At 57.3% G+C, this 109,154-nt stretch carries 124 protein-coding genes, 1 tRNA gene, 1 other RNA gene and 1 riboswitch (2 of these 127 only partly in view); of the genes, 74 read left to right on the plus strand and 52 right to left on the minus strand.

What is annotated here, in order from left to right; genetic code table 11:
• On the plus strand, nucleotides 1-266 hold the final stretch of the coding sequence (locus DY251_RS09080; RefSeq protein ID WP_116623576.1) for a queuosine precursor transporter. The gene continues 412 nt to the left of window position 1, outside the view; the window shows 266 of its 678 coding nt (coding positions 413-678); its start codon lies beyond the left edge, outside the window; it ends in the stop codon at nucleotides 264-266.
• On the opposite strand, the gene DY251_RS09085 is transcribed toward DY251_RS09080, so the two are convergent.
• From DY251_RS09085 to DY251_RS09105, 5 genes are all read right to left on the minus strand, one after another.
• Nucleotides 263-1,294, minus strand: a complete 1,032-nt coding sequence (locus DY251_RS09085) for an esterase-like activity of phytase family protein (RefSeq protein ID WP_116623577.1) — start codon at nucleotides 1,292-1,294, stop codon at nucleotides 263-265. The two genes, DY251_RS09080 and DY251_RS09085, sit on opposite strands and share 4 nt — an antisense overlap.
• Nucleotides 1,291-3,189 carry a cobaltochelatase subunit CobT gene (cobT, locus tag DY251_RS09090; protein ID WP_116623578.1) on the minus strand — a complete coding sequence of 633 codons (1,899 nt, stop codon included), beginning with the start codon at nucleotides 3,187-3,189 and terminating at the stop codon, nucleotides 1,291-1,293. Before cobT ends, DY251_RS09085 begins: the two co-directional genes overlap by 4 nt.
• A 4-nt stretch (nucleotides 3,190-3,193) precedes the next feature.
• Nucleotides 3,194-3,673, minus strand: a complete 480-nt coding sequence (locus tag DY251_RS09095) for a hypothetical protein (protein ID WP_116623579.1) — start codon at nucleotides 3,671-3,673, stop codon at nucleotides 3,194-3,196.
• A gap of 14 nt (nucleotides 3,674-3,687) precedes the next feature.
• Nucleotides 3,688-4,674, minus strand: a complete 987-nt coding sequence (gene cobS, locus DY251_RS09100; RefSeq protein WP_116623580.1) for a cobaltochelatase subunit CobS — start codon at nucleotides 4,672-4,674, stop codon at nucleotides 3,688-3,690.
• A gap of 141 nt (nucleotides 4,675-4,815) precedes the next feature.
• Nucleotides 4,816-5,430, minus strand: a complete 615-nt coding sequence (locus DY251_RS09105; protein WP_116623581.1) for a J domain-containing protein — start codon at nucleotides 5,428-5,430, stop codon at nucleotides 4,816-4,818.
• A 132-nt stretch (nucleotides 5,431-5,562) separates the two neighbouring features.
• On the opposite strand from DY251_RS09105, the gene DY251_RS09110 reads away from it, so the two are divergent.
• Nucleotides 5,563-5,844, plus strand: coding sequence for a BolA family protein (locus DY251_RS09110; protein WP_116623818.1), 282 nt, complete (start codon nucleotides 5,563-5,565; stop codon nucleotides 5,842-5,844).
• Between the two features lie 4 nt (nucleotides 5,845-5,848).
• On the opposite strand, the gene DY251_RS09115 is transcribed toward DY251_RS09110, so the two are convergent.
• From DY251_RS09115 to DY251_RS09125, 3 genes are all read right to left on the minus strand, one after another.
• A complete protein-coding gene (locus tag DY251_RS09115; protein ID WP_116623582.1) occupies nucleotides 5,849-6,826 on the minus strand; it encodes a hypothetical protein in 978 nt (325 codons plus the stop codon).
• A 752-nt stretch (nucleotides 6,827-7,578) separates the two neighbouring features.
• Nucleotides 7,579-8,121: a hypoxanthine phosphoribosyltransferase gene (hpt, locus tag DY251_RS09120; RefSeq protein WP_116623583.1), complete on the minus strand. Its 543-nt coding sequence runs from the start codon at nucleotides 8,119-8,121 to the stop codon at nucleotides 7,579-7,581.
• Nucleotides 8,122-8,130: 9 nt separating this feature from the next.
• Nucleotides 8,131-8,694: a hypothetical protein gene (locus tag DY251_RS09125; protein WP_137113611.1), complete on the minus strand. Its 564-nt coding sequence runs from the start codon at nucleotides 8,692-8,694 to the stop codon at nucleotides 8,131-8,133.
• Between the two features lie 188 nt (nucleotides 8,695-8,882).
• Here DY251_RS09125 and ftsE point away from each other — a divergent pair, with 188 nt between their 5' ends.
• From ftsE to DY251_RS09145, 4 genes are all read left to right on the plus strand, one after another.
• Nucleotides 8,883-9,542 (plus strand): cell division ATP-binding protein FtsE, encoded by a 660-nt coding sequence (gene ftsE / locus DY251_RS09130; protein ID WP_116623585.1) that lies wholly within the window; start codon nucleotides 8,883-8,885, stop codon nucleotides 9,540-9,542.
• Nucleotides 9,535-10,524 (plus strand): cell division protein FtsX, encoded by a 990-nt coding sequence (locus DY251_RS09135; RefSeq protein WP_116623586.1) that lies wholly within the window; start codon nucleotides 9,535-9,537, stop codon nucleotides 10,522-10,524. Before ftsE ends, DY251_RS09135 begins: the two co-directional genes overlap by 8 nt.
• Before the next feature lie 223 nt (nucleotides 10,525-10,747).
• Nucleotides 10,748-11,317 carry a YdcF family protein gene (locus DY251_RS09140; RefSeq protein WP_116623819.1) on the plus strand — a complete coding sequence of 190 codons (570 nt, stop codon included), beginning with the start codon at nucleotides 10,748-10,750 and terminating at the stop codon, nucleotides 11,315-11,317.
• Between the two features lie 66 nt (nucleotides 11,318-11,383).
• Nucleotides 11,384-12,166: a lysophospholipid acyltransferase family protein gene (locus DY251_RS09145; RefSeq protein WP_116623587.1), complete on the plus strand. Its 783-nt coding sequence runs from the start codon at nucleotides 11,384-11,386 to the stop codon at nucleotides 12,164-12,166.
• Here DY251_RS09145 and DY251_RS09150 read toward each other — a convergent pair.
• Together DY251_RS09150 and DY251_RS09155 are read right to left on the minus strand one after the other, a co-directional pair.
• Nucleotides 12,163-12,528: a cell division protein ZapA gene (locus DY251_RS09150; RefSeq protein WP_116623588.1), complete on the minus strand. Its 366-nt coding sequence runs from the start codon at nucleotides 12,526-12,528 to the stop codon at nucleotides 12,163-12,165. The two genes, DY251_RS09145 and DY251_RS09150, sit on opposite strands and share 4 nt — an antisense overlap.
• A 17-nt stretch (nucleotides 12,529-12,545) precedes the next feature.
• Nucleotides 12,546-12,818 (minus strand): DUF4164 domain-containing protein, encoded by a 273-nt coding sequence (locus tag DY251_RS09155; RefSeq protein ID WP_116623589.1) that lies wholly within the window; start codon nucleotides 12,816-12,818, stop codon nucleotides 12,546-12,548.
• 225 nt (nucleotides 12,819-13,043) lie between these two features.
• Here DY251_RS09155 and tkt point away from each other — a divergent pair, with 225 nt between their 5' ends.
• From tkt to DY251_RS09180, 5 genes are all read left to right on the plus strand, one after another.
• Entirely contained in the window at nucleotides 13,044-15,041 is a 1,998-nt protein-coding gene (tkt, locus tag DY251_RS09160) for a transketolase (protein WP_116623590.1), read from the plus strand.
• Between the two features lie 59 nt (nucleotides 15,042-15,100).
• Entirely contained in the window at nucleotides 15,101-16,108 is a 1,008-nt protein-coding gene (gap, locus tag DY251_RS09165) for a type I glyceraldehyde-3-phosphate dehydrogenase (protein ID WP_116623591.1), read from the plus strand.
• A gap of 6 nt (nucleotides 16,109-16,114) precedes the next feature.
• Nucleotides 16,115-16,693 (plus strand): putative glycolipid-binding domain-containing protein, encoded by a 579-nt coding sequence (locus tag DY251_RS09170; RefSeq protein WP_116623592.1) that lies wholly within the window; start codon nucleotides 16,115-16,117, stop codon nucleotides 16,691-16,693.
• A gap of 106 nt (nucleotides 16,694-16,799) precedes the next feature.
• A complete protein-coding gene (locus tag DY251_RS09175) occupies nucleotides 16,800-18,665 on the plus strand; it encodes a potassium/proton antiporter (RefSeq protein WP_116623593.1) in 1,866 nt (621 codons plus the stop codon).
• Between the two features lie 83 nt (nucleotides 18,666-18,748).
• A complete protein-coding gene (locus DY251_RS09180) occupies nucleotides 18,749-19,945 on the plus strand; it encodes a phosphoglycerate kinase (protein WP_116623594.1) in 1,197 nt (398 codons plus the stop codon).
• On the opposite strand, the gene DY251_RS21875 is transcribed toward DY251_RS09180, so the two are convergent.
• Complete coding sequence (locus tag DY251_RS21875) at nucleotides 19,942-20,067, minus strand: hypothetical protein (protein ID WP_281004453.1); 126 nt, start codon at nucleotides 20,065-20,067, stop codon at nucleotides 19,942-19,944. The two genes, DY251_RS09180 and DY251_RS21875, sit on opposite strands and share 4 nt — an antisense overlap.
• A gap of 157 nt (nucleotides 20,068-20,224) precedes the next feature.
• Here DY251_RS21875 and DY251_RS09190 point away from each other — a divergent pair, with 157 nt between their 5' ends.
• From DY251_RS09190 to DY251_RS09210, 5 genes are all read left to right on the plus strand, one after another.
• Nucleotides 20,225-22,129, plus strand: a complete 1,905-nt coding sequence (locus tag DY251_RS09190; protein ID WP_116623596.1) for a propionyl-CoA synthetase — start codon at nucleotides 20,225-20,227, stop codon at nucleotides 22,127-22,129.
• A 79-nt stretch (nucleotides 22,130-22,208) separates the two neighbouring features.
• Nucleotides 22,209-22,670 (plus strand): MarR family winged helix-turn-helix transcriptional regulator, encoded by a 462-nt coding sequence (locus tag DY251_RS09195; protein WP_116623820.1) that lies wholly within the window; start codon nucleotides 22,209-22,211, stop codon nucleotides 22,668-22,670.
• Between the two features lie 85 nt (nucleotides 22,671-22,755).
• The gene (locus DY251_RS09200; protein ID WP_137113613.1) at nucleotides 22,756-23,040 is read left to right on the plus strand and encodes a hypothetical protein; all 285 of its coding nucleotides are present in this window, start codon (nucleotides 22,756-22,758) and stop codon (nucleotides 23,038-23,040) included.
• A 46-nt stretch (nucleotides 23,041-23,086) separates the two neighbouring features.
• Nucleotides 23,087-23,551, plus strand: a complete 465-nt coding sequence (locus tag DY251_RS09205; RefSeq protein ID WP_245415908.1) for a hypothetical protein — start codon at nucleotides 23,087-23,089, stop codon at nucleotides 23,549-23,551.
• A complete protein-coding gene (locus DY251_RS09210; RefSeq protein ID WP_116623598.1) occupies nucleotides 23,538-24,257 on the plus strand; it encodes a helix-turn-helix transcriptional regulator in 720 nt (239 codons plus the stop codon). The genes DY251_RS09205 and DY251_RS09210 overlap by 14 nt, the downstream gene beginning before the upstream one ends.
• A 21-nt stretch (nucleotides 24,258-24,278) precedes the next feature.
• Here DY251_RS09210 and DY251_RS09215 read toward each other — a convergent pair whose 3' ends face one another.
• The 3 genes from DY251_RS09215 to DY251_RS09225 all read right to left on the minus strand — a co-directional run bounded on the left by DY251_RS09215 (nucleotide 24,279) and on the right by DY251_RS09225 (nucleotide 27,375).
• Nucleotides 24,279-24,980 (minus strand): DUF1013 domain-containing protein, encoded by a 702-nt coding sequence (locus tag DY251_RS09215; protein ID WP_116623822.1) that lies wholly within the window; start codon nucleotides 24,978-24,980, stop codon nucleotides 24,279-24,281.
• A 113-nt stretch (nucleotides 24,981-25,093) separates the two neighbouring features.
• Nucleotides 25,094-26,278, minus strand: a complete 1,185-nt coding sequence (locus tag DY251_RS09220; protein ID WP_116623599.1) for an MFS transporter — start codon at nucleotides 26,276-26,278, stop codon at nucleotides 25,094-25,096.
• 116 nt (nucleotides 26,279-26,394) lie between these two features.
• Complete coding sequence (locus DY251_RS09225) at nucleotides 26,395-27,375, minus strand: NAD(P)H-quinone oxidoreductase (RefSeq protein WP_116623823.1); 981 nt, start codon at nucleotides 27,373-27,375, stop codon at nucleotides 26,395-26,397.
• A 108-nt stretch (nucleotides 27,376-27,483) separates the two neighbouring features.
• Here DY251_RS09225 and DY251_RS09230 point away from each other — a divergent pair, with 108 nt between their 5' ends.
• The 3 genes from DY251_RS09230 (at nucleotide 27,484) to DY251_RS09240 (ending at nucleotide 29,291) form a co-directional block, all read left to right on the plus strand.
• Nucleotides 27,484-27,675 carry a DUF1192 domain-containing protein gene (locus DY251_RS09230; RefSeq protein ID WP_116623600.1) on the plus strand — a complete coding sequence of 64 codons (192 nt, stop codon included), beginning with the start codon at nucleotides 27,484-27,486 and terminating at the stop codon, nucleotides 27,673-27,675.
• Between the two features lie 72 nt (nucleotides 27,676-27,747).
• Complete coding sequence (locus DY251_RS09235) at nucleotides 27,748-28,995, plus strand: MFS transporter (RefSeq protein WP_116623601.1); 1,248 nt, start codon at nucleotides 27,748-27,750, stop codon at nucleotides 28,993-28,995.
• Nucleotides 28,996-29,027: 32 nt separating this feature from the next.
• On the plus strand, nucleotides 29,028-29,291 hold the full coding sequence (locus tag DY251_RS09240; RefSeq protein WP_116623602.1) for an ArsR/SmtB family transcription factor: 264 nt from the start codon (nucleotides 29,028-29,030) through the stop codon (nucleotides 29,289-29,291).
• 75 nt (nucleotides 29,292-29,366) lie between these two features.
• Here the strand turns inward: DY251_RS09240 and DY251_RS09245 are convergent, their stop codons facing one another.
• On the minus strand, nucleotides 29,367-29,543 hold the full coding sequence (locus tag DY251_RS09245) for a YdcH family protein (protein WP_116623603.1): 177 nt from the start codon (nucleotides 29,541-29,543) through the stop codon (nucleotides 29,367-29,369).
• Nucleotides 29,544-29,787: 244 nt separating this feature from the next.
• Here DY251_RS09245 and DY251_RS09250 point away from each other — a divergent pair, with 244 nt between their 5' ends.
• The 5 genes from DY251_RS09250 (at nucleotide 29,788) to DY251_RS09270 (ending at nucleotide 32,533) form a co-directional block, all read left to right on the plus strand.
• Nucleotides 29,788-29,991, plus strand: coding sequence for a YdcH family protein (locus tag DY251_RS09250; protein WP_116623604.1), 204 nt, complete (start codon nucleotides 29,788-29,790; stop codon nucleotides 29,989-29,991).
• Between the two features lie 111 nt (nucleotides 29,992-30,102).
• A complete protein-coding gene (gene purE, locus DY251_RS09255) occupies nucleotides 30,103-30,567 on the plus strand; it encodes a 5-(carboxyamino)imidazole ribonucleotide mutase (protein WP_245415917.1) in 465 nt (154 codons plus the stop codon).
• Nucleotides 30,567-31,649, plus strand: coding sequence for a 5-(carboxyamino)imidazole ribonucleotide synthase (locus DY251_RS09260; protein WP_116623606.1), 1,083 nt, complete (start codon nucleotides 30,567-30,569; stop codon nucleotides 31,647-31,649). The genes purE and DY251_RS09260 overlap by 1 nt, the downstream gene beginning before the upstream one ends.
• Before the next feature lie 102 nt (nucleotides 31,650-31,751).
• Nucleotides 31,752-31,877, plus strand: a complete 126-nt coding sequence (gene ykgO, locus DY251_RS09265; RefSeq protein ID WP_116623607.1) for a type B 50S ribosomal protein L36 — start codon at nucleotides 31,752-31,754, stop codon at nucleotides 31,875-31,877.
• A 71-nt stretch (nucleotides 31,878-31,948) separates the two neighbouring features.
• Nucleotides 31,949-32,533 (plus strand): tetratricopeptide repeat protein, encoded by a 585-nt coding sequence (locus DY251_RS09270; protein WP_116623608.1) that lies wholly within the window; start codon nucleotides 31,949-31,951, stop codon nucleotides 32,531-32,533.
• Nucleotides 32,534-32,553: 20 nt separating this feature from the next.
• On the opposite strand, the gene pyk is transcribed toward DY251_RS09270, so the two are convergent.
• Both pyk and DY251_RS09280 read right to left on the minus strand, forming a co-directional pair.
• Complete coding sequence (gene pyk / locus DY251_RS09275) at nucleotides 32,554-33,972, minus strand: pyruvate kinase (RefSeq protein ID WP_116623609.1); 1,419 nt, start codon at nucleotides 33,970-33,972, stop codon at nucleotides 32,554-32,556.
• Nucleotides 33,969-34,490 (minus strand): DUF1036 domain-containing protein, encoded by a 522-nt coding sequence (locus DY251_RS09280; protein WP_116623610.1) that lies wholly within the window; start codon nucleotides 34,488-34,490, stop codon nucleotides 33,969-33,971. Before DY251_RS09280 ends, pyk begins: the two co-directional genes overlap by 4 nt.
• A 241-nt stretch (nucleotides 34,491-34,731) precedes the next feature.
• On the opposite strand from DY251_RS09280, the gene DY251_RS09285 reads away from it, so the two are divergent.
• The 3 genes from DY251_RS09285 (at nucleotide 34,732) to DY251_RS09295 (ending at nucleotide 36,201) form a co-directional block, all read left to right on the plus strand.
• Nucleotides 34,732-35,547, plus strand: a complete 816-nt coding sequence (locus tag DY251_RS09285) for an N-formylglutamate amidohydrolase (protein WP_116623611.1) — start codon at nucleotides 34,732-34,734, stop codon at nucleotides 35,545-35,547.
• Entirely contained in the window at nucleotides 35,540-35,845 is a 306-nt protein-coding gene (locus DY251_RS09290; RefSeq protein ID WP_116623612.1) for a DUF1244 domain-containing protein, read from the plus strand. Before DY251_RS09285 ends, DY251_RS09290 begins: the two co-directional genes overlap by 8 nt.
• A 95-nt stretch (nucleotides 35,846-35,940) precedes the next feature.
• Nucleotides 35,941-36,201, plus strand: a complete 261-nt coding sequence (locus DY251_RS09295) for a DUF2312 domain-containing protein (RefSeq protein ID WP_116623613.1) — start codon at nucleotides 35,941-35,943, stop codon at nucleotides 36,199-36,201.
• A gap of 45 nt (nucleotides 36,202-36,246) precedes the next feature.
• Here DY251_RS09295 and msrB read toward each other — a convergent pair whose 3' ends face one another.
• Nucleotides 36,247-36,648, minus strand: coding sequence for a peptide-methionine (R)-S-oxide reductase MsrB (gene msrB, locus DY251_RS09300; protein WP_116623614.1), 402 nt, complete (start codon nucleotides 36,646-36,648; stop codon nucleotides 36,247-36,249).
• A 128-nt stretch (nucleotides 36,649-36,776) separates the two neighbouring features.
• Between msrB and ssrS the strand changes: the two genes are divergently transcribed.
• The 4 genes from ssrS (at nucleotide 36,777) to DY251_RS09320 (ending at nucleotide 39,229) form a co-directional block, all read left to right on the plus strand.
• Nucleotides 36,777-36,932, plus strand: a non-coding RNA gene (gene ssrS / locus DY251_RS09305) — 6S RNA.
• A 56-nt stretch (nucleotides 36,933-36,988) separates the two neighbouring features.
• Complete coding sequence (locus DY251_RS09310) at nucleotides 36,989-37,597, plus strand: 5-formyltetrahydrofolate cyclo-ligase (protein WP_116623615.1); 609 nt, start codon at nucleotides 36,989-36,991, stop codon at nucleotides 37,595-37,597.
• Nucleotides 37,594-38,418 (plus strand): TIGR00282 family metallophosphoesterase, encoded by an 825-nt coding sequence (locus DY251_RS09315; RefSeq protein WP_116623616.1) that lies wholly within the window; start codon nucleotides 37,594-37,596, stop codon nucleotides 38,416-38,418. The genes DY251_RS09310 and DY251_RS09315 overlap by 4 nt, the downstream gene beginning before the upstream one ends.
• Before the next feature lie 64 nt (nucleotides 38,419-38,482).
• Nucleotides 38,483-39,229, plus strand: coding sequence for a TerC family protein (locus DY251_RS09320; protein WP_116623617.1), 747 nt, complete (start codon nucleotides 38,483-38,485; stop codon nucleotides 39,227-39,229).
• Between the two features lie 33 nt (nucleotides 39,230-39,262).
• Here the strand turns inward: DY251_RS09320 and DY251_RS09325 are convergent, their stop codons facing one another.
• A complete protein-coding gene (locus tag DY251_RS09325; RefSeq protein WP_116623824.1) occupies nucleotides 39,263-40,069 on the minus strand; it encodes an MBL fold metallo-hydrolase in 807 nt (268 codons plus the stop codon).
• Nucleotides 40,070-40,245: 176 nt separating this feature from the next.
• Here DY251_RS09325 and DY251_RS09330 point away from each other — a divergent pair, with 176 nt between their 5' ends.
• Together DY251_RS09330 and DY251_RS09335 are read left to right on the plus strand one after the other, a co-directional pair.
• Nucleotides 40,246-40,995 (plus strand): YebC/PmpR family DNA-binding transcriptional regulator, encoded by a 750-nt coding sequence (locus DY251_RS09330; protein ID WP_116623618.1) that lies wholly within the window; start codon nucleotides 40,246-40,248, stop codon nucleotides 40,993-40,995.
• Nucleotides 40,992-41,282, plus strand: coding sequence for an Rdx family protein (locus DY251_RS09335; protein WP_116623619.1), 291 nt, complete (start codon nucleotides 40,992-40,994; stop codon nucleotides 41,280-41,282). Before DY251_RS09330 ends, DY251_RS09335 begins: the two co-directional genes overlap by 4 nt.
• 4 nt (nucleotides 41,283-41,286) lie before the next feature.
• On the opposite strand, the gene DY251_RS09340 is transcribed toward DY251_RS09335, so the two are convergent.
• On the minus strand, nucleotides 41,287-41,760 hold the full coding sequence (locus tag DY251_RS09340; RefSeq protein WP_116623620.1) for an anthrone oxygenase family protein: 474 nt from the start codon (nucleotides 41,758-41,760) through the stop codon (nucleotides 41,287-41,289).
• 296 nt (nucleotides 41,761-42,056) lie between these two features.
• On the opposite strand from DY251_RS09340, the gene DY251_RS09345 reads away from it, so the two are divergent.
• The 10 genes from DY251_RS09345 (at nucleotide 42,057) to DY251_RS09395 (ending at nucleotide 50,210) form a co-directional block, all read left to right on the plus strand.
• Complete coding sequence (locus DY251_RS09345) at nucleotides 42,057-43,202, plus strand: tyrosine-type recombinase/integrase (protein WP_116623621.1); 1,146 nt, start codon at nucleotides 42,057-42,059, stop codon at nucleotides 43,200-43,202.
• Between the two features lie 169 nt (nucleotides 43,203-43,371).
• Nucleotides 43,372-43,563, plus strand: coding sequence for a helix-turn-helix transcriptional regulator (locus DY251_RS09350; RefSeq protein ID WP_116623622.1), 192 nt, complete (start codon nucleotides 43,372-43,374; stop codon nucleotides 43,561-43,563).
• On the plus strand, nucleotides 43,560-44,615 hold the full coding sequence (locus tag DY251_RS09355; protein ID WP_116623623.1) for a hypothetical protein: 1,056 nt from the start codon (nucleotides 43,560-43,562) through the stop codon (nucleotides 44,613-44,615). Before DY251_RS09350 ends, DY251_RS09355 begins: the two co-directional genes overlap by 4 nt.
• 611 nt (nucleotides 44,616-45,226) lie before the next feature.
• The gene (locus DY251_RS09360; protein ID WP_147307426.1) at nucleotides 45,227-45,598 is read left to right on the plus strand and encodes a hypothetical protein; all 372 of its coding nucleotides are present in this window, start codon (nucleotides 45,227-45,229) and stop codon (nucleotides 45,596-45,598) included.
• Nucleotides 45,599-45,746: 148 nt separating this feature from the next.
• Nucleotides 45,747-46,883 carry an AAA family ATPase gene (locus DY251_RS09365; protein WP_116623625.1) on the plus strand — a complete coding sequence of 379 codons (1,137 nt, stop codon included), beginning with the start codon at nucleotides 45,747-45,749 and terminating at the stop codon, nucleotides 46,881-46,883.
• 752 nt (nucleotides 46,884-47,635) lie between these two features.
• Nucleotides 47,636-47,815 carry a hypothetical protein gene (locus DY251_RS09370; RefSeq protein WP_116623626.1) on the plus strand — a complete coding sequence of 60 codons (180 nt, stop codon included), beginning with the start codon at nucleotides 47,636-47,638 and terminating at the stop codon, nucleotides 47,813-47,815.
• A gap of 656 nt (nucleotides 47,816-48,471) precedes the next feature.
• Nucleotides 48,472-48,756 (plus strand): hypothetical protein, encoded by a 285-nt coding sequence (locus DY251_RS09380; protein ID WP_147307427.1) that lies wholly within the window; start codon nucleotides 48,472-48,474, stop codon nucleotides 48,754-48,756.
• Between the two features lie 11 nt (nucleotides 48,757-48,767).
• Nucleotides 48,768-49,067, plus strand: coding sequence for a hypothetical protein (locus DY251_RS09385; RefSeq protein WP_116623629.1), 300 nt, complete (start codon nucleotides 48,768-48,770; stop codon nucleotides 49,065-49,067).
• Nucleotides 49,068-49,071: 4 nt separating this feature from the next.
• Nucleotides 49,072-49,710 carry a hypothetical protein gene (locus tag DY251_RS09390; protein WP_116623630.1) on the plus strand — a complete coding sequence of 213 codons (639 nt, stop codon included), beginning with the start codon at nucleotides 49,072-49,074 and terminating at the stop codon, nucleotides 49,708-49,710.
• 206 nt (nucleotides 49,711-49,916) lie between these two features.
• Nucleotides 49,917-50,210, plus strand: coding sequence for a helix-turn-helix domain-containing protein (locus DY251_RS09395; protein WP_116623631.1), 294 nt, complete (start codon nucleotides 49,917-49,919; stop codon nucleotides 50,208-50,210).
• A gap of 30 nt (nucleotides 50,211-50,240) precedes the next feature.
• On the opposite strand, the gene DY251_RS09400 is transcribed toward DY251_RS09395, so the two are convergent.
• Entirely contained in the window at nucleotides 50,241-51,005 is a 765-nt protein-coding gene (locus tag DY251_RS09400; protein ID WP_116623632.1) for a KilA-N domain-containing protein, read from the minus strand.
• A 798-nt stretch (nucleotides 51,006-51,803) separates the two neighbouring features.
• Complete coding sequence (gene rpmE / locus DY251_RS09405; protein WP_116623825.1) at nucleotides 51,804-52,025, minus strand: 50S ribosomal protein L31; 222 nt, start codon at nucleotides 52,023-52,025, stop codon at nucleotides 51,804-51,806.
• 194 nt (nucleotides 52,026-52,219) lie between these two features.
• Here rpmE and DY251_RS09410 point away from each other — a divergent pair, with 194 nt between their 5' ends.
• Entirely contained in the window at nucleotides 52,220-54,025 is a 1,806-nt protein-coding gene (locus DY251_RS09410) for an ABC transporter transmembrane domain-containing protein (protein ID WP_116623826.1), read from the plus strand.
• 17 nt (nucleotides 54,026-54,042) lie between these two features.
• Here DY251_RS09410 and DY251_RS09415 read toward each other — a convergent pair whose 3' ends face one another.
• The 9 genes from DY251_RS09415 to DY251_RS09455 form a co-directional block, all read right to left on the minus strand.
• Complete coding sequence (locus DY251_RS09415; protein WP_116623633.1) at nucleotides 54,043-55,530, minus strand: carboxypeptidase M32; 1,488 nt, start codon at nucleotides 55,528-55,530, stop codon at nucleotides 54,043-54,045.
• Between the two features lie 113 nt (nucleotides 55,531-55,643).
• Nucleotides 55,644-55,886, minus strand: coding sequence for a hypothetical protein (locus DY251_RS09420; protein WP_116623634.1), 243 nt, complete (start codon nucleotides 55,884-55,886; stop codon nucleotides 55,644-55,646).
• A gap of 234 nt (nucleotides 55,887-56,120) precedes the next feature.
• Entirely contained in the window at nucleotides 56,121-56,492 is a 372-nt protein-coding gene (locus tag DY251_RS09425) for a hypothetical protein (protein WP_137113616.1), read from the minus strand.
• Nucleotide 56,493: 1 nt separating this feature from the next.
• Complete coding sequence (locus DY251_RS09430; RefSeq protein WP_116623636.1) at nucleotides 56,494-57,522, minus strand: peptidoglycan -binding protein; 1,029 nt, start codon at nucleotides 57,520-57,522, stop codon at nucleotides 56,494-56,496.
• The gene (locus tag DY251_RS09435) at nucleotides 57,523-58,533 is read right to left on the minus strand and encodes a MotA/TolQ/ExbB proton channel family protein (protein WP_116623637.1); all 1,011 of its coding nucleotides are present in this window, start codon (nucleotides 58,531-58,533) and stop codon (nucleotides 57,523-57,525) included.
• Between the two features lie 109 nt (nucleotides 58,534-58,642).
• Nucleotides 58,643-59,443 carry an inositol monophosphatase family protein gene (locus DY251_RS09440; RefSeq protein WP_116623638.1) on the minus strand — a complete coding sequence of 267 codons (801 nt, stop codon included), beginning with the start codon at nucleotides 59,441-59,443 and terminating at the stop codon, nucleotides 58,643-58,645.
• 30 nt (nucleotides 59,444-59,473) lie between these two features.
• The gene (efp, locus tag DY251_RS09445) at nucleotides 59,474-60,040 is read right to left on the minus strand and encodes an elongation factor P (protein ID WP_116623827.1); all 567 of its coding nucleotides are present in this window, start codon (nucleotides 60,038-60,040) and stop codon (nucleotides 59,474-59,476) included.
• Nucleotides 60,041-60,137: 97 nt separating this feature from the next.
• On the minus strand, nucleotides 60,138-61,199 hold the full coding sequence (locus tag DY251_RS09450) for a tetratricopeptide repeat protein (RefSeq protein WP_116623639.1): 1,062 nt from the start codon (nucleotides 61,197-61,199) through the stop codon (nucleotides 60,138-60,140).
• On the minus strand, nucleotides 61,199-61,861 hold the full coding sequence (locus DY251_RS09455; protein WP_116623640.1) for a thiamine phosphate synthase: 663 nt from the start codon (nucleotides 61,859-61,861) through the stop codon (nucleotides 61,199-61,201). The genes DY251_RS09450 and DY251_RS09455 overlap by 1 nt, the downstream gene beginning before the upstream one ends.
• 151 nt (nucleotides 61,862-62,012) lie before the next feature.
• On the opposite strand from DY251_RS09455, the gene DY251_RS09460 reads away from it, so the two are divergent.
• From DY251_RS09460 to ftsH, 14 genes are all read left to right on the plus strand, one after another.
• A complete protein-coding gene (locus DY251_RS09460; protein ID WP_116623641.1) occupies nucleotides 62,013-63,653 on the plus strand; it encodes an acyl-CoA synthetase in 1,641 nt (546 codons plus the stop codon).
• A 367-nt stretch (nucleotides 63,654-64,020) separates the two neighbouring features.
• Nucleotides 64,021-64,545 (plus strand): protease adaptor protein RcdA, encoded by a 525-nt coding sequence (gene rcdA / locus DY251_RS09465; protein ID WP_116623642.1) that lies wholly within the window; start codon nucleotides 64,021-64,023, stop codon nucleotides 64,543-64,545.
• Between the two features lie 70 nt (nucleotides 64,546-64,615).
• The gene (gene ruvC, locus DY251_RS09470; protein WP_116623643.1) at nucleotides 64,616-65,131 is read left to right on the plus strand and encodes a crossover junction endodeoxyribonuclease RuvC; all 516 of its coding nucleotides are present in this window, start codon (nucleotides 64,616-64,618) and stop codon (nucleotides 65,129-65,131) included.
• A gap of 12 nt (nucleotides 65,132-65,143) precedes the next feature.
• Complete coding sequence (gene ruvA, locus DY251_RS09475) at nucleotides 65,144-65,764, plus strand: Holliday junction branch migration protein RuvA (RefSeq protein WP_116623644.1); 621 nt, start codon at nucleotides 65,144-65,146, stop codon at nucleotides 65,762-65,764.
• A 43-nt stretch (nucleotides 65,765-65,807) separates the two neighbouring features.
• Nucleotides 65,808-66,845 carry a Holliday junction branch migration DNA helicase RuvB gene (gene ruvB / locus DY251_RS09480; RefSeq protein ID WP_116623828.1) on the plus strand — a complete coding sequence of 346 codons (1,038 nt, stop codon included), beginning with the start codon at nucleotides 65,808-65,810 and terminating at the stop codon, nucleotides 66,843-66,845.
• A gap of 2 nt (nucleotides 66,846-66,847) precedes the next feature.
• A complete protein-coding gene (ybgC, locus tag DY251_RS09485; RefSeq protein WP_245415909.1) occupies nucleotides 66,848-67,318 on the plus strand; it encodes a tol-pal system-associated acyl-CoA thioesterase in 471 nt (156 codons plus the stop codon).
• Between the two features lie 204 nt (nucleotides 67,319-67,522).
• On the plus strand, nucleotides 67,523-68,239 hold the full coding sequence (gene tolQ / locus DY251_RS09490) for a protein TolQ (RefSeq protein WP_116623646.1): 717 nt from the start codon (nucleotides 67,523-67,525) through the stop codon (nucleotides 68,237-68,239).
• Between the two features lie 24 nt (nucleotides 68,240-68,263).
• Nucleotides 68,264-68,716, plus strand: coding sequence for an ExbD/TolR family protein (locus DY251_RS09495; protein WP_116623647.1), 453 nt, complete (start codon nucleotides 68,264-68,266; stop codon nucleotides 68,714-68,716).
• Between the two features lie 8 nt (nucleotides 68,717-68,724).
• Nucleotides 68,725-69,867: an energy transducer TonB family protein gene (locus tag DY251_RS09500; protein WP_116623648.1), complete on the plus strand. Its 1,143-nt coding sequence runs from the start codon at nucleotides 68,725-68,727 to the stop codon at nucleotides 69,865-69,867.
• An 83-nt stretch (nucleotides 69,868-69,950) separates the two neighbouring features.
• Nucleotides 69,951-71,207, plus strand: a complete 1,257-nt coding sequence (gene tolB / locus DY251_RS09505; protein WP_245415918.1) for a Tol-Pal system beta propeller repeat protein TolB — start codon at nucleotides 69,951-69,953, stop codon at nucleotides 71,205-71,207.
• Between the two features lie 228 nt (nucleotides 71,208-71,435).
• Nucleotides 71,436-71,945 (plus strand): peptidoglycan-associated lipoprotein Pal, encoded by a 510-nt coding sequence (gene pal, locus DY251_RS09510; protein WP_116623650.1) that lies wholly within the window; start codon nucleotides 71,436-71,438, stop codon nucleotides 71,943-71,945.
• A 222-nt stretch (nucleotides 71,946-72,167) separates the two neighbouring features.
• Entirely contained in the window at nucleotides 72,168-73,175 is a 1,008-nt protein-coding gene (gene ybgF, locus DY251_RS09515; RefSeq protein WP_342633556.1) for a tol-pal system protein YbgF, read from the plus strand.
• On the plus strand, nucleotides 73,169-74,443 hold the full coding sequence (gene tilS / locus DY251_RS09520; protein ID WP_116623652.1) for a tRNA lysidine(34) synthetase TilS: 1,275 nt from the start codon (nucleotides 73,169-73,171) through the stop codon (nucleotides 74,441-74,443). The genes ybgF and tilS overlap by 7 nt, the downstream gene beginning before the upstream one ends.
• 116 nt (nucleotides 74,444-74,559) lie before the next feature.
• Entirely contained in the window at nucleotides 74,560-76,497 is a 1,938-nt protein-coding gene (gene ftsH / locus DY251_RS09525) for an ATP-dependent zinc metalloprotease FtsH (protein WP_116623653.1), read from the plus strand.
• 46 nt (nucleotides 76,498-76,543) lie between these two features.
• On the opposite strand, the gene DY251_RS09530 is transcribed toward ftsH, so the two are convergent.
• A complete protein-coding gene (locus DY251_RS09530; protein ID WP_116623654.1) occupies nucleotides 76,544-76,957 on the minus strand; it encodes a hypothetical protein in 414 nt (137 codons plus the stop codon).
• A gap of 238 nt (nucleotides 76,958-77,195) precedes the next feature.
• On the opposite strand from DY251_RS09530, the gene glmM reads away from it, so the two are divergent.
• The 5 genes from glmM to serA all read left to right on the plus strand — a co-directional run bounded on the left by glmM (nucleotide 77,196) and on the right by serA (nucleotide 83,328).
• Entirely contained in the window at nucleotides 77,196-78,548 is a 1,353-nt protein-coding gene (glmM, locus tag DY251_RS09535) for a phosphoglucosamine mutase (protein WP_116623655.1), read from the plus strand.
• 170 nt (nucleotides 78,549-78,718) lie between these two features.
• Complete coding sequence (locus DY251_RS09540; RefSeq protein ID WP_116623656.1) at nucleotides 78,719-79,519, plus strand: outer membrane protein; 801 nt, start codon at nucleotides 78,719-78,721, stop codon at nucleotides 79,517-79,519.
• A 129-nt stretch (nucleotides 79,520-79,648) separates the two neighbouring features.
• A complete protein-coding gene (locus DY251_RS09545) occupies nucleotides 79,649-80,323 on the plus strand; it encodes an outer membrane protein (protein WP_116623829.1) in 675 nt (224 codons plus the stop codon).
• A gap of 129 nt (nucleotides 80,324-80,452) precedes the next feature.
• On the plus strand, nucleotides 80,453-81,631 hold the full coding sequence (locus tag DY251_RS09550) for a phosphoserine transaminase (protein WP_116623657.1): 1,179 nt from the start codon (nucleotides 80,453-80,455) through the stop codon (nucleotides 81,629-81,631).
• Nucleotides 81,632-81,735: 104 nt separating this feature from the next.
• Nucleotides 81,736-83,328 carry a phosphoglycerate dehydrogenase gene (gene serA / locus DY251_RS09555; RefSeq protein WP_116623658.1) on the plus strand — a complete coding sequence of 531 codons (1,593 nt, stop codon included), beginning with the start codon at nucleotides 81,736-81,738 and terminating at the stop codon, nucleotides 83,326-83,328.
• Nucleotides 83,329-83,334: 6 nt separating this feature from the next.
• On the opposite strand, the gene DY251_RS09560 is transcribed toward serA, so the two are convergent.
• Entirely contained in the window at nucleotides 83,335-84,231 is an 897-nt protein-coding gene (locus DY251_RS09560) for a DMT family transporter (protein ID WP_116623659.1), read from the minus strand.
• A 168-nt stretch (nucleotides 84,232-84,399) separates the two neighbouring features.
• On the opposite strand from DY251_RS09560, the gene DY251_RS09565 reads away from it, so the two are divergent.
• A complete protein-coding gene (locus DY251_RS09565; RefSeq protein WP_116623660.1) occupies nucleotides 84,400-85,689 on the plus strand; it encodes an adenylosuccinate synthase in 1,290 nt (429 codons plus the stop codon).
• A gap of 78 nt (nucleotides 85,690-85,767) precedes the next feature.
• Entirely contained in the window at nucleotides 85,768-87,396 is a 1,629-nt protein-coding gene (locus tag DY251_RS09570; protein ID WP_342633557.1) for a hypothetical protein, read from the plus strand.
• On the opposite strand, the gene DY251_RS09575 is transcribed toward DY251_RS09570, so the two are convergent.
• Complete coding sequence (locus DY251_RS09575; protein WP_116623662.1) at nucleotides 87,381-87,824, minus strand: cupin domain-containing protein; 444 nt, start codon at nucleotides 87,822-87,824, stop codon at nucleotides 87,381-87,383. The two genes, DY251_RS09570 and DY251_RS09575, sit on opposite strands and share 16 nt — an antisense overlap.
• Nucleotides 87,825-87,826: 2 nt before the next feature.
• Nucleotides 87,827-88,594: a hydroxyacylglutathione hydrolase gene (gloB, locus tag DY251_RS09580; RefSeq protein ID WP_116623663.1), complete on the minus strand. Its 768-nt coding sequence runs from the start codon at nucleotides 88,592-88,594 to the stop codon at nucleotides 87,827-87,829.
• A gap of 101 nt (nucleotides 88,595-88,695) precedes the next feature.
• Here gloB and DY251_RS09585 point away from each other — a divergent pair, with 101 nt between their 5' ends.
• From DY251_RS09585 to DY251_RS09595, 3 genes are all read left to right on the plus strand, one after another.
• Entirely contained in the window at nucleotides 88,696-89,463 is a 768-nt protein-coding gene (locus DY251_RS09585) for a class I SAM-dependent methyltransferase (RefSeq protein WP_116623664.1), read from the plus strand.
• Nucleotides 89,464-89,537: 74 nt separating this feature from the next.
• Complete coding sequence (locus DY251_RS09590) at nucleotides 89,538-90,431, plus strand: lipid kinase (protein ID WP_116623830.1); 894 nt, start codon at nucleotides 89,538-89,540, stop codon at nucleotides 90,429-90,431.
• A gap of 55 nt (nucleotides 90,432-90,486) precedes the next feature.
• Nucleotides 90,487-92,319, plus strand: coding sequence for an ABC transporter ATP-binding protein/permease (locus DY251_RS09595; RefSeq protein WP_116623665.1), 1,833 nt, complete (start codon nucleotides 90,487-90,489; stop codon nucleotides 92,317-92,319).
• On the opposite strand, the gene metW is transcribed toward DY251_RS09595, so the two are convergent.
• Entirely contained in the window at nucleotides 92,316-92,930 is a 615-nt protein-coding gene (gene metW / locus DY251_RS09600; protein WP_116623666.1) for a methionine biosynthesis protein MetW, read from the minus strand. The genes DY251_RS09595 and metW overlap by 4 nt on opposite strands.
• Before the next feature lies 1 nt (nucleotide 92,931).
• Nucleotides 92,932-94,104, minus strand: a complete 1,173-nt coding sequence (gene metX, locus DY251_RS09605; protein ID WP_425373287.1) for a homoserine O-acetyltransferase MetX — start codon at nucleotides 94,102-94,104, stop codon at nucleotides 92,932-92,934.
• Between the two features lie 75 nt (nucleotides 94,105-94,179).
• A riboswitch (SAM riboswitch) is annotated at nucleotides 94,180-94,257 on the minus strand.
• A 122-nt stretch (nucleotides 94,258-94,379) separates the two neighbouring features.
• On the opposite strand from metX, the gene hisC reads away from it, so the two are divergent.
• Both hisC and DY251_RS09615 read left to right on the plus strand, forming a co-directional pair.
• Nucleotides 94,380-95,492 (plus strand): histidinol-phosphate transaminase, encoded by a 1,113-nt coding sequence (gene hisC / locus DY251_RS09610; RefSeq protein WP_116623667.1) that lies wholly within the window; start codon nucleotides 94,380-94,382, stop codon nucleotides 95,490-95,492.
• A 1-nt stretch (nucleotide 95,493) separates the two neighbouring features.
• Nucleotides 95,494-96,429 carry a prephenate/arogenate dehydrogenase family protein gene (locus tag DY251_RS09615; RefSeq protein WP_170971351.1) on the plus strand — a complete coding sequence of 312 codons (936 nt, stop codon included), beginning with the start codon at nucleotides 95,494-95,496 and terminating at the stop codon, nucleotides 96,427-96,429.
• A 15-nt stretch (nucleotides 96,430-96,444) separates the two neighbouring features.
• On the opposite strand, the gene DY251_RS09620 is transcribed toward DY251_RS09615, so the two are convergent.
• The gene (locus DY251_RS09620) at nucleotides 96,445-97,455 is read right to left on the minus strand and encodes a DUF2125 domain-containing protein (RefSeq protein WP_158553242.1); all 1,011 of its coding nucleotides are present in this window, start codon (nucleotides 97,453-97,455) and stop codon (nucleotides 96,445-96,447) included.
• Nucleotides 97,456-97,503: 48 nt separating this feature from the next.
• Between DY251_RS09620 and DY251_RS09625 the strand changes: the two genes are divergently transcribed.
• Nucleotides 97,504-98,019, plus strand: coding sequence for a gamma-glutamylcyclotransferase (locus tag DY251_RS09625; RefSeq protein ID WP_116623669.1), 516 nt, complete (start codon nucleotides 97,504-97,506; stop codon nucleotides 98,017-98,019).
• Between the two features lie 43 nt (nucleotides 98,020-98,062).
• On the opposite strand, the gene rpoH is transcribed toward DY251_RS09625, so the two are convergent.
• Complete coding sequence (rpoH, locus tag DY251_RS09630; RefSeq protein ID WP_116623670.1) at nucleotides 98,063-98,971, minus strand: RNA polymerase sigma factor RpoH; 909 nt, start codon at nucleotides 98,969-98,971, stop codon at nucleotides 98,063-98,065.
• Nucleotides 98,972-99,199: 228 nt separating this feature from the next.
• The gene (locus DY251_RS09635) at nucleotides 99,200-100,228 is read right to left on the minus strand and encodes an RluA family pseudouridine synthase (RefSeq protein WP_116623671.1); all 1,029 of its coding nucleotides are present in this window, start codon (nucleotides 100,226-100,228) and stop codon (nucleotides 99,200-99,202) included.
• A 21-nt stretch (nucleotides 100,229-100,249) separates the two neighbouring features.
• Here DY251_RS09635 and DY251_RS09640 point away from each other — a divergent pair, with 21 nt between their 5' ends.
• The 3 genes from DY251_RS09640 (at nucleotide 100,250) to DY251_RS21270 (ending at nucleotide 101,781) form a co-directional block, all read left to right on the plus strand.
• Nucleotides 100,250-100,633, plus strand: coding sequence for a fimbrial protein (locus tag DY251_RS09640; RefSeq protein WP_116623672.1), 384 nt, complete (start codon nucleotides 100,250-100,252; stop codon nucleotides 100,631-100,633).
• Nucleotides 100,634-100,707: 74 nt separating this feature from the next.
• A tRNA-Glu gene (locus DY251_RS09645) sits at nucleotides 100,708-100,782 on the plus strand.
• 186 nt (nucleotides 100,783-100,968) lie between these two features.
• Complete coding sequence (locus DY251_RS21270; protein ID WP_147307428.1) at nucleotides 100,969-101,781, plus strand: hypothetical protein; 813 nt, start codon at nucleotides 100,969-100,971, stop codon at nucleotides 101,779-101,781.
• A 525-nt stretch (nucleotides 101,782-102,306) separates the two neighbouring features.
• Here the strand turns inward: DY251_RS21270 and DY251_RS09655 are convergent.
• The 12 genes from DY251_RS09655 to DY251_RS09705 form a co-directional block, all read right to left on the minus strand.
• A complete protein-coding gene (locus DY251_RS09655; protein WP_116623674.1) occupies nucleotides 102,307-102,768 on the minus strand; it encodes a hypothetical protein in 462 nt (153 codons plus the stop codon).
• 9 nt (nucleotides 102,769-102,777) lie between these two features.
• Entirely contained in the window at nucleotides 102,778-103,233 is a 456-nt protein-coding gene (locus DY251_RS09660; RefSeq protein ID WP_199498811.1) for a thermonuclease family protein, read from the minus strand.
• Nucleotides 103,234-103,238: 5 nt separating this feature from the next.
• Nucleotides 103,239-103,769, minus strand: coding sequence for a DUF3159 domain-containing protein (locus DY251_RS09665; protein ID WP_116623675.1), 531 nt, complete (start codon nucleotides 103,767-103,769; stop codon nucleotides 103,239-103,241).
• Nucleotides 103,770-103,989: 220 nt separating this feature from the next.
• Nucleotides 103,990-104,364, minus strand: coding sequence for a hypothetical protein (locus DY251_RS09670; RefSeq protein ID WP_116623676.1), 375 nt, complete (start codon nucleotides 104,362-104,364; stop codon nucleotides 103,990-103,992).
• A gap of 75 nt (nucleotides 104,365-104,439) precedes the next feature.
• A complete protein-coding gene (locus DY251_RS09675; protein ID WP_116623834.1) occupies nucleotides 104,440-104,826 on the minus strand; it encodes an ester cyclase in 387 nt (128 codons plus the stop codon).
• A 365-nt stretch (nucleotides 104,827-105,191) separates the two neighbouring features.
• Complete coding sequence (locus tag DY251_RS09680; protein WP_147307429.1) at nucleotides 105,192-105,395, minus strand: hypothetical protein; 204 nt, start codon at nucleotides 105,393-105,395, stop codon at nucleotides 105,192-105,194.
• A 178-nt stretch (nucleotides 105,396-105,573) separates the two neighbouring features.
• Complete coding sequence (locus DY251_RS21275) at nucleotides 105,574-105,822, minus strand: hypothetical protein (RefSeq protein WP_147307430.1); 249 nt, start codon at nucleotides 105,820-105,822, stop codon at nucleotides 105,574-105,576.
• A gap of 340 nt (nucleotides 105,823-106,162) precedes the next feature.
• Nucleotides 106,163-107,815 (minus strand): phage tail tape measure protein, encoded by a 1,653-nt coding sequence (locus tag DY251_RS09685; protein WP_116623678.1) that lies wholly within the window; start codon nucleotides 107,813-107,815, stop codon nucleotides 106,163-106,165.
• Between the two features lie 3 nt (nucleotides 107,816-107,818).
• Entirely contained in the window at nucleotides 107,819-108,088 is a 270-nt protein-coding gene (locus DY251_RS09690; protein ID WP_147307431.1) for a hypothetical protein, read from the minus strand.
• Between the two features lie 71 nt (nucleotides 108,089-108,159).
• Entirely contained in the window at nucleotides 108,160-108,381 is a 222-nt protein-coding gene (locus DY251_RS09695) for a hypothetical protein (RefSeq protein WP_116623680.1), read from the minus strand.
• A gap of 102 nt (nucleotides 108,382-108,483) precedes the next feature.
• Nucleotides 108,484-108,879, minus strand: coding sequence for a hypothetical protein (locus DY251_RS09700; protein ID WP_116623681.1), 396 nt, complete (start codon nucleotides 108,877-108,879; stop codon nucleotides 108,484-108,486).
• An 11-nt stretch (nucleotides 108,880-108,890) separates the two neighbouring features.
• A protein-coding gene (locus tag DY251_RS09705) for a hypothetical protein (RefSeq protein ID WP_116623682.1) crosses the window boundary here: on the minus strand, nucleotides 108,891-109,154 show its 3' portion. It continues 570 nt past the right edge of the window; only the last 264 of its 834 coding nucleotides appear in the window; the start codon falls outside the window, past its right edge; its stop codon occupies nucleotides 108,891-108,893.

The raw sequence follows: 109,154 nt of genomic DNA on the forward strand, positions 1-109,154 counted from the left end.
CGCCGATCTTTGGAACGCTTGCGGGCTCGGTGTTCGATACAGCGATTTTCTTCTCGGTTGCCTTTGCTGCGGCATTCGCTTTTGTCGGGCCGAATGATGATTTCGCGCTTGAGACTGCGCCGCTGCTTGGCGTGTTTGGGGCGGAAGCGGCGCGCTGGGTTTCCTGGGCGGTCGGCGATTTCAGCGTGAAGCTGCTGATCGCGGTGTTCGCACTGATTCCGTACCGGCTGATTGCTGCACGCTGGAGCCCGCCGGTTGCGGTTTAATCGAGCAGGCGGAATTCGAGATAGAGATTGCGCTGGAGCATCGACTGATTGTCGTCTGACATCATCGAAATGATGGTGGCGCCGTCTGCGCGCTGCCACACGTCCAGCGCTTCCATATTGTCGATCTGGTAGCCCATATTGGTCTGGATCAGCAGGGGACCGTCGAGAGCTTGTGCGCCGCCAGCGATGAGATCGCCGGGAATGCGGCGCATCCTCATGCCCACGCCGCTGGCAATGGAGAATGAGCGCTCCAGCAGGAGCAGATCGCCATTGGGCAGCAATGCGCCGTCTGTAATGTCGAATGGTTCGTGTCGCTTGACGGTGAATATGCCTTTGCGCGGGCCGCTCAAAACAGCGCCAAAAATATCGCCGTTCTTGTCGAGGCTCTTTTCCGTGATCGTGACGATGGCGCCTTGCAGGGGGCTATCGTCTGCCGAGTAAACGACCGTTTCGAAGCTGCGGTTCAGACGAAGCTCGTGACGGGGGATCAGGAAGTCGAGCGTTTTGAAGGCATCGCGCATGTGGCCGGGCTCGATGTGGTACTGCGCAATGCGGTGCTCTCGCTCCAGACCAACAGTGGCAACGCCATCGCGAACGGCCAGGCCTTCGGCATCGGACAGCCATTTCTTGACGACCGGATTGCCGTTGGCATCGACGAATTGCTGTAGCGTGTAGTTGGTGAAGCCGTTCGGGCGCATTTCCGCATCGTGCGTGACGGTGCCGAATGCCCAGAAGCCGGTGTCAGCTACCGCGATGAAATCCGAACCGGGCTTCAGAAAGCGAAACGCGGAGATGGCGCCGAAATCGTAAGAACTGCCGGTGAGTTCCAGCCCACCGACAAATTCGAGCGAGCCAAAGCGCGTCTGCTCGCTACCGACTTCAAAATATTGGATCGGGCGGGCCTTAACTTCAACTTGCTCAACCGCATCACGACCCAATGATGGGTACGGCAGCGCAAGTGCCAGAAGGATAGTTAAAAGAGCGAGAAGCCCGCGCAGGGGCGGCAAACGGCTGAGCCGGATTGTCATCCAGCCCGCCGCAGTCCGAGACGATTGCGGTCGCGGGGTGTTTCTTCGGCGAACAGGGCCGCAAGTTGCTCGGTCATTGCGCCTGCGAGTTCTTCCGCGTCCACGATGGTGACGGCACGGCGATAGTAGCGGGTGACGTCATGCCCGATGCCGATGGCCAGCAGTTCGACCGGCGAGCGATTTTCGATGAGCTCGATGACGGCGCGCAGATGACGCTCCAGATAATTGCCGGGGTTCACGGAGAGCGTGGAATCATCCACCGGCGCACCGTCCGAAATCATCATGAGGATCTTGCGCTGTTCGGGGCGACCGATCAGGCGGTTGTGCGCCCAAAGCAACGCCTCGCCGTCGATGTTTTCTTTCAGCAGCCCCTCGCGCATCATCAGACCGAGGTTGCGACGCGAACGGCGGTAGGGCGCGTCGGCGCTCTTGTAGATGATGTGGCGCAGATCGTTGAGACGTCCGGGGGCAGGTTGCTTGCCGTCCTTCAACCACTTCTCGCGCGATTGGCCGCCTTTCCACGCGCGCGTGGTGAAGCCGAGAATTTCCACGGAAACGCCACAGCGTTCCAGTGTGCGGGCGAGAATGTCGGCGCAAGTCGCGGCGACGGTAATCGGACGTCCGCGCATGGAACCGGAATTGTCCAGCACCAGCGAGACAACGGTGTCGCGGAATTTTGTGTCGCGCTCCTGCTTGAAGGAGAGCGGCTGCATGGGATCGAGGATCACACGCGAGAGACGCGCGGGATCCAGATAACCTTCTTCAAGGTCGAAATCCCAAGAGCGGTTTTGCTGCGCCATAAGGCGGCGCTGGAGGCGATTGGCCAGACGGCCCACGACGCCGGAGAGATTGGCGAGCTGCTTGTCGAGGAAAGCGCGCAAGCGGTCCAGCTCGTCTTCGTCGCAAAGCTCTTCCGCGCCGACCGTTTCATCAAAGGCGTTAGTGTAGACTTTGTAGTCTACTTCCTTGTTGAGATTGCTGAACGGATTGTCCGGCCGCTTGGCCTCGCCGGGCGTTTCGGCATCATTATCGTCATCGTCCGAAACGTCGTCGGCATCTGCCTCGGCGGCTTCCGTTTCGCCTGCGGCCTCATCATCTTCGGAAGCGTCGGACTGCTCAGCCTCGGTGTCCTGAGCGCCGGAATCATCCTCGCCGCCTTCTTCGGACTGTTCCTCGCCCTGTGGCTGGTTATCGTCCTGATCTTCGTTGTCTTCGGTTTCCTCATCATCGCCAAGCTCTTCGGCCATTTCCATGGAAACGAGCATTTCGCGGATGACGCGCGCGAAAGCCTGTTGGTCGTTCAGCTTGCCTTCGAGACCGTCGATGTTGGCACCTGCTTTTTCCTCGATCCAGTCGCGCCAGAGATCGACAACCTGCCGACCGCTGTTGGGAATGGGTCGGCCCGTCAGGCGTTCGCGCACGACCATAGCGATGGCGTCTTCAAGCGGCGCATCGGCACGGTCGCGCACATCTGCAAGCTGCGCCCTGGAATAGCGATCTTCCAGCATGTGGGAGATGTTGTCGCCAACGCCCTGCATGGCGCGCGAGCCGATGGCTTCGACACGCGCTTGCTCTACGGCGTCGAAGATGGCGCGTGCCTGCTTGCCTTCGGGGGCCAAGCGGGCGTGAAGGCGAAAATCATGACGTGCGCGCTTGAGTGCCATCGAGTCGCCGATGCCGCGGGTGACGCCAATGTCGGTTGCGGTTGGCTTTTTCGGAAGTTCCGGCAGGCGCGCGAGATTGCCAGCCAGCGCGGGCCGGTCTTTCGCGAAAGAAACTTCGAGTTCATTGTCGCCCGAAATCGCGCGCACGCAAACGCCGATTGAACGTTTCAACGCGTCCAGATCATTGCCTGTTTTCGGCTTTGCTCGTGTGTTGTCGCCTGGTCCAGCCATTTGCTTAGCCGCCCTTCGCCGGTGGGGGCAGGTCGCCGATGGCGAAATCTTTCACCGGCTTGCCGGCAGCATCAACATCCATTGTCTTGGCCGGAACGAGGTGCAAGCCGGTTATTCCCTGATTCTCGCCAGCATAGGTGACACTATAAAAGCCGTCGAAGAAAAAGCGCCCACCATCCTTGCGATAGCCAGAGGGGAATGAAAGCTCCACGTCGCCCTTGCGCATGGAAATGATGAGCAGGCCGCCAATTTCCTGCGCCATCAAGCCATCATGTTCGCCGTCGGCAACAGAAATTTTCAGGCCCATGAAGCTGTTTAGCGACTTGGAGGCCCGTTCAGCAAAGCCGCCGAAGTTCTGGGCGGTTACTTCGCCGCCAACGCGCGAAATATAGGCTTCTTCTGCGCGCAGCCCGGAAACCGGCGCGGCAAGAACCACGGCCGCAAGCGGCAGGACCTTCAGCAGCGCTCGCCGGTCAACATGCATTGGCTTGTTCCGAATTAGCCCAACACCACGTTTGCAGCGCTTTCCGGCAATTCTTCGCCAAACGCGCGCTGATAGAACTCGGCCACGACAGAGCGCTCAAGTTCATCGCACTTGTTGAGGAAGGTGAGGCGGAATGCCAGACCGACATCACCGAAAATCTCGGCGTTTTCAGCCCAGGTGATGACGGTGCGCGGGCTCATGACCGTGGACAGATCGCCATTCATGAAGGCAGAGCGGGTCATATCCGCCACGCGAACCATCTTGTTGACGATCTGCTTGCCCTTTTCGTTGCGGTAGTGCTTCGCCTTGGCAAGAACGATGTTCACTTCATTGTCATGCGGCAGATAGTTCAGCGTGGTGACGATGGACCAGCGGTCCATCTGCGCCTGATTGATCTGCTGCGTGCCATGATAAAGGCCGGTCGTATCGCCAAGGCCGACCGTGTTGGCGGTCGCGAAAATGCGGAATGCCGGGTGTGGGCGGATAACGCGGCTCTGATCCAGCAAGGTCAGGCGGCCAGAGGCTTCCAGCACGCGCTGAATGACGAACATCACATCCGGGCGACCGGCATCATATTCGTCGAAGCACAGCGCGATGTTGTGCTGATAGGCCCAAGGCAGAATGCCGTCGCGGAATTCTGTGACCTGCTTGCCGTCCTTCAACACGATGGCATCCTTGCCGACGAGATCGATACGGCTGACATGGCTGTCGAGGTTAACGCGGACGCAGGGCCAGTTGAGGCGGGCTGCAACCTGCTCGATGTGCGTGGATTTGCCGGTGCCGTGATAGCCCGACACCATGACGCGGCGATTGAAGGCGAAGCCTGCAAGAATTGCCAGCGTGGTTTGCTTGTCGAACAGATAGTCCGGATCAATATCCGGCACATGCTCGGTCGATTTTGAATAGGCCGGCACGACCATATTGGAATCGAAGCCGAACTTCTCTTTGACGGAGACCGTTGTGTCCGGCAGGTTGGCGATGTCGCGGTCGACCTTATTCATAGCATCCTCTGCGTCCGCACATGCAGACAGTCGTTCAAAAAACCCAATTCGCGCGGTTCTTAAAGCCTTTTGCACGGCGAGAATAGCCGGAAAAAGGCAGTCTGCCGATTGGACGTTAGGCCCGTGCCCGACGCTTGCCAGCTAGCAGAGGCCAGCCTGTTTCAGCATTCGGTAGGCCTGAAGAACCTCGCGGAAGCGTTCCTCCGAGCCGCGGTCGCCGCCATTGGCGTCCGGGTGGTGGCGCTTCACCAGTTCCTTATAGCGCGCCTTGATTGCTTCGCTAGTTGCATTTGCGTCAAGACCAAGCGTTTCCAGCGCCTTGGCCTCAAGGGGGCGCGCGCGTCGTGGACGGGCCGCCTGCTGTTCATTTGTTCCGAACAGGTTGAACGGGTCACGCATACGGTTGTGATAGCCAGCACGACCGGAGCGCTGCTGCGCGAAATCGGGCGAAGATTTCGCGCCGCTGCTCGTGCCCATCTTCCATGTGGGGCGATGGCCGGTGAGCGCTTCTTTTTGAAAGCGGGCGATGTCGCTGTCTGCCAGACCGGAGAAATAATTGAAGCCGCGATTATATTCGCGCACATGATCGAAGCAGAAGCGGAAATACTCGCCCTCGCGCAAGCGGCCAACCGGCGCGCGATGCGTGCCGGGCTCGCTGCAGCCATCCCACTGGCATACAGGCGCGTTTGGTCGCGCCTCGGCCTTGGTGTCGGGGCGGACACGAATGCGCTCGAAATATTTCGAATAAGCGGTCATCGAGTCAGAGTTTGAATTGCTTCGCGATGCGAAACAAGAATTGACATTTGCAGATTGCGGGGCTTAGGCGCGATTTGCGGCGACGTTCGGGCAGATCGGACCGTTACGCTTATATGGTGCAAGGAGATGGCGATGTCCATTCAAGAACGTATCGAAGCCAAGCTGGAAAAAGCTTTTTCGCCGGAAAGAATGGCGGTTATCAACGAGAGCCATTTGCACGCGGGCCATCAAGCCGATTTCGATGGCAAGGGCGAAACGCATTTTCGCGTGCGAATTGTCACCGCGAAGTTTGCTGGAATGGGACGAGTGGATCGCCATCGCGCCGTGAAGGAACTGCTGACCGAGGAGTTCAAAGACGGCGTGCATGCGCTGGCAATAGAGCCGGCAGCGCCGGGCGAAGCCGTGCGGTGGTGAACGGCTACCAGCTATTGGTCAATTGCTTGATGTTTTCCTTGTCCACATTGGGCATTCCGGCGATCCGGTCAAACACGTCATTGCCAGCGTAAGTCGTCTGGCTTGAGTAATAATCGGCGGTGCCGAACGAACCGGCGACGACCGTTACCAGATAGTGGAGCGTGACCGGGCTGGCGTCTGTCAAAGGTGCTGCGGGATCGTTTGCGGTAAAACGCTGACGGTCCAGTTGTATGGTCGCGGAGATTCGCGGCAATCGGTAAGTGCAGATCTGCCCTTCTGGCCCCGCCCAGCAAATCGGCGACCTGTTGAACGTGGTGCCGAAAAAGTCGAGCGCTGGTTTCGGAATCAGGTTCTTCTCAACCGCTTCGCGGATTTCGCCATAGGTTGCGCGAACGTTGACCTGCCGCATGTCGAAATAGGGCAGCTTGGACAGCAGATTCTGGTCCGTCGGGAAAATTGCCTGCCCGCGGTTTCGGTAGCCTGAAAATTCGTTGTTCAGGCGCTCGTACAGCACTTGCGCTTCGTTGCCGTATGCATTGCTGTTGACCAGAACAGCATAGGTGATGTCGGCGGTACGGTCGCCAACGCAGCGGATCTGCGCCTGAAAATCTGCACGGTGAATTTCCAGAGCATACATGTTGGGACCGCCCGAATCGACGGGAGCGTAGCCATTGCTGCTGGTCCATCGCCGCATCATTTCCCGGCACTGATATTGATCGGTGTTCGGCAAAGGGATGTAAGCGGTTCCGACGCCGACAGCGGTTTCCAGCTTCTTTGCCAGTTCGGCGCGCTGGGCCTCGAACTCATCGATGCCGGACCATTCGCGAACCTTGGCATAAAAGCTGGTTTTCACCACATCGGCGATGTCAGTGCTGATCGCGCCGCCGAGTGCGGTGGCTAAGGCGGTGGCTACGACAACGATTGTGGGGTGTCGCCGGATGGCCGCCCACAATAAGCCAAGCTTGGCCCAGAGATACTGCACGCACCGCCCCCAAAGCGCTCTCGCCGTTCATAATAACGCTAGCGCGCAAATGCGACAATAGGCGCTTTTTGTGGAGGGTGGTGCGAACCCCTTTCATTTTAGCAATTTACGGAATATGACTTCGGCAGAACCGGTCGTCTGGCCGGTTCCGGGGCCTTAGAAACCCCATGACAGGCGGTCGATGTCGATCGAAAACGGCATCTCCTCGCGTCTTATGGCCGGGGGGACCCCGGCGTATGTCCAGAGCTTCGGCTTAAAGGCCGGGGTGGTCGTCCTGTCACGGCTTTCTAACCCCCCCGGTCACCAGAGGGGCGCATGGGGCAAGTATGGCTCCTCGGTGACCACCCATGCGCGAGGGGAGGTCTATGGAAAGCTATAATTTCTGGCAGGATTTTTTCGATACATATCAGTCGCTCAATGACTGGATAAAGGCACTCTGGCTGATCGTGCCACCGGGGTTTGTGCTCGGACTGTGCTGGATCATTACGCAATCGCTTATTATCCGAACCGCTATTCCGTTGCATTATCCCATGCCATCGCCGTCATCCTCGGGCTTGTCCCGAGGATCTATGTGCTTGAAGGGGGCGACTGCAGCAGACCCTCGGGACAAGCCCGAGGGTGACGAAAGAGCGTGGCTAAAAAGCCCGGCGCGCGGGTCAGGCGTCGCCCTTTTGAAGGAGTCGACCGCAGCAGACCCTCGGGACAAGCCCGAGGGTGACGAAAGAGCGTGGCTAAAAAGCCCGGCGAGCGGGTCAGGCGTCGCCCTTGACCACACCCACGAACGGAAGCTCGCGGAAGGCGTGGGCAACGTCCATGCCGTAACCAACGACGAAATAGTCAGGGCATTCGAAGCCGACATAATCCGCCTCAAGGTCGGTCTGGCGGCGCATCCGCTTGTCCAGAAGCACGGCGATGGAGCAGCTTTTCGCGCCGCGCGAGAGCATCAGCTCGCGCGTGTATTTGAGCGTTTTCCCGGATTCCAGAATGTCATCTACGAGAAGGACGTCGCGGCCAGCGACATTGTTGTCGATGTCGCGCAGGACTCGGACCTCGCCGCTGGTGGTGCCAGCGCCGTAGCTGGAAATGAAGATGAACTCGACTTCCGGCTCAAGACCGGCGTCGTGCATGGCGCGGATGAGGTCGCCCGCGAAAATGAACGAGCCTTTCAGGACCGATATGACCAGCAGGTCCTCATATTCGCGGGAGGCGATTTCCTTGGCCAGTTCAAGGTTGCGCCGCGCGATGGCGGAAGCGCTGTAGAGGACTTCGATTTCTTTTCCCCGGACGACCGGCATTGACTGATCCTATTGAGCGAAGCTGACGGAAACCGTCTTTACTCCGTCCTTAGGCAGATGCAGGCGTCCCGAAAAGGGAAAAGTTCCTTGCCCGTCGATTGAAGCGTCACCTGTCCCCAGCTTGTAGTGCGTGCTGGTGCCATTTGGAGACGCGACTTCTATTTGCAGTGAGGGCATGGGCTCGCTCGCCGTGCCGTCATTTACCACTTCGCCATCGATCAGCAGGGTAGGGTTGGTGCCGGTGGAGTTGATTTTCGAGTCCCATCCCGAGATGCGCAATTGCGCCGGTATGGCAGCATGGGTGGGCGCAATCGTTGTGTTCAGCAGAGCGTGGCCGCCCGAGACCCAAAACGCGACAGCCGCAAGCGCCAGTCCGCCAGCCCAGAATAGTGGACCGGCGCGGTTCGGATCGCGCGCCTCGACAAATTTGCGGTTGCGCAGCATTTCCATGCCGCTGCTGGCGGCGAAAGGATCATTGCGCGACGCGGGCTCTTCGCGTGTGTCGGGCGCGACAACTACATAGTCCGCGTCGATGAAATCATGCGCCTTGCCAAAGGTTGCCTGTATCGCCACGCCAGCCACTCCGCGTTGATCGGTTACGCAACCGTAAACAACAATGGTTAATCCTTTCTCAAAACCGCGCGTAGAATGCGGAATTTTAACCGCTGGTTAACCGTAAAGGGTCGATTGTCGGAGAAGGGGTGGAGCCGGGCGGGCACTGCTTCGACAGGTTTCATTTCAACGGTTGCAGGTATCCCAAGGTGATCCGCTTCGAAAATGTCGGGTTGAGATACGGGATGGGCCCCGAAATCCTGCGCGACGTGTCGTTTTCCATTCCGCAGCGCTCATTTCAGTTTTTGAGCGGGCCATCCGGCGCGGGCAAGACTTCGCTGCTGCGGCTGCTGTTTCTTTCGCTGAAGCCGACGCGCGGGCTGATCAATGTGTTCGGCCGCGACCGCACCAGCATTTCGCGGGCCGATTTGCCGCTGTTTCGCAGGCGCATCGGGATCGTGTTTCAGGACTTTCGCCTGCTCGACCACATGACAACATATGAGAATGTCGGCCTGCCGTTGCGCGTGCGCGGGCGCTCGGAGGCGAGCTATCGCGGCGACGTGATCGAGCTGCTCAAATGGGTGGGGCTGGGCGACCGTATGCACGCCATGCCGCCCGTGCTTTCGGGCGGTGAAAAGCAACGCGTGGCGATTGCGCGCGCGCTGATCGAACAGCCGGAGATTTTGCTGGCGGACGAGCCGACAGGCAATGTGGACCCGCCGCTGGCGCGTCGCCTGCTGCGCTTGTTCATCGAATTGAATCGGCTGGGAACGGCCGTGGTTATCGCAACGCACGACCTCGCTTTGATGGAGCAGGTGGATGCGCGCCGCATGATCCTTTCAGACGGGCGGCTCGACATTCATGACTAATATGGCCGTTGCCGACGATATGGAAGAAATGCGGGCCGAGCCTTTGCCCAAGGCAGGTTCGCGCCGCAAGCCGACGCCAATCGTGCCGCAACGAAACGTGGCCGGAACGGCGCTTGCGATCGTCATCGGCATCATGACGTTTCTCTCCTGCCTGACGCTGGGCGCGGTGAGCCTCGTGCGCGATTCCGCATCGCGGTGGGAGGTGCAGATTGCGTCGGAAGCGACGATCCAGATCAAGCCGGTGGACGACCTCGACATGGAGGCGGCGTTGCAGAAGGCGGCGACCATTGCCAAGGGTTACGCGGGCGTGACCGAAACGCGGATCATCGACCGCGATGCGACCGCACGCCTGCTGGAGCCGTGGCTGGGAGACGGACTCGACCTCGATCAACTGCCCGTGCCGCGGCTGGTGATCGTGAAAATCGACAAGCAGTCGCCACCGGACTTTACCGGGCTGCGCATCGCGCTGAGTGACGCGATTCCGACGGCCTCGCTGGACGACCATCGCACATGGGTCGACCGGCTGGTTGCGATGGCGCACACCACTGTTGCGATAGGCTTTGCGGTGCTCGCGCTGATGCTGGTCGCAACCGTGCTTTCCGTGGTGTTTGCGACGCGCGGGGCAATGTCGGGAAACAATGGAATTATCGAAGTGCTGCATTTTGTGGGGGCCGAGGGCCGCTACATCGCACAGCAATTTCGGCAGCATTTTCTGCTGAACGGTTTTCGTGGCGCGGCTGCGGGCGGTCTGGCGGCGGCGCTCGCCTTTGTTGGCTTCTCGTTCTGGTCGCTGCGCAATATGGCGACGCCGGAGGGGGATCAGGCAAGCGCGCTGTTCGGCACATTTGCCATCGGGATCAATGGCTATCTCGGTGTGCTGCTTATCGTGCTGCTCGTATCTTTTCTGACCGCCGCTACCTCGCATGTCACCGTGCTGGCGTATTTGTCAGATCTCGATGGAAAGCAGCGCGGCGAGAGCTAGGAATGATAGGTCGGGTCAACATGCCCCTCATCCGCCTTATTTCAGTTGCGCCTCATATGTTAAAGTGCCACTCTCAGACTTGAACTGGACGACTCAGTTGGCTAGCGACGTCGAAATGGACAATATGCGCTTTGCGCCGCCCGACGACAGGACGCGCCGCGGGGCTCTTCCGTCAGAAGGCGGCAGCACCCGACGTTCCCGACATCGTGGTTTGCGTGTGCTGATGCTGCTGGCAATCGTTGCAGCCGGCGTTCTGGCAGGCGGCTTTGCTGTGTTCGCGCACTACGTCAGCGGACTGACCACGCCAAACCAGATGGCGAAAGCCGATGCGATTATCGTGCTGACGGGCGGTCAGTCGCGCCTTGAGGCGGGTCTGGACTTGCTGAAAGAGGGCAAGGCCGAACGGCTGCTTATCAGCGGCGTGCATCCAGCGACCGGGCGCAACGCGATTTTGGCGGCGACGGGTAGCGACCGTGGCCTGTTTACCTGTTGCGTCGATATTGACCGCGAGGCGCTCGATACGGTCGGAAACGCACAAGAGGGCGCGAAATGGCTGCGCGAACACGGCTATGCGAGCGCGATCCTAGTGACCAACAATTACCATATGCCGCGCAGCATGCTGGAAATGAGCAGGTTCGCAGGGCCGGTGCAGCTGGTGCCATATCCGGTGGTGAACACAAGACTGGACAACGGACGCTGGATCGGTGAACCGGGCGCGTTGCGTGTGCTGGTGACGGAATATGTAAAGTATCTCGCCGCAATTGCGCGGGGAATGCTGCCGGTCGCTGATTGATGCCATAAGCGTTGCTTTTCGTGCGCCGTGGTGTAACCACGATGCCAAGCGCGGCCGGTTTCTAAAATGCTTCATATTCGTTCTGTTCTTTTCAATTTCCTGTTCTATCTGAGCCTGATCGTTCAGATGATTTTGTGGACGCCGTTTTATTTCCTCTCGCCGCGGAAGATCGCCTGGATTGTTCCTAAATTCTGGGCAAATTCGAGCCTTTGGCTGCACGATGTGTTGACGGGCACGCACCGCGAAATAACCGGCATGGAAAATCTGCCGGAAGGTTCGTTCATTCTTGCACCAAAGCACCAGTCTTTCTGGGATGTGCTGGCCTTCTTTCCCTATCTGGACGACCCGCTCTACATATTGAAGCGCGAGTTGAGATGGATACCGATGTTCGGTTGGTACATCATGAAAATGCGCATGATACCGGTTAATCGCGGACATCGCTCCAAGGCGCTGAGGCAAGTGGTGCAGACCACGAAGGACGAACTGGCGCGCAACCCCCGACAACTGATCATATACCCCGAGGGCACGCGCCGCCCGCCGGGCGCTGAGCCGGCTTATAAATGGGGCATAGTGGAACTCTATACGCAGTTAAATCTGCCGGTGGTGCCGGTTGCGCATCAGGCTGGTCTGTTCTGGCCGCGCCGCAAGTTCCTGCGCTACCCCGGCACAATCCGCGCCGAATTTCTGCCTGCCATTCCGCCGGGGCTGGACAAGGAAGAATTCATGCGGCGCCTTGTTGAAGAAACAGAGCGGGCGGCGGACCGCATATTGCTGGAAACTTCCAAGGATGGCGTCAAGCCGCCAATGCCGCCAACAGCGCAGGAAAGATTGAAAACGCTTGGTGGCTAGGCTTTGCGGATAACCAGCTTTTCGGAGAGCGCTTCCATGCGGGTAGCAAGGCCGGCGAGAGCGCCTGTCAGCGCAGCGTCGTTCTTGTCCGCCTTGAGAAGCGCTTCGTCACGCGTTTTGCGCAGGGTGCTGATTTCGCTCTCCAGCCCCTTCACTCGCTTTTGAAGCTCGGTCAGCTCGTCCATGACCATGATGCCTGCCATGACGGTGAGCCGCTGGTCGCCGATTTCGCCGAAGGAATCCTTGAGGTGAGACACGTAGCGGTCGAAATGCTGCGCCAGGTCGATGAGATGTTCTTCCTGACCTTCGTCGCAGGCCATGCGGTAGGCCTTGCCGTCGATTGTCACTGTGACCTGCGCCATGTGCTCTCTCCAGCCGCTTAGCGGTCCAGAACCGCGCGGATCGTCTCCATCGCGGTGACCAACCTGCGCGACACTTCCTTGTTCGTCTCTTCCAGGCGCTCGGCGCGAGCTTCCGAATTATCCAATTCCTGCGCGAGCCGAGCGCGGTCAGCGTTCATGCGCTGCACCTCGGCATCTGCGTCCAGGTAATCTTGCTCGTGCTCCAATCGGGCGCTGGCAGCGTGCTCCAACGCTTCGATTGCTTTGCCGAGGCGGGCAATTACTTCTTTCAGTGTGGACTCCCCGGTCATGGTTCTCCACCCATTCCCGAATCGAAACGCGATCATAATGCGTTACACGGGAAAGATTAGGCAACAGATTAAACGGGCGTCAACAAAGCCGAGGGTTCTTTCCCCCGTTAATCGATTGAGGATCGGAAATAGGCCGCAATCTTCGCCAGGTTTTGTTGACAGCACCCCGGCAACTGCTATGAACCCCCTGCCTTTTTTAGCCCAGATTCAGAGCGGCGAGAGATCATGAGCAACTCCGAAAAATACGATCGCATGGCGAATGCCATCCGTTTTCTTTCCATCGATGCCGTTGAGAAAGCGAATTCCGGCCACCCCGGCTTGCCGATGGGATGCGCCGACATCGCTACGGTGTTGTTTACACGCTTCATGAAATTCGACCCCAAAGCGCCGCATTGGCCAGACCGCGACCGCTTCATCCTTTCTGCCGGTCACGGCTCCATGCTGCTCTATTCGGTGCTCTACCTCACCGGCTATGAGGATATGACGCTCGACCAGATCAAGAGCTTCCGGCATCTTGGCTCCAAGACAGCGGGCCATCCAGAATACGGCCATGCGACCGGCATCGAGACGACGACCGGCCCGCTGGGGCAGGGGGTTGGCAACTCGGTTGGCTTCGCGCTGGCAGAGCGCATCATGAATGCCACCTATGGCGACGATCTCGTCAATCACTACACCTATGTGTTGGCGGGCGACGGCTGCCTCATGGAAGGCCTTAGCCAGGAAGCGATTTCGCTCGCGGGGCATCTCAAGCTGAACAAGCTTATCCTCATCTGGGACAACAACAGCATTTCGATCGACGGTTCGGTGTCGCTGGCAGATTCCACCAATCAGCTTGAGCGCTTCCAGGCGTCGGGCTGGAACACGCTCGCCTGCGACGGTCACGATCAGGAAGCCATCGCTGCGGCAATCGAAGCGGCGCGCAATTCGGATCGTCCGACGCTGATCGCCGCGAAGACCACCATCGGCTTCGGTTCGCCAACCAAGGCAGGCACGAACAAGGTACATGGCTCGCCGCTTGGCAAGGAAGAAGTAGCCGCAACGCGCAAGGCGTTGGGCTGGGAGTATCCCGCGTTCGAGGTTCCGTCCGATACGCTCGATGCATGGCGTCTTGCCGGACTGAATGCAGCCAAGGCACGCGCTGAATGGGAAAAGCGGTTTGCTGCTGCTCCTGCTGATGTGCGGGCAGAGTTCGAGCGCCGCATGAGCGGCCAGCTTCCGGGTGGCTTTGATGAGGCGATTGCTGCCTACAAGGAAAAGCTCGTTGCGGACAAGCCGAAGGTCGCGACCCGCAAATCTTCGGAGATGGCGCTCGAGGTTATCAATGGCGTTGTGCCCGAGACCATTGGCGGCTCGGCTGACCTGACGGGGTCCAATAACACCAAGACCAGCCAGACCAAGGAAATTACGCCCGGCAATTATGGCAATCGCTACGTGCACTACGGCATTCGAGAGCATGAGATGGCGGCGGCCATGAATGGCATGACGCTGCATGGCGGTCTAATTCCATATGGCGGTACGTTCCTGTGCTTCTCGGACTATGCGCGTCCGTCCATCCGACTAGCTGCGCTGATGGGTATTCGTACCATCTTCGTCATGACGCATGATTCCATCGGCCTCGGTGAAGATGGCCCAACGCACCAGCCGGTCGAGCACATGGCTGCGCTCCGCGCCATTCCGAACCATCTGGTGTTCCGCCCGGCTGACGCTGTGGAAACTGCCGAATGCTGGCAGATCGCGCTGGAGTCGCAGAAGGCACCTTCGACGCTGGCGCTGACCCGCCAGAATCTGCCGACCGTGCGCACCGAGAATACGGATGAAAACCTTTGCCGTCGCGGCGCCTATGAGCTTGCGGCAGCAGATGGCGAAGCTGCTGTGACGATTTTCGCTACCGGCTCGGAAATCGAGATTGCGCTCGGCGCACGCGCGTTGCTGCAAGGGCACGGGCATCCGACCCGCGTGGTGTCAGTGCCGTGCTTCGAATTGTTCGAAGAACAGAGCGACGGATACAAGCAGGACATTCTTGGCGGCTCGACGCTGAAAATGGCAATCGAAGCCGGTATTCGACAGGGTTGGGATCGCTTCATCGGCACGGACGGCATCTTTATCGGGATGCACGGTTTCGGCGCGAGCGGCGAGATTTCCGATCTGTATAAGCATTTTGGCATCACGCCCGAAGCCGCCGCAGAGGCTGCCGAAAAGGTGCTGCACAAAAAGCCGCATTGATGACCATTCGGCCTTGCCCGATTGTGTGAGCAGGGTCCATCTCCCAAGGAGGGAATTTCATGGCTGTAAGAGTAGCTATCAACGGATTCGGGCGCATCGGGCGCAATATCGTTCGCGCGATTTATGAATCGGGTCGCAAGGATATTGACGTCGTTGCCGTCAACGATCTGGGCCCGGTCGAAACCAATGCGCATCTGATGCGCTTTGACAGCGTGCATGGCCGCTTTCCGCACGAAGTGAAGGTGCAGGGCGACACGATCAACATCGGCACAGACAAGTTCAAGGTGACAGCGATCAAGGATCCGTCGCAGCTTCCGTGGAAGGAACTCGGCGTTGACATCGCACTGGAATGCACAGGCATTTTCACCGCGCGCGACAAGGCCGCCGCGCATCTTGCTGCTGGTGCAAAGCGCGTGATCGTTTCGGCTCCGTCGGACGGTGCGGATTTCACTGTGGTTTACGGCGTCAATCATGACAAGCTCACCAAGGACCACGTCGTGATCTCGAACGCGTCTTGCACGACGAACTGCCTCGCGCCGCTCGCCAAGATCTTGCATGAGACGGTCGGCATCGAGAAGGGCATGATGACGACGATCCACTCGTATACCGGCGATCAGCCGACGCTGGATACGATGCACAAGGATCTCTATCGCGCTCGCGCCGCGGCTCTGTCGCAGATCCCGACCTCTACGGGTGCGGCGAAGGCCATCGGCCTCGTGCTGCCCGACCTGAAGGGCAAGCTGGACGGCATCTCCATCCGCGTGCCGACGCCGAATGTTTCGGTTGTCGATCTCAAGTTCATCGCCAAGCGCGACACCACGGCGGAAGAACTGAACGCGGCGATGATTGCAGCGGCGAATGGCCCGCTGAAGGGTATCTTCAACGTGACGCACGCGCCCAACGTTTCCATCGACTTCAACCATGATCCGCATTCCTCGACGGCGGCGCTCGATCAGACCAAGGTCATGGGCGGCAACCTCGTTTCGGTGCTGTCCTGGTATGACAATGAATGGGGCTTCTCGAACCGCATGGCCGATACGGCAGTGGCGTTCGCCAAGACCATCTAATCCCGGATGTATAGAGAACTGAAAAAGCTCTCTGTACGTTGGAAACCTTATAGGGGTGAGGGGCTCGAGCACCTCACCCTTTTTTCTGATTACAAAGGCATTTTTGCTGAAAGCGTCATCGTTGGTGAAAGCGACGGCATCGCATTCGCTGTTCAATATAATATCGAGTGTGACACTCAATGGCAGGTACGAGCATTCGCGATTCGGGCGACGGATGGTCGGGGTCTTTCCATGCGTTCACCGCAGTCAGGAATCTGGCATGATGTGAATGGCGTGCACTTGCCTGAGTTTGACGGCTGCATCGACATTGATCTTTCCGGCACGCCTTTCACGAACACGCTTCCTATCCGCCGTTGTGCTGCAAGTTTTCGACACGGATCGCTGGAGTTTTCCATGCTCTATGTCCCGTTCGATGACTTCGTGCCGATAAGAGATGGTCAGCGCTATACGTGCCTCGATGCGGAAAGACGCTTTCGCTATGAAGCGACTGACGGAACTTTCAGCGCAGAAATCGATGTCGATGAAGACGGATTGGTGCGGGATTATCCGCCGGTTTATCGACGTGTTTGGAAATCTCTGGGGTGAATAAAATCCTGCCTGTCACCTCAAAAGTCGTCGTCTTGCCTTGTGTCTGTCTTGCCTTCGCCTAACTTTAGCGTGAAGTGAAGTTAAAGACATTTGAGGGGGCTCAATGGATCAGACGATCTATCTCGTGACGCTTGTTGGCACAGCGCTGGTGCTTGCCGCATCCTTTTCGAGCTTGATCGCATTTCGCTTCGGCGCACCTCTGCTTCTTCTGTTTCTTGGCGTTGGACTTGCCAGTGGTGCGGACGGTCTTGGCATTCAGTTCGACAACGCGCGGCTGGCTTATTTTGTCGGCTCACTAGCGCTCGCGGTTATTCTGTTCGAATCGGGGTTCGGAACGCCGTTCGCCATTTTCAAGCAGGCGGCTGCGCCGGCGCTCACGCTCGCGACGGTTGGCGTGCTGCTGACTACGGCGATATTCGGCGCTGCTGCATATTATTTCGTGCATCTCAACATGTTGGAATCAATGCTGCTGGGTGCTGCGGTTTCGTCGACGGACGCGGCGGCGGTGTTCTTCCTGCTGCGTGCTGGAAACATAAATCTGCGCGACCGGTTGCGCTCGACACTGGAAGTCGAGTCCGGCACCAACGATCCGATTGCTATCTTTCTGACAATCACTCTCGTTTCCATTCTTGCCCTTGGAGAACTGCCCAACGCTTTCGAGCTATCGCTTGAACTGGCGGTTGGCTTTGCAGAGCATATGGGCATCGGCGCGGTGGTTGGCCTGATTGGCGGCTATGGCGTGGTGCGTCTCATCGAAAAGCTGGAGCTCGATCACGGCCTGCTTCCGATCTTTGTGCTGACGCTGGCGCTGCTCATTTTCGCGGCTGCGGGGTCGGTTGGCGGTTCTGGATTTCTTGCTGTTTATGTGGCTGGGCTGATCGTTGGCAATGCGGGCATGCGCAATGCGTCAGTCGTCAAGCGCTTTCAGCACGGGCTTTCCTGGCTGGCGCAGATCATCATGTTTCTGGTGCTGGGACTTTACGCGACGCCTTCGGAATTCGTGCCGATTTTCGGAATAGGGTTGTTCCTTGGGCTGTTGCTGATCTTCGTCGCGCGACCGATTGCGGTGTGGTTCTGCCTGCTGCCTTTCGGATTTACGCGACCGGAAACCGCTTTCATTTCATGGGTCGGGTTGCGCGGTTCGGTGTCAATCCTGCTGGCAATAACGCCAATCACCGGCGGGCTGGAACATGGCAGGCTGATATTCAATCTGGCATTCATCATCGTGCTTGCCTCGCTGGTCGTGCAGGGCTGGACAATCGGACCGCTCGCGCGCCGGCTCGGCCTGATCGTACCGCCGCGCGGCGGCCTGGTTGACAAGGTGGAGCTCGAACTGCCGGGATCGGCTCGTCATGAATTGCTGGCCTATCGTGTGGTTGCTGGCAGTCCGGTTGAGCGTGGACAGCGCATACCGCGCTGGGCACGACCTTCGCTGGTGGTGCGCGGCGGACGCTCGATGAAATATCAGGATGCCGGGCGGCTCGTCGCTGGGGACAATGTCTATATTTTCGTGTCTGACCGTTATCCGCGCCTGCTGGACAGGCTGTTTGCCGGACGCACGGATGTCGATCCGGAAGATGCGGATTTCTTTGGCGCCTTTGCTGTGGACCCCGCGCGTCCCGCGACCGATCTGGAAGCGATCTATGGCCCGCCGCTCACAGATGCGGAACGCAAATTGTCGATCGGTGCGCTGGTGTCGACGCGGCTCGGAGGCCGGGCAGAATATGCCGACCGCGTATTGCTCGACCCGATTGAACTGATCGTTCGCGACGTGGACGAGAATGGCAAGGTTGTGGGTGTTGGTGTCTCGCTGGAGCCGATGGCAACGCCTGCGCCGCGCGTGCCCATATTTCTTTCTGCAGGCGAAATGTGGGATCGGTTTGTTCTGTTCCGCGCCAGATTTCGCACTCGACCATCGGGGCAAGGGGAGGTTTCGGCAACGGCCTCTGAGGCAGAAACCAAGACCTGATATTTCAGTCACTGCGGCGCGACAACAGCTTGCATCGTTCATCCGCGCTTGTATTGTCGCCGCGAAATTTCATGGAGAGGCTTATGGCGCGTTTCAGAACGCTCGACGATATTGGTGATGTAAAAGGCAAGCGCGTGCTGGTGCGTGTTGATCTGAACGTGCCAATGGAAAACGGCAAGGTGAGCGATCTCACCCGAATCGAACGTGTGGCGCCAACCATTCTCGAACTTTCCGACAAGGGCGCGAAGGTCGTGTTGCTCGCGCATTTCGGCCGACCAAAGGACGGGCCGGACCCTGCACTTTCGCTGGAGCCAATCGCGCGCGCAGCAAGCGATGTTATCGGGCGGCCTGTTGCCTTCGTATCGGATTGCATTGGCGAAAAGGCGCAAGGCGCGATTTTCTCGCTTAATCCGGGCGATATTCTGCTGCTTGAGAATACCCGCTTTTACAAGGCGGAAGAGAAGAACGATCCTGAGTTCACGAAGAAGCTTGCTGCCGACGGCGACATTTTCGTCAACGACGCATTTTCTGCGGCACACCGCGCGCACTCCTCCACGGAAGGATTGGCGCATCTTCTTCCCGCCTATGCCGGACGCACGATGCAGGCGGAACTTGAGGCGCTTGAAAAGGGCCTCGGCAATCCCACCAAGCCTGTCGTCGCGATTGTTGGCGGCGCGAAAGTCTCCACCAAAATCGACCTGTTGATGAACCTCGTAAAGAAGGTCGATGCGCTGGTTATCGGTGGAGGTATGGCCAACACATTTCTCGCTGCGCGCGGCGTCAACGTTGGCAAATCCTTGTGCGAGCATGATCTCGCAGCGACCGCCAAGCAGATCATGATCGAGGCTGCAAGTTCGGGTTGCGCAATCATTCTGCCGTCCGATGCTGTGGCAGCGCGCGAGTTCAAGGCAGGTGCTGCAAGCGAAGTCGTTGGTGTTGATGCAGTGCCCGCAGACGCGATGATACTGGATGTGGGTCCGAAGACGGTTGCGGCAATCAGCGACTGGATCGATCGCGCCGCAACGCTGGTCTGGAACGGCCCGCTTGGCGCATTCGAAATCGAGCCGTTCGACAAGGCGACAGTGGCCACCGCCAAGCATGCTGCGAGCCGCACGAAGGCCGGCAAGCTGGTGTCAGTTGCGGGTGGCGGCGATACGGTTGCAGCGCTCAATCACGCCGGAGTGGCTGACGATTTCACGTATGTCTCGACGGCAGGCGGGGCATTCCTTGAATGGATGGAAGGCAAGGCGCTTCCGGGTGTCGATGTGCTGAAAGCCTAAGACCAATGCCCCAAGGCGGCGGTTATTGAAATCGCCGCCATTGCGACGAAGGCCAGCTTCCAAAAATCCCCGCGTTTTTTCAGGCCGGGCAGACCCAGCGGCTTGACGATCTGGATCGCCATCAGAGCAATCATGAAAATGGCGAATGCCTTGGACATGATGCGCTTTGAGCAGGATCGCGCGCCTGTGTCAAAGCCTGCTTCCATGTGACGAATGGCTGATGGACGCGCGTTGGCGCGAGGGTCTAAATACCTCTCACAGTTGTGGGAGGAACGAGCCATGTCGTCTCGGTATTTTGATGTTTATGCCGAATGGAAGCGCGACCCTGAAGGCTTTTGGGCAAACGCGGCTGCCGATCTCGATTGGTTCAAGACTTGGGATAAGGTTTTCGACCCGGACGCGGGCGTCTATGGACGCTGGTTTGTCGGCGCGGAATGCAACACCTGCTACAACGCCGTGGATCGCCATGTGGAGAGCGGGCGGGCCAAGCAAACCGCGTTGATTTATGACAGCGCAATAACCGGCTCTCAGCAGAGCTTTACCTATGCTGAGTTGAAGGCGCAGGTTGTGGCGCTGGCTTCCGTGTTGCAGAACCAGGGCGTCCGCAAAGGCGACCGGGTAATCATTTATATGCCGATGGTGCCGGAGGCGGTGTTTGCCATGCTGGCGTGCGCGCGGCTGGGTGCGGTGCATTCCGTGGTGTTCGGCGGCTTTGCCGCTCGTGAGCTTGCCACGCGCATCGACGACTCGCGACCGGATGTCATTATCTCAGCCTCATGCGGATTGGAGCCGGGGCGCGTTGTCGCCTATAAGCCGTTGCTCGACGACGCTGTTGATATGGCCAAGCATAAAGTCAGACACTGCCTGATATTGCAGCGTCCGCAGCAGACCTGCGAGCTTATTGAAGGTCGCGATCTGGATTATGCGGATCAGGTTGCGCGTGAGCGCGCCGCAGGCGCTAACGTTGATTGTGTGCCGGTGGCGGCGACCGATCCGCTCTATGTGCTTTACACATCTGGCACGACTGGCCAACCGAAGGGCGTTGTGCGCGACAATGGCGGCCACATGGTCATGCTGAAATGGACCATGCAGAATGAATTCGGCATCGCGCCGGGCGAGGTTTTCTGGGCGGCGTCTGATGTGGGCTGGGTGGTGGGCCACTCCTATATCGTTTACGCGCCGCTGCTGCATGGCTGCACCACGATCTTGTTTGAAGGCAAGCCGGTGGGAACGCCGGACGCTGGAACGTTTTGGCGTGTCATTGAGCAGCATGGCGTCGCCGCGCTGTTCACTGCGCCGACGGCCTTTCGCGCGATCCGCAAGGAAGACCCCGATGGAGAGTTCATCCCGAAATATGATCTGTCGAAGTTTCGGACGCTGTTCCTTGCTGGCGAGCGTGCCGATCCCGACACGATCAAATGGGCGGAACTGCATCTAAAGCGCCCGGTGATCGACCATTGGTGGCAGACGGAAACAGGCGCGCCCATCAGCCAGAACCCGATTGGGCTTGGCCAGCTTCCGGTGAAGTATGGCTCGCCCTGCGTGCCGATGCCGGGATATGACGTGCAGGTGCTGGACGATGCAGGCCACCCGGTTCCGAATGGAACCCTTGGCAATGTTGTGGTGAAATTGCCGCTGCCGCCCGGCTGTTTGCCGACGCTATGGAACGCGGATGAGCGCTTCTACAACGCCTATCTCGCCGAGTTCCCCGGCTATTACAAAACCGCCGACGCGGGGGTTATCGACGATGACGGTTATCTGTTCATCATGGCGCGCACAGACGACATCATCAATGTCGCGGGCCACCGCCTGTCGACGGGCGGCATGGAGGAAGTTCTCGCAGAACACCCGGATGTGGCGGAATGCGCCGTGATCGGCGTGGCGGATGTCATGAAGGGGCAACTGCCGCTGGGCTTTGTGGTGCTGAACGGCAAAGTCAGCCGGGAATTCGCGGTGATCGAAAAGGAAATCGTCAAGCTTGTGCGCGATCGCATAGGGCCTGTGGCAGCGCTGAAAACAGTGGTTTCAATCAAGCGCCTGCCAAAGACGCGTTCGGGCAAGATTTTGCGCGCTACGATGCAGAAGATTGCCGACAGCGAAGAATGGAAGATGCCCGCGACGATTGATGATCCCGTCATTCTGGACGAGATAACCGTTGCCTTGAAGGAGCGCGGCATAGGGTAGACCGTGCGAGCCGCCCGTCCCGTCAATCGCTTGAGATTTGATCGCGCGCGATATAAGACTGAATTGTTGCGTGGGGAGAATCGCCGTGTTGGGCAAGAAAGCTGCGGATGCGTTTCCCGGGCTCGACGAATTTCTGTGCTTTTCGATCTATTCGACAGGCCACGCGTTCAATCAGATCTATCGACCGCTGCTCGACAAGCTTGAACTGACCTATCCGCAATATCTGGTGATGGTTTCGCTGTGGGGCGGGGATGGCCAGACGGTGAAAGAACTGGGCGCGCAATTGTCGCTCGATTCCAGCACTTTGACGCCACTGCTCAAAAGGCTGGAAGCAAGGGGATACCTTTCGCGTCGCCGCGATACGCAGGACGAGCGGCAGGTGCGGCTGGTGCTTACGCCAGAAGGGCAGGCGCTGCAGCAGCGCGCACGAGAAATTCCGGCGTGTGTGGCTCGCGAGATCGGTCTCAAGAAGGAAGATTATCATACGCTGCAGCGTCTTCTCGGTGAGGTGCGCGAGCGGCTTACGAAGAGCGCTGAATAGATAAGTTCTACCTATGTTCACGCTCCTGACTCAGGGGTGTCAGGAGGGGTGTGCGATAGTGTTTTCCCAACAAGGAGGCACTGTCATGTTTACTTTATTCAGCAGGCCCATTGCTACTTTGGCGCAGTTTGCGCTGCACGTGCAGCAGCGCCGCGAGCAGGTTCGGGCACAACGCATATTGGACAGCCTACCCGAATATTTGCGCAAGGACATTGGCTGGCCCGACAGGGAACTCGAACGGGAAACGCGGGTTCCTGTAGGGAAATCGAGCCGAAAATTGTGGGATGCGGAGGCTGTGCTGGCCAGGACGGAATGTCCCTCGCTGTTCGGTTTGGACAAAGGCAATCTGCATGTGAGGAACGGCGCTTGAACAAGTATTTTCATGCTGAAACCTCCTGACATAATGATGTCAGGAGATGTGTGCGAATATAGGCTCGCTGGATGATGGGATGGCTGGCGTGAAGAGATGGACGGACAGGCTGAGCCAGGGCGCGCCGGTTTTGAAGGACTCGCCTCGGAATTTTGGCGATGTCGTTGAGGGGCAGCGGATGCTTGTTCCGACCGCACGCCAGGTCGATGATTTCATCCGGTCGATCCCGAATGGCGTGCAGATGGATGTGCGTGCGCTGCGGACGGCGATGGCAATTGAAAATGGAGCTGAAGTGACGTGCCCGGTCTACATGGGTTATCATCTCAGAACCGTAGCGGAAGCCGCGTTTGAAGCGCTCGAACAGGGCGCGGACGTAAACGACATCACGCCATTTTGGCGGGTGTTGAATGAGCAGTCGCCAACGACACGCAAATTGTCGTTCGGAGCGGACTTCGTTGTCGGCCAAAGGCGAAGCGAAGGATTAGAGGGGATTAACGATGCGGCGGGCTGATCGACTTTTTCAGATCGTCCAGCATTTTCGTGGTGGTCGCCTTGTGACTGCGCAGAAGCTCGGCCAATGGCTCGAAGTGTCTGAACGCACAATCTATCGCGACATCGCTGATTTGCAGTCCAGCGGCGTGCCGATCGATGGCGAGGCCGGTGTTGGCTACATGATGAGAGAAGGGTTTGATCTACCTCCGCTGATGTTTACGCGAGACGAAATCGTTGCTCTGGTGGCTGGCGCTCGAATGGTTCGTGCCTTCGGTGGCGCGACAATGGCACGGGCCGCTGAAGAAGCTCTGGTGAAGATCGGCTCGGTGCTGCCGGACAATGAGAAGGCGCGCATTGAGCGAACCGAAATCCATTCGCCTATGTGGGTCGTGACCGATGCGGATCGAAAGGTGATCGATGCGCTGGAGCGCGCCGTCGAAGAGCGCAAGGTACTAACGATTGAATATAAGGACGAGTCAGGACAGGCGTCGTCACGCGACGTGCGCCCGCTCGGCCTGTGGTTCTGGGGCCGTGTTTGGACGCTGGTTGCGTGGTGTGAAATGCGCGAGGATTTTCGCACGTTCCGCATTGATCGCGTTGCATCGCTGGCTTGTTCTGGCCGGGTGTTCAAGCCAGAGCGCGGCAGGCAATTGGCTGACTTTTACCGGGCCATGGAGCGTGAGGAAGCGCGCGACGGCATGACCCGTCGCAGCTATTACGCGTAAGGCCGGGCGAGAGCGCCGACCTTATTCTTCCTCGTCTTCGTCCGACTTATTGGACTTGAGCGCCGAGAGCTTGGCGAACACGGCGTTTGCGTCCAGCTCTTCGTCTTCCTTGCGAACCTTGGCGGTTTCATCCTCCGCCGGAAGGCGCTCGGTGAGTGAAGCCGGCAGCAGCGTGTCGCCGACAGGCGCACCCGCGGGCCGATTTGCGGAAGCGCGCTGAACCTCGATGTCGAGATCGATCTGCGAGCAGAGGCCGAGCGTTACCGGATCCATCGGTTGGAGGTTTGCGGCATTCCAGTGACGGCGCTCGCGAATCTGCTCGATGGTTGATTTCGTTGTGCCGACGAGACGCGAAATCGCTGCATCTTTCAACTCGGGGTGATTGCGAACCAGCCACAGAATTGCGTTCGGGCGATCCTGACGCTTTGAGAGCGGGGTGTAGCGTGCGCCACGACGCTTGGTCTCGGGGACGCGGACCTTCGGCTCGGAAAGCTTGATTTTGTAATTCGTGTCCTGTTCACCGCGCTTGATTTCCTCGCGGGTGAGCTGACCGGTCATAACCGGGTCCATACCCTTGATGCCTTGAGCGGCTTCACCGTCTGCAATGGCTTTCACTTCAAGCGGATGTAGGGAGCAAAATTGAGCGATCTGGTCAAAAGACAATGCCGTGTTGTCAACCAGCCAAACAGCGGTCGCCTTGGGCATGAGAAGCGTATTGGTCATTGCGATAATATCCTCTCGTTCGCCCGCGTCCCTCGCGCGGGCGGTGGGCATAGCCACCAATTTTGGGAAATCACGGTTGCATATAGTCGCAAACGCAATCAGACGCAATGGCGCTAAAGCCTGCGCCGCACAAGCACTGCTAACCACATACTCAAAGCGACATTCACGGTCATTGCCAATGTAAGAATCTCGACCGTTCGCTGTGCTCCAGCCGTCTCGATCATTAATGCGCCGACCGAAGGCGCGAGCGCATAAGCAATGTAGCCGGGACGGGCGAGCAGCCCGATAATGGTTGCGAATTTCTCCGGCCCAAACAGCGTGAGCGGCAGGGAGCCGCGTGCAATAGAGTAGATTCCATTGCCTGCTGAAAAGATGATGATTGCAACAGACAAATACTGAAAGCCCATCGCGAAGAGAGCCAGACCGAGCGCGCAGCCGAACTGAGCTATGAGAAACGACCACACCGGATGGTGTCGGCTGCCGAAGAAAAGGTCCAGTGAACGCGCAGCGACCTGGCTCGGGCCGATAAGAGCGCCGAGTGCGACAGCGGCCGCAAGCCCCAGTCCGCGTGATTGCAACAGTTCGATAAGGTGGATGTAGATCACCGACATGCTCAGCGCGATGACGACGAATGTCGCCATCAACAGATAATAGATTGGTCTGTCTGACGGTTCGAGAGCAGGCTCGTTTTTGCTTACAGCGGGCACAGGAATGACATTCCCGCGAAGCCCCCACAGGACGAGCGGGATGCAGAATAAAAGCGAAATCAGTGCATAGGTGATGCATATGCCGCGCCAGCCGATTTCAGGAAGAAGAGCTGCCGAAAGCGGCCAGCAAATGGTGCTGGCAAAGCCACCCCAAAGTGTGACTGTGGCGATGGCAGAGCGCGCCGCCGCGCCGTAAAGCCTGCCCAGCGATGCGAAGGCGGCGTCGTATAGACAACCGCCCATGCCCGCGCCCAATAGCAGCCAGCCGGTCAAGAAGGTAGCTTTGTGGTTTGAAATTGAGAGCAACAGCAACCCAAGCGCTAGCATCAGGAAACCGATTGCCATGACGCCGCGTCCACCATTGCGACCGATGGTTCGACCTACCCATGGTGATACAAGTCCAGCGATCAACATGCCCGCCGACTGCGCGCCAGACATAAAGGTCAAAGACCAACCTGTATCGGCGTTGATCGGCGCGCCGAGAACGCCGAGCAAATAATAGGACGAGCCGAAGGCAAATATCTGCGTTGCGCCCAGCGCCGAAGCCACGACCCAGGGGCGCGCTGTTGTCGCAGAAATCGCGGATGACATAGAGGCGACGAACCTTTCCCAAAGGCCAAGCGGGCCAGGAGAAGCGAATAACAGCCGTGATGAAAAATTGTTAGCCGGATGAAAACAGATTAGGCGCTACTGGACCTGCACCGCGATCAGGCTACGTCGAGCATGATCTTGCCGATGTGCTCACCTTCTTCCATGCGCTCATGCGCGCGCCACGCTTCTTTGAACGGATAAATCATGTCCAGCACCGGCGCGATGCGCCGCGCGGCGAGCAGCGGCCAGACATAGGATTCGAGCGCGTCGGCAAGCCCAGCCTTAAATTCATTGTTGCGCGGTCTGAGCGTCGAGCCGGTGTGGACGAGGCGTTTCACCATGAGCTTTGCAATATCGACGTTGGCTTTTGGACCGGCCTGAACCGCAATCTGCACGATGCGGCCTTCAATGGCTGCCGCGTCATAGTTGCGGCTGACATAATCACCGCCCACCATGTCCAGAATAACGTTTGCGCCGCGCCCGTCGGTGGCTTCATGCACAGCTCTGACGAAATCTTCTTCCCGATAGTTGATCGCACGTATAGCGCCGAGGCTGATGCACGTCTCGCATTTCTCCTCAGACCCTGCCGTTGCGATGACACGGCTGCCGAGAGCGGTTGCGATCTGAATCGCGGTTGTGCCGATGCCCGAAGTGCCGCCATGAACCAGAAGCGTTTCACCGGGCTTGAGCGCGCCGCGCTCGAAAACATTGTGCCAGACGGTAAAGTAATTCTCGGGCAGGGCGGCGGCTTCGGTGAACGTGAAGCCGGCGGGAACTGGCAGCACGCTGCCTGCATCGCATTTCACATATTCAGCGTATCCGCCGCCGGGCGTCAGTGCGCACACCTGATCGCCAATGCGCCAGCGTTCCACATTTTCACCGACCGCCGCGATGGTGCCCGAAACTTCGAGGCCGGGAAGATCGGATGCGCCGGGCGGGGCGGGGTAGAGCCCTTTGCGCTGCATGATATCGGGCCTGTTCACGCCCGCCGCTTTGACCTTGATGAGGACTTCATTGGCTTCCGGTTGAGGCAGTTCGCGCTTTTCGGGACGCAAGACCAATGGACCACCGGGGGCGGTGATTGCGATTGCCGTCATTTTTTCCGGCAGTCTTTCCGCTTTCGCCATTGTTTTCCTCCATCCATTTGATGCTGCTTTGTAGTCTTAGTATTCTGGCAGCGATGTAAAGAAAAACGGGAGGAATGAATGGCCCTCTTCGACGATGAAGCGCGCCCGGTGGTTAAAACCCACCAGATTGGACAGGATCTGTCGCTTTTGTCCGTAGGCGAATTGCAGGACCGAATTGCACAATTGCAGGCCGAAATTGCGCGGCTGGAAACCGAACTGAAAGCAAAAGGGGCGACAAAGGCGGCGGCAGAAGCTCTCTTCAAAAGCTGATGCGTGTAATGCTGTCGCCACTTCCTGCTTTGTAAAAGCCAAGGTCCGTGATTCGCAGTTGAAGGGTTTTGAATGTTCGCCGCTTATCGTCCGATACTGGCGCTGCTGCGCGGCACAGCTTTCCTGCTGGCTGCTTCGGGCCTGCACGGCTTGTTGCTGCCGCTAAGAGGGCAGGCGGAAGGGTTTTCGACCGGCGTGCTGGGTTTGCTCGGTACGGCTTGGGCGGGCGGCTTCATCGCTGGCTGCTATTTTGCGCCGCGCCTTGTTCGCCGTGCGGGACATGTTCGCGCTTTTGGAACCTTGGCTGCGATCGGCGCCATCGTCGCGCTGCTGACCGGCCTGTTCATCGACGAAACGATGTGGGTGATCCTGCGCGCCTTCACCGGCTTCACGATGGCCGGTTGCTTCATGATTATCGAAAGCTGGCTGAACGAGCGCGCAAACAACGAAAATCGCGGCACTGTGTTTGGCCTTTACATGATGGTGACATACGCATCCATCATGGCGGGGCAGATGGCCGTTGCTGCCGGCGACGTGCGCACGGAATCGCTGTTCATGGTAACGGGCATTCTGTTCTGCTGTTCGCTCATTCCGACGGCGGTTTCCTCTCAGGCTACACCAAGGCCGCTGCAAGAAGTCTCGCTCGACCTGAAGGGCCTGTACAAGAACTCGCCGGTTTCGTTCGGAGCGTGCTTTTTGATCGGCATTGCAAATGGCGCATGGGGAACGCTGGGCGCGGTTTATGGCGCGCGCATTCAACTGACCACGGCAGAAATTGCACTGATGATGAGCCTGGTCGTCGTGGCCGGTGCGGCAATGCAAATGCCGATAGGCCGTGTTTCGGACCGCATGGACCGGCGGTATGTGCTGGCATCAGCGGCATTCGGGGCAGCACTGGTCGGCCTGGCGGTGTTCGTTTTCCAGCCGCACGGGGCTACAGCCGTGATCGCCATGACCGCGTGCTATGGTGCGCTGGCCTATACGCTTTATTCGATTGCGGTAGCCCACGCTAACGATCACGCGCGCAGCGAGGATTTCGTGAAAATCTCGGGCGGGCTGCTTTTGTTGTATGGGTTCGGCACGATGGTAGGGCCGGTGATCGGCGCGAGCCTTATGAGCGCGCTGAGGCCGGAAGGGCTGTTTCTCGCGACGGTTTTTGCCCATGCGGCGCTGGCTGGCTATACGCTGCTGCGCATCAAACGCCGCGCGCCGGTTCCGGTCGAGAATCGCGAGGCATTCCAGACTATGCCGTCCGATCGCGTCGTTACGCCGGAAGCGGCGAAGCTAGATCCGCGTGTGCAATCCAATAATGATAGTTGAGATTTTCTCGGCTATGCGCCACAAAAGTAGGCATGACTACTTCTGATGCATTTATGGCGATAGCTGATCCGCACCGCCGGCATATTCTGGAAGAGTTGCGCCGGGGGCCTAAATCGGTCAACGAGATCGCCGCCGGCTTGCCCGTGTCTCGACCGGCGGTTTCCCAACATTTGAAGGTTTTGCTGGATTCGGGGCTGGTGAATTCGTCATCGTCCGGGACACGGCGGATCTACACGCTGTCGACGCCTGGCTTCCTCAAGCTCAATCTTTGGCTCGATCAATTCTGGAAGACATAAAAATATAAAGCCGACGACCATAGGCCGTCGGCTCCCCTCAATTATAGCGACGCTCCAAGGCGCGCTACGAACCAATCAGTGAGTAGTCTGGACTTTCAGCTTCTCGATTTCATCCTTGAGCGCGAGCTTGCGTCTTTTAAGCGTTACAACTTCGAGATCATCCACAGACGGGTGGTTCATCGCTTCATCGAGTTGACGCTCAATATCGCCGTGCTTGCGCTGCAATTCTTCGAGGTGGCTGGCAAGAGACATGAATAGCTTCTCCCTTTCATGGTATCGTCGAACGGTGCCGTCTCCACCGCCTCGATCACCCGCCGAGGCGATGTGACGAAACGATGACAGTCTGCCACTACTGCATTCCTTTGTCGAACTTGACGTAGTAGGATTTTACCAGGCGCAAAAATGTGATAAGGGCGCTCGCGCCGGTCGGGGAACCGGCAAGCGTACCCTCCAAAGTGGCGCATGCGATGCAAGCGCAGAAATTCAGACGGTGAAAATGTCGGATCAGGACCAGGCGGAGATTCGTCTAGAATTTGCGCGACTGAAGCAGGAACATGCCGATTTCGACGCGGCCATCAACGCGATGATCGCAACTGGGTGCGATCCATTGCAAATACAGCGCATGAAGAAGAAGAAGCTGGTGCTGAAAGACCGGCTGAGGGCGCTTGAAAGCAGCGTTATTCCCGACATCATCGCGTGACACCGCGTTGAGCGAGGCCGACCTTAGCTTGCGGTTCATGTGATTATCAGCTAAGCGCGCCGCTTAATGCGGGGATACGACGTGCCTGAAAAAGCTGATGTCGCAATCATCATGGGAAGCCAGTCGGACTGGACCACCATGCGCCATGCCGCCGAGACGCTTACCGCGCTTGAAATCAATCACGAAGCTTTGATCGTTTCGGCGCATCGGACGCCGGAGCGGCTGTATGAATTTGCCAAGGGTGCAAAGGCTGCGGGCTTTAAGGCGGTTATTGCCGGGGCAGGAGGAGCGGCTCACCTGCCGGGCATGACAGCCGCCATGACGCCACTGCCGGTGTTTGGCGTGCCGGTCGAATCCAAGGCGCTGTCCGGGCAGGATTCGCTTCTTTCTATCGTGCAGATGCCGGCGGGCATTCCAGTCGGAACGCTCGCAATAGGCAAGGCGGGTGCAGTCAACGCCGCGCTTCTGGCGGCCGCGGTGCTCGCACTGTATGACGATTCGTTGGCTAAGCGTCTGGATGCGTGGCGCGCGGAGCAGACCAACAAGGTCGCTCTCAAGCCGGTGGATGAAGCCTGATGGCCGGCCTCCCGACGGGTTCCAATATCGGTATTATCGGTGGCGGACAGCTTGGTCGTATGCTGGCAATGGCTGCGGCTCGACTTGGATACCGAACAATCATTCTGGAACCGCAGGAAAACTGCCCCGCTGCGCAGGTGGCAAATCGGCAGATCGTTGCGGCTTATGACGATACGCAGGCCTTGGCCGAGTTGGCGCGCGAATGCGCGGTTATCACCTACGAGTTTGAAAACGTGCCTGTTGCCGCTGCTGTGCAAGTATCGGCAAGCTCTCAGGTCTTCCCTTCGGCGCGGGCGCTGGAAGTTTCACAGGACCGGCTGACGGAGAAGATTTTCCTCAATTCCGTGGGCCTCAAGACCGCAGCGTACCGGCCTGTCGATTCGGATGCCGACCTGGAATCAGGTCTGGCCGCATTCGGCGGCAATGGCGTGCTGAAAACGCGCCGCCTTGGATATGACGGCAAAGGCCAGATCATGTTTCGGCAATCGGCGAAGCCGCCTGTGCAGGGGGCCTATGCCTCGCTCGGCTCGGTGCCGCTGATTCTCGAATCGCTGGTGGATTTCGAGCGCGAGATTTCCGTAATTGCCGCGCGTGCCGCCGACGGCGCGCTGGCTGCGTTCGATCCGGCGGAGAATGTCCACAAGAATGGCATACTCTATCGCTCTACGGTGCCTGCTGCGATTTCGGAGCGCACCGCGGCGGCGGCGCGCAATGCCGCGTTCTCTATACTGCGCGCGCTCGGCTATGTGGGCGTTATCGGCGTCGAGTTCTTTGTTTTGCGCGATGGTGGCCTGGCGGTGAACGAGATTGCGCCGCGCGTACACAATTCGGGCCATTGGACCGAGGCCGCGTGCGCGCTTTCGCAGTTTGAGCAGCATATACGGGCGATTGCGGGGCTGCCGCTTGGCGACTGTGCGCGCCATTCCGACTGCGTGATGGAAAACCTGATCGGTGACGAGGTGGAGCGCGCTGAGGAGCTTTTAGCTGAGCCGAGGCTGGTGCTGCACCTGTATGGCAAAGCGGAAGCGCGTCCGGGCAGGAAGATGGGGCATTTCACGCGCTTGGCGCGCCACTCCGGTTGACAGCCCTACCGCTCGTCGTCTATGAGCCACCTCGATTTCGGGCGCGCTTTAGAGGCGCGCCTTTCAGTTAGGCCCTTAGGGCCAAACCCGACAGGCCAGACCATGAAGATCAAGAACTCGCTCAAAGCGCTGAAAGCCCGCCATCGTGACAACCGTCTGGTTCGTCGCAAGGGCCGCATTTACATCATCAACAAGTCTGCTCCGCGCTACAAGGCGCGTCAGGGCTGATTGATCGCGGCTTCGCCGCGCTCACATTGTTTTTCGTTGACGTACCTTATGGCGGGGATAGAGTCTTCGCCATGCGGTACGTTTTCGCCGTTTTGGCGCTCTCGTTAATTGTCGCGCCGCCTGCGCTGGCGGCAGAGCAAAGCGGCACGCCCGTGCAGAAGGGCGAACAGACGCACCAGCAAAAGCTGGATCAACTCTTCAGCGAATTGAAGCGCGCTCAGAATGAGCGTTCTGCGGCGCGTATCGCATCGCGCATCATGGAAGAATGGACCAATTCCGGCAGCGCGAGCATCGACCTGATGATGGGCTGGTCGAAAAAAGCGATGGAGGAACAGAAGTTCGACATCGCGCTAGATTTTCTGGATCAAGTCGTCGCCATGCGCCCGGACTATGCCGAGGGCTGGAATCGCCGCGCTACGGTTCACTTCATGATGCAGAATTATGCGAAGTCGATGGCTGACATCGAGCAGACGCTGGAACTTGAGCCGCGCCATTTCGGGGCGATTGCCGGTATGGCGCAGATATTCAAGGCACGCGGAAACAAGCAGATGGCATTTGATGCCTATCAGCGTGTGCTGGAAATCTATCCTATGATGCGCAACGCCCAGAACGAAGTCGCGACGCTTTCCGAGGAACTGGCGGGCGAATCGATCTAGGTCCTGAACCTAAGCGCGCGCTATTCGGGAATGTACGCGATTCGTAGCATGTTGGTGGCGCCCGGAGTGCGCAGCGGCACACCTGCCATGATGATGATGCGCTCGCCCGGCGCGCTGAAACCTTCAGTCTTGGCAATAAGACAAGCACGCTCAACCATATCGTCGAGATCGGTTGCGTCTGGAGAGACGACGCAGTGCGTGCCCCAGAGCAGCGACAGACGGCGCGCCGTTTCAACGATTGGCGACAGCGCGATGATCGGCACCTGCGGGCGTTCACGCGCGGCGCGCAGGCCCGTATTGCCCGACGCAGTGTAAGTGACAATGGCGGAGAGCTTCAGCGTTTCCGCGATTTCGCGCGCTGCGAGCGAGATGGCGTCTGGACCGGTGGCTTCCGGCTGCAAGCGCTGCGCGTTTATGATGCTCGGATAAGTGGGGTCCTGTTCGACACGCTCAGCGATGCGGTTCATCATCGCAACGGCCTCGACGGGATATTGGCCCGCCGCAGATTCCGCTGAAAGCATGATAGCGTCCGCGCCCTCGAATACGGCAATCGAAACGTCTGAGACTTCAGCGCGGGTCGGGACCGGCGCGGTGATCATGGATTCAAGCATCTGTGTGGCGACGACGACAGGCTTGCCAGCGCGGCGAGCAGCGCGGGTTATCTGCTTTTGAATGCCGGGGACAGCCTCAATGGGCATTTCGACGCCGAGATCACCGCGAGCGACCATCAGCGCATCGGAAAGCTCAATGATTTCCTTGAGGCGCTGAACGGCCTGCGGCTTCTCGATTTTCGACATAAGAAGCGCGCGACCACGCGCGAGCTTGCGCGCTTCGGCGATATCTTCCGGCCGTTGGATGAAGGACAATGCGAGCCAATCCACGCCCGCATTGACGGCGGCATCGAGGTCAGCACGATCTTTTTCGGTTAGAGCACCGACCGGTAGGTCGGTGTCAGGAAGGCTGACGCCTTTCTTATCCGAAATGCGCGTGCCGGCGACCACGGTTGTTACAATCTTCTTGCCATCGGTGCTGACTGCCTGGAGTTGCAACTTGCCGTCATCGATCAGAAGACGATCGCCGGGGCGAACAGATGTCAGGATTTCCGGATGCGGTAATTGCACGCGATCGGCGTTGCCGGGTGTCGGGTCGTCGTCGAGCGTGAAAGTCTGCCCAACGATCAATTCTTCCTTGCCGTTTGCGAACTTGCCTACACGGAGCTTCGGCCCTTGCAGGTCTGCAAGAATACCGATTGGTCTGCCGGTATCATCCTCGATTGCGCGGATGCGGCCAACGAGCGTCCGCATCAAGTCATGATCTGCATGGCTCATATTGATGCGAAAAACATCCACGCCTGCGTCAACCAGCTTTCTAATCATTTCCGGTTCAGAAGAGGCCGGTCCCAGCGTTGCCAGGATCTTGACTTTACGGCTGCGTCTCATTGTTGGCCTTCTTCTGGCTGATCATTTCCCGTAATTGGCGGAGTAGGCGTAGCGCCGGGCAGGGGCGTCGGTGGGTTCGGTTCGTCGGTGAGTTGCACCATCCAGCTTGCTTGCTCACCGGTGTCGTACTCCCGGAAGCCTGCGCGTTGATAGCCCCGAGCGAGACAATCGCTTACGCCGGAGATTTTAAACTCTTTATCCGTAACGCACATGTTGACGGGGCCATCCCAGCGTCCGCCCCGTTCCGCATCTTCCGCGTAGAGATAATAGAAGCGCGAGGAGAGGGCGCCTTCGATCAGGGTTTTGCAGGTTGAGCCTTCAATGTGCCACCAGCCTTCTGACTTCCAGCCGTCTGCCGCGCGATAGCCGATCGAAACGCCCACAAGACTCTGCGTTGCATTGCAAACGCGGAAATCGGCGCGAGCTGGCTGGCTGAAAGCAGCACCGGCAACGAGCGACAGACAGAAGATGGCCAATGAAGGCCCGAAGCGAAACCGCCAGCCTCCCGCAAAACTCATTATCAGCGCCCCTTTTGCACAACTCGCCTGTCGGCTCTTTTCGGCAATGTGCCAAGCCGTGTCAACGCGACCGACTGTTGACCCCAATCGATTTAGTTAGTTGCGCGACATTGGCACGACCGCAAACATTCTGCCAGAGTCTGCCCGGAAAAAGGCACAGAACATTGACGATGTTCGGTGTCGACTTGTTTCTGACGAGCGGCTGTGGTTCACCCGAACCACAATTGTGACGGGTAGCGGAATGGCGCGTTCGGAATTTTTTCGACCTTTCGAGGTCATTGAGGGCAATCGCAAAAAGGGCATGGTTCTTATTGCCGACCATGCGGGGCGCGCTTTGCCGGATGAATATGGCAGTCTCAGCCTACCGGCGCGTGAGTTTGACAGGCACATCGCCTATGACATCGGCGTTGAAGGTCTGACGCGCGAACTCGCAACCATGACAGGCGCGCCCGCCGTGATGGCGAATTTTTCGAGACTGCTGATCGATCCAAATCGCGGGGAAGATGACCCTACGATGATCCGACAGCTTTATGACGGAACGGTCATTCAGGCGAACTATCCGATGACGGAAAAGGAACGCAAAAAGCGCCTCAACGATTTTTATCGGCCATATCATGATGCGGTGGGGTCGGTGATCGCGTCGGTTTTTGAAGCGACAGGACAAGCACCTTTTATCGTTTCATTGCATTCATTTACGCCGGAAATGCAGGGCCGCAAGCGCCCTTGGCATGTCGGCATATTGTGGGACATGGATGATCGTGCGCCCAAGCCGATGATGGAGATGCTGGCCGCCGACAAGAACATAGTGGTTGGCGACAATGAGCCATATGATGGCGCGTTGCGCGGCGACACCATGTACCGGCACGCCATCGTCAATGGTTATGCGCATGCGCTGATTGAGGTGCGGCAGGATCTGATTGGAGAGGCGACCGGCGTGCGCGCGTGGGCAGAGCGTCTACACCCAATCATTGAAGAGCTGAACCGCAAGCCCGATATGCATGTTGTGAAGCAGTTCGGCTCGCGGACAGGACCGATCTTGGGAGAAGAAAATGGCTGATCTGACTGACGACCAGAAGCGCGATTTCGAATCAGCGGCATTTCGCAGATTGCTCCAGCATCTCGATTCGCGAGGCGATGTGCAGAACATCGACTTGATGAATCTGGCGGGCTTCTGCCGGAACTGTTTGGCCAACTGGTATCGCGAAGCTGCAGAAGCAGAGGGTGTTGCCTTGAGCAAGGACGATTCGCGCGAGATCGTATATGGCATGCCTTACGCTGAGTGGCAGGAGAAGAACCAACGCCCGGCCAGTGACGAGCAGAAGGCGGCGTTCGAGCGGAACCGTCCGAAGCACTGATTAAAATGGCGGCTTGACCCTGCTGACGCAGTAAGGCATCGAACGCGCCGATCTTTTGGCCGCGACTCATGCGGCGGGCTTTCCGGGAGAATTTCATGGCGGACGATATTACCGACAACGCGCAGACTTTCGCTGCGGGACAGTTGCGCGCGTTGATTGAGCGCATCGAGCGACTCGAAGAAGAAAAGAAAACCATCGCTGACGACATCAAGGACGTTTACGCGGAAGCCAAGGGCAATGGTTTCGATACGAAGGCGATCCGTACCATAGTGCGCCTGCGCAAGATCGATCAGGCTGAGCGGGAAGAAGCTGAGACGATCCTCGATCTGTATAAAGCCGCGCTCGGAATGGTTTGATAAAGGCGCGCCGCGCAAATTCGCGCGGCGCTCTTTTTGTTCGCGTCAGGCCGGCGCGAAATTAAGCGCCACACCATTGATGCAATAGCGCAGGCCAGACGGCGGCGGACCATCAGGGAAAACATGACCAAGATGGCTTCCGCACGTGGCGCAATGCACCTCTGTGCGCACCATGCCATGCGATCTGTCCGTCGTTGTTTCGACCGAGCCGGGGACCGGATCGTTAAAGCTCGGCCAGCCAGTGCCGCTTTCAAATTTCAATGTCGATGCGAATAGCGGCTGGTCGCAACCGGCGCAGGAAAAGGTTCCGGCTCGCTTTTCATAAAGCAGCGCGCAGCTTCCGGGGCGCTCCGTGCCGTGTTCGCGCATGATGTAATACTGTTCTGGCGTGAGGCGCGCGCGCCATTCATGATCGGTGCGTACGACAGGAAAAGTGTGTTCTTCCATATTTGTCTCCGTGACAGGGCGGCGATTGCCTGCCCCATCTCTCTATTCGATCTGCTCAGGCGCATTGTTACTTCAAAAGCAGCGTTTCACCAGTGGCGCAGACGCCATGTCGGCTCTATATAGGGATTGGCGTTCTGGACTTCCCGGCAGGAGTAACATTTCCCCGGGGCCTTATTGATCTCGAAGGGAGCTGTCCCTGATTGGACCCGTGGGTTCTTTCACATGGCGCCCACCTACTTTGTAGGTTCCCGGGATCAACCTCTCCACCGGTTGTCTGGACGCCGCTTTCCATGTCGCAGACCGAACGGTCGTTTTGATCTCAGCTTTTTATCCTTCATCTATGACCACGCCAAAAGAACAGAAACGCGAGTTGCGCAAAGAAGCGCTTGCGCGCCGCGATGCGCTGGAAACGGCCTGGCGGGTGGATGCCTCTCTTGCGATGGCGGAAACGCTGCTTGCAAACATTGAGTTTGAGCCGGGCAGTGTGGTGTCAGGATTCTGGCCGATGCGTTCGGAGGTCGATGTCAGGCCGATGATGTTTGAACTGGCCGCAAAGGGCGCGCGGCTTTGCCTGCCGGCGCTATTGGATAAGACCACCATGATTTTTCGCGAGCTTGTGCGCGGAGAGCCGTTGGTCGATATGGGCTTCGGAACATTCGGGCCGGGTGAGAATGCGGAAGTGCTCAATCCCGCGCTGATGCTGGTGCCGCTTGCTGCGTTTGACGGTCGTGGCCATCGCATCGGTTATGGCGCTGGCTATTATGATCGCGCCATCGAGCGGCTTCGCGTGAAGGGTATGAAACCGCGACTGATCGGGATTGCTTTCGACTGCCAGAAGGTCGATCGCGTGCCGGACGAGCCACATGATGTGGTTATTTCGGAATTGCTAACGGAAAGCGGCCTGCACCGCTTCCATCATGCAGAGAACCGCACTAGAAGCGGCGCATGAGGCTTCTTTTTCTTGGTGATATGGTTGGCCGCACTGGCCGAGTTGCGGTTTGGGAAAAACTTCCCGGCCTGATTTCGGACTTCAAGTTGGATTTCGTTGTGGTCAATGGCGAGAACGCTGCGGGCGGTTTCGGCATAACGGAAGACATTTTCCAGAGCACGCTGGCGGCAGGTGCAGATGTCGTGACCACGGGCAACCATGTGTGGGACCAGCGCGAGGCGCTTTCCTTCGCTGGCCGTCAGGATCGGTTTTTGCGACCTGCCAATTTTCCCGCCGGTACGCCCGGCAAAGGGTCTGGCGTCTATATTGCGCGCAATGGCGCGCGCGTTCTCGTGTCGAACATTATGGGCCGCGTGTTCATGCATCCCGAACTGGACGATCCATTTCAGGCGGCAGAGCGCGAACTGGAGGCGTGTCCGCTCGGCGAGCAGGCCGACGCCGTGCTGATCGATTTTCACGCCGAGGCAACCAGCGAAAAAATGTGCTTCGGGCATTTTGTCGATGGTCGCGTGAGCCTCGTCGTAGGTACGCATACGCATCAGCCAACAGCAGATCACCAAATCTTGAACGGTGGCACGGGCTATATTACCGACGCCGGAATGTGCGGCGATTACGACTCCTCGCTTGGCATGGAAAAGGAGGAACCGCTTAACAGGTTCCTTTCAAAAGTGCCGAAAGGCCGGTTTGAAGCGGCTTCTGGCCCGGCAACGCTTTGCGGCGTGGGCATCGACATATCCGACAGGACAGGACTTGCGGAACGCATTGCGCCGTTGCGCATGGGTCCGCGTCTGGAAGAAACAGTGCCTTCATTCTGGGCATGACATTGACGGCGGGTTGGGTCGTTCCTAACTCTGCCGGAATTCAATTTTTAAAGAATGGGGACACATGGAGTTCTTACTGCCGTTTTTCGCCTGGACGTCTGATCCGACGGCCTGGGTTGCCTTGGTTACGCTCGTCGTGCTCGAAGTCGTCCTTGGCATCGACAATCTGATCTTCATCTCAATTCTCACAAACAAGCTTCCTGAAGCGCAAAGAGTGCCCGCGCGGCGACTTGGTATCGGTGCGGCGCTGATCATGCGTCTCATTCTGCTGGCAACTATTTCGTTCATCGTGCAATTGACCACGCCGGTGTTCAGCGCATTCGGACACGGCTTTTCGTGGCGTGACCTGATCCTGATTGCGGGCGGTCTGTTCCTCGTCTGGAAAGCGACGAAGGAAATCCATCATACTGTCGACCCGACCGACCATAAGGATTCGATGATTGGGCAGACGCTGCAACTCAGCCTCGGCGCGGCAATATTCCAGATATTGCTGCTCGATCTGGTGTTCTCGATCGACTCGATCATTACCGCTGTCGGCATGACCGATCACATTGCAATTATGTATATCGCGGTGATCGTCGCGGTTTCGGTGATGTTGGCGGCAGCGACGCCGCTGGCGAACTTCATCGAAAAGAACCCGACAATCGTCATGCTGGCGCTGGGCTTCCTGCTGATGATCGGCATGACACTGATCGCCGATGGCATGGGCTACCATGTGCCCAAGGGCTACATCTACGCGGCGATGGGCTTCTCCGCTCTCGTCGAGGGGCTCAACATGCTGGCGCGCAAGCGGAAACGCTCCGCCGATTGATTTGATGAGGGCCGGCTTCGACCGGCCCTCTTTCTATACGCCGGAAAGAATCACGATTGTCGGGCGGTCCGGCAGGGTCTTGAGCGACACCGACAGCGTATCTGTACTGCGAAAATCGACCGCGAAACCGTCGCCCATCAGTCTGGTAAACACCGACAGCGGCGTCGCGTGGCGGTGCATTGGCAGGATCATCGAAGAATAGAGCCGGGTGGTGATGTCGCTCATGGCCTGCACCGAAAGGGTCATGCCGCCATCGATTGGCACCATCACAATATCCAGCCGTCCTATAGCTCCGTAATGTGCATTATCAAGCCGGTGGTGCAGATGGCCGAGATGGCCGATGCAGAGCCCGGCAACCTCGAAAATGAAGATCGAATTGCCGTCTTTTTCCATGGCTGCACCGTGGCGAATGTCGGTCGGCACATTGCGAATTGTCACATCGTCAACCGTTAGTGCGTGGTGCGCCGGACCGCCCGCAGGGTTCCATCCGCGAAGCACGTATTCGATGCCTTGGGGCGGGTGGTCGGTGTAATGCGTGCGGTGGGCCTTGTTCATGGTCACGACGCGCGGGTTGAATTCGCTGCCATAGACGCCGCTGAAATCCGTCGCGATGCGCACGCCTGCGGGGGTTTCGATCAGATAGGTCGAATGTCCCGCATAAGTAATGGTGACGGCTTCATTCGCCGTAGCAACAGGCTGCCAGCCCGGCGTGAAGTTTGCATAGGTGATGCCGGGGACCGATTGCGCAATCGCCATGCATTTTGAAACGACGCGGTTTTCCTGCGCGATGGCAGGGCTGCCGACCAGTAGAAGACAGGCAAACAACAGCGGACGGATCATATGCGACTCCGTTTTGCGCCACCCTGCGCAGACTATTGCGATGTTGCGCGCCGAGGCGAAGTCAAATCTGCGCGAGCGATTTGGCTGGAAGTACGCACGCACCTGCTGGACGTTCGTCGGCAATTTATCTATAAGCCCGCGAAATCCGAATAGATTTGGCATCGACAGAGGGCGCCATGGCCGGCCATTCCCAGTTTAAAAACATTATGCACCGCAAGGGCCGTCAGGACGCGGTCCGCTCGAAGATATTCTCCAAGCTGGCGCGCGAAATCACCGTCGCTGCGAAGCAGGGCCTGCCTGACCCGGCCATGAACCCGCGCCTGCGTCTGGCGATCCAGAACGCCAAGGCCGAGTCCATGCCGAAAGACAATATTGCCCGCGCGATCAACAAGGCGTCCGGTGGCGATTCGGAAAATTACGAAGAAGTGCGCTATGAGGGCTACGGCCCCGGTGGCGTTGCGGTTATTGTTGAGGCGCTGACCGACAATCGCAACCGCTCTGCATCGAATGTGCGCGCAGCCTTCACGAAGGCAGGCGGTGCGCTTGGCGAAACCGGTTCAGTTTCGTTCATGTGGGACCGTGCGGGAGAAATATATTATTCTGCCAAGGCTGGTGATGCCGACAAGGTTATGGAAGCGGCAATCGAGGCGGGCGCAGATGATGTGGAGACCGATGAGGAAGGTCACACCATTCTTTGCGGCTTTGAGGATGTAAACGAAGTTTCCAAGGCGCTGGAAGCCTCGCTTGGCGAAGCCGAAAGCGTGAAAGTCATCTGGAAGCCGCAGAACAATGTGCCTGTGGACGAAGAGCGCGCACAATCGCTGATGAAGCTGGTCGCCACGCTTGAAGACGATGACGACGTGCAGAACGTCTATGCCAATTTCGAGGTCGACGACGCAACGCTGGCGAAGCTGAGCGCTGCGTGAGCGAACGCAAGCCGGTAATCCGCATTACCTACTGCACGCAGTGCCAATGGCTGCTGCGTGCGGGATGGATGGCGCAGGAACTGCTGTCCACTTTCAGCCTCGAACTGGGCGAGGTGGTGCTGGTACCGGGGACAGGCGGGATTTTCACCGTCACCTGCGATGACCACCTTATTTGGGAACGCAAGCGCGATGGCGGCTTTCCAGACGCCGCCAAACTCAAGCAGCTTGTGCGTGATGTGATCGATCCTGAGCGTGACCTCGGCCACTCAGATCGCAAAAAGTCCTGACCGGCTACATCAATGCTACGATAAATGCCGCGAGCGCGCCGGTGCAGGCAACAAAGCGGACGGTGTTCCAGAATACCCAACGATCCAGATAGACGCTCCACAGCTTTGCGGCCTCGGCACTATCAGGCGCAGCAGCGGCGAGAGCGTCATTCATTGGAACGTTGATCGCGATTGTAACTGCGATATTGCCGAGCAGAAAAAGCGCGGCTCCGATGAGAACCCAAGCTGGTTTCGGGACGTTGGTGAAGAAAACCAGCGCGGCAAGCGCCAATGCGATCAATGCCGTTCCCATGAACACCGCGAAAAAAGCCGGGTTCTGGATGACCACATTAATGTGGTTCATTCCGGCGATGCCTTGAGGAACGGGAAGCCGGGAAAGGCCGCTCATCACAGAATTGGAGAATGCGAAATAGAGGCCGGCCATAAGGCCGCTGCCTAACGCCGCGATAAAAGTGAGTATCAGAACGAGCTGTGCCATTTGCTGTCTCCTTGCGGGGACTTAAGCACGGCATTGATGCGTCACAAACGCAAAAGGGGCCCGAAGGCCCCAGACTGCTGACATTTGCGACGGCTTAGATGCCGAGATTCGCGAACTTGTTCTTGAACTTGGCCTGTTCAAAAATACCCGTTAGTTCTCAATCGGTTACATCGCCAAAGATTGAAGTAAATTCAATTACTTATGCAATCTGCATTGTCGCGTTTGTTCGGGATTGTTTTGCATGATTTGGTTTGATACCCTGCACAATTGATGGGTAAAGTGCAGGGTTTGCGGAGATGAAGAGAGAATACCTAAACGACCGTCAGTTGAAACTGCGGACTGAACCGGGGCGCTACGCGGCGGCGCCAAATCTTTATCTAGTAGTGTCCAAGGGCAAAACCCGGACATGGGCGTTCATCTATACCTCGCCCGTAACCGGCAAGCGTCGAGAACTCGGATTAGGCTCGGCTGGTTTGGTGACGCTAGCAGAGGCCCGGGCAAAAGCTGACGAATTGCGCGGAGAGGTCAAAAAGAAACCCAAGAAGGGGGAAAAGAAATTCGATCCGCTCGAAGAGAAAAAGGAAGCGAAGCAGGAGGTGGAGGCAAGCACCCTCACGTTTGGCGCATACTTAGAAACTTGGATTTCTAAACAGCAGGAAGAATGGCGCGATAGCACGCTGCGAAACATTCGCGTTGCTCTTAGAAACGTTCCTCAATCCTTCAATGATTTGAAAGTTGCATCAATCACTGATGCGGATGTCGTTGATGCTATCACCCCGATCTGGAAAAAGGCGGCCGGTCCAGTTGTTCAAAATATAATGGAACGCGTTCTCGATTTTGCGATATTTCACAAGAAGCGAACTGGGGCGAATCCAGCAAGGTGGCGTAACCATTTAGATCAGAATTTCAAACGACCGAAGAAGCATGAGCACCACAACGCGATGCCGTACAAGGGCATTCCCGCGTGGTTTGCGACCATCGACTTCGATCCTCTAAAACTACTCGTGTTGACCGCCACACGATCCAACGAAGTGCGGTTGGCGCAATGGTCTGAGTTCGATCTTGAGGCGAAGGTTTGGACGATCCCCGGCGAGCGGATGAAGAACGGCAATGAGTTCAGCGTGCCTCTTACTGATGCCGCAGTTGCGGTTGTTGAGCGGCAAACGCGAACCCGCTCACCATTCGTATTCAAGCGCGGCGGAATTGTCGCTTCGACACTCGTCCGCAAAATCGGCGTTCCCGGCATCACGGCGCACGGGTTCCGATCTTCGTTCAGCGACTGGGCATTTGCCGAAACCGATCACTCGCAAGAGATCATCGAGATGAGTCTGGCGCATACTGTAGGCAATGCTACGACACGCGCTTACCGTCGCGGCAACGCTATCGAGAAAAGGCGAGCGCTCATGCAGGACTGGTCAGACTTTGTGACGTCAAAGGTATGACGAAGAAACTCCACGGCTTGAGCGCGTAAAACGCAATCGGCACCCCGAATTGTTTTTGACAATTCCGACCGAACACGAATAATCGCGGAAAGGAACCCACAACACAGAAGTACCCACACGCCACAAACGGGAGGATGCGTGTGTCGCTTCGCATGATTGTGGGTTACCCATGACCGAACGATTGTTGACTGAAAAAGAAGTGACCAAGATCATCGGCCTATCAAGGGTCGTGATTTGGGAAATGAGGAAGCGCGGAGATTTCCCGCAACCCCTCAAACTGACGCCGGGGCAAACCGGCGCAATCCGCTGGCGTCTTTCCGAGATCGAGAACTGGATTGAAACACGGGAGCGCGCAGCATGAGCGCTGTTCCGCCAGAGTTCCAACCTCGTCCCGATCTAACCGATCTGCAAGAGGCGCTCGCATACTCAACGCTTCTCTACTCCGTGGTGGGGCCACAGGCAGAAGCATCCGGTCTGAATGATCCCGGCTGCTTCTATCTGTTCGGACTGCATCCGGTGACGGGGCAGACGAAGCACGAATGGTTCCATGCTCGGATGGGTCCGCTCGGCGCGAGACTGTTGGCGGAAACCGCTATCGCTTGGGCCGCACAGGGGTTCGACGTTTGGATGCTATCCGCGACCGTGCCCCGCAAATCGATGGGAAAGGCGCATGACCTGATTTGGGTTTTTGGACTGGTGATCGACTTCGACGGATACGGGCGCGCACCGTTCCCTGAAAGCTTTGCCATTCAAACTTCGCTTCGTAACGGAGAGTTGCACGCCCACCTCCACTACATCACCGGCATGTTGCCAGGACCAGCCCACGCAATCGGCGATGAGTTGCGGGCCGTTGCGAAGGCGGACAGCAAGACTGGATCGCCTTCGCAGAAATGGCGATTTCCCGGGACCGTGAATTACAAGAACCCGCCTCAGCGCGTCGTCGTACGGGAACACTACTTGCCCGATTGGAACATTCAAATTCGCGCTTATTCGCAAAAGGCGCTTGAGGACTTGCTGCCACAGGCGTCACAGGATGGCATCTCACGCAGATCAACGAACATTGATCGCCGGAAGCCTCTGCCGGAGGAAGGCAGGACGTTTGACGAGATCGTTGCCAAAATGCCCCCTATTGTCTGGCGTTACACGGGCGACTGTTTGCCACAATTCAACAAACGGATGAATAGTGAGGGGACAGGGCCGAGCCGTCACTATCATCTTAACTGCGCTGCACAGTTCGCGTTTGATGTTGGCATCACACCGAACGAGTTCACGCGTTTTCTGATCGCAGACGCGCCTACTGGATACGCCGCCAAGTTCCTCGACCGTGGCGGACCTTGGGAATTGTTTCTTGACGTGGAACGCAACTACCACAAGTGGCTTTCCAACCAGTCGAAGAAGCAGAATGCAGCATGAAAACCACAATCGTTTGCGGGATGCGGGGCGTTCAACTTCGCACTCAAGTTCGCTCCATCTCGGGATTCCAAAGGGGTAGGGCGAGTTCTCTTCCTCACCCCCTCACGCGACCCAACGCACGCCCAGTTCCAACGTCATTTTCGCTGCAACGCTCGATCATACGGGCGCGACGGCGAATGGCATTGTTGGGCGAGTATTGGCGGGAACAGCAGGGACACAACGCACTCCATTTCGTGCGGCGTATCGGGGCGATTGTCACTCATATGGAGCCGGAGGCTGGTTCATTGGTTCCAATATCAGTCCCGGGTGAAATCTAAAGCGCATGAGGATGACGTTTTTCGATTGTATATCTCGATATATCTATGAGAACATTCGAGTAACGTTCAACAAGAGTAAGATTAGATGCCAGCATCAGCAAAACAAATGAAAGGTCTCCGTTTCGGAAAACTCACCGTTACTGAGCGAGCATTTGCTAACGGTCGAGGAGTTGTCCATTGGCACTGCCAATGTGACTGCGGAAAATCCTCAACTGTAGATGGAAATGCTTTACGCCGTGGGGTCACTCGATCATGCGGATGCTTGCGACACAGATCGAAGAAGGGGGCCGCAGCATGAGCAGGGACAATTCCATGGTCGACATAGTCGACAATGAGGATGGAGTCGACTGGTCGCAGCAGGATTGGTCGAAGTATGAATTTATCGTTCTGACCATTGGCGACAAGGGCCATCTCACCCGTGCTGATAGACGGTTGTCAGCGAGGGTGTGGAAGCGAATACCTCACAGCAAAACGGTCCTCTTGACGATCAGCGGGTATGACGATGACCCACGCGAGCTTTGGCAAATTCCAGAGGTATGCGCCTACGTCCACGCATGGGCGATGCTTGTGGAAGTAACGCCCGACGATTCCCGTTTGCATCGGGATTCACTTCAATTGCTCGCTCATTGCGTCAGCGCCCATGAACGCCGATCCAAGCTGCACTAGCAAAAGAAACGACCCGCAAAGAGCAGTGAACTCTTGCGGGCCAATAATTACGAGGGTGCTCTGAAATGCATCACAACGATAGGCCGACCGCCACATTGTGTCACCAGTCCATTTCAGCAGCCTCTAATCTTAAAAGAGGTGCTTAGAGATGGTTGTTTTGCAATTCGACGCCACCACGGTGCGGCCAATCCTTCCGGAAGAAGATTGTGAGTTCACAACCCTGCCCGCCAACGAGAACAAGGCAAGCGGCAATTCCGAACAATCAGTCATCCTATCGAGCGCCGAGTTCGTTAGGGGCTTCACGCCGCCCGACTATCTCATTGATGGGATAATCCAGTCGGGGTTCCTCTATAGCCTGACCGGACAGACGGGCAGCGGCAAGACCAATGTCGCGCTGCTATTTTCCGCCCACACGGCCCTCGGTCTGGTCTTGGCAGGTCGTGAAGTAGCGAAGGGTCGCGTTCTGTATTTTGCCGGCGAGAATCCCGATGATGTGAGAATGAGATGGATCGGTCTTTGCCACGAGTTGCGTTGCAGGCCAGAGCGTATGGACGTTTATTTCAAGCCGGGGGTGTTTTCCATTCAGGCGCTGTACCACGAAGTCGCGCGCGAGGTTGGAATCTTGGGCGGCGTGTCGCTCATCATAGTTGACACCTCGGCGGCGTACTTTCCCGGCGATGATGAGAACGGCAATAAACAAATGGGCGACTATGCGCGGCTTTTGCGAACGCTAACACAGATGCCAGGCAACCCCGCGGTCATCGCCGCCAGTCATCCCATCAAGGGTGCGCAATCAGAAAACTTGGTGCCGCGCGGCGGAAGTGGATTCTTGAACGAAGTGGATGGCAACCTGTCCTTAGCGAAACAGGGCGACCGTGTCAGCGAACTGCATACGCAGGGCAAATTTCGAGGCCCTGATTTTGATCCAATAACGTTCACCATGCCGACGATCTTTCCGCCTCAGTTGCGCGACAGTCGCGGACGTCCGATCCCGACAGTAATGGCGAAGATCGAGAGCGATGCGAATGTCGAAAGCCAGAAGGACAAGGCTGCAACAGACTCGTTCGACATGCTGGTGGCAATCACCGCCAATGGCAAAGCGAGCCTAGTCGATCTTGCGAAGCAACTCCGCTGGTTCAAACGCGACGGCCAAACGCCCGACAAGATCAAGGCCCAGCGAACCGTTGAAAAGCTGAAAAAGGACAAACTCGTCACCTACGATCTTGATCGTTGGACAGTAACTACCAAGGGCAAAAACGCCGCAAATTCCCGCGTGAAACCGTGATACGGTTCGCAAAAATCGTATCATGCCCAAATCACCCAAAATTCAGGTAATTCGTCGCGCCACAACTGCGATCTCCCCCGTATCGTATCATGATACGATTTGACCTGATACGATGATACGGGCAGGGCAAAAAAAATTGTAAAAACAATTCGTTAAGCCCGTATCAGATACCGTATCGTATCATTTTCAAACCATTTAATTGGGGTGTGGGGGGGCATTTATGCCCCCACCCCAATGGTCGCACTGATCTACCGTATCGTATCACCCCAATCCCTAGGGTCGCCCTGATACGATACGGCAGATAGCAGATCGTAGATTCAGAGATTCAAATTCCCCTGTGTTCGAGCGCTAGAAGGTGCCCACCAGACAGAGTTTACACAGTTTACGGTGTTTACAGGGATTACGCACATTACACAGTTTCGATAAGGGCGTTAGCAGGGTTTGAGATCGAGCATCAAAAACCACATGTGTGTGAATGATGTTGGATGAGCGTTATCGCGCGCAAAAGGTTCGCCGCGATAATTGACGAGTGCGAGATTGGCGACTCCTCACGCGCATATGCGCGGACGCGGACGACCGTACTGGGATGCAAACTAACACATCGCCAGTTCTGACATCCCGCATCGCACGTGGCGATGTGTCACCCGATACGCCCTACCACACCCATGTGGTTTTTAATCTCGTGCCGGAGTGCCATCCGATCAGCGAGATGAGATTCTTCCTTTCGTCAATCGAACGAAAGGAACCCTGATATGCGAACCGAACCCACTCTTTACGTCATCTTCGCTGATGGCGACCCCGATCAAATCTGTGAGACAGCGACTATTGCCAAGCGTGAAGCCGCCGATCTTCGCAAGATGGGTTTTGAGACAAAAACGAAAACAGTTGCCGGATGGGAAGCTGCCGAACGGCTCATGGATGGGGGTCGCTGACATGACGACCGAGAAGAAATCCAAAACCGCTCCTGCAAAGAAGGAATCCCCGTTCGCACAAGCGCGCAAAATTTATTGGGCGAACCCATCCCAAGATCGCGCAACCTTTCTCGCTGCCTGTGCTGCGATCCAGATGAACACGGCGACCGCCAAAACGCGCTTCTATTGCCTGACCACAGGTCGAGACGCATCTTGCAAGGACGAGGCACTTCGCGCCGCCTGATCCAAATCAATGTTCAATGCCGCAACCCGCGTCGAGAGGCGCGGGTTTCGTTTTGTCAACTTTCCATCAAAGTTGGCCACGGCGCGAAATCCATTGGTGGATCACGATGCTTTGCCGCCTTATCCCAAGACTTTGCCAACATGCGCCTCAAAAAATCTCGCCGTACAGGCGATTTCTAGGCGCGACCCTCCCGACCTACGTCGAAACGCCTGTTCCGCCCCCACGGCTCAAGTATTCGGGGAACGCATAGGGTTTGATCGCCAACGCTCGCCCGATCCCGTAACACGCTGCACCTGCCAAATGCGACAACGTGCATTTTAGACAACAATAATGTCACTTTTCGGCTTGCCCTCATATTCATCAGCGTGGACCCTCCAATCACACGCCCGAGCATCGTGTACCCGACAACAAGGAACGATGCTCGATGCACCTGATGAAGATTGAAGCGAAGCGAATGAGGCGCTCGAAAGGGGCGACTTACATGGACGTGTTTATGCGCACTGCCGATGAAGCCGGGCACCTGTTTGTTGACCGGATCACAGTCTCTCATCCGAAGCGCAAGCGGGATGTGGCTATCGGCATTTGCAAGCGCGACAGCCTCGAACAACTCGCATCCCCTGACCAAACCATTCTGGTCGGGTTCTACGAAAGTCGGATCAGTGCTTACGGCACGGTCGATGGCAGGCGGACCCACATCTTGAATCCACACTTCATTTGAAGGAACGAAAAATGAGCAAGCAATTTGTGACCACAGGCTCGCAGGGCCAGCAGGAAGAGCGCTCTGTGACCCTGAATATGGAAGAGTTCGCCGAGAAAGTGGCGACTGCTGTCCATACCGAGATCACGAAAGCCATTGAGCCGTTGACCACACGGATCGCCGAGCTGGAAAAGAAAGCGGCGAAAGAGAGCGGTAAGCGCGTGGACAATAAACTACACGAGTTCAAGTTGCCCAAAGCGGACGGGAGCGACGACAGGCCTAAGTCTGTTGCCGATCAGCGTGGCTACAAACTGCCCAAGGCGGAGGACTGAGGTCATGACCATCCGAGATTATGATCTTACTCAGGTCTTCGATCCGTCCGACCTGTGGCCGAACGAGAACGATTGCCCTGATTACCCGATCTTCGAGAACGAACAATCACGGACGATGAATCCGCCGTTCACCCGTCAAGACGCCATGAACAGCCTTATGCGGATCAGGTACACGCTCAACAAAGGGACGGAGGATTTGCGTCCGCCGTCTAAGGCTGAGGCAGAAGAGGCAAAGGCTCGGTATTTCAAGAGCGGCACGCCGACAAACTGGCGTTGGAACAATCTTGGATTGGGTCATCTTCAACCGGCGCGGCTGGACAATGATGATGCTGATCTGATCGTGACAGCGGTCCATTTGCGCGGCTTCATCCGAAAGATTGATGCAAAGCTTGATCGTAAGCTGGACGAGCGCGCAGATCGCGAACGCGCAGCACGTTCCGCCCTTGCTGACTATGCGGCCAACGCACCGAGGGTGAAGGCTGAGTTGGATTCGCTTGCCGAAGCCGCAGCACGTCACCAACAGCGCATGGGAGACGAGCAGGCGTTCTATCGCACACAAGAGTTGCGAAGGTCGCTTTCCGAGTTGCAGACGAAAGCGACTGCCGCCGCCAAAACGCTTGGCGTCGATTTGCCAGCGATCTGAGTTCGGCGGCGCGCCTTTAGGCATGGGGCTAGAAGCTGCTGGATCATGCCGGGGGAGGGTTCTGTCATCCTCTTCCCTCTCCCGGCATTTGAACAGAACTAAGCGGCGGACCTGAGCCTCTGCCGCTGATCGTCGGGAGATCGAGTTTCGGAAGGGGTTCCTGCTTGATCTCCCGACGCTTTCAATCGAGCAAAGGATTCGTTCAGATGAGATTGACAAACGAGCGAGTTGCAACAGCACTGCACAATGCGGGTGGTATTGTTGCGCAAGCAGCAAAATTGTTGGGTTGCTCGCGCCAAAGCGTTTACGTGTATCTATCGGAAAATCCCGAGTTGCAGGCATTGCGTGAGCGTATCGAGACGGACTTGCTCAATCGGGCGAAAGATCGAGTTGCCGAAGGAATCCGAAACGGCGAACTGGAAGCCTCGCTTGTTTACTTGTCAGCAAAGAGCAAGACCGAAGCCATAAGGGCGCGGGTTGAGATTGTGACAGCGGATTAACGTGGCGGACCGAAGCCCGCCACGTAGCCGTTAAGCGGCCTTTGGAGCAGGCAGCAAACGTGGCAGGAATTGAAGCGCTTCGCTGTCCCGACCTTTGAAGTAGTCGGTTGCTCTCAGCGGAAGCCATTCTTCGCGGAAATGCTTCCTCCAATCTGCAAGCAAGCTTTCAGGATAGGCCTTCGCCTGTACGCGTCTGCCATCCTCATAGGTGTGCCAGTATGTCGGCAGCGCGTCGGTATCAATGCCGTGTTTCTCACGAAGCCATTTGCAGAACATGCGCCCATGCGAGATGTCGGGAACCATACGCTCAGGCAACGTGTATCCCATCGCTTCCATAGGCGCGATCAGCGCCATTGTGAGTTCAGTGAGAATTGAGAAGTGACCAACCGGGACATTGCTTTGGTTCGCAACGTAACGACGAAGGTGGTAGGGCATTTCGGCGTTCTTTGGGGCGCCTTTGCCCGACATCCAATCATATACCCACTGGCTGACCTTCACCGCGAAATGAGCAGAACACCATTGAGCGAGATGAATTGCCACTTGAGGGTGAACCCATGTGCCCTGCAACCGCGGGTCACCACCCTTAATAGAGACAATCAAGTCCGAAACGGGAATTCCCGTTTCGGCGCTCAATGCTGATACGAAGTCGTCTGTCGTATTCAGCCGCGAATAGTCATGAAATCTCTTATTTACCGCGAGGCACATCGCCGTAGCGTTGATGTAGCCATCGTCCGGACGCTGGTAAATTACGGTGCCTTGAGCTTGATGCGGTATCAAATCGAAATGCTGCTGCATGTTTGGCCTCCTTGGCCCTGAAACATGCGATGCGGCGCTTTGACTCTTGACATGATGGGGGAGGATGTCCATCTATGCCCAAGTGATCACAAACGCCCACCGCAAGGTGGAAAATTGACCCGACGATGCTCTAACATCGTCGGGTCGCTGCGTTTTAGAGGAACGAATTCTTCTAAAATCGATTAAATCTGGGTAATCTTTCTTTAAGATTCAAGACCCCGTAGTAATTTTCTTTCGTCAGGCCCGATTTGCCCTCTCTTCCCTGTGAATATGGGGGTGATTGACCAGTCGTTAACCATCGCTTTCTAGATTAGAACCGGACGGCAATCCCGCGAAGAACGACCGTCCGGCAGGTCACAACGGTTCCCCGTTATTTCCTTTTGATGGTCTCCACTACATGCGTAGAGCTGTAGCGTTCTGCGGTGGACACTTTTGTGAAGCGGCCAGTTTTGGCAGAGCGACCGATCTTGATCTTAGTCATTTCAATCACCTTCCCTTCTCGGGCAGTAGCCCGCGTCGTCAAGGCATTGCCGATTGGTCGGCGACTGGAATCGCAAGATCACTGATATAATAATTTAGCAGGTGTTCAGAGTCTATCCCGTGCGGTTTTCTATCATCACCGCCAAGAACGTCGCCACGGATAAAGGCATTCTCAAACCACATGTGGTTTCTGAGGCAATGCCCGTCGAGTTCTAATTCGACTGCGGGGTAAAATATGGGAAAGGGGGCTCTCGCCCCCTTTTAGTCTCAGCGCAAAAACGCCGAAAAATCATTCAAAATCAATACGATATGATCGGATTAGATGCCGAGATTCGCGAACTTGTTCTTGAACTTCGAGAGACGGCCACCACGATCGAGCAGGGTCTGCTGGCCGCCGGTCCATGCCGGGTGGGTGGTCGGGTCGATGTCGAGGTTCAGCGTGTCGCCTTCCTTGCCGTAGGTCGAACGCGTGAGATATTCGGTGCCGTCGGTCATGACGACCTTGATCGAATGATAATCGGGATGGATGCTAGCTTTCATCGGTCTATCCTGGCTTGTCGGGGTGAGCGGCCTCGACATGCCCTGCGGCGATGTCACCCACTCGAAAATCTTGAAGCGCGCGGCATGTGAATGTACGGCTTCAGACGGTCGGGCTGGCCTATACAACAGCCTCGAAATAAGCACAAGGCCGTGAAAGAGGCATTTCACACGGCCTGACAGGGATGAAAAACACCATGGCGCGTGGCACATCGGCGGAGACGCAGGCGAAGCGACGTTCATTAAAGCCCCTCGGGCGGCTGATCCCCTTCGTCATGCGCTATAAGGGGCATGTTGCGGCGGCGCTGTTCTTTCTAACCTTGGCCGGCGTGACCACGCTTACGCTGCCGCTTGCCGTACGCCGCATGATCGATCACGGCTTTTCATCCACGGACGGCACCTTTATAGCCAACTATTTCTCGATGCTGGTGGTTATTGCCGCAGTTTTGGCGCTGGCATCCGCCTGCCGCTATTATTTTGTGGTGACGCTCGGCGAGCGTGTGGTTACCGACATAAGAAGTTCGGTGTTCGCGCATGTCACGACGCTTTCGCCATCGTTTTTTGACCGGTCGCAGTCCGGTGAGATCATTTCGCGACTGGCTGCCGATACGACACAGATAAAATCCGCGGTCGGTGCAACGGCTTCCGTTGCGCTGCGCAATATAATTCTAGGGCTGGGTGCCGTTGCGATGATGGTCGTGACCAGCCCGAAGCTTTCCGGTCTCGTGCTGGCGGCTATCCCGGTGATCGTGCTGCCACTTGTCGCGTTTGGGCGCTCGGTGCGCGCGAAATCGCGATTGGCGCAGGATACGCTCGCGAATGCGACTGCCTATGCCAGCGAACAGATCGGGGCTGTCCGCACGCTGCAATCCTTCACCAACGAGCGGTTGGTTACGGGTAAATTCTCCAAGGCCGTCGAGATGGCTTTTGAGGCTGCGCGCAGCTCGGTTTTGGCCCGCGCGCTGCTGACATTCGTTGCGATTTTCACGATTTTTGCGTCGGTCGTGGCTGTGCTCTGGTTTGGTTCGCGTGATGTGCTGACCGGTGCGCTATCGCCCGGAACGCTTGGGCAGTTCCTGCTCTATTCGGTATTTGCGGCAGGAGCGCTTGGCGCGCTTTCCGAGGTCTGGGGTGAACTTAGTCAGGCTGCGGGTGCGGCGGAGCGGTTGGCCGAATTGCTCGATGAGCAACCGACGATCAAGGTGCCGGCCAACCCCGTGCCATTTCCGGTTCCGGCCAAGGGCGAAGTATCCTTCCACGCGGTCGATTTTGCCTATCCCACCCGGCCGCACCGTTCGGCGGTACACGATCTGAGCTTCGAGGTGAAACCCGGCGAAACCATCGCCATTGTTGGCCCATCGGGTGCAGGCAAGACCACGGTGTTTGCACTGCTCCAGCGCTTTTATGATCCGAACAGTGGCGCGGTCCTCGTTGATGGTATCGACATTCGGGGCGCGGACCCGGTTGCGTTGCGCAGCCGCATTGCGACGGTTCCGCAGGACGTGACAGTGTTTGCCGCAAGCATACGCGATAACATTGCGTTTGGTCGTCCTGATGCAAGCGAAGAGGAAATTATCGCTGCGGCAAAAGCGGCGCTGGTAGACGAGTTCGTTCAGCGCCTGCCGGAAGGTTACAACACCATGGTTGGGGAGCGTGGTGTCACGCTATCGGGAGGCCAGCGGCAACGTTTGGCCATTGCGCGCGCTGTGCTGCGAAACGCGCCGATTCTGCTGCTTGATGAAGCTACGTCTGCGCTCGATGCGGAAAGCGAGCGGTTCGTGCAACATGCGCTCGAAAGCCTTATGGGCGGGCGTACAACGCTGGTGATCGCACATCGGCTTGCAACAATTCTCAAGGCAGACCGTATCATCGTGATGGATGATGGCCGCATCGTGGAGCAGGGAACTCATGCCGCTCTTGTCAAAAAGAACGGGATATATGCGCGTCTGGCGCGTCTCCAGTTCGACTCCGGCAACGAAGCGTTCGAGCGCGCGGCGGAATAGGCGGGTTTCCCTTCGCTCTAGGCTTGGCCATAACGCTTTTCCAAATGTTCGATGAAGAAGCGCGCGTCCAGCTTTTCGCCGGTCGCGCGCTCTATCAACTCGGGCGTTGAATAGCGCGAACCCTGCGACCAGATGTTGGTTCGCCGCCAGTCATTGACGGCCTCAAAGTGGCCTTCCGAGATTTCCGAATTTGCAGCGGGGTGTACTTTTTCAAACGCCGCCCATTGCTGCGCTGCCATCAGCGCGCCGAGCGTATAGGACGGGAAATAGCCAAATGCAGCGCCGGGCCAATGTACATCCTGCATAGGGCCATCGGCGGGATTGTCGAGCGTGGAGAGGCCGAGATATTCGTGCATTTTCGCGTCCCACGCTTCGGGTAGATCGGCGACCTCAAGACGACCGGAGACAAGCTCCTGCTCCAGTTCGTAACGCAGGATGACATGAAGCGGGTAGGTGACTTCGTCAGCGTCAACACGGATGAGGCCGCGCTCGACGTGATGCACCCAAGGCAGAATATCATCGAGCGACCAGTTTTCGCCTAGCTCGCGTTCGACGACCGGAAGCGCCCAACGCCAAAAGGCCGGGTTGCGCCCAAGCTGCTTTTCGACAAACAGGCTTTGGCTTTCATGCACGGCCATTCCGCGCGCGCGGCCAAGTGGCCAGTGGCCCCATTGGTGCGGAAGGTTTTGCTCGTAAAGCGCATGGCCGGCTTCGTGCAGCACGCCCATGAGCGCCGAGAGGAAATCACTCGTCTTGTAGCGTGTCGTGATGCGCACATCCGTCGGCACGCCGCCGCAGAACGGATGGTGCGAGACGGACAGACTGCCATGCGTGAAGTCGAATCCGACTGCGCCCATCATGGCCAGACCGAGCGCGCGCTGCTTGTCGATGGCATAGGTGCCGGAAAGCGGCTTGCGCGGCCGTTTGGCGTCGCGCTGTTCCTGTATGGCGAGCGCCTGCGGCGCGAAGTCTTTCAGGAAGGTTTTCAGCTTGTCGAAAACGGGGGTGATGTCGGCTGCGCGATTGCCCGGATCATATTGCTCCATCAGCGCGTCATACGGATCGAGCTTGAGCACTGAGGCTCGCATGGCTGCTTCTTCGCGAACCAGTGAGACGATGCCTTCCAGAGCAGGCCGGAAGCTTTTCCAGTCATTTTTCTCACGAAGGTCGCGCCACAGCTGCTCGCTGCGCAGGCGTTGGCTTGTTTGCCGCTCCACGAATTCGGCTGGCAGGCAGGTGAGGTTTGTGTAGTGGCGACGGAACTCTGCGAGCGCGATGCGCTGGTCGTCGTTCAAATCTTCATTTTCGGCAGCGTCGATCCAGTCTGCGATTTCGGGGGCGCTTGCTTGCCGGTGCAGCATTCCGGCCAGCGCCGCCATTGCATCGGCGCGCTTCTCACCGCCGCCGACGGCCATGTGCGTTGCTTCATCCGCCCCAAGGATCGCGAGCGCGTGTTCCAGCGCTTCCAGCTTGTGGCCGAGTTCATCGAGTTTTTGAAAAGACATGCATGCTCCGGTGATCTGGAAAACCGGAGGGGATATGAGTCCTGCATATTGAGCAAGTGGTTTTGCTGCCTAGGCAGCGCCGCGAGCCATTCGGCTCGCGGCTTTCTGTCGACTCAGGAGTTATTGAGCCAGGATTCGTGATGCAGCGGGCTGTGCCGCATTGTGTGGCTCTCAGCATTTTGGCGCATCATCGAACCATATTCGGGGTTCTTACCCGGAATTTCCACATGCGAAACGCCTTGCATGATGAGCGCTTCATGTTCAACGAGGCTGGTTACGGGTGCCGCATATGCTGCACCGAGAGAGCCAGAAACAAGAATAGCGGCAAGTCCCGCCTTGATTAAATTCGAGCGCATGATTGCGTCTCCTTTTCAGCCGTTCGCGCCAATGCGCGGGTCGCTGTCTGGATCGTCCGGTCCGTCGTGTCGCGGTGTTTCAACCGCCGGCGCATCCCGATCCGCTGCTGAATCTAGGCTTCTCGCGGCGGGGAGCAAATTAAGGATAATTAATTCGCTTCAAGGATTTATGATCGAGTTCCGGTCGCAATTGACACAGTTTCGCCGTGTCTCGCGAGCATGGCGCGAAAGGTCTCAGTTTGCCTTGGTCGCTTGATCGTCTGGCTTGGCGCGCCAGGTTCCGCCGCAGCCTGAGCCCGCATCTATCCACGAGCCACGCAGTAAATCCTTCTCGCGCTTGCCTGTGAAATTATAGATGCGCGCGCCCTTTCGCCCATTCATTTCGAGCGTTTCGTTGGACTTTAATGCGCCGGACAATTCGATTCCGCTGGCTGTCAATTTGGCTTTCAACGCGTCTCCATCGAGGCTGAGGGAGATTGGTCCGGCGCTGCAGATTATGCCGCGCTCCATGATGCGCAGCGCGACGGTGTCGCCGATCCAGTGCGTTGGATCAGCCTTGGCGGGCAAAGCAAAGATGCACGCGGCCAAGACCAATCGCCAATGCATGTCAGCGCTCCGTGAGCTTCAGTTCGATGCGGCGGTTGCGGGCGCGCGCCTCGTCCGTGTCGGCTGGATCGAGCGGCTGAAATTCGCCGAAGCCAGCAGCGACAAGCCGGTTTGCCGGGACCCCATTTGCGATGAGGAACTTCACGACCGCGGTCGCACGCGCTGATGACAATTCCCAATTGTCCTTGAACCGGCCGGTGCCGGAAAGCGGGACATTGTCGGTGTGGCCATCGACGCGAAGAACCCAATTGATCTCGGGCGGGATCTCGCGCTGCAACTCGATGATAGCAGCGGCGAGCTTTTTCATCTCAGCTTCGCCCGCTGGGTTGATCGTTTCGGCCCCAACCGGGAAAAGCACTTCCGACTGGAATACAAAGCGGTCGCCCACAATGCGGATATTGTCGCGGTCGGAGAGGATTTCGCGCAGCCGCCCGAAGAAGTCTGAGCGATAGCGATTGAGCTCCTGCACGCGCTGCGCCAGCGCCACGTTCAGTCGCTTGCCGAGGTCCGCGATTTTGGTGTTGGACTCCTGGTCGCGCTTTTCAGACGCGTCCAGTGCATCTTCCAGCGCGCCGATCTGCTTGCGCAGCGCGGCGATCTGCTGGTTCAAAAGCTCGACCTGCGACATGGCGCGCTGGCTAAGCTGCTTTTCATTGTCGAGCTCGCCGGTGAGCGTGCCGATGCGCGCCTGCGCCTGCTGATCGTCGCCCGCGCCTTGCGAGAGCAATTGCTGGAGGCGGCTTTTCTCCGACTCGGATGCGGAAAGGGACGCTTGCAGATTGGCAAGCTGGTCCAGCGTGTCTTGCGAGTTTGAGCGCTCAAGAGCCAGGAGTTGTGTCAACTCGTTGATCTGCGAATTGAGGCGGTTCAGCACTTCGTCCTTGCCGCTGATTTCGCGCGACAGCAGAAACTGCGCCAGCACGAACACCGACAGCAGGAACATGATCGAAAGAAGCAGGGTCGACAGCGCATCGACAAAGCCCGGCCAGTAATCGACGCGGCGCTCCGAGCGCCCTCGCGCGAGTGCCATTTAGCCGCGCTCCCTTTCCTTGAGCGCAACGGCGATTTTTTCGAGCGTCTCGCGCATCGCCTTCTGCTCGTCGGATTGCTGCTCAACCCAATCGCGCATGAGCTGTTGCTCTTGCCGCATGTTTTTGACGAGCGCCGAAATCCCTTCGGCAAGGTTCGCCATTGCGGTGGCGACGCGCTGGTTCGAACCACCAGTTTCTTGCAGATTGTGGAGGCGGTCGGTCAGAATTTTGAGGTCGTCGGAATTGCTGATCGTGGCATTGCCCGACGCGACGTCGTAGGAAAGATCGGCCTCGGTTGCGAGCCAGTTTTCGAGCTCTGTGTAAAAGCGATTTTGCGCGCGACCTGCCTGAAGATCGAGAAAGCCGAGCACAAGAGAACCGGACAGACCGAACAGCGAGGAAGAAAAGGCGGTGCCCATGCCGGACAGTGGCGCGGAGAGGCCCGCCTTGAGCGCATCGAGGACAGACGCTGCATCACCAGTACCGGGATCCAGCGATTGGATTGTGGAGCCGATTGCCCCGATGGTGCCAAGCAGGCCCCAGAAAGTGCCGAGCAAGCCGAGAAACACCAGCAGGCCGATGAGATAGCGCGAGATGTCGCGGCTTTCGTCCAGCCGGTTTGCGATGGAATCGAGCATGGTGCGCATGGAGCTTGCGGAGAACCCGCTCGAACTTGCGCGCCCAAGCAAGGCTTTCATGGGCGCGAGGAGGATCGGCTCGGTGGTTTCCGTGCCTTCGCGGAAGGAATTGACCCAGCGCACTTCGCGGAACAGCCGAATGATTTGGCCAAAGGCCAGCAGGATGCCAACGACCAGCACACCCAGAATCAGTCCGTTCAAGCCGGGATTGGTCGCAAACGCTGTCTGAATCTGGCGTGTGAGTATGATCGCAATGAAGGCAACGATCGCCAGAAACACAACCATCGACAGCAGAAAAAGCTGCGGGCTCGAGAGCTTATGATAGGCGTGCTTGCGCGCTTCGCCTGATTCCGTAGCCTGCAACAAAGCCATGCGCCGGTCCGTTCATATCCTGTATATCGTCGGTAAGCTTACCCGAAAGACAAAGGCAATTGAAAGACATTGCTTATTTGCCCCCAACTCATTGAGGGCAAAGCGGCACTCAGGACGGCTGGTACGGCAGGCGAACTGTTTTCAGCAGAGCGCGGTGGATCAGTTCGTTGCCAGCGCAGATGCCGCCCGTTTCGAGCATATCCTGCCCGCCCTCAAGGTCGGAGGCAAAGCCACCAGCTTCCCTGACAAGGAGGATGCCCGCAGCGATATCCCACGCTGACAAGCCAGCCTCCCAGAAACCATCGAGCCTGCCAGCGGCGACATAGGCGAGATCCAGCGCGACGGAGCCGTAGCGGCGAATACCGGAAACTTCGGCCATCACATTGCGAAGTTCGACCAGATATTTGCCATGATGCCCGCGGCCAAGATGCGGGACGCCGGTGCCGATGACCGTATCGGAGAGGGCACGCCTTCCAGCAACGCGCAAGCGCCTGTCATTAAGGAAGGCGCCGCCGCCGCGTTCAGCGGTGTAAAGCTCATCCATTGCGGGATTGTAGATCACCGCCGCAACGATCTGACCCTGACGCTCCAGCGCGATTGACACGGAGAACATGGGCAGGCCGTGCAGGAAATTGGTTGTGCCGTCGAGCGGATCGACCAGCCAGCGATGCTGGCCGTCATCGCCTTCGACCACGCCACGCTCTTCCATCAGGAAGCCGTAGCCGGGTCGGCCCTTGCTCAACTCCTGAAAGATGATTTCCTCAGCCTTGCGGTCGGCCTGGCTGACATAGTCTCCCGGCCCCTTCATGGAAACCTGAAGGTTCTGCACCTCACCAAAGTCGCGTGACAGCGAGCGGCCTGCCTTCATGGCTGCCTGAACCATCACGTTGAGAAGTGCCGAGCGAGCCATATTGTATGTCTTCCGTTACGCCGTGAAAAATCAGTCTGCGCGGCGCAAATAGGTGAGTTCGTTCGTGTCGACCACGATGCGCTCGCCCGATGCGATGAACGGTGGAACGAGAACGCGAATGCCGTTTTCCAGAACTGCAGGCTTGTAGGACGAAGCAGCAGTCTGGCCCTTCACGACCGGATCGGCTTCGGTGATCGTCAACGTTACCTGATCGGGGAGCGAGATGCCGATGGGCTTCTCTTCATACATTTCGACAGTGACCATCATGCCGTCCTGCAGGAAGGCGGCGCGGTCGCCTACGAAATCTTTCAGCAGCTCCAGCTGCTCATAGGATTCAGTGTCCATGAACACCAGCGAGTCGCCTTGCTCGTAGAGGAAGGAGAAATCCTTCTGCTCGAGACGGACGCGTTCAACGGTTTCGGCGGAGCGGAAGCGCTCATTGAGCTTGGTGCCGTTGATCAGGTTCTTGAGTTCGACCTGATTGTAAGCGCCGCCCTTGCCGGGCTTCACGTGGTTGCACTTTACAGCAACCCACAAGCCGCCATCATGCTCGATGACGTTGCCGGGACGGATTTCATTGCCATTGATCTTGGCCATCAGTCTTGCTTTCGGAAAGAAATTGGTGCGCGGAAGCGCCGTTGGCGCGCCTAAGACCACAATTTCGCAATTGTGGCAAGGCAGAACGCACTGAACATCAACGCAGGCGGTTTGCCCGTTCGAGAGCCTTCTTGAGTTCGTCGTCTGTCAGGCCGGCCAGAAAATCATTCATCTCATAGTCTTGCAGCCCGGCACGCCGCGCCAGAAAGTACCATGCGGCAGCGTCGATAGAATTGGGCTCAGTGCCGATGCCCTGCATGTAAAGCTTGGCAACACGGTTCATGGCGGCGATGTTTCCGCCGTCCGCGGCCTGCTTGAGCCAACGGAAGCCGGTGTTGGCGTCGCGATCGCCGCCGCGCCCATCCACGAGCCAGGTTCCGAGGTCTATTTCCGCGGTATCATACCCCTGGCGTGCCGCAAGCGTGAGCCAATGCCTGGCCTGCTTGTCATCCTTGGTAATGCCACCAGCGCCGTTGGCGTAAACCTGCGACATTGCATATTGAGCGTCGGGCAATCCGGCTTCGGCTGCTGTGCGGTAATAGGGAACAGCTTTTTTAAGACCCTCCGGCCCGCGATCATTTTGAATATACAACTGGGCAAGGTTGAACTGCGCCAGCGGGTTGCCCGCTTTCGACGCCTCTTCCAGCATTAGCTGCGCTTTCGCGGTGTCCCGCGTTACGGTTTTGCCGTCGAGCAGGAGCAAGGCATATTGGAACTGCGCTTCCGGGACTTTGTTTTCGGCAGCTTTTTCATACCATTTTGCGGCGGCTTTTGCGTCTGCAGGAACGCCTAACCCACGCGAGACAATTTCCGCGACAAGCGCTTGCGCGGCTCCCTCTCCCTTTTCTGCGCGGGGCAAGGCGAGGTTATACGCCGTCTTGTAAAGGCCACGCTGAAACGCGCCATAGGCTTCGTCGGGCTTGCGCTGCCCGAAGCGAGAAGGGTTGATTGATCCGCCACCATCTTCATCAGCTTGTGGTGTGATACCCTTGGATTTCAGGATCGTGACCGGCGGCTTGCCGATAGCGTCCTTCGGTTCGATTGAATCGCCAAAACGGGAAGGATCGACGGATGATGCGGGCGCTTGCGGCGCTTCCTGCGCATGGGCGCTGCCAACCAGCGCGGCTGCAAGAAGAGCATATGCAAGCGTGCCGCGCATTACGCGACTTCTCCAAAGCTCGGGGCGTGCTCGTCCAGCAGGGAGTTGGCAGCAGCCACGGCCGCGGCAGGATCGGCTGCGCCAAACACCGCCTGCGACAGCGCAACGAATTCCACACCGGTTTCGCCAACCGTCCGAACACTTTCAACTTCCGAGCCGCCCATGACAACACACGGTATCTCGATCATCTCCGCCCACCATTTGCCGAGAGTCAGATTGCGATTATGCGGCTCCGGCTTGGTGTCGTAGCCGAAACGGCCGAAGAAGATGTAATCGGGGCGGGCTTCGCCAAGGTCGAGCGCATCGTCGCGGGTTTTGGCGCCGCCAGCACCGACAGCCATCTTGTCTTGAAGGCGGTCGATGGCATCGTCCAGCACCTCGCGCCCACCTTCGATGTGAACGCCATCTGCGCCAAGGCGGGCGGCAATGCGTGTGTCCCCACTCAATATGATTGCCGCGCCCACCGCCTGTGCGACTGGCACAAGCTGGGCCGCGTGACGCTGGAAGGACGCATCGTCCATACCGTAGTCAGGCAGGATCACGGACGCCACATCGCCACCGCTCAACGCCGCCTCCAGTTTTTGCGCAAGGCGGGCGGTATCCGCTTCATGCGGCAAGATCAAAACAAGGCGGCAACGGTTCGGTATGGTCATGTCGGTCATGTTCTCGCTCGGGCTTTGCAGCCGGATCGTGGTGGTAATGCGGCATAGGCCATGCGCCGCCCGTTGAACAGACCCGTTTGGCCTACATCATTTGTCCTGATGACTGTTTGCCGACGCTTCGCTATGGAGAGGAAGCTTCAGGAGCCCCGATATGTCCAGTGCCTATGACATGCATCTCGACAAGAATGCCGCAAATTATCAGCAGCTGACCCCAATCTCCTATCTGGAACGAGCAGCCCGCACATTTCCAGATCATGTGGCGATCATTCACGGCAAAGCGCAGATCAGCTATGGCGAGTTCTGGAAGCGGTCGCTGAAATTGGCCTCCGCGCTGGCCAAATACGGGATAGGCAAGGGCGACACGGTTACGGTGATGCTTTCCAACACGCCGCCGATGCTCGAGGCGCATTTCGGTGTGCCGATGGTGAAAGCCGTGCTGCATAGCCTCAACACAAGGCTCGATGCGGCGGTGCTGGCATTCCAACTCGATCATGCCGAGTCGAAGGTCGTGATCGTGGATCGTGAGTTTTCAGGCGTTATGCGCCAGGCGCTGGACATGGCCGAAGTGAAGCCGTTGGTGATCGACTTCGACGATCCAGAATATGCGGATGACGCACCCTATCCGAAGGGCGAGCGAATCGGCACGCTCGACTATGAGGATTTTGTCGCTTCCGGCGACGAGGACTTCAAATGGTCGATGCCTGACGATGAATGGGATGCGATCTCGCTGAATTATACGTCCGGCACCACCGGAAATCCGAAAGGTGTCGTCTATCACAATCGTGGCGCGGCGCTGATGGCCTACACCAACACGATCCATGCGCAGATGGGCAAACATTGCGTCTATCTCTGGACGCTGCCCATGTTCCATTGCAACGGCTGGTGCTTCCCCTGGACGCTTGCGGTACAGGCGGGTACGCATGTCTGCTTGCGATGGGTGCGGGCCAAGGCAATGTATGATGCGATTGCGGATTACGGCGTTACCCACCTGTGCGGTGCGCCAATTGTGATGTCGACGCTGCTGAACGCACCGGATCAGGACAAGCGGGAGTTTTCGCAGACGGTGAGCTTCAATACCGCTGCTGCGCCGCCGCCGGAGGCAGTGCTGGCGGGCATGGCTGACGCGGGTTTCGCGGTTACGCATCTTTACGGATTGACCGAGACGTATGGACCGGCTGTGGTCAATGAGTGGCATTCGGAATGGGATGAACTCGACCGCCCAGCGCGCACAGCAAAGAAAGCGCGGCAGGGCGTGCGCTATGCCGCGCTTGAAGATTTGACCGTGCGGGACCCTGAAACCATGCAGGAGACTCCATCCAATGGGGAAACCATCGGCGAGGTGATGTTCCGCGGCAATATCGTAATGAAGGGCTATCTCAAGAATCCGAAAGCGACGGATGAGGCGTTTTTCGGCGGTTGGTTCCATTCTGGCGACCTCGGCGTCATGCATCCGGACGGATATATCCAGCTCAAGGATCGCTCGAAGGACATCATCATTTCGGGCGGCGAGAACATTTCCTCAATCGAAGTGGAAGATGCGCTTTACAAGCACCCGGCTGTCGCATCATGCGGTGTCGTTGCACGGCAGGACGACAAATGGGGCGAGGTGCCTATTGCATATGTGGAGTTGAAGCCGGGGCGCACCGCAACCGAAGGGGAGATTATCGAGCATTGCCGCACCTTGCTGGCGCGGTTCAAATGCCCGAAGGCGGTTATTTTCGCGGAAATTCCCAAGACTTCGACCGGAAAGATCCAGAAATTCCGCCTGCGGGAGATGGCTCGCGCGGCATGAAAATTCAATCAAAATTGAATCTAATATTAGCAAAGTGAAGCGTGCTGACACACTCTGTTTAAAGATTCCTTGACTCTTTAACACCTTGTTAAGCTTCACCTGTGCATAGTGAGGCCATCCAGTGATCTGGATTCTTACCGAGTGGTTTGGACCACTTTGTTTGACGCCTCCCTGTTAGACTCCTGAGAGCCGCCCCTCCCGCGGCTCTTTTTTTGGGCAAAAGGCGCGTTAACCCTTTATTAAACATAATCTTGCCAACCGGTGATCTACGGCGCATCTTCGCCCGCATACGCTTGATCGTTCGACAGGCGCGAGGAAAAACAATGGCTGGCGGAACAATGAAAAAATCAACGGCAGGGGCGCCGGTATGAATGAGGTTTCCAGGGAAGCCGCGAAGACCGTTCGGCTGGCTGAACGCAGGCTGCATTCGGACTCTTTCAAGCCACTTTACAATGAGGGAATGGCGCTGGTTGAGCGCACAGCCGAATATCTCGATGGACGCGGGAGAGCGGCGGCCAAGGGCCTGTCTCGTCCGGCCGCTACATTATACGCTGCTGAATCCATGCGACTCACGACGCGGCTGATGCAGGTGGCGTCATGGCTGCTGCTTCAGCGAGCGTTCAATTCGGGCGAGATGACGCGCGATCAGGTGGCCTCGGAGAAATCCAAGGTCCGGCTGGATACGCCCTCGGCACATCAAGAGACGCTTGGCTGGACGGAATTGCCGGACGAATTTCGTGAACTGGTCGACCTTTCGCTGCGATTGCAGGCGCGAGTGCGCCGGATGGATGAGGAAATTTACGGCCAAACCACCGAGCAGACGCTGAACAGACGCGGCAATCCCGTTTCCGATCAGATACTTTTGCTGAAAACTGCATTCGGTCGCGGATGATTTCCACCTAAATGTTTCTGGTTTGTTCACATTTCGCTGGCATGCCACGCCCCAAAGGGGATAATTCGGCATGCAGCGCGCGATTCGCATCATTGGGATTGATCCCGGCCTGAGACGCACCGGTTGGGGTGTCATAGAGGCTATTGGCAATTCACTTCGCTTTGTGGCGTCGGGAACGGTTCGTTCCGACGAGAAGGCGGCGCTGGCCGCGCGACTCTGTCAGTTGCATGACGGGCTTGTGGATGTGATGCGCCGCCATGAGCCGGAAGAGGCTGCTGTGGAGAACACCTTCGTCAACCGTGATGCCTCGGCCACGCTGAAGCTTGGACAGGCACGTGGCGTGGCGATGCTTGTGCCTGCGCTCGGTGGGCTCGCTGTTGCGGAATATGCGCCCAATGCGGTTAAAAAGGCTGTGATTGGCGTCGGCAAGGGCGAGAAGGGGCAGATCGTGATGATGGTCAAGGTTCTGATGCCCAAAGCTACGTTCGATACGGATGATGCGGCTGACGCGCTGGCAATCGCGATCTGCCACGCGCATCATCGCCAGAGCGTGCAGGGCCGTCTCGCTGCGGCCGTGGCGGGGTAGGGGCGCGGCATCATGATTGGAAAACTCAAGGGGTCGGTTGACGAGATCGAGGATGATCATTGCACGGTAGACGTGCATGGCGTGGGTTACGTCGCCTATTGCTCGACGCGAACTTTGTCGGCGCTGCCGGGGTCCGGTGAAGCAGTGACCTTGTTCATCGAAACCTATGTTCGCGAGGACATGATACGGCTTTATGGGTTTCAGTCCTCGCTGGAGCGGGAATGGTTCCGTCTGCTCATGAACAATGTGCAGGGGGTTGGTGCGAAGGTCGCGCTGGCTGTTCTTTCGACGCTTTCCCCCGGTGATTTGGCCAATGCAATTGCACTGCGCGACATTGCGATGGTGAGCCGTGCGCCGGGCGTTGGCAAGAAGGTCGCGGAGCGTATCGTGACGGAATTGAAAGCCAAGGCTCCGGCCTATTCCGGCGAGGCGAGCGGGACGATTGGATTGAAGCAAGCGCTGGGTGAGGGCGTTGCGCCGTCGCCGGTTGCCGATGCCGTGTCCGCACTCGCGAACCTTGGCTACTCTCGCGACATTGCCGCGAACGCGGTTGCGGCGGCGATCAAGGAGGCGGGAGAGGGTGCGGATTCGGCAAAGCTTATCCGCTTGGGGCTGAAGGAATTGGCGCGTTGAGTTCTGTCTTGTTATGCAGAGTTTGCCGTGCGAGGACACGGCCATGAACACAGCGCCACGCCTGATCTCATCAGAAAAGCGCACCGAGGATGTCGACCAGACACTTCGTCCGCAGACGCTTGACGATTTCGTCGGGCAGGCAGCAGCGCGCGCCAATCTCAAAGTGTTCGTGGAAGCAGCCAAGCAGCGTGGCGAAGCGTTGGACCATGTGTTGTTTGTCGGGCCGCCCGGTCTCGGAAAGACGACGCTCGCGCAAATCATGGCGCGAGAGATGGGCGTTAATTTCAGATCAACATCTGGGCCGGTTATCGCGAAGGCGGGCGACCTCGCAGCACTGCTGACGAATCTCGAGGAGCGCGATGTACTGTTTATCGACGAGATTCACCGGCTAAGTCCGGCGGTCGAGGAAATTCTCTATCCCGCGATGGAGGACTATCAACTCGATCTCATCATCGGCGAAGGGCCTGCGGCGCGCTCGGTGAAAATTGATCTGGCGAAGTTCACGTTGGTTGCGGCGACGACGCGCCTGGGCCTCATTACGAATCCGCTGCGGGACCGTTTTGGCATTCCCGTGCGGCTGAACTTCTATACCGTCGAAGAGCTGGAACTGATCGTAAGACGCGGCGCGCGTATTCTGGGCATGCCGATGGGTGATGACGGCGCGGTGGAAATTGCGCGACGCGCACGGGGTACGCCGCGCATTGCCGGACGGCTGCTGCGGCGCGTGCGCGACTTTGCATCGGTGGCGGGTGTGGAGAAAGTGGATCGCCGTATCGCTGATGAAGCGCTGTCGCGGCTGGAGGTCGATCAGCTTGGGCTGGATCAACTCGACCGCCGCTACCTCACGATGATCGCATCGAATTTCGGCGGCGGGCCGGTGGGCATTGAGACGATTGCGGCGGGCTTGTCTGAGCCGCGCGATGCAATTGAGGATATTATCGAGCCGTATCTGATCCAGCAGGGCTTTATTCAGAGAACGCCGCGTGGTCGTGTTTTGACGGCCAATGCATGGCGGCATCTCGGTATAGACCCGCCGAAGGAATTCGTGCAGCAGCAAATCAATTTGTTTCAGGAAGAGTGAAAGTGAGTGTTTCCGGCAGTGATCTTGCGCTGACTGGCGTGCTCGACAGGGGCACGCACCGATTGCTCGCGCGGGTATATTATGCCGATACGGATTTTTCGGGTGTGGTTTATCACGCGCGCTATCTGGAATTTCTGGAGCGTGGGCGTTCCGACTTTCTGCGGCTTTGCGGGGTGCATCACACCGAATTGCACGACGGAAAGCACGGTGAAAAGATCGTCTGGGTCGTACGGCGCATGGAGATTGATTTCCGCACGCCTGCCCGCATCGACGACATCATTACGGTCGAAACACATGTAGCTGAATTATCGGGCGCGCGCATATTTATGGCGCAGCGTCTATTGCGCGGCGAGGAAGTGCTGGTGGAAGCGCGAGTCGAGGCCGCGATTATCGGTGAAACGGGTCGGCCACGGCGCTTTCCCAGGGAGTGGGTTGCGGCATTTTTGCCGGGCGACCGCCCGCTAACCTCCTGACTTTTCTAACGTATCGTTAACCATAACGGTCCATTAAGGGAAAACCGAAAGGTTGCATGCAATCCGTATGCCTTCCTTTCACCAAATTTCGCCGTGAAAAGGCCGCGAAACACGCTTTCCGAAGCATGTCCGGTTGGTTGCGGCCAGACAGGGAAAGACGGCGCAGCGCCCATATTGCGGGGCTGTTTCTTTAGGGACACAAAGATGGAACAACTTCCTCTCGCGGCGACAGGCGCGGAATTGTCGGTCTGGAGCTTGTTCTGGCAGGCTGGATGGGTCGTCAAACTGGTGATGATCGGACTGCTGGGCGCGTCTGTCTGGACATGGGCAATCGTTTTCGACAAAATATTCGCCTATGCCCGCATGCGCTCGGCGCTTGATCGTTTTGAGCAAATTTTCTGGTCCGGGCAATCGCTCGAAGAGCTTTATCGCACTTTGGCTGATCGCACGACGACCGGCATGGGCGCGATTTTCGTTGCCGCCATGCGCGAATGGAAGAAGTCTTTTGAGAAGGGCGCAAAGTCGCCTATCGGGCTGCAGACGCGCATCGACAAGGCGATGGATCTTGCGTTGACGCGGGAGATGGAGCGGCTGGAAAGCCGTCTCGGCTTCCTTGCCACCATTGGTTCTGCGGCTCCCTTCATCGGCTTGTTCGGAACGGTGGTCGGTATCATGACATCATTCCAGGCTATTGCCGGTTCGAAATCGACCAACCTGGCTGTCGTTGCGCCCGGCATCGCGGAAGCGCTTCTTGCTACCGCGATTGGCCTGCTGGCGGCCATTCCGGCGGTTATTGCCTACAACAAGCTGTCATCGGATGTCGGCAAGCTCGGCGTGCGCATGGAAGGCTTTGCGGACGAGTTCTCTGCCATACTGTCGCGCCAAATCGATGAGAAAGTTGCTCCAAGGGCAGCCGCCTAACTGGAGCGGATTGGATAGACGATCATGGGTATGTCTGCAGGTGGGGCGGGTCGAGGTGGCCGGGGTCATAGACGCCGTGGCCGCCATCACGGCCTGATGTCGGAGATAAATGTTACGCCGCTGGTGGACGTAATGCTCGTGCTGCTCATCATTTTCATGGTGGCTGCGCCGCTGTTGACCTCGACGGTTCCTATCGACCTGCCGAAGGCTAACGCTGCAACGACTGCGGCTGAAACCAAGCCACTTGAAGTTTCGGTCAACCGGGAGGGCGAAATCTGGATCGGCGACGAATCCTATCCGCTCGGTGAAGTGGCTTCCAAACTCGCAGCAATCGCGAAGACCGGTTATGACGAGCGTATCCTTATCCGTGGCGATAAGACTGCCGATTATGGCACGATCATGGGCGTGATGGCTGAAATCAGTTCGGCCGGTTACAAGAATATCGGCCTCGTTGGCCTTCCGCAGCAGGGTTCCTGAAGCGGGTTATGAAAAGCAGTCTCACAAGTTCTGTTGTAATGCACGCCGTGCTTCTCGGCTTGGGACTTGTGTCATTGTCCTCGCCGCGCTCCATGGATGCGTCGGTTGAATCCGTCTCGGTGGATATCGTACCGGTGGAGGAACTAGCGCAGGTGCAGGTCGGCGACAAGAAAGCGCCTATGGCGGAAAGGCCTGCGCCTATGCCGACATCGCGACCAGACACTGTGCCGGATGCGCAGAAGATCGGCGACAATGAAGTCGATACTGAAAAGCCGCCAATTCCTGACGCGAAGCCGAAGCCGGTAGAATCAGCGCAGGCTCCAAAGCCTGAGCCCAAGCCGGAAGAGCCTGTCAAAAAGGAAGAAGTTCAGAAGACCGAGAAACCAAAGCCGGTTCCGGCCACTGAGGTTGCGCAGACAGAGCAGCCGAAGGAAGAGGTCAAGCCTGACCCGGTGAAGCAGCCTCAGCCGGACCCAAAGCCGGAAAAGCAGGCCGAGCCTAAGCCGGCCGAACAACCCGCAGAAAAGGTAGCGGAGGCGCAGCCGTTAACGACGGACTCCATCGCGGAAACAATTGCCGATTCAAAGCCTGTCGAGGAAGCCGTCAAGCTGCCTGACAACGCACCGGCACCCGAAGCGAAGCCAAGGCCAGCGGAGGCGCAGACTGCCAAGGCCCCCGATCGCAAGACATCTGAGAAGCCGGTGAAAGAGGCGGCGTCCAAGCCAAAGGCCGAAGATAGTGAATTCAGCGAAGATGAAGTCGCTGCGTTGCTGAGCAAGGAAAAAACGGCCGGAGGCGGTGCAAAGCGTTCCAGTCAGGAAGCATCGCTTGGCGGCAAGCAGAATCAGGGTGCCAAGCTTTCGCGCGGCGAGGAAGATGCGTTGCGTGAGCAGTTAAGCGGATGCTGGACTATTCCGGCAGGCGCCGAGGGCGGCGAAGGCCTGCGCGTAAAGGTGGCGTTCAACGTCGATTCCAGCGGCAAGCTCGACGGTCGCCCGCGCGTGGAAGAATCGAGCGGCAACCGCGCATTCGACAACAGCGCGGTGCGCGCCGTGCAAATCTGTGACCAGCAAGGGCTCCAATTGCCGGCCGGCAAAGCCGATGTTTGGTCCGAGATCGCCGTAAACTTCGATCCGACCGCGATGTTCTGATCGCGAATGATTCAAAGAGGCAGATAGGAATGAAGAAACTGCTCAAATCAATTCTGGTGTTGTCAGTGCTTGCTGCGGCACCCATGGCTATCGTCCAACCAGCACTGGCTCGCGTTGAGATCGATGTGAACAAGGGTGTGATCGAACCTTTGCCGATTGCTGTCACCGATTTCCTCGGTGAAGGCTTGGGTGCCGAGATTTCCTCGATTGTCGCAGCCGACCTGAAACGCTCGGGGCTGTTCGCGCCAATCGATAAAGCCGCGTTCGTGGAAAAGATTTCCAACCCGGATGCACAGCCGCGATTTGAGGACTGGAAGGTGATCAACGCGCAGGCGCTGGTTACCGGACGTGTTTCGACGGAAGCTGATGGGCGTATCCGCGCCGAGTTCCGGCTGTGGGATACGTTTGGCGCACAGCAACTGGTGGGTGAACAGTTCTTTGCACCGATGGCGAACAAGCGCCGTGTCGCGCACATCATCGCCGATGCGATCTACAAGGCGCTTACCGGCGAGGAAGGCTATTTCGATACGCGCGTGGTGTTCATCGATGAATCCGGTGCGAAGGATAAGCGCTTGAAGCGCCTTGCCATTATGGATCAGGATGGGGCGAATGTGCGCTATCTGTCGAAGGGTACGACAATTGCGCTGACGCCGCGCTTCTCGCCGACGCGTCAGGAAATTACCTACATGTCTTATGAGAGCGGTCAGCCGCAGGTCTATCTGTTGCAGATCGAGACCGGTCAGCGCGAACTCGTAGGCAATTTCCCTGGCATGACCTTCGCGCCGCGCTTCTCGCCGGATGGGCAGAAGGTCATCATGAGCTTGCTGCGCGATGACGGTAACTCGAACATTTTCGCGATGGATTTGCGCAGCCGGAATACAACGCGGCTGACGAACACCAATGCAATCGACACCTCGCCGTCTTATTCGCCGGACGGCGGACAGGTTGTGTTCACCTCGGACCGTGGCGGCCAACCGCAGATCTACAAAATGGGTGCGGACGGTTCCGGCCAGGCACGCATCTCGTTCGGCGGCGGCAGCTATTCGACGCCGGTCTGGTCGCCGCGCGGTGACTTGATCGCATTCACAAAGCAGGTGGGCGGCGAGTTCCAGATCGGTGTGATGAAGACGGATGGCTCGGGCGAACGCATCCTGTCGTCGGGTTTTGCGCAGGAGGGGCCGACATGGGCACCGAATGGCCGCGTGCTGATGTTCTTTGCTGAAGGCGCTGGCTCAGGTGGTCCCAAGCTGCGTACCATCGACTTGACCGGTCGCAACGATCAATCGATCGGAACGCCGAATTACGCGTCTGATCCTGCCTGGTCGCCGCTTCTGGATTGAGCCATTCGTCGCACACGGCGGCATTCTGAACGGCTTGCCGCCTTTTGGCCCCATTCGGTGCAGAAGGGTCCGAATCGAGGGAAAACCTATGGGGAATCAGCGATTCGGACGGAAGTTAGGGAAACATTAACCCTATTCGTTGAACGCGCATTAACCGCAACGTGGTTACTGGATGGTCAACCACTTCGTTACAGTTTTGCCAAACGTTACTTTGAAGGAGAGGCGGGTATGCGCCGCATCGCAGCTATAGCAAGAAACCCAGTCGCAGTGGCGCTGGTGGCCGGTCTGGCCATCGCGGGTTGCGCATCGAAAAAAACGCCGAACAGCGCGGGCGACCTCGGCCTTGGTGGCGGCGCTGGCGCAGCTACGCCAGGCTCGCCGCAAGACTTCACCGTGAATGTCGGCGACCGCATTTTCTTTGATACCGATTCGTCTTCGATTCGCGCAGACGCCCAGCAGACGCTGGCTCGTCAGGCTCAATGGTTAAATCGCTATGGCAACTACGCAATCACCGTTGAAGGCCATGCCGACGAACGCGGCACGCGCGAGTACAACCTCGCTCTTGGCGCACGCCGTGCAGCGGCAACGCGTGACTTCCTGATTTCGCAGGGCGTGGCAGGCAATCGCCTCAAGACGATATCCTACGGTAAAGAGCGTCCGGTCGCGGTATGCGACGACATCTCTTGCTGGTCGCAGAACCGCCGTGCGGTTACTGTTCCGCGCGGTGCGGGCAGCTAATTTCTACCGCGAAGGTCAGAGTTTGAAAGAGCGCCGGGCCTGTCCCGGCGCTTTTCGCTTGAGGCTGATTGTTGCCGACATGCAACAACGACGCGCATCTTGCCTGCTGCGCTGCACACATCAAATTTTGGCCGCTAAGATCGTTCTATTTTAGAGAAGGCCAATGCGCCGACAACAGATTGCGAGAGGCAAATGCAGTTGCGAAGTTTACTGAGTGGCGCCGTGGCAGCGTTGCTCTTTTGCGGGGCGGCACAAGCGGCCAGCCTTGGTGGAACGCCGCCCACGCCACAGGGCGGACTGCCGGGCGTGTTTTCGGCGCAGAAACAGGCTCCGGTTTTGATGGCGCAGAGCACCAATCAGGCGCTTGATGAACAACTGCGCCAGATGAACGGGCGCATTGAAGAACTCAACTTCCAGATCATGCAGCTTCAGGAGCAAATCCGAAAGATGCAGGAAGACAATGAGTTTCGCTTCCAGGAGTTGGAAGACAAAAAGACAGACGCTGGCGGCGCGAAAGCTCCGCGCAAACACACAATGGCAGACCCGGCTCCACAGCCGGGTGCGCCTTCTGAACCGCCAGCGACGAACACCACTGCGCCTGCTGACCGGCCTTCAATCGAAGAGCTTGCATCGGCACCGTCTGATGCGGCGACACCACCGGCGAATGGCGCCCAGAACGGCGAGCCCGAAAAATCGTTTGGCACGATTACGTTCGACCAGAGCGGCAATGTGGTCGGAGGCAGCGTGGGTGACACGACCGTTGGTACGCGCGATCCCAACGCCGCCCTTCCGCAAGAGGGGACTGACACGTCCGATGATACGGTCGTGGCCGCGTTACCGCCGTCGAACAATCCCGACGATCTCTATCGAAGCTCGTATGAATCAATTCTGGCGGGCCAGTACAAGACAGCCGAAGCAGGTTTTCGCCAGCATGTAGAGCGTTTCCCGGATGACGCGCGCGCTCCGGACGCACAGTTTTGGCTTGGCGAGTCGCTTCTTGGGCAGCAGAAATATCGCGAAGCCGCGGAAGTTTTCCTTGCAGCAAACAAGAAGTTTCCGAAGGCCAAAAAGGCACCTGACATGCTGTTCAAGCTCGGTGTTTCGCTGGTCGGCATCAATCAACGCGATGTCGGATGTGCAACGTTTACGGAAGTAAGCAAGCGCTATCCCAATGCTTCTCCCGCGCTGAAAAAGCGTATCGAGCGTGAGCAGGTCGAGGCCAAGTGCTGAACGGCGGCCCGCTAGCCTCGCTATTTAATTCCTATAATTTCGAGTCGGGTGCGCCCTATATCGTTGCGATTTCTGGCGGCAGCGATTCAACTGCGCTGCTCTTTCTGCTCAAGAGTTATTTCGACAGATTTCACCCCGATGCGCGCTTGATTGCTGCGACGGTCGATCATGGCTTGAGGGCCGAATCTGCGGACGAAGCCAAATCGGTAGCTGCGCTTTGCCGCGCACGTGGCATTGAACACAGAATTCTTGCGTGGACGGGCGACAAACCGGCGCGGGGGGTTCAGGCAGCAGCGCGTTTGGCGCGTCACCGCCTGCTCGCAGCACTCGCATTGCAGGAAAACGCCAAGGCCGTATTTACCGGCCACACGCGCGACGATCAGGCCGAGACAGTGCTTATGCGCGGTGCGCGCGGTGAGGGGCTTGGGAGCGCAGGCATTGCGCCGGCAACGCTTTACGCGGGGCGCGTTTGGTTTGTTCGCCCATTGCTCGGCACATCGAGGAAGCAACTGCGCGAAAAGCTGGAAATGCTCGGCATCGGCTGGTTCGATGATCCAAGCAATAGCGACATGCGATATGAACGTGCACGCTTGCGGGCTGCATTGCGGCAGTCAGCTGACGGTGACATGCAGGCTGATGCGGCTGTTGCAGAAGCGGCAGACGCTGGCGCACTGCGCATGGCGCGCTCGGTTTGGGCGGCGGGTCTGCTTCGACGGCACGCTCGTCGTGCCGTGCCCGGCTTGATCCGATTGGATCGGATTGCGCTCGATGCGCCAGACGAAACCTTGCTGCATGCCTTACGCGTTTTGGTCGCCGTTTCTGGCGGTGCAGAGCATTTGCCGGATCGTGAGCGCGCAATGGCGCTTCTGCAAGAATTGCGACGCGGCAACGGGAGAGCGACGCTGGCTCGTGCACTGGTCGATGCACGCAAGGATGCGATTTATTTCTTGCGCGAAGCGAGAGGATTGCCATCGAATGCGCCGGTTTCGGGTCAAATTTGGGACCGCCGCTTCGAGATAATCGAAGGCAAAAATCGCGGGCGCGTCGATTCGTCTCGCCATTCTGATGCGCCGGAAAGTCTTGTCCGTGCGGCGGAGATTACCAAGCCGATCTTGCCCGAAGATTGTGAGGCAAGGCCGCTTGTTGCCCCATGGAGCCTGTTTCTGCCAGTTTTCGACTTGGCGATTGCTGGCGAAAGCGCGCGATTGGTCAGTGCACAAGCATTTCCGGGCTTGCCTTTCCACGGTCATATTGAAAAGACAACTTAACTCTACTGAAGGGGGCGCTTGGCAACGCGCTCTCGCCTCCCTATGTTGAGGCAAATTGAACGAATGCCATTTTTGCCCCGAACGCGCATCGAGGGCTGCAGTGCGACAGGAATATGATGAACCCTAATTATCGTAATCTGGCCTTGTGGGCGATCATTGCGGTCCTGCTCATAGCGCTTTTCAACCTGTTCCAGGGTGGCCCGCAGCAGCGCGGCTCGACGCAGGATATTCCGTATTCTGAGTTCCTGTCGCAGATCGAGGCAGGGCGTGTGAAATCGGTAACGATCGCCGGAGAGCGCATCACCGGCAACTATTCCGACAATGCCACGGCATTTCAGACCTATTCGCCGGGTGATCCCGATCTGGTGAAGCGTTTGGAAGACAAGAACGTCACGATTAACGCGCGGCCTGAAACTGATGGTTCGGGCTCGCTGATAGGCGTATTGCTGTCCTGGCTTCCAATGATCCTCATTCTCGGCGTGTGGATTTTCTTCATGCGCCAGATGCAGTCTGGCTCCGGTCGGGCGATGGGCTTTGGCAAGTCCAAGGCTAAACTGCTGACCGAAGCGCATGGCCGCATAACGTTTCAGGATGTTGCTGGTGTCGATGAAGCGAAGGAAGATCTTGAAGAGATTGTAGAGTTTCTGCGCGACCCGCAGAAGTTCCAGCGCCTTGGCGGCAAGATTCCGCGCGGTGTGCTGCTGGTAGGCCCTCCCGGCACAGGTAAGACGCTTCTGGCGCGCTCGGTCGCGGGCGAAGCCAATGTGCCGTTCTTCACGATTTCCGGTTCGGACTTTGTTGAAATGTTCGTAGGCGTTGGCGCAAGCCGCGTGCGCGACATGTTCGATCAGGCCAAGAAGAATGCACCTTGCATCATCTTCATCGACGAAATCGACGCTGTTGGCCGCCATCGTGGTGCTGGCCTTGGCGGCGGCAATGACGAGCGCGAGCAGACGCTGAACCAGCTTCTGGTTGAGATGGATGGCTTTGAGGCGAATGAGGGGATCATTCTGATTGCGGCGACCAACCGCCCAGACGTTCTCGATCCGGCGCTGCTGCGTCCGGGCCGTTTTGATCGTCAGGTCGTGGTGCCGAATCCCGACATCAATGGCCGCGAGAAGATTCTGAAAGTGCATGTGCGCAACGTGCCGCTGGCACCCAATGTGGACCTGAAGGTTATTGCGCGCGGCACGCCGGGCTTCTCCGGTGCCGACCTTGCAAACCTCGTCAACGAAGCTGCGCTTATGGCCGCGCGTCGCAACAAGCGGCTCGTGACCATGCAGGAATTCGAGGACGCCAAGGACAAGGTCATGATGGGTGCCGAGCGGCGCTCGTCGGCAATGACGCAGGCCGAAAAGGAACTGACGGCGTATCACGAGGCTGGCCATGCGATTCTGGCGCTGAACGTTCCAGCCGCTGATCCGCTGCACAAGGCGACAATCATTCCGCGCGGACGTGCGCTCGGTATGGTCATGCAGTTGCCTGAGGGCGACCGCTATTCAATGAGCTACAAATACATGATCTCGCGCCTTGCGATCATGATGGGTGGCCGTGTCGCCGAAGAGTTCAAGTTCGGCAAGGAAAACATCACCTCGGGTGCTTCCTCCGACATCGAGCAGGCCACCAAGCTTGCGCGCGCAATGGTCACGCGCTGGGGCTTCTCGGACAAGCTGGGCCATGTCGCCTATGGCGAGAATCAGGAAGAGGTCTTCCTTGGTCATTCGGTCGCGCGTACGCAGAACGTTTCGGAAGAGACAGCGCAGATCATCGATGCAGAAGTCCGTCGCCTGATCGACGAGGCCTACTCGACTGCAAAGCGCGTTCTGACCAAGTTCAAGAAGGAATGGGTCGCGCTGGCCGAAGGGCTGCTCGAATATGAGACGCTGAGCGGCGAAGAGATCAAGCAGCTCATCGCTGGCAAGAAGCCTTCGCGTGATCTAGGCGATGATACGCCACCTTCGCGTGGCTCGGCGGTTCCCAAGGCTGGGGCATCCCGTGGGCGCAAGAAGGGCTCCGAGCCGGAAGGCGGAATGGAACCACAGCCCCAAGGCTGAACAGAGAAAACGCCGCGTTAGCGGCGTTTTTTCATTGGGCAGTGATTTAGGAATTGCCTTTCAGGCGAGCGCTGCATGCGCTGTAATAACCGCCGCCCTTCTGTATCCACTTCATGCCGTTGAGCGTTTTGGCGTCCCGGTTGGCTTTGTAGCTGTCCAGACAGGTTCTCATGCGTTGCTTTGCAGCAGTTTCCGATGCGAATTTGCTGTCCACCTTGTCAGGAAAGGTTACGCCTTCGGGAATCTGGATTGCGGCCGCAGGCTTCGACTTCTCGTCGTTCGATGCATCCGGGAGAATATTGCATTGAGAAACGCGAAAATCGCTCCATTTTGCGCCATTCAGAGTCCCGGCTTTCTTGGCTTCCGCAAATTTTGCAGAACACTCCTTCATCGTCATGGCGTGGGCGGGCAAGGCAAGGGTGAGGCAGCAGAGGAACGCTGCCGATCGCAACAGTGACATTATCAGACCTCCAAGATTGGAGATGCTTGATATTATAAATTTCTAAAATGATATATATCTGTTTATGATTTGCTGTTCGGCGCGTCGATTTTCGGCTTAGCCGAATTCGGTAGATGCCACGGAAAAAGGCCAACGCAACCTTTTCGAAATCACTGGTAATATAGGCTAACTAAACGTGATGCGCTCACAGTGGTGTTTTGTGGCATGAGCGCCAGCAGGTTTTTAGGGTCAAGAGTATATGGCGAAGCGCTATTTCGGCACTGACGGTATTCGTGGACGCGCAAATTCATTTCCAATGACGGCAGAAGTTGCCATGCGTGTCGGCATGGCGGCGGGCATGTCTTTTCAGCGTGGCGACCATCGCCATCGCGTTGTGGTGGGCAAGGATACGCGCCTTTCCGGCTATATGCTGGAAAACGCGATGGTGGCTGGCTTTTGTGCTGCCGGTATGGATGTGTTCCTGCTCGGCCCGATACCTACGCCTGCGGTTGCCATGCTGGCGCGCTCGCTGCGCGCGGATATGGGGGTTATGATCTCCGCCTCGCATAACCCATATGACGACAACGGTATCAAGCTGTTCGGACCAGATGGTTACAAGCTGTCGGACGAGCTGGAGCAGCGCATCGAAGCTATGCTCGATCAGGAAATCGACATCAATCTGGCTGGCCCGGATGGGCTTGGCCGCGCCAAGCGCGTTGATGGCGTACATGACCGCTACATTGAATTCGCCAAGCGGACCTTGCCGCGCGCAATGTCGCTGTCTGGTCTGCGTATCGTAATCGATTGCGCAAATGGCGCAGGCTACAAGGTGGCGCCGGCGGCGCTTTGGGAACTGGGCGCCGAGGTTATTGCCATCAACGTTGAGCCGAACGGTTTCAACATCAACAAGGAGTCCGGTTCGACGCATCCGGCGGGATTGCAGAAGAAGGTGCACGAGGTGCGCGCTGACATCGGCATCGCACTCGACGGCGATGCTGACCGCGTGACGATTGTCGATGAGACGGGCGCGATTGTAGACGGCGACCAGATCATGGCTCTCATTGCCGAGTCATGGAACGAAACGGGTCGTCTGGCTGGCGGCGGCGTTGTGGCCACTGTCATGTCCAACCTCGGTCTTGAGCGCTACATGAACGATCAGGGCCTGCAATTGCATCGCACCAAGGTTGGCGACCGCTATGTGGTTGAACATATGCGCGCGCATGGTTTCAATGTCGGTGGAGAACAGTCCGGCCATATCGTGCTGTCGGATTTCTCGACCACTGGCGATGGGCTTGTCTCGGCCTTGCAGGTTTTGGCTTGCGTCAAGCGCGCCGAGAAGCCGGTGAGCGAGCTTTGCCGCAAATTCGAGCCGGTACCTCAGTTTCTGAAGAACGTGCGCTTCTCCGGCGGCAAGCCGTTGGAAGACAAGAATGTGAAGCAGGCCATCGAAGACGGACGTTCACGCCTTGGGGTCGGCGGGCGTCTTGTTATCCGCCCATCCGGAACCGAACCGCTGATCCGTGTCATGGCCGAGGGCGATGATTCGGTGCTGGTCGAATCCGTCGTGGACGATATTGTCAGCGTGATTTCGGACCTCCGCACCGCCGCCTGAGGCTGAGCGTAAGGCAATAAACGAGAGCGCGGGAACATTTCCCGCGCTTTTTGTTTGTGTCGGTCATGGTTAACAAACAGGGTTAAGGGCAGCTTAACCTTTGCGATTCATTATCCATATCGGATGAGGTGGTGCCGGGCGGGTTCCGGCTTTCCGAGAGGTTTTGAATTATGCGTATTTTCCTGATCAGCGCCGCGATACTTTCTATGAGCACTGCCCTGCCTGCATTGGCGGCAGATATGGCAGCTTTGGAGCCCGCGCCCGCTCAGGTCGCGTATGAGCAGCCCAATACGGGCGGTTGGTATATTCGCGGCGATCTTGGAGGCCACTGGGCCAACTTCGGCGAGGCCGAGTACATCACCTACGGTGCTGGTGTTCCGTTGCCCGGTACGGACATTCTTGAGGGCGATCTGAATGGCGCATTCACGCTGGGTGCCGGTGTCGGCTATCAGATCAACAACCACTTCCGCACGGATGTGACGGCAGATTACTGGTTCAAGTCGGACTTCGAAGGCTCCAGCAGCAACGGCGCAACAACCGATACGTCTTCAATGTCTGCATGGCTGCTTCTGGCCAACGCTTACGTCGATCTCGGAACATGGGGTGGCTTCACTCCATATGTTGGCGGCGGTATCGGCGGCGCGCATATCAAGTGGGACGACCTGACCAACACCCCTCCCGGTGTTGAGCATCCCGGTTCTTCCAACTGGCGTTTCGCAGCCGCCGTCATGGCTGGCGCGTCCTATTGCTTGACCGACAAGCTCCAGCTCGATGCGGGCTATCGCTTCACGCATGTCGAGGGTGGACGGATGTTCGAACAGGTTGGCACGCAGCCGGGGCCGGGCTTCGACGATGGTCTCAATGTTCACGAGGTTCGTGGCGGCCTGCGCTATGCGCTGGGTGGAAGCGCGCCGAACTGCGCACCAGAGCCGGTCGCTTACGAACCCGCGGTCGAACCCGTTTACAAATAAGCGCAAGCTCAAGTCCTTCGAAGCGCCCGTACATGTGCCGGGCGCTTTTGCTTTCAAGGTTCTGTTATCCTTAACCAGAGCTTAACCCGCATGGTTAATAAGCTGTATCATCAAGTGGATGGGGTTGTGATGGTGCGGAATCTGGCAGTTGGAGCGGTGGCACTCCTCTATCTCTGCGCGCCGGGTTTCGCTGCCGATATGGACCCGGTGGAGGCGGAACAACTTCCCGAATATGTGCCTTCTGAGGCTGCAAAGGGTTGGTATTTGCGCGGCGATGCGACCTACGCCGCGAGCGACTCGGTTTACGATTTCACGTTGCTTGGCGAAGATACGAACAACAACCGCTTCGGTGGTGGGCTTGGCCTGGGCTACCGGTTCAATGATTGGATACGCGCGGATTTGACCGGCAACTTTGTTGCCTCCGACAGCTATGATTTTGATAATGGCGCTGTTTCAATTTCTGCCAACCACGAAATGTGGAGTGGGCTGCTGACCGGCTATGTCGATCTCGGCACGTTCGCGGGCATCACACCTTACTTGGGTGCGGGGGCAGGTGTTCTGTATTCGCGCGATGATTTCAGCACGAATCTTGCCGCGCTCGATTTGGATGAAAGTCAGACGAAATTTGCCTTCTCGCTAACTGCTGGTTTCGGTTATCGCATCACCGACAAGATGACTGCGGACATCGGCTACCAGTTTCTGGCGTCGCCCAACACGCAATATCTGAACACCGAAAAGCTCGCGATTGAAGACGGCGTAAAGCTTCATCAGATCAAGGTTGGGTTGCGCTTCGACCTCTATTGAGCAGATTTGTGGACATGTTCCAGTCGCGGCATTTCTTTTTCTCTTGACGACTCAAACCTGATCTCATATCCGCGTCCGTGGGCCACTTCTCCCCAACGAGAGGCTAACTATCTGGAAGGATAGACCACGATGACGACGCTTGCGTCCACGCCGGCAGTGCGCCCGGCAAACCCCAATTTCTCCTCAGGTCCATGTGCTAAACGTCCCGGCTGGTCGCTGGAGGCGCTTAAGGCTGCGCCGCTTGGCCGTTCCCACCGCGCGAAGATCGGCAAGACACGGCTTGAACAGGCTATCGAACTTACGCGCGAAATTTTGCAGGTGCCCGCCGATTATCGCATCGGCATCGTGCCGGCTTCGGACACCGGCGCTGTCGAAATGGCGCTGTGGTCGCTACTTGGTGAGCGCGGCGTTGACATGGTCGCGTGGGAAAGCTTTGGCTCCGGCTGGGTGACTGATGTCGTCAAGCAACTCACGCTTACCGACGTTCGCATCTTCGACGCGGCCTATGGAACGCTGCCAGATCTGTCCGCCGTAGATTTCGACCGGGACGTGGTGTTTACCTGGAATGGCACGACCTCCGGCGTGCGTGTACCGAACGGCGATTTCATCCCGGCGGCCCGCCAAGGGTTGACGATTTGCGACGCGACCTCGGCTGCATTTGCCCAACGTCTCGACTTCGCCAAACTCGATGTAGTTACCTTCTCATGGCAGAAGGTGCTCGGCGGGGAGGGCGCTCATGGCATGCTCATCCTGTCGCCACGCGCTGTGGAGCGGCTGCTTTCTTATAAGCCTGCGTGGCCGCTGCCGAAGATTTTTCGCCTCACCTCGGGCGGTAAGCTGATTGAAGGCATCTTCAAGGGCGAGACGATCAACACTCCATCCATGCTCTGCGTTGAGGATTATCTGGATGCGCTGAAATGGGCGAAATCCATCGGCGGCTTGAATGCGCTGATTGCACGAGCAGATGCAAATTTCGCTGTGCTGGATCGCTTTACGAAGCAGAATGGTTGGCTTGCAAATCTGGCGGTTGATCCCGCGACCCGTTCCAACACGTCGGTCTGCCTTTCCATCGTCGATCCTGACGTGACTGCGCTGGATGCGGATGGTCAGGCTGCGTTTGCGAAAGCAGTGGCTGCTGCGTTGGAAAAGGAAGGCGTCGCTTACGACATCGGCGCTTATCGCGACGCGCCTCCCGGCTTGCGCATCTGGTGTGGCGCCACGGTCGAGACTTCCGACCTCGAAGCACTGTTGCCTTGGCTCGAATGGGCTTTCGCAAACCAGAAATCAGCACTCAAGGCAGCCGCCTGATTTAACGACCTCCGTTCGCCTGTCGATGCCTTCTCCCGCGCGGGAGAAGGCGGATATGCGCAAACGAGAGGGCATTGCTACCACCGCTTTTCAAGGACAAACCCATGGCACGCGTACTGGTCTCAGACAAACTTTCTCCCACTGCAGTTCAGATTTTCAAGGATCGCGGCGTGGAGGTGGACTATCTCCCCGACCTCGGAAAAGACAAAGACAAGCTTCTTGAGGTCATTGATCAATATGATGGTCTTGCTATCCGCTCGGCTACCAAGGTCACGGAAAAGCTCATCGCTGCCGCGACCAAGCTGAAGGTTATCGGGCGCGCTGGTATCGGCGTGGACAATGTCGATATTCCGGCAGCTTCACGCCGCGGTATCATCGTGATGAATACGCCTTTCGGAAACTCCATCACGACCGCTGAACACGCCATTGCGCTGATCTTCGCCGTGGCGCGTGAGCTGCCCGAGGCAAACGCTTCGACCCATGCAGGCAAGTGGGAGAAGAACCGCTTCATGGGTGTGGAAATTACCGGCAAGACGCTCGGTGTTATTGGCTGCGGCAACATCGGTTCGATCGTCGCCACGCGCGGTGTGGGTCTGCGAATGCATGTGGTTGCGTTCGATCCGTTCCTTTCGGAAGAGCGGGCGCGGGAACTCGGCGTGGAAAAGGTGGAATTGGAAGAGCTGTTCACGCGATCCGATTTCATCACCCTGCACACCCCGCTGACCGATAAGACCCGCGGCATCATCAATGCGGACGCGATTGCGAAGATGAAAGATGGTGTGCGCATCATCAATTGCGCGCGCGGAGGGTTGATCGTCGAGAAAGACCTGATTGAAGGATTGAAGAGCGGTAAAGTCGCAGGTGCTGGTATCGACGTGTTCGAAGTCGAACCGGCCACAGATAACGAATTGTTCCAGTTTCCGAACGTGGTTTGCACGCCGCATTTGGGGGCGTCGACTTCGGAAGCGCAAGAGAACGTCGCGCTTCAGATCGCGGAGCAGATGGCGGATTATCTCGTCAGAGGGGCCGTCAGCAACGCCATCAACATGCCGTCGATCACGGCGGAAGAAGCGCCACGTCTCAAGCCTTTTGTGAAACTCGCCGAGGTGCTTGGTGCGTTTGTCGGACAGGTCACAGACGAGCCTATTAAGGAGGTCGAAATCCTGTTTGACGGCGCAACGGCGACGATGAACACGCGCGCTTTGATGAGCGCAACACTCGCAGGCTTGATCCGCCCTCAAGTGTCCGACGTGAACATGGTTTCCGCTCCGATCATGGTGAAGGAACGTGGGATCATCGTGTCCGAGGTCAAGCGCGACAAATCAGGCGTGTTCGATGGCTACATCAAGCTGACCGTCAAGACGCCGAGCATGACTCGCACGATCGCGGGCACCTGCTTCTCTGACGGAAAGCCTCGCTTTATCCAGATCAAGGGCATCAATCTGGATGCGGAAGTGGGCCATCACATGCTCTACACGACAAACCCCGATGCTCCCGGCATTATCGGCCTTCTCGGCACGATCTGCGGGGCCAATGATGTGAACATCGCGAACTTCCAGCTTGGTCGCGACCGGCCGGGCGGCGACGCAATCGCGCTGCTCTATCTGGATGCGCCATTCCCTGAAAAGGCGCTCAACGACCTGCGGACCAATCCGAAGATTGCTTCGGCCAAACGCCTGCAATTCGACGTGAACTAGGATGTTTCAGGGCGCTGCTTCACGGCGGCGCCCGCTATATTCGGCGAGCGCAATGCCGCCGAAAACGAGAGCCAGCGCGATGGCATGGTAGAGGCTGAATTCCTCGCCCAGCAGAACAATTGAAAGTATCGTTCCAAAGATCGGCACGAGGTTGATGAAAAGCCCCGCGCGATTTGCTCCAATAAGCTCGACGCCCCTTATGTAAAGCGCTTGCGCGAGCAGGGATGGAAAGATCAGCACATAGAGCAATATCGCCCAACCCTGCGCGTCGGGAATTATTGCTTTGCCGACGGCGAACTCGATGGCGACGAAGGGCAGGGAAGTCAGGGACGCCGAACCTGTCAGCACGATCATCAGGGAATGCCAATGAATATCCGGCTTGAAACGAAGCGCTACCGTATAGCCGCTGTAAACGAATATCGAGGCAAGCATAATTGCGTCGCCAAGATTGAGGTCTAGCGACAGCAGGCGCGAAAGCGCGCCGTGGCTGGCGGTGAGCGCAACACCAAGTAATGTGAGACACAGGCCGATTATCTGCCCACCGCTCGCCTTAAGCCTGAAAAACAGGAAATTAAGCATGAATATCAACATCGGCATGCCGGCCTGCTCGATGCTGACATTGATTGCAGTGGTGAGTGTGAGCGCGGTGTAAAGCGCGACGTTGAATATTGTGAAGCCAAAGGTTCCGAGCATGGAAAGCAGCAGCCAATGCTTGCGCAAGGCAGGCAAATCGGCCTTCAGGCTTTTCCATCCGATGACGAGCATGATGACAAACGCCAGTGTCCATCGCCCTGCCGTCAGAATCATTGGAGAGATGTGCCCGACTGCCAGTTTGCCGGCAATTGCGTTGCCGCCCCAAAACAAGGTTGTCAGCAGAAGGTAGATATAGGCGCGCTGGTGCATTCGACTCCGCTCAGGAATGCATATCGGGGTAGTCCACAACGCCGTCTGAGTAAACGAAGGTTAGCCACTGTTCTATCGAAAAGAACTGTCGCGTTTATGGTTTAGACGTTATAGAGCGCTGGTTTTGAATTTGGGTTCGCTGGACGGGCGATTCATCAGGATTAAAAAATGGCGAATGTGGTGGTTGTTGGCTCGCAATGGGGCGACGAAGGCAAAGGCAAGATTGTCGACTGGTTGTCGGAGCGCGCGGACGTCGTCGTGCGCTATCATGGCGGCCATAATGCAGGCCACACACTGGTTATCGACGGCGTAAGCTATAAACTCGCGCTGCTACCGTCAGGTCTTGTGCAGGGCAAGCTTTCGGTCATCGGCAACGGCGTCGTCGTAGACCCGCACCATTTCGTTCAGGAACTGGCGAAGCTGCGTGGACAGGGCGTTGAGATCACGCCGGAAGTCCTGCGTGTCGCTGACAATGCACCTCTCATTCTTTCGCTGCACAGAGAGCTTGATGCGATTCGCGAAGACGCGACGGGCGGACTGAAAATCGGAACGACAAAGCGCGGCATCGGACCTGCCTATGAGGACAAGGTTGGACGTCGCGCGATTCGCCTCGTGGACCTGTCGGAACCTGACACGCTGATGGTTAAGATCGAGCGTTTGCTCGGCCATCACAATGCTTTGCGGCGTGGCATGGGCATTGAGGAGATCGACTCGAAAAAGATCTATGACGAGTTGATGTCGGTTGCGGACGAGATTCTGCCTTACATGGATCAGGTTTGGCGCGTGCTGGAAGAAAAGCGGCGCATCGGTTCGCGCATCCTTTTTGAGGGTGCGCAGGGCGCGCTACTGGACAATGACCACGGCACCTATCCGTTCGTTACTTCGTCTAACACTGTGGCGGGACAGGCGGCTGCCGGTTCCGGTCTTGGGCCGACGGCAATCGGCTATGTGCTGGGTATCACCAAGGCTTACACGACGCGCGTAGGCGAGGGGCCTTTCCCGTGCGAACTGCACGACGAGATCGGGGAGCATCTCGCGACTGTCGGGCGCGAAGTTGGTGTCAACACGGGCCGCCCGCGCCGCTGCGGCTGGTTCGATGCGGTGCTGGTGCGTCAGACCGTCAAAACCTCCGGCATCTCGGGCATTGCACTCACCAAGCTGGACGTTCTCGACGGCTTGAAGGAGATCAAGGTTTGCATTGCATACGAGCTTGATGGCAAGCGCATTGATTATTTGCCTGCCTCAATGCGGGCACAAGCTGCGGTTAAGCCAATATATGAGACACTCGAAGGGTGGTCGCAGACGACGGCTGGTGCGCGCAGTTGGGCGGAACTTCCAGCGCAGGCCGTCAAATATGTTAGGCATATTGAGGAACTGATCGGCGCGCCTGTCGCCTTGTTGTCAACCAGTCCGGAGCGCGACGACACGATACTTGTGACGGACCCTTTTCAAGACTAATTTCAAGCCTCTCGCCGGGCTGATGGGACATGCTAGGCGAGGGGCAATAACTCAGGTCGGATTTTAATGTCGGATTTTGTGGCGGTACTCAGAAAGACGCTGGAGGGGCTGGGCGAAACCAGTCCTGAGATGCGTCAGCGGGTTTATGATAAGGCGCGCAGCACCATCGCCGCCAAGCTTTCCGGTATGAACCCGCCGCCACCGCCACAAGTGGCAGATCGGCAGCGTCGTGCACTTGAAGAAGCGATCACTGAAGTGGAGCGTTCCTACGGACCGGCCTCCAGGGCAGAGCCGCTGGACGAACTCGAAAATGTTCTCAATTCGCTCAATGGCCTGAAAAATCAGCCTATTGTTGCACAGCCTCCAAGGCAGCCGGAACCACGGCGCGCGCCTGAGCCTCCGCGTTATACCGAGCCGCCGCGCAGCTATGAGACGCAGCGCCCGGTGACGACGCCGACCTTGCGTCCGCCTGCGCCGCACCAACAACCAATACGGCACGCGCCTCCCCAAATGGAAACGGCGCCCGAGGACGAATTCGAGCCGCTGGAAGATGATGGCTATGATGCTCCGCCGCCAGTTGAATATCCGGCTGCGGAAGAAACGCGTAAGCGCGGTGGTCTTGGCCGCCTGATTGCTGCGTTGCTGCTGTTGGTTGCTCTGGCCGGCGGTGGTTATGCTGCATGGGTCAACAAGGATAAGTTGTCGGCTACTGTAGCTGAGCTGACGGATTCGCTGAGCAAGAGCACGGCCTCGAACGAGCCCGCTACGCCAGCCGAACCGGCGACATCGAAGACCGAAACGGAAAATGGGACTGATGCAGCGCCTGCTGCTGATGGTCCGGCAAAGTTTACGCAGCAGTTGAATGCCGATGGCAGCGAGGCCGATGCTGGGCCTGCTGCGAATGGCGCCACGGTAGGCGAGGGAGCTTCGGTAGCCGAGGCAACAAACAACGCCACGACGCCGCCGGTTTCGCAGCAGCCTGCGACGCAGGATCAGGCCGCGCAGGAAGGTACTGACCAACCGGAAGAAAGCGCGCAAGCGCCGGACCAGCAGCCTGCCGATCAACAACAGCCAGCCGATGCCGCTCAGGCTCCTGCCGACGCGCAGCCTGCCCAGAGCGAGGCCGCACCTGCGCAAGCAAATTCGGGTGCCGTACAGGTTGGTCAGCGCGCAATCTTCTACGAGGAGCGTACAAATTCGGCTGATGGTTCAGCGGAGCCGGGTTCGATTGTATGGTCGGTGGTGCAGGAATCGCCGGGCGGTGACTTGCCGCCAGAACCTGCCATCCGCGCCGAGGCAACCATTCCCGGCAAGGATGTGCAGTTGCGCATGACGATCCGCCGCAACGCGGACAATACGCTTCCGGCGAGCCACATTATCGAGATGATCTTCCTCACGCCGCAGAACTTTGAAGGCGGCGGCATCGATAATGTACTGCGTGTTGCGCTCAAGGCTTCGGAGCAGGATGCGGGCACCCCGCTTGCTGGCATACCGGCGAAGATTTCAGACGGCTTTTTCCTGATTGCGCTGAACGATAGCCAACAGGACAAAGATGCGAACATGAAGCTTCTTCGCGAGCGCAACTGGCTTGATGTTCCGCTGGTCTACAAGTCGGGACGCCGCGCACTCATCACAATGGAAAAGGGCATTCCCGGTGAGAAGGTATTCGACGACGTGTTGAAGTCCTGGGGTCAGACCAGCGGCTGACCCGGTTCCCAGCCTGCCGGAGCCATCTCGAACGACGAGAATTCAAAGCCCGGCGCAACCGTGCATCCGACCAGCGTCCATTCGCCGAGACTGGCCGCGCTTTGCCAATGCCCTGCGGGCACAATTGCCTGTGGTCGCTCGCCAGCCGCGATGTCGATACCAAGCGTGATGGCTTCCACGGGCCCGCTTGCAGGGGCAATCCGCAATTCGAGCGCCGCGCCTGCATGAAAGTGCCAAACTTCTACGGCGTCCTTTACGCAATGCCACGCGGACTGCTCGCCGCGTTCGAGAAGGAAATAAATTGCCGTTGAATGGCCACGTTCGCCATTGGGCCCGCCATTTGGATTGTCGCGCATAGTCTCGACATACCAACCGCCCTCAGGATGCGGCTTCATAGCGAGCGCCGCAATAATGTCCCTTGCATTCATTCTCAGAAATTGTCCTTGCGCTTGCGAATCTCTGCGAAGACCTCCGCATCGCTCGCGGCGGTCATTCCCAGATTTGCTCGTATTGCCGGATCGCCGCAGCGAAGGAAGGGGTTCGTGGCAAGTTCCTCGCCGATTGTTGTGGGCAGTGTCGCCTTGCCATCGGCGCGCAAGGCTTCAATAAGCTTGAGACGTTCAGCAAGCGCTTCATTTGTCGGGTCGATGGTCACGGCAAACCGCGCGTTGGAAAGTGTGTATTCGTGCCCGCAATAAACCTTCGTTTCCTTTGGCAGAGCAGCCAGCTTGTTGAGCGAGTCGTGCATGATGTCAGGCTCGCATTCGAAAAGCCTGCCGCAGCCTAGAGCAAACAATGTGTCGGCGGTGAATGCGACACCTGATTTCGGGAAGCAATAGCTCACATGTCCGGCGGTATGGCCGGGTGTGGCGATCACCGAAATCTTTTCGCCAGCAAAATCGATTGTGTCGCCATCACCAACTGTCTGGTCGACGCCGGGAATTTTGTCGGCCTCCTTGGCTGGTGCCATGATCTTGAGGCCGAAGCGGCTTTTCAGGGCAAGATTCGCTTCCACGTGGTCTGCGTGGTGGTGGGTCGTGAGAATGAGTGAGGGCGTCCAGCCGGTGCGCTCGATGGCTGCCAGAATGGTGCTTTCCTCAGGTGCATCGATCAGTGCGGTGAGGCCGCTTGCGGGATCGCGCACCAGCACGCCAAAATTGTCGCTGCGGCAGTTGAATTGTTCGATTTCTATGGTCATGCGCGATCCTTGCTCGATTAGCGTAGTTTATGCAGCGGTAATGCGCATGTCACGTGCGCGGCTTGTTGAATCCGTAATGATGCACGGCTAGCGTTGCTCTCATGAGTTCTGATATCGTGAACATCCGCGCATTCTATGCCAGCCTGACAGGACGGCTCGCTGAGCGCTCGCTTACGATGGCGCTATCGAGCATCTGGGCGAATGTCCCGAAAGAGAGACTCGTTGGCCTCGGCTATACGCTGCCGTGGCTGGAACGTTTCGGTGCCGATTCGGATCGGGCGATTGCGTTTATGCCCGCGGCGCAGGGTGCCGTGCGCTGGCCCGGTGAGAAGCCTTCGGCAACCGCGCTGGTGTTTGAAGAGGAATTGCCGCTTGTCGATTCTTCCGTCGATCGCGTGCTGCTTGTTCATACGCTGGAGCATTCCGAGAATCCGCGCGAAACGCTGAATGAGATCTGGCGCGTTCTCTCGCCTGCAGGGCGGGTGGTTATCGTCGTGCCGAACCGGCGTGGCGTTTGGGCACGCTTCGAGCATACGCCGTTTGGAACGGGGCGACCTTATTCGCGTGGGCAGCTCGATGCACTGTTGCGCGAAGCGAATTTTACTCCGTCCGCATGGGCGGATGCACTATTCTGTCCGCCTTCCAAGCGGAGATGGGTTTTGCGGCTGCACAGCAGTCTTGAGCGGCTTGGCAGACGGTTTTGGCCGATCTTTTCCGGTGTGATTGTCGTTGAGGCACAGAAGCGGCTTTATCAGGCGTTACCGGCCGCGAAGCGCGCATCGCGCCGTGTGTTTGTACCGGTTTTGACCCCGCAGGGAGCAGCGATGCACCACCCAACGGTTTCGCAACGACGGAACCCAACTGTGTAAGCGAGCGTTTATCCCCTCTACAATCCCGCGATTTCATCCCTAAATTCAGCTCACGCGATTAATTGGAGCGCAAGTTGAAGCCCCAGAAACCTCGTAGAGCATTGCTCATTGTCAATTCGCGCGCGCGACGTGGAGCGGAATCCATCGACGCCGTAAAAGACGTTCTCACCGCTGCACATATCAGGCTTGAGGAGGCGTCGACCAAAGAGCACGAAAATCTTTCCGAGCTGATCTCTCGACGCGCGCGGGACGTCGATCTGGCTATCATCGGAGGTGGTGACGGCACGCTGAACGCAGCGGCGGCGGGCCTTGTTTTCACAGGCTTGCCGCTAGGTGTCTTGCCGTTGGGAACGGCCAATGACTTCGCGCGAACGCTTGGCATTCCGCCCGATCCGGTGCAGGCGGCGGAAATCATCGCCCGAGGCACGCCGAAATTCATCGACCTTGGTGAAGTTAACGGGCATCTGTTTTTCAACGTGGCAAGCATTGGTTTTTCTGCTGAACTGGCAGGCGAACTGACCGAACACGCGAAGAAGCGGTTCGGGACACTCGGCTATGGAATCGTGGCGGCGCGCATCCTGATGCGGTCACGTCTGTTCAAGGCATTTGTCGACCACGATGACTCGACTGAGACCATTCGGACTATGCAGATTTCTGTCGGGAACGGTCGTCACTATGGCGGCGGCATGACTGTTGAAGAGACGGCCACAGCCGATGATGGGTGGCTGGATGTATACAGCCTTGAGGTCGATCATTGGTGGCGGCTGCTTCGGCTGCTGCCAAGTCTGCGGCGTGGCACGCAGGGGCAATGGGATGACGTGCGCGCGTTCAAGACCACGGAATTGACGATCCGCACCAGCAGCCCACGACCAGTCAATACGGATGGCGAATTGAGCACCTGGACGCCCGCGCATTTCCGCATCCGCCCGAAATCTGTGCTGGTGTATGCGCCCGAGGATGAATCCTAGACATCGTCCTGATTGAGTAAACGCGCTAAAGAGCGGTTTCGAAAGGAAACGACTCATGTCAGACGCGGCTTCCGTAAAAGATCAGTCGAGCGCTCCGATTTTGGCGCCCGCCGAATCCATCGGGTTTGGCGAGCAGATCGCCACAATGCGCCAGGCGTTCAACGGGTCGCCTCTTCGCAACCGCATCTTATGGCTTGGCCTCAGCGCTATCGTGATCATTGTTGCCACTTCGCTGGGACAGATCATTCTAAACCGCTGGAATGCTCCATTTTACGATGCGATAGAGCACCGTGATCTTGCCGGTTTGATCAAACAACTCGAGATGTTTGCGATTATCGCTGGAGGATTGCTGACGCTCGGCGTTGCGCAAACCTGGTTAAATCAGCGCTTCAGGCTCAGGCTGCGAGAGGCGCTGACGCACGATCTGATAACGGAATGGATGAAGCCGCGCAGAGCGTTTCGACTCGCCAATGCGGGTGCGATTGGCGTCAACCCTGATCAGCGTATGCAGGAAGACGCCGGTCATCTTTCTGATCTGGTGACGGGACTTGCTTTTGGCCTGTTTCAGTCGTCCATCCTGCTCGTGTCATTCGTTGGGATATTATGGTCGCTGTCATCCGGATTTGTGTTTCACATCGGTGGTAACACCTATGCAATCCCCGGCTATATGGTGTGGGCGGCATTCATCTATGCGGGTTCGGCGTCGATCATTACCTGGCTGGTCGGGCGTCCGCTCATCGGGCTCAATGCCGACCGCTATGCGCGCGAGGCCGAGCTTCGCTTTTCCATGATGCGTGTGAATGAGCATGTGGATGCCATCGCAATCGCGGGCGGTGAGCCCGACGAAAAACGGCGCATGGAGAATGATCTGAGCAATCTGCTCAAGTCGATCATGCGTATCTACACCGTGCAGATTCGCCTTGAATGGGTCACCGATGGCTATGGCTGGCTGACAATCATCGCGCCAATCCTCGTGGCGTCTCCGGTCTATTTCGCTGGCGACATCACCTTCGGCGGATTGATGATGGCGGTCGGTGCGTTCAATCAGGTTCACTCGTCACTGCGCTGGTTCATCAACAATATAGGCGCGATTGCCGACTGGCGCGCGACGCTCTTGCGTGTGGCCTCTTTCCGCGCAGCGCTCGTGGAGGCAGACCATCTGCATGGCAGCGAAAAGCAAATCGAGTTTGAGGAGAACACCAGCAATCGGCTGAGCTTTGAAGGTTTGGAAGTTGTTTCTCCTGCGGGATGTACACGCCTTGCCGAAGATCATGTGGTTATCAAGCAGGGCGAGCGAGTGTTGATTACCGGTGATCCCGGCGCGGGCAAAACATTGTTCTTCCGCGCGCTGGCAGGGCTTTGGCCCTGGGGTAGCGGGCGGATTGGCCTGCCGAAGAATGATTCCATGTTCTTCTTTCCGCGCACACCTTATTTTCCGCGCGGCACGTTGCGGCAGGTGCTGAGCTATCCCCGTGAGTTCGGAGCTTTTCAGGATGACGAGCTTAACGCGGCGCTCGGCAGAGTTGGCCTCGCGCGCCTGTCGGCTTCGCTTGACCGTGATGCGCGTTGGGACAAGGAATTGAACGAAGACGACCAGCGCCTGCTCGCGTTTGCGCGGCTTGCGGTTCACAAGCCGAGTTGGGTGATCATCGATGAATCGCTCGACGCGCTCGACGCATCCTGTCGCCGGGATATTTACAGCCTGCTGGAAAGCGAGTTGCCGAAATCCACGGTCATTAATATCGGGCGACTTTTGCCGAACATGACCTTCTTCAAGCGGCAGGTGGAACTCGCCAAGGACATCAAAGGCAAGGCACTGAAACCGGTCGATTTCGGCAATCGTTCGGTGGCGAAGCCGAAGGAGCGAAAACCAAGTACTGTGGGCTAGCGCCTGAGCAAAAACACCGCCTGCTGGCCGAAGAAGTTCCAGAACCACCACGGCATGGAAAATCCCATTTTCTGGCCGTTGGCGTTGATTGCGACAGCTTTCTCGACCTTCGCGCCAACTTCATCGCACAGAACCACGAAATCTCGGATCGTGCAGAAATGGATGTTCGGCGTGTCGTACCAGCTATAGGGCAGGTCTTTCGTCACGGGCATACGGCCGTTGAAAAACAGCGACGTTCGAACGCTCCAATGGCCGAAATTTGGGAACGAGACGATTGCGTGCTCGCCGATGCGCAGGAGATGTTCAAGCACCGCCCGTGGATTGCGCGTTGCCTGAAGGGTTTGCGACAACAGCGCGTAGTCGAACGAATTGTCAGGGTAATAGACCAGATCGGTATCGGCATCGCCCTGAATGACTGAAAGCCCGCGCGCCACGCATTCGTTTACACCGCGCTGCGAGATTTCCACGCCCCGACCATCAATGTTTTTCTGGTTCCGCAGGAGTTCAAGAAGTTCGCCGTCGCTACAGCCAACATCCAGCACTTTGGCGTTATCGGGGATGAGATCGGCAACGACCTGCAGGTCGATACGAGGATTTGAATTTACACTCATTTCAGGCCAATCCCTTGGCGCGTGCGGCAGAGGCGACAAAGCCGCCGATGGCGCTGAATAATTCAGGCTCGTCCAGCAAAAAGGCGTCATGGCCGCGGTCTGTCTCGATTTCAACGAAAGAGACCGGCGCGCCGGAAGCATTAAGAGCGTGGACAAGTGCGCGGCTTTCCTCTGTCGGGAAATGCCAATCGCTGGTGAAAGAGACAACGCAGAAACGCGTCTTGGTATTTTTGAATGCGGCCGCGAGTTGGCCGTCATGATCGGCAGCCATATCGAAATAATCCATGGCGCGGCTCAGATAGAGGTAGGAGTTCGCGTCGAACCGATCGACGAACGTCATACCCTGATGGCGCAGATAGCTTTCGATCTGAAAGTCGGCATCAAAGCTGAACGTCAGCTTCTGTCGGTCCTGCAGATTGCGCCCAAATTTGCGATGCAAGGCGACTTCGGAAAGATAGGTGATGTGCGCGATCATGCGCGCGACGGCGAGCCCTTTTTCAGGGCGCACGCCAGCCTCGATATATTTGCCGCCGCGCCAGTTTGGATCGGCCATTACCGCTTGGCGGCCAGCCTCGTAAAACGCGATGTTTTGCGCTGAATGCCGAGTGCCGGTCGCCATCGGCAGCGCGGAAAATACACGGTCCGGATAAGTTGAGGTCCATTCGAGAACCTGCATCCCACCCATGGAGCCGCCGATAACGCAGAATAATTGATCGATGCCGAAATGGTCGACCAGCATAGCTTGCGCACGGACCATGTCGCGGATCGTGATTATAGGCAGGTCAAGGCCGTATGGCTTGCCGGTTGCGGGGTTGGTGGATGCGGGGCCAGTCGAGCCGAGGCATGAGCCGATTACATTTGGGCTGATGACGAAGAAGCGATTGGTGTCGATGATTTTGCCGGGGCCGATCAGCACTTCCCACCAGCCGGGCTTGCCCGTGACCGGATTGGTGCTGGCAACATATTGATCGCCGGTAAGCGCGTGGCAAATCAAAACCGCGTTCGATTTGTCGGCGTTTAATTCGCCATATGTTTCGTAGGCGATTTGAAAAGGCGCAAGCTTCACTCCTGCTTCCAGTATCAGAGGCTTATCCGCGCCAAAGCGCAGCACCTGGCTGGAAGGATTGTTTGCTTCGTCGGCCTTTCGGCTCTTCGCGCGGGCAACCGCCATCATACTCACTTTCGTGGCTTTTGCCGGGGGTGTTTGCCCGCAACAAAAAACCGGCATTGCAGTGTCGCAAATGCCGGTTGCCTGACTGACACGGCCCTTTAGCGACTTGTTTAACGTGGCTGCAAGCCGACCGGCCAAATCACCACGAATTCGAATGCTATTTAAGCCTTCAATGAATTTCCGTCAACGGAAGGAATCGTGCTGGCCCATGCGGCGCACTCGACATTCTTTTCCGTGCGGTCTATTGCCCTGACGCATTTTTCTTCCGGATCACAATCATGACGCGTACCGACAAACCTTCTCGTCCCCAACCCAATCCGGGTGTGATGGACATTGAAGCCTATGTGCCGGGAAAATCGTCGGCGCATCCGGGGGTGGCGAAGGTGTTCAAGCTGTCGTCGAATGAAAACCCGTTCGGGGCTTCGCCCAAGGCAATCGAGGCGGTGAAAGCGGCGGCGGAGCGCATGGAGTTTTATCCCGATGGGCGGGCATCGCGGCTAAGGCAGGCGATTGCCGAGATGCACGGCCTGAACGTCGCGAACATTCTGTGCTTCAACGGTTCGGATGAAGCGCTGGCGCTGCTGGCCCGCATCTATCTGCAACCGGGGGATGAAGGTATCATCACCGAGCACGGCTTCCTGCAATACAAAATCTATATCCAGATGACTGGTGCGGAAGCGGTCACTGTGCGCGAGACGAATGAGCGGGCAGATGTCGACGCGATCCTTGCGGCCGTCACGGATCGCACGCGGATCATATTCCTCGCCAATCCCAACAATCCGACAGGCACATATTTGCCGTTCGATGAGGTGCGCCGGTTGCAAGCGGCGCTTCCGAAAAATGTGCTGCTGGTGCTCGATGCGGCCTATGCAGAATTCGTGCGCCGCAACGATTATGAAGCGGGCATTGAACTGGTAGGTTCATCGGAAAACGTTGTTATGACGCGTACCTTCTCCAAGGTGCATGGCCTCGGCGGTGCGCGCATTGGCTGGCTCTACGCGCCCTCGCACATCATCGACGCGGTTGATCGCGTTCGCGACCCGTTCAACGTAACGGCAATGTCCATAGAGGCCGGCGTGGCGGCGATGGGCGACCGCGCACATGTCACAAAATCCGTCGAGCACAATGCTAAATGGCTGGCATGGCTCACCGAACAACTGACCGCACTTGGTCTGCGCGTGACGCCAAGCGCGGGCAACTTCCTATTGATGCATTTCCCATCGAGCGAGCGATACTGCGCCGAGAATGCAGATGAGTTCCTGCTGGCGCGGGGATATATCCTGCGCCGCGTCACCGCCTACGGATTTCCAAACGCATTGCGCATGACCGTTGGCACGGAAGAAGCAAATCGCGGCGTTGTCGCTGCACTCAAAGAGTTTCTGGAAGCCTAGTATGTCCGAACCAATGTTCGACCGCATTGCCCTGATCGGCATCGGTCTTATCGGCTCTTCGCTGGCGCGTGTGATCGCGCAGAAGGGCCTCGCCCGTCATGTAGCTATTGCCAGCCGCAGTGTGGATACGCTGAAGCGCGCCGAGCAGCTAAAGCTCGGCCAATCATATCACACGGACCCCGCCGAGGCGGTGCGCGAAGCGGATCTGGTGATCGTCTCCGTGCCGGTGGGCTCGTCCGGTGCTGTGGCCGAGGCTATCGCGCCTGCGCTCAAGCCCGGTACGATCCTCACAGATGTCGGTTCAACCAAGGCCAGCGTAATTGCGCAGATGTCGCCTTTCGTCCCGGAAGGAGTGCATTTCATTCCGGGCCACCCGCTGGCGGGCACGGAAAAGTCCGGTCCAGATGCAGGTTTCGCCGATCTGTTTGTCAATCGCTGGTGTATCTTTACGCCGCTGCCGGATACGGACCCGGCGGCACTCGACCGGCTCGCTGCATTCTGGCGCGCCTGCGGCTCGAATATCGATGTGATGGATGCGACGCACCACGACAAGGTGCTGGCCATCGTTTCGCACCTTCCGCACATCATCGCCTACAACATCGTTGGCACGGCGGATGATTTGCAGAACGTCTCCAAAACCGAAGTCATCAAATATGCCGCCTCCGGTTTCCGCGACTTCACGCGTCTTGCGGCGTCTGACCCGACAATGTGGCGTGACGTCTGCCTCCACAATCGCGATGCGATACTGGAAATGCTGTCACGGTTTTCGGAAGACCTCGCAGCATTGCAGCGCGCCATACGTTGGGGCGATGGCGACAAGCTCTTCGACCTGTTTACGCATACGCGCGGCGTGCGCCGTTCGATCATCGATGCGGGGCAGGAAATTGATGTGCCAGACTTCGGGCGTCACGTGGCTGAACAACCGGCAAAAAGTTGAGAGGGTAAAAACCTCTCACTCCACTGACGGTAATTGACCAAGCGTGATTGAGCCGAACAGGAGGTCGAGTTTGACCTTGCTCTTCTCGATCTTGATCGGGATTGTCGGTTTGTCTCCAAGCATTCCAAGCGCGCCAAACGCCTGACCGATTTCTTTTGAGCGTTCCGGCACTGCTGCCTGGAATATTGCCGAAGCAGCAGCGGGGTTTTCCATCGCGAGGCTGAGCGTGGCGTCCACTTTGCCTGTCGTGTCGATGGCAATCGGGCCACTCAATGTCATTTTAGCTTCGCCAGACGACAGTGCCAGATTCCGGATTTCGACCGACTGGCCTCGCAGGCTCTTCGGGCGCGACTGGATCAAGGCAACGCCATTCTTCACCGTGGCGTCACCTTCGCCGTCGAATACCGGCAGGGTGCGATTGCCAACCGCAGCCGGATCGATTTCCAACTGCTTGAAGCTGCCTGCCCAATCCAGATCGGAACCGTTGGGGCGCAGATGCGCTTCCGCCTGTTCTGCGCTGAAGAACTCCACCGGGTCCGTCTCATCATCAGGATCGGAGACAGCCGACAATCCCGTGGCCTCAACCGAAATCAGAGCGGGTATCGGTCGTGCTAGTCGTGCGCTGGAGCGCAAGGAATCCCACTCGATAAAAAGCGGTGTGATGCCGGGCGCGTCGATGCGCAGTGGTCCATCCAATTCTCCGATTGTCCTGAGCGGATCGTAAACCTGCGCTGCCGTACGCAAGCCTCCAGCCGTCACCGCAATCTTGTTGAGGTCGTCTTCATAGGCCACACTGTCACAGGTCAGGCCGAGGCGAAAAGGAAAGCCGCTGATTGTCCGGTTTTCGCAGGTGGCCGCGCGGCCATCTCCGTTGAGCTTTGCAATCGTTTCGTCGACGCGCTCGGTGGCTCGGTTGGCTAACCAATACCATCCTGCGGAATATCCACCGAAGAGAACCAGAATGAATAGGGTGAGCCACAGAAATCGGCGGCTGCTTCTTGAACGCGGCGCTTCGCTTGACGACATGCTGGCTCTTTCGTAGGTCGAACGTGAGTTCGGATCAGGCGTTGCGATATGGGCGATTTTTGGGTTTTTGGCTATGGTTCTCTGATCTGGAATCCCGGATTCGCGCATGTCGAGACAAGTCGCGCGCGGCTGTCTGGCTATCGTCGCTCGCTTTGCGTCAAGTCGTGGGTGCACCGGGGAACGCGTGAGCGGCCCGGCCTTGTGCTCGGTCTGGATCGCGGTGGCTCCTGCGTGGGACTGGCGTTTCGCGTGCCGGGCGAATTGCGCGACGAGGTGATTGGGTATCTGCGCGAGCGCGAACTCGTCACGAATGTCTATCTGGAGCGTCAGCTACAGGTGCGGCTTGCCGATGGCAGACAGGTCGAGGCCGTTACATATGTCGCCGATCCCAAGCATGAGCAGTATGCGGGTCGGATGGACGAGTTGCATGCTGCCGAGATCGTGCGTGACGCTACCGGACAAAGCGGGGCGAATCCCGATTATGTGCTTTCCACCATCAAGCACCTTGAAGCGCTCGGCATCCGCGATCATTGGCTGGAGCGCGTAGCGGCGCAACTGGCATAAAAAAGCCGGGCACGAGGCCCGGCTTTTTGTGAATGTTAAACCGTCAGGCAGGTTGCGCGTCGATGGTTCGCAAGGATTGCGCCTGCTTCTTTGCAGAAGCCTGAACCGCTTCCTGCACCTTTTCAAAGGCGCGCACTTCGATCTGGCGCACACGCTCGCGGCTGATGTCGAACTCGGTCGACAAATCCTCCAGCGTCATCGGGTCTTCCGACAAACGCCGAGCCTCGAAAATGCGACGCTCACGGTCGTTTAGCACGCCCAGCGCGCTTTCCAGCATCGCGCGGCGATTGTCCAACTCGTCCTGCTCGATCAGCATTTCTTCCTGACTGTCATGGTCGTCGACCAGCCAGTCCTGCCATTCGCCCGACTCGCCTTCAGTGGCGCGGATCGGAGCATTTAGCGAAGCGTCGCCGGAAAGGCGGCGGTTCATCGAAACCACCTCTTCCTCGGAGACGTTCAGCTTGGTGGCAATCTCTTTCACCTGATCTGGGCGCAGGTCGCCATCTTCCAGAGCTTGAATCTTGCCTTTCACCTTGCGGAGATTGAAGAACAGGCGCTTCTGGTTGGCTGTGGTACCCATTTTCACGAGGCTCCACGAGCGCAGGATATATTCCTGAATCGAGGCTTTGATCCACCACATCGCATAGGTTGCGAGACGGAAGCCACGGTCCGGTTCGAACTTCTTGACCGCCTGCATCAGGCCGACATTGCCCTCGGAAATAACTTCGCCGATGGGCAGGCCATAGCCGCGATAACCCATAGCGATCTTCGCTACGAGCCGCAGATGGCTGGTTACAAGCTTGTGCGCCGCTTTCGTGTCCTGATGCTCATGATAGCGCTTGGCGAGCATATACTCTTCCTGCGGCTGGAGCATGGGAAAGCGACGGATTTCTTCGAGATAGCGGGAAAGTCCGCCTTCGCCCGAAACGATACTTGGCAATGACTGGGCCATTTTATTAGCACCCCTCCAATTCTGAAATTCCACGCCCCCTACAAGGCAGGCATGGAGCACGCCTGAAAAAAAGCAGGGCTTCCTCAGCGCCGTGCAACAAGCTTAGATAGGAATGAAATTGCAAAGTTCAACATCTGTTCCCATCGAGAACAGAATTACATTTGCGGCTTCGCGAGGCCAGTCAGGAAAATTGACCCTCGCATCAATTTGAATGGCTAGGGCCCGACCCTAGAGCTTTCGGAACCCGTCGATGAGATTTGCCATATCCTCGGGAATAGGTGCCTCAAAACTCATATTCATATGGGTTGTCGGGTGTTCGAACGCAAGCAGGCGGGCATGCAGGGCTTGGCGTGGGAAGTCCTTTACCATCTGCTGCAAGGGCTCCGGCAAGCGGTTTGCCTTTGTGCGAAACGCCTGCCCATAGTCGCGATCGCCAACGAGGGGATGGCCGATATGGGCCATGTGAACGCGAATTTGATGCGTTCGCCCAGTCTCCAGCCTGCATTCGACAAGCGAGGCCATGAAACTTCCATCCTTTTGAACGCCGAAACGCTCCAGAACGGTGAAATGCGTAACTGCGTGGCGCGCGTCGTCCCGCGTTTCTCGCACTACGGCGCGGCGTACGCGATCTGCCGCCCGGCCAAGAGCCGCGTCAATCGTTCCTGTCGGGCGCTCCGGCGCGCCCCAGACAAGCGCCACATAAGCGCGCTCAAGCTCGCCGTCACGACCATGATCTGCAAAGGCCGCTGAGAGCGATTTGTGCGCGCGATCGGTTTTCGCCGCGACCAATACGCCGCTCGTATCCTTGTCCAGCCGATGGACTATACCGGGCCGTCGCACACCGCCGATGCCGGAAAGGCTGTCGCCGCAATGATGAATCAAGGCGTTGACGAGCGTGCCGGTCCAATTGCCCGCGCCGGGATGCACCACCAGACCCGCTGGCTTGTTGATGACGATGAGTTCGTTGTCTTCGTAGAGGATATCGAGCGGAATATCTTCGCCCACAGGTTCAGCAGGCTCCGGCTCGGGTACTTCGATTGTAAGCGACTCGCCAGCCTTGAGCTTGTGGCGCACTTCCGAAACCGGGTTGCCATCCAGCTTGATCGCGCCTTGCTTGATCAAAGCCTGAATGCGGCTGCGCGAAAGCTGCGGTGCAAGCTTGCCCGCCAGCCATTGATCGAGCCGCTGACCAGCATCTTCAGTTGACGCAGTCAGCACTATCAATCCTGTTGTCACTTCGCTATCAGGGGCGCTCATTCGCACTGGACGATTTTTTGCATGACGAATCCTGCTTTCGACAATGAAGACGATAAGCCGCTGGACCCGGCGGTTGAAAATGTACGGCGCAAGATGATCCGCTTTATGGGGGTCAATCTTGGACTGCTGTTCGTCGCCCTTATGGCTGTGGTCGGCGCGATTGTCTACAAGTCGCGCACGGCTGTTCCACCGCGTCCGACAACGCAGGAGCTTGCCGTGCCAGCAGATGGCGGGTTGCTCGAAGGCAAGATTGCGCTGCCTGCAGACGCGCGTATTCTTTCGCAATCGCTCTCTGGGGACAGGGTTTCGTTGCAGGTTGAGCGCGCAGACGGCTCGCGCGCTATCTATCTTTATGACCTTGCGAGTGGCCGCATGATCGGCCGTTTCGACATCTCAGCAGAGTGAGCGATTGAGCGAAGATTTCCTTCTCGCTCTGTGTTGCCAACACTGAGCATATTGCCTATATCCGCATTCTAGCTGCGCCCATCGTCTAGCGGTCAGGACGGCGCCCTCTCACGGCGCAAACAGGGGTTCGATTCCCCTTGGGCGTACCAAGTAAATCCTTGAAATGATTAGATTATTTTCACGGTGGCAGGCTATTAAATCCTGCGTGTCCAACATTTGTCCCATATACAGATTTGGACAGTTGGTGGAATTGGATTGAAATATGCAAACGACCAGTACCATAATGTACACGCCGACCTACCCCGTTACATCCGAAATGAGGGTTTGAGACCTTGATGCAGAAAGTTCTTTTTGCCTTTGCACTTTTTATCGCAATTGTATCACAGAGCTTTTCAGCAAAATCTCAAGTACAAACGGATACTCTCACTCTGTCCAAAACAGTCAACCGCGAACGTTGTCGCGATGGATACGCGTTAATTGACCTTCCAGAAAATGTTCGGTTGATGGTGCCACTCGCGCCGATGGGCAACTACAGTTATCTTGGAACCGATGGTTTACTGAAGCACGAGACGCTGAAAACGGTTTCAAAACCAGACTTTTGTTCAATTCCACTTTCGGAGAGAATTGGAGGGCAGGTTGTCTTTTTTGATCTTCGTCAAACACGCGTAAGTTACGATGCGAATTGTGAGCATTTCTTAAAAACCAGCGGCATTCAGCTAGAGTGGCATCGCAGGATATGCAGCGAGGCATTTGGTAGTTCGCTCGAAACCAGACTGATAGATAACGCCTTTCCCGGCTTTATTCGAATTCACGGTAAGCTGAATGCGCGACATGCGCAACTTTTCAGAGATAATCAAAATCCTAATGCAGAAAACACGAAATCATTTCGCGTTGTTCCCTCGTTGAGTGCAAGGTCGTTCAACGCATATTCTCTCGACCCAACGCTTGAATTAAGATTTATCTGTACCCGAACATCAGGTGGCCCCAAACCGATCGATGCAATATTTTGTACATTGTCTCCAAAATCGGACCTTTCCTATGGGATTGGCGCCGTCGTTCTCCGATCCGAAATCGATAAATTGATAGCGCTTCTGCACGCATCGGACGCAATGATACGCGAATCCATTTTACGCGGCGAAACTCAATGATTCAGAAATAAGCCCGCCAGAATCGCATACGCGCTATGACCGAAGAAAATGCGATCCGGTAGCGCCCAACGCTTTTCGGGATTTTACTTGATGCCGGGTTTCAGGATGTACACTGCTGGCCTTATCGCACAACGACTATGGCGATTGATATTACCGCCAAGCCAAAAATTTGAAGCCACCTCAATACAACGGGATCGACATATAAGGGGCTGTCTCTGCGAGCGTTGAGAGCGGCGTTATGTTCGTCAAACCTCCAATACATATACACCGTGAATATCGCCACTACCGAAATCCAAAAGCAGTGCAATTCGACAGCGATTGAACGATCTGTATAAGATTTTGTGTCCCACAAAATCATCTTGTCATTCGCGATAATAACGAAACCGAACGCCTGCAAAACCAACAGACAAATGATTGCGCACTTCTGTACGGCAAGCTTCGTACCGTTCAAGTCACACGCCTCATAGTGTTCCCTTCGTTGGGCAATTAGTCACGCAAATTACAACCGAATCTTCCAACGAGGTCTTAGCGCGTCCTTGATTGAACCGCCTTTAAGAATAGTTGGATTCCGACGTTTCCGATCCCGCTCGCGAATATGCTGTATATCCCAAGCAACCAGAACGGGCCGCGGCACGCAACTTTAAATAAAATTTCCGAAACCCCCGCCATCCCATGCATATAAATGTCAATAGCGAAAAATATACTTAGAGAACTCAAGAAATATAATGGCCATGCATTTATAATTACCTTTTTATACGCCGAAAATAGAAACACAATCGCCAAGATCATGAAAACCGGGACAAGAAAAACCGTGTTGATTGATGCCATCCTAGCGGCAGCGCCGATACATTTGTCTCTCTGGATTGCAGATGAAAGAGCATCCAAAGGCAACCATTTTTCTGGAAAAAGGATATAAATCAAAAACGGCAGTGCAAAAATTAAGATTGAACCATACTTTGCCGTATTCAGAATCTGCTTATTCGTCATTTAAGTCGCCTACTCCGCCGGAACTGAAAATAGTTGACGTGCACCGCCGGAATATGAGCGTGCAAATCCTTCCCGGATAAGCCAATCATTTATCAGTTCGTCATCGACGTAGATTTTCGCGAGATAGCGTCCATATTTCTCGCGCTGTTCGACCGGTGATTTGTCATCCTTTATCGTGCAGATGATCACACGCTTGCCGAGAATGCGGGATCGCAAAGCGTCGCGAGCGGCCAATCCCATTGCGCGATCTGGACCTCTCAATTCCGGCGTGTCGATCCCGAATAGCCTGAGCCGTTCCCCGCGCCGCCATGTGTTGAAGCCAAGGTCGATGTCCGCTGTCACCGTGTCACCGTCGTAAACATCGGTAATTTCGGCGCGGTATTGATAAAGGCCACATGCAGGCGCGGCCATCCCCACGCCGGGCAATGCCAGGAATCCGAGAATGGCAAACGTTAACCGCCGCATCGCAGTTAATTCCGCGACGGATACCAATTTGTAAATTTGAACGCCCCGACCAACGCGGCAATTGTGGCGATGATGCCCACACGGCGGGATATGTCGGGGCGGGTCAATAGAATATAATCCGCGACAACCATTACGGCGAACGCCAACGCCCAAACTGCCGTAATGACCATATTCTTTCGCAAGAATTCCGGATGATTCCAAACCGTGCTTGGCACTTCCTCTTTTGCGTATTGTACGGTGAACGGCTTTCTGATGATCATGGAAATCAGCACGATTAAAAACAGCCCAAAATCTACTGCAAGCCTTACGCCAAAAAGCGGCCAATCCAGCCCGAAAATAAGCGCGTACAGGGCCAACGCCGCAAAAAGCAGGAATGTTCCAATTTCCAGAATTTTGGGCGACCGTTTGGCGGACCATTCCCGGAATATCAAGATTGCCGCAACCGCTGCACCGGCGATCAAACCCTCAATGGGTCCAATCAGGCGTTCAATCACGGCAAAAGCAATGAATGGTGAAAATGCCAGCAAAATGTTCATCTGGAATCCTTTTGATTGGCAATCGCTGTATTGTCGATGATCACAGAAACGGGTGGCGGCGCAAGGAAAGTCACCTCACGCGGTTAAGCGCTTAATAACTTGATTTTCGGATGATCGAAATTGCGGCTGCGTTGAGTATTGGTCGCGAACCCGGCCCGGCACTCCGAAACCCAATTTGCCGGGCCGGACAATTAAATCATGATGGTGCGCTTACGCCGGACTAATTATTGTCCGGGTCGTCCACCATACAACCGACGCCATGGCATCCAATGTAATTGCCCTGCGCATCGAAATTCGGATTCCCGTTTTTGTCGAAAGCTGGACGCGGATCGATATCGTCGTTTGCCTGTCGGCGCTGTTGCGCCTGTTGATCCTGCTGTTCCAACCAAGTCATCGTCTTTTGTTGATCAGTTTGCTGATCTGCACGACGGTTATCGCGCTTCATCATGCAGTTTGCGAAGCCATCAGTTCCCGGCTCAAAACCGTACGATGAGCATTTGTTTTGATCCGCCACGCGATCATTGTCGGTCGTAGAACATGCCGCGAGCGTCAAAGGAAAAAGCAGAACAATAAGGAATTTCGCGAAACCCGACATGACACTCTCCAATTTCTTCACGCCCGCGTGATCAATCTCGCGTCGTCAATCAAAAAGCGCAAGATAAATCGCCGTCTAAACCTGTGCAGCAATTGCCGCCCTGTCGATGATTGACCATACCTTGCGAATGCGGCGGTCTTTAAATTCATAGAACACGTTTTCCGTGAATCTCACGCGCTTCCCGTTGACCGGGATGTCAAAAAGCATGCCGTGCGGCGTGCATTCAAATTTGAGACGGCTTGCGATGTGTGGTGGTTCGGCAATCACAAAATCAATGTTGAAACGCAAATCGGGAATTGCCCGGAAATCCCGGATCAGCATCTTTTCATAGCCTGCGAGGCCGATGGCTGTGCCGTTGTATTCCGCCGCGTCACCGACAAATTCCCCTAGCCGCTTCCAATCCTGCGCATTCAGGCAGTCAATATAACCACGATAGATTTGGCGAAGTTCGTCGGGGGTCATCGGACAATCAGTCTCTGATTTCGGACGATATGGCAATCTTGGCGACGTGTACGTGACCGCCGTCGTATCGTCAGCTATTTCCAGTGTCGGGAAAGCAGACACAAAAGCCGACGCCGGATTGGGATGACGAAAATGAATTGCGAACCGGTCGCGATCAACGTTTCTGCCCGCACTGTGCCAAGCATAGTCGCCGCGTCCAACTTCGCCATCCAACCATTCCAGCATCGGCCATGTCAGTTTACCTAGGCCGAACGGCGGCACTCGAAACCGCACACGAACGGGAAAATATGCTTCATCAGTTTTCCATTGCGGTTCGGTTCGTCTGATCATAATGACCAGAACAAAATAGGAACATTATCACATCGTCAAGGGGATTGATCGCCATGCGCGTAATGATTGTCCAGCCATTCCGCGCCCGCGCTTGTTCCGTAAACCTTGCCGCGCATAACCCTTACGAAACCTCGCGAGCGAAGCACGGCAATATCATCCGGATCAAAGCCGAACGTGTCGGTAATATAGTCGGCGTTTGCGCCCTTCATCGTGAAGGTGATGGCCGATAACAGCGACATTTGATTCTTGGTCAGCATCGGTCGAGAATGGGATTCTGATCCTATCCCGTCAACGTCATTTGGTGGCCCGTGTTGCCAAGATGTTGCCAAATCCAGCAACACCAAACGCCCCTAACCGCTAAGCTATTGTGATCGTTAAATTCACGCCGTATTGACCAACCGGTCAGTGGCCGTGTGGTCAATTATTTACGCCCATACAGCTTAGAAGTTCGCCGCGTTCCTCTACCCCGCTGTGATAGAAGGCGAGCAGTTCACTTGCGCAGTCATCGTGCTGTTCGCGGGTTTGCAATTTACGGTAACGGATCACCGTTTCCAGCACATCGGTTAGCACTGCAAGGGTGGCGGGATCGCCCGCAAATCGACTTAACATCTTCCCCCCATATTCCGGTTCATCATTTATCCCGCCAACATTTGACAGAGCGTGCAACCTCTCCTGACATTTCTAACGATAATCCGCGAGGCCGAACTATTGCGCCGTGATCGTGAGCGCGGGCGGATACTTCAAACCAGATAAAAACCGGCCATCCCGTTAGAGATGACCGGCTTTCGTCGCGTTGAGTTGCGATGCGTAGCGGTGCGACGCGCAGCAGAGCGCAGCGGTGCAGAGCGGCACGCAGACCTCATTATTATCACAGTGCAGCGTGGCCGTCGCGTGGAATTATGATTGCGTTGGTCCGGTTTTGGCGATTATGTTTCATCGCCTAGGGATACCTCCCAAGGCGTCCGGCCCGACCGCCGTCATTCCCACATGCGGCGGTCGGGTTTTTTTATTGCGCCGGTTCTTGCTGGATTCTTGCCGCTTGCTGGACCGCGCCGCTAACCGCCGCATTGGTGGCACTGCCGACCGCGCCCGGTGCTGCCGTTGGTTGCGAGATATTTTGCACAACTGATGACGTGACGTTGACCGACTGATTTCGATTGTCGGTGCGGCTGTCGGTGATCGCGGCGTTGACGGGAGCATCACCCGTCATTTTTGCCAAATGTGCGTCCATCCCGGCGATCATCTTCGCAATCGTTGACATCGGGCTTTCAGCGGTAAAGTCACGACCGGCGGGAACGACGGAAGCGGTCGGCTTTGCGGGCATGACGTATTTGCGTTTCACCATCGAATCGCCGCCAGCCGCATCTTTCGGCGGCAGCGGTTTGCCAGAACGTAAAGCCCGTTCCTCGGCGATGATTTCTTTCATCTCCATAGGCGTCATAAAGAATTGTTTGGCGAACAGCCCAGCGCCCGAATATCCACGTTTACGCAACCCGCTTTCAAGGTCGGCGGGGTCATTGATCTGATTGATGATCGCGTCCAAACCGCCACCGACAGGACCGGAAATTTTTGCGCCTAAGGTAACCCAGAGGCTGTTCCATTTTTCCGTCAGCTTTTCGACCTTGGTGATTTGCAGATCAAGCACGGCGTTGACATTGCGTGTCGCTGTGCCTGCAACATCGGGATCGTCAACAACCGCGCGATAGTGTGCATATCGGTCGCGGCTGGTCAGACCGGACCTGACAAAAGTCTGCGCCTGCATGTCAGGAAAAAGTTCACCGACACGACCGACATCACCGCCTATCGCCTTGTCGGTGATGTCCATGTACGCACTGAAAAAGTCCTGACCCGCGTCGAGCCGCTTTTTCATCGATTTCCGCAAATTAATGCCGTGTTCTTTAAACGCCTTCTGCGTTTGCTCGGCATAGGCCTTGCTCAACCAATTTTCGATACCCGTCGCGGCTTCTCCGCTGGTCGCGGTATCTTCACGGTGCATCTGCGCGATTGCGGTCAATTCCTTGACGCCGGTTATGCCGGTGCTACCGCTCACAGCCGCGTAAAGATTTGAGAGTCCGGGCGCGAACTGTGCAAAATCCTTATATTCAAATTGTCCGGCCTGACCGGACGCGCCCAAAACATCCGATAGCTGTTGAGCTTCTTCCTTGGTCAACCTGAAAGCATCGCGAAGTTTGTAAGCCGTGTCGGCGGCGTCACCTATTTCCACGCCGAAGCCTTGCGTGGTGGTCAGGATGTCCGGCAATGTCGAAAACGCATCTTCGACATCAGCGCCCTTCGCAACCAGATTTTCCAAACCCGCGGTCACGATGTCGGTTGTCGTGCCGAATCTTTGCGCAAGTTCACTGATCCGCGCAAACATTCCGGGAACCTCTTTTGTGGATTTTCCCGAATTCAGGGCAATGCGCGCCAGCCGCAATTCTACCGGCAACCATGCGTCATATGCTCGTTTGCCAGCGGCGGCGACGGCCAACGCACCGCCAGCAAGCACACCGGTGCTTATCCCGCCAATCTTGTTCATTCGACCGACATGCGCCGTGGTATCGCGCTCGATACTCTGTTGCTGGCGCTTGTATTTCCTTAAATTAGATTCGCCTTCAATAGAAAATCCTAAAAGAGTGATCAGTTCGGATGCGATGGTCATCGGTCAAATCCCTACAAAATATCGGTTAAAGCGTTCTGCAACTTCGGGATCACGCCGCATCTGTTCTATGTGCTTTCGAGCCATGTTCACGGTGCAGATTTTGGAAAGGTCAAAGGTTGGATCGCAGAATCCGATAACAACCTTTTGGGCGTAGAGCGCGGCGCTAGCGACCGTCATGGGATCGTCTGACGTCTTGACCAAGCGTAGAGCCGCCTCAAACCTCTCTCCCGCACTTGGTTGCGCGTCCATGATCATTTCGAACACGTCGGTCATAGGAAAAGGCCAATCGTTCGGCCCAACGCCTTCAAGTTGCTCTGGCGAAATCGGGATTCTGATGACCATCGTTAATGCCTTCCGCGCAGATAGCGCGCTGCCTCTTTGGCAGCATCAGACAAACGAAGATCATCATTGATATGTCCGCCAGCTTGAACGCAACGCTTGATCAACATGATCGCGGCGCACTCGCTTGCTTCCCGGTCATAGTTCAATTGTGCCAGTGCGCTTAATCGCCCGATCAATTCATCGTAGTTGGCACAGCCTTCCAATTCATCGCTGATCTTGCTCATTTGTCGTTCCCTTGTGGCAGCGTGGCGGTGTGGAAAATGGGTAAAAAACCACACCGCCCCGCGCCAATTGCCCGCCAGTCCACGTCCGGCGGGCATCGTTCGTTAACTGCCGAATGACCGGCAATAGGCCAGATATTCGTTGTCCAGCGCGGCGCTATCGCGAACCGGTGCGGGCTGGCCGCCAAGGCTCCGGGAGTAGTTCGCATATTCGGCGTCCAACGCGGTGTGATCACGCGACATCGAATCGAACGTTGCGCGCGCATCGCGCTGCTGTTGTTCGACACGTTGAAGCGCAAGCTGTGGATTCGTCGTCACTTCGCCGATTGCGCGATATTCGGCCATCCTTGCGGCTTCATCAGCCTGTCGCTTTTGTTCGAAGTCGGCCCAATATGCCGGATCAGATGGCGATAGCGTCGGCGCGGCGTCGCTTGCGAAAAGCCCCACGCGGACGCGCTTTTCCTCATCAATAAATTCGTCGGAAGGTCGGTTATTAAGCATTGTCTAATTCCTTATGCTGCCTGTTTTGCTTTCGCGGCTTCAACGAATGCGCGTGCGGCTTCTGCACCAGCGCGCGCGGCTTGTTCAAATGTGCCGCCGTCGAGAATCGTTCGACGTGCTGCGGCCATCGCGGCGGGTACGGCGATCTTGCCAAACCCATCGAGAATGCACCGATGGTCGGCATCGAAGGCCGCTCGTTCCGCGTCGCGCGCCAATCGTTCACGCCGTAGGCGCGCCGGTGTTTCGTCACGATACGCCTTCGCGGCGGCGTCCAA

Origin of the sequence: Mesorhizobium denitrificans (genome assembly GCF_003403035.1) — a bacterium.
Lineage (GTDB): Bacteria > Pseudomonadota > Alphaproteobacteria > Rhizobiales > Rhizobiaceae > Mesorhizobium_G > Mesorhizobium_G denitrificans.

What these genes read in the sequence shown, in the direction of transcription:
- DY251_RS09085 (WP_116623577.1), bottom strand. Translation starts at nt 1,294, where the DNA reads ATGACAATCCGGCTCAGCCGTTTGCCGCCCCTGCGCGGGCTTCTCGCT.
- cobT (WP_116623578.1), bottom strand. Translation starts at nt 3,189, where the DNA reads ATGGCTGGACCAGGCGACAACACACGAGCAAAGCCGAAAACAGGCAAT.
- DY251_RS09095 (WP_116623579.1), bottom strand. Translation starts at nt 3,673, where the DNA reads ATGCATGTTGACCGGCGAGCGCTGCTGAAGGTCCTGCCGCTTGCGGCC.
- cobS (WP_116623580.1), bottom strand. Translation starts at nt 4,674, where the DNA reads ATGAATAAGGTCGACCGCGACATCGCCAACCTGCCGGACACAACGGTC.
- DY251_RS09105 (WP_116623581.1), bottom strand. Translation starts at nt 5,430, where the DNA reads ATGACCGCTTATTCGAAATATTTCGAGCGCATTCGTGTCCGCCCCGAC.
- DY251_RS09110 (WP_116623818.1), top strand. Translation starts at nt 5,563, where the DNA reads ATGTCCATTCAAGAACGTATCGAAGCCAAGCTGGAAAAAGCTTTTTCG.
- hpt (WP_116623583.1), bottom strand. Translation starts at nt 8,121, where the DNA reads ATGCCGGTCGTCCGGGGAAAAGAAATCGAAGTCCTCTACAGCGCTTCC.
- DY251_RS09135 (WP_116623586.1), top strand. Translation starts at nt 9,535, where the DNA reads ATGACTAATATGGCCGTTGCCGACGATATGGAAGAAATGCGGGCCGAG.
- DY251_RS09140 (WP_116623819.1), top strand. Translation starts at nt 10,748, where the DNA reads ATGCTGCTGGCAATCGTTGCAGCCGGCGTTCTGGCAGGCGGCTTTGCT.
- DY251_RS09145 (WP_116623587.1), top strand. Translation starts at nt 11,384, where the DNA reads ATGCTTCATATTCGTTCTGTTCTTTTCAATTTCCTGTTCTATCTGAGC.
- DY251_RS09150 (WP_116623588.1), bottom strand. Translation starts at nt 12,528, where the DNA reads ATGGCGCAGGTCACAGTGACAATCGACGGCAAGGCCTACCGCATGGCC.
- DY251_RS09155 (WP_116623589.1), bottom strand. Translation starts at nt 12,818, where the DNA reads ATGACCGGGGAGTCCACACTGAAAGAAGTAATTGCCCGCCTCGGCAAA.
- tkt (WP_116623590.1), top strand. Translation starts at nt 13,044, where the DNA reads ATGAGCAACTCCGAAAAATACGATCGCATGGCGAATGCCATCCGTTTT.
- gap (WP_116623591.1), top strand. Translation starts at nt 15,101, where the DNA reads ATGGCTGTAAGAGTAGCTATCAACGGATTCGGGCGCATCGGGCGCAAT.
- DY251_RS09170 (WP_116623592.1), top strand. Translation starts at nt 16,115, where the DNA reads ATGTATAGAGAACTGAAAAAGCTCTCTGTACGTTGGAAACCTTATAGG.
- DY251_RS09175 (WP_116623593.1), top strand. Translation starts at nt 16,800, where the DNA reads ATGGATCAGACGATCTATCTCGTGACGCTTGTTGGCACAGCGCTGGTG.
- DY251_RS09180 (WP_116623594.1), top strand. Translation starts at nt 18,749, where the DNA reads ATGGCGCGTTTCAGAACGCTCGACGATATTGGTGATGTAAAAGGCAAG.
- DY251_RS21875 (WP_281004453.1), bottom strand. Translation starts at nt 20,067, where the DNA reads ATGGCGATCCAGATCGTCAAGCCGCTGGGTCTGCCCGGCCTGAAAAAA.
- DY251_RS09190 (WP_116623596.1), top strand. Translation starts at nt 20,225, where the DNA reads ATGTCGTCTCGGTATTTTGATGTTTATGCCGAATGGAAGCGCGACCCT.
- DY251_RS09200 (WP_137113613.1), top strand. Translation starts at nt 22,756, where the DNA reads ATGTTTACTTTATTCAGCAGGCCCATTGCTACTTTGGCGCAGTTTGCG.
- DY251_RS09205 (WP_245415908.1), top strand. Translation starts at nt 23,087, where the DNA reads ATGTGTGCGAATATAGGCTCGCTGGATGATGGGATGGCTGGCGTGAAG.
- DY251_RS09210 (WP_116623598.1), top strand. Translation starts at nt 23,538, where the DNA reads ATGCGGCGGGCTGATCGACTTTTTCAGATCGTCCAGCATTTTCGTGGT.
- DY251_RS09215 (WP_116623822.1), bottom strand. Translation starts at nt 24,980, where the DNA reads ATGACCAATACGCTTCTCATGCCCAAGGCGACCGCTGTTTGGCTGGTT.
- DY251_RS09220 (WP_116623599.1), bottom strand. Translation starts at nt 26,278, where the DNA reads ATGTCATCCGCGATTTCTGCGACAACAGCGCGCCCCTGGGTCGTGGCT.
- DY251_RS09225 (WP_116623823.1), bottom strand. Translation starts at nt 27,375, where the DNA reads ATGACGGCAATCGCAATCACCGCCCCCGGTGGTCCATTGGTCTTGCGT.
- DY251_RS09230 (WP_116623600.1), top strand. Translation starts at nt 27,484, where the DNA reads ATGGCCCTCTTCGACGATGAAGCGCGCCCGGTGGTTAAAACCCACCAG.
- DY251_RS09235 (WP_116623601.1), top strand. Translation starts at nt 27,748, where the DNA reads ATGTTCGCCGCTTATCGTCCGATACTGGCGCTGCTGCGCGGCACAGCT.
- DY251_RS09240 (WP_116623602.1), top strand. Translation starts at nt 29,028, where the DNA reads ATGACTACTTCTGATGCATTTATGGCGATAGCTGATCCGCACCGCCGG.
- DY251_RS09245 (WP_116623603.1), bottom strand. Translation starts at nt 29,543, where the DNA reads ATGTCTCTTGCCAGCCACCTCGAAGAATTGCAGCGCAAGCACGGCGAT.
- DY251_RS09250 (WP_116623604.1), top strand. Translation starts at nt 29,788, where the DNA reads ATGTCGGATCAGGACCAGGCGGAGATTCGTCTAGAATTTGCGCGACTG.
- purE (WP_245415917.1), top strand. Translation starts at nt 30,103, where the DNA reads ATGGGAAGCCAGTCGGACTGGACCACCATGCGCCATGCCGCCGAGACG.
- DY251_RS09260 (WP_116623606.1), top strand. Translation starts at nt 30,567, where the DNA reads ATGGCCGGCCTCCCGACGGGTTCCAATATCGGTATTATCGGTGGCGGA.
- ykgO (WP_116623607.1), top strand. Translation starts at nt 31,752, where the DNA reads ATGAAGATCAAGAACTCGCTCAAAGCGCTGAAAGCCCGCCATCGTGAC.
- DY251_RS09270 (WP_116623608.1), top strand. Translation starts at nt 31,949, where the DNA reads ATGCGGTACGTTTTCGCCGTTTTGGCGCTCTCGTTAATTGTCGCGCCG.
- pyk (WP_116623609.1), bottom strand. Translation starts at nt 33,972, where the DNA reads ATGAGACGCAGCCGTAAAGTCAAGATCCTGGCAACGCTGGGACCGGCC.
- DY251_RS09280 (WP_116623610.1), bottom strand. Translation starts at nt 34,490, where the DNA reads ATGAGTTTTGCGGGAGGCTGGCGGTTTCGCTTCGGGCCTTCATTGGCC.
- DY251_RS09285 (WP_116623611.1), top strand. Translation starts at nt 34,732, where the DNA reads ATGGCGCGTTCGGAATTTTTTCGACCTTTCGAGGTCATTGAGGGCAAT.
- DY251_RS09290 (WP_116623612.1), top strand. Translation starts at nt 35,540, where the DNA reads ATGGCTGATCTGACTGACGACCAGAAGCGCGATTTCGAATCAGCGGCA.
- DY251_RS09295 (WP_116623613.1), top strand. Translation starts at nt 35,941, where the DNA reads ATGGCGGACGATATTACCGACAACGCGCAGACTTTCGCTGCGGGACAG.
- msrB (WP_116623614.1), bottom strand. Translation starts at nt 36,648, where the DNA reads ATGGAAGAACACACTTTTCCTGTCGTACGCACCGATCATGAATGGCGC.
- DY251_RS09310 (WP_116623615.1), top strand. Translation starts at nt 36,989, where the DNA reads ATGACCACGCCAAAAGAACAGAAACGCGAGTTGCGCAAAGAAGCGCTT.
- DY251_RS09315 (WP_116623616.1), top strand. Translation starts at nt 37,594, where the DNA reads ATGAGGCTTCTTTTTCTTGGTGATATGGTTGGCCGCACTGGCCGAGTT.
- DY251_RS09320 (WP_116623617.1), top strand. Translation starts at nt 38,483, where the DNA reads ATGGAGTTCTTACTGCCGTTTTTCGCCTGGACGTCTGATCCGACGGCC.
- DY251_RS09325 (WP_116623824.1), bottom strand. Translation starts at nt 40,069, where the DNA reads ATGATCCGTCCGCTGTTGTTTGCCTGTCTTCTACTGGTCGGCAGCCCT.
- DY251_RS09330 (WP_116623618.1), top strand. Translation starts at nt 40,246, where the DNA reads ATGGCCGGCCATTCCCAGTTTAAAAACATTATGCACCGCAAGGGCCGT.
- DY251_RS09340 (WP_116623620.1), bottom strand. Translation starts at nt 41,760, where the DNA reads ATGGCACAGCTCGTTCTGATACTCACTTTTATCGCGGCGTTAGGCAGC.
- DY251_RS09345 (WP_116623621.1), top strand. Translation starts at nt 42,057, where the DNA reads ATGAAGAGAGAATACCTAAACGACCGTCAGTTGAAACTGCGGACTGAA.
- DY251_RS09350 (WP_116623622.1), top strand. Translation starts at nt 43,372, where the DNA reads ATGACCGAACGATTGTTGACTGAAAAAGAAGTGACCAAGATCATCGGC.
- DY251_RS09355 (WP_116623623.1), top strand. Translation starts at nt 43,560, where the DNA reads ATGAGCGCTGTTCCGCCAGAGTTCCAACCTCGTCCCGATCTAACCGAT.
- DY251_RS09360 (WP_147307426.1), top strand. Translation starts at nt 45,227, where the DNA reads ATGAGCAGGGACAATTCCATGGTCGACATAGTCGACAATGAGGATGGA.
- DY251_RS09365 (WP_116623625.1), top strand. Translation starts at nt 45,747, where the DNA reads ATGGTTGTTTTGCAATTCGACGCCACCACGGTGCGGCCAATCCTTCCG.
- DY251_RS09370 (WP_116623626.1), top strand. Translation starts at nt 47,636, where the DNA reads ATGCGAACCGAACCCACTCTTTACGTCATCTTCGCTGATGGCGACCCC.
- DY251_RS09380 (WP_147307427.1), top strand. Translation starts at nt 48,472, where the DNA reads ATGAAGATTGAAGCGAAGCGAATGAGGCGCTCGAAAGGGGCGACTTAC.
- DY251_RS09385 (WP_116623629.1), top strand. Translation starts at nt 48,768, where the DNA reads ATGAGCAAGCAATTTGTGACCACAGGCTCGCAGGGCCAGCAGGAAGAG.
- DY251_RS09390 (WP_116623630.1), top strand. Translation starts at nt 49,072, where the DNA reads ATGACCATCCGAGATTATGATCTTACTCAGGTCTTCGATCCGTCCGAC.
- DY251_RS09395 (WP_116623631.1), top strand. Translation starts at nt 49,917, where the DNA reads ATGAGATTGACAAACGAGCGAGTTGCAACAGCACTGCACAATGCGGGT.
- DY251_RS09400 (WP_116623632.1), bottom strand. Translation starts at nt 51,005, where the DNA reads ATGCAGCAGCATTTCGATTTGATACCGCATCAAGCTCAAGGCACCGTA.
- rpmE (WP_116623825.1), bottom strand. Translation starts at nt 52,025, where the DNA reads ATGAAAGCTAGCATCCATCCCGATTATCATTCGATCAAGGTCGTCATG.
- DY251_RS09410 (WP_116623826.1), top strand. Translation starts at nt 52,220, where the DNA reads ATGGCGCGTGGCACATCGGCGGAGACGCAGGCGAAGCGACGTTCATTA.
- DY251_RS09415 (WP_116623633.1), bottom strand. Translation starts at nt 55,530, where the DNA reads ATGTCTTTTCAAAAACTCGATGAACTCGGCCACAAGCTGGAAGCGCTG.
- DY251_RS09420 (WP_116623634.1), bottom strand. Translation starts at nt 55,886, where the DNA reads ATGCGCTCGAATTTAATCAAGGCGGGACTTGCCGCTATTCTTGTTTCT.
- DY251_RS09425 (WP_137113616.1), bottom strand. Translation starts at nt 56,492, where the DNA reads ATGCATTGGCGATTGGTCTTGGCCGCGTGCATCTTTGCTTTGCCCGCC.
- DY251_RS09430 (WP_116623636.1), bottom strand. Translation starts at nt 57,522, where the DNA reads ATGGCACTCGCGCGAGGGCGCTCGGAGCGCCGCGTCGATTACTGGCCG.
- DY251_RS09435 (WP_116623637.1), bottom strand. Translation starts at nt 58,533, where the DNA reads ATGGCTTTGTTGCAGGCTACGGAATCAGGCGAAGCGCGCAAGCACGCC.
- DY251_RS09440 (WP_116623638.1), bottom strand. Translation starts at nt 59,443, where the DNA reads ATGGCTCGCTCGGCACTTCTCAACGTGATGGTTCAGGCAGCCATGAAG.
- efp (WP_116623827.1), bottom strand. Translation starts at nt 60,040, where the DNA reads ATGGCCAAGATCAATGGCAATGAAATCCGTCCCGGCAACGTCATCGAG.
- DY251_RS09450 (WP_116623639.1), bottom strand. Translation starts at nt 61,199, where the DNA reads ATGCGCGGCACGCTTGCATATGCTCTTCTTGCAGCCGCGCTGGTTGGC.
- DY251_RS09455 (WP_116623640.1), bottom strand. Translation starts at nt 61,861, where the DNA reads ATGACCGACATGACCATACCGAACCGTTGCCGCCTTGTTTTGATCTTG.
- DY251_RS09460 (WP_116623641.1), top strand. Translation starts at nt 62,013, where the DNA reads ATGTCCAGTGCCTATGACATGCATCTCGACAAGAATGCCGCAAATTAT.
- rcdA (WP_116623642.1), top strand. Translation starts at nt 64,021, where the DNA reads ATGAATGAGGTTTCCAGGGAAGCCGCGAAGACCGTTCGGCTGGCTGAA.
- ruvC (WP_116623643.1), top strand. Translation starts at nt 64,616, where the DNA reads ATGCAGCGCGCGATTCGCATCATTGGGATTGATCCCGGCCTGAGACGC.
- ruvA (WP_116623644.1), top strand. Translation starts at nt 65,144, where the DNA reads ATGATTGGAAAACTCAAGGGGTCGGTTGACGAGATCGAGGATGATCAT.
- ruvB (WP_116623828.1), top strand. Translation starts at nt 65,808, where the DNA reads ATGAACACAGCGCCACGCCTGATCTCATCAGAAAAGCGCACCGAGGAT.
- tolQ (WP_116623646.1), top strand. Translation starts at nt 67,523, where the DNA reads ATGGAACAACTTCCTCTCGCGGCGACAGGCGCGGAATTGTCGGTCTGG.
- DY251_RS09495 (WP_116623647.1), top strand. Translation starts at nt 68,264, where the DNA reads ATGGGTATGTCTGCAGGTGGGGCGGGTCGAGGTGGCCGGGGTCATAGA.
- DY251_RS09500 (WP_116623648.1), top strand. Translation starts at nt 68,725, where the DNA reads ATGAAAAGCAGTCTCACAAGTTCTGTTGTAATGCACGCCGTGCTTCTC.
- tolB (WP_245415918.1), top strand. Translation starts at nt 69,951, where the DNA reads ATGGCTATCGTCCAACCAGCACTGGCTCGCGTTGAGATCGATGTGAAC.
- pal (WP_116623650.1), top strand. Translation starts at nt 71,436, where the DNA reads ATGCGCCGCATCGCAGCTATAGCAAGAAACCCAGTCGCAGTGGCGCTG.
- ftsH (WP_116623653.1), top strand. Translation starts at nt 74,560, where the DNA reads ATGAACCCTAATTATCGTAATCTGGCCTTGTGGGCGATCATTGCGGTC.
- DY251_RS09530 (WP_116623654.1), bottom strand. Translation starts at nt 76,957, where the DNA reads ATGTCACTGTTGCGATCGGCAGCGTTCCTCTGCTGCCTCACCCTTGCC.
- glmM (WP_116623655.1), top strand. Translation starts at nt 77,196, where the DNA reads ATGGCGAAGCGCTATTTCGGCACTGACGGTATTCGTGGACGCGCAAAT.
- DY251_RS09540 (WP_116623656.1), top strand. Translation starts at nt 78,719, where the DNA reads ATGCGTATTTTCCTGATCAGCGCCGCGATACTTTCTATGAGCACTGCC.
- DY251_RS09545 (WP_116623829.1), top strand. Translation starts at nt 79,649, where the DNA reads ATGGTGCGGAATCTGGCAGTTGGAGCGGTGGCACTCCTCTATCTCTGC.
- DY251_RS09550 (WP_116623657.1), top strand. Translation starts at nt 80,453, where the DNA reads ATGACGACGCTTGCGTCCACGCCGGCAGTGCGCCCGGCAAACCCCAAT.
- serA (WP_116623658.1), top strand. Translation starts at nt 81,736, where the DNA reads ATGGCACGCGTACTGGTCTCAGACAAACTTTCTCCCACTGCAGTTCAG.
- DY251_RS09560 (WP_116623659.1), bottom strand. Translation starts at nt 84,231, where the DNA reads ATGCACCAGCGCGCCTATATCTACCTTCTGCTGACAACCTTGTTTTGG.
- DY251_RS09565 (WP_116623660.1), top strand. Translation starts at nt 84,400, where the DNA reads ATGGCGAATGTGGTGGTTGTTGGCTCGCAATGGGGCGACGAAGGCAAA.
- DY251_RS09575 (WP_116623662.1), bottom strand. Translation starts at nt 87,824, where the DNA reads ATGAATGCAAGGGACATTATTGCGGCGCTCGCTATGAAGCCGCATCCT.
- gloB (WP_116623663.1), bottom strand. Translation starts at nt 88,594, where the DNA reads ATGACCATAGAAATCGAACAATTCAACTGCCGCAGCGACAATTTTGGC.
- DY251_RS09585 (WP_116623664.1), top strand. Translation starts at nt 88,696, where the DNA reads ATGAGTTCTGATATCGTGAACATCCGCGCATTCTATGCCAGCCTGACA.
- DY251_RS09595 (WP_116623665.1), top strand. Translation starts at nt 90,487, where the DNA reads ATGTCAGACGCGGCTTCCGTAAAAGATCAGTCGAGCGCTCCGATTTTG.
- metW (WP_116623666.1), bottom strand. Translation starts at nt 92,930, where the DNA reads ATGAGTGTAAATTCAAATCCTCGTATCGACCTGCAGGTCGTTGCCGAT.
- metX (WP_425373287.1), bottom strand. Translation starts at nt 94,104, where the DNA reads ATGATGGCGGTTGCCCGCGCGAAGAGCCGAAAGGCCGACGAAGCAAAC.
- hisC (WP_116623667.1), top strand. Translation starts at nt 94,380, where the DNA reads ATGACGCGTACCGACAAACCTTCTCGTCCCCAACCCAATCCGGGTGTG.
- DY251_RS09615 (WP_170971351.1), top strand. Translation starts at nt 95,494, where the DNA reads ATGTCCGAACCAATGTTCGACCGCATTGCCCTGATCGGCATCGGTCTT.
- DY251_RS09620 (WP_158553242.1), bottom strand. Translation starts at nt 97,455, where the DNA reads ATGTCGTCAAGCGAAGCGCCGCGTTCAAGAAGCAGCCGCCGATTTCTG.
- DY251_RS09625 (WP_116623669.1), top strand. Translation starts at nt 97,504, where the DNA reads ATGGGCGATTTTTGGGTTTTTGGCTATGGTTCTCTGATCTGGAATCCC.
- rpoH (WP_116623670.1), bottom strand. Translation starts at nt 98,971, where the DNA reads ATGGCCCAGTCATTGCCAAGTATCGTTTCGGGCGAAGGCGGACTTTCC.
- DY251_RS09635 (WP_116623671.1), bottom strand. Translation starts at nt 100,228, where the DNA reads ATGAGCGCCCCTGATAGCGAAGTGACAACAGGATTGATAGTGCTGACT.
- DY251_RS09640 (WP_116623672.1), top strand. Translation starts at nt 100,250, where the DNA reads ATGACGAATCCTGCTTTCGACAATGAAGACGATAAGCCGCTGGACCCG.
- DY251_RS21270 (WP_147307428.1), top strand. Translation starts at nt 100,969, where the DNA reads ATGCAGAAAGTTCTTTTTGCCTTTGCACTTTTTATCGCAATTGTATCA.
- DY251_RS09655 (WP_116623674.1), bottom strand. Translation starts at nt 102,768, where the DNA reads ATGACGAATAAGCAGATTCTGAATACGGCAAAGTATGGTTCAATCTTA.
- DY251_RS09660 (WP_199498811.1), bottom strand. Translation starts at nt 103,233, where the DNA reads ATGCGGCGGTTAACGTTTGCCATTCTCGGATTCCTGGCATTGCCCGGC.
- DY251_RS09665 (WP_116623675.1), bottom strand. Translation starts at nt 103,769, where the DNA reads ATGAACATTTTGCTGGCATTTTCACCATTCATTGCTTTTGCCGTGATT.
- DY251_RS09670 (WP_116623676.1), bottom strand. Translation starts at nt 104,364, where the DNA reads ATGTCGGGTTTCGCGAAATTCCTTATTGTTCTGCTTTTTCCTTTGACG.
- DY251_RS09675 (WP_116623834.1), bottom strand. Translation starts at nt 104,826, where the DNA reads ATGACCCCCGACGAACTTCGCCAAATCTATCGTGGTTATATTGACTGC.
- DY251_RS09680 (WP_147307429.1), bottom strand. Translation starts at nt 105,395, where the DNA reads ATGTCGCTGTTATCGGCCATCACCTTCACGATGAAGGGCGCAAACGCC.
- DY251_RS09685 (WP_116623678.1), bottom strand. Translation starts at nt 107,815, where the DNA reads ATGACCATCGCATCCGAACTGATCACTCTTTTAGGATTTTCTATTGAA.
- DY251_RS09690 (WP_147307431.1), bottom strand. Translation starts at nt 108,088, where the DNA reads ATGACCGACGTGTTCGAAATGATCATGGACGCGCAACCAAGTGCGGGA.
- DY251_RS09695 (WP_116623680.1), bottom strand. Translation starts at nt 108,381, where the DNA reads ATGAGCAAGATCAGCGATGAATTGGAAGGCTGTGCCAACTACGATGAA.
- DY251_RS09700 (WP_116623681.1), bottom strand. Translation starts at nt 108,879, where the DNA reads ATGCTTAATAACCGACCTTCCGACGAATTTATTGATGAGGAAAAGCGC.